107 protein-coding genes, 2 tRNA genes, 3 pseudogenes and 1 riboswitch (2 of these 113 cut by a window edge) are annotated in these 113,329 nt (G+C 72.7%); of the genes and pseudogenes, 46 read left to right on the top strand and 66 right to left on the bottom strand.

Annotation, left to right across the window (positions count from 1 at the left end; genetic code table 11):
- From nadA to CRP39_RS03235, 4 genes are all read right to left on the bottom strand, one after another.
- On the bottom strand, positions 1-572 hold the 5' portion of the coding sequence (gene nadA / locus CRP39_RS03250; protein WP_216359590.1) for a quinolinate synthase NadA. Its footprint begins 460 nt before the window's first position; the window shows 572 of its 1,032 coding nt (coding positions 1-572); it begins with the start codon at positions 570-572; its stop codon lies off the left edge, out of view.
- 135 nt (positions 573-707) lie between these two features.
- A complete protein-coding gene (locus CRP39_RS03245; protein WP_097204312.1) occupies positions 708-1,802 on the bottom strand; it encodes a bifunctional RNase H/acid phosphatase in 1,095 nt (364 codons plus the stop codon).
- 49 nt (positions 1,803-1,851) lie between these two features.
- The gene (locus CRP39_RS03240; protein WP_097204310.1) at positions 1,852-2,592 is read right to left on the bottom strand and encodes a zinc ribbon domain-containing protein; all 741 of its coding nucleotides are present in this window, start codon (positions 2,590-2,592) and stop codon (positions 1,852-1,854) included.
- Positions 2,589-3,434, bottom strand: a complete 846-nt coding sequence (locus CRP39_RS03235) for a Nif3-like dinuclear metal center hexameric protein (protein WP_097205112.1) — start codon at positions 3,432-3,434, stop codon at positions 2,589-2,591. Before CRP39_RS03235 ends, CRP39_RS03240 begins: the two co-directional genes overlap by 4 nt.
- Positions 3,435-3,589: 155 nt before the next feature.
- On the opposite strand from CRP39_RS03235, the gene CRP39_RS03230 reads away from it, so the two are divergent.
- From CRP39_RS03230 to CRP39_RS03220, 3 genes are all read left to right on the top strand, one after another.
- Positions 3,590-5,500: an FUSC family protein gene (locus CRP39_RS03230; RefSeq protein ID WP_245853536.1), complete on the top strand. Its 1,911-nt coding sequence runs from the start codon at positions 3,590-3,592 to the stop codon at positions 5,498-5,500.
- An 84-nt stretch (positions 5,501-5,584) separates the two neighbouring features.
- A complete protein-coding gene (locus tag CRP39_RS03225; RefSeq protein WP_097205110.1) occupies positions 5,585-6,997 on the top strand; it encodes a WS/DGAT/MGAT family O-acyltransferase in 1,413 nt (470 codons plus the stop codon).
- Positions 6,998-7,035: 38 nt separating this feature from the next.
- Positions 7,036-8,034, top strand: a complete 999-nt coding sequence (locus tag CRP39_RS03220; protein ID WP_097204308.1) for an NAD-dependent epimerase/dehydratase family protein — start codon at positions 7,036-7,038, stop codon at positions 8,032-8,034.
- 7 nt (positions 8,035-8,041) lie between these two features.
- On the opposite strand, the gene CRP39_RS03215 is transcribed toward CRP39_RS03220, so the two are convergent.
- Positions 8,042-8,944, bottom strand: coding sequence for an alpha/beta fold hydrolase (locus CRP39_RS03215; RefSeq protein WP_245853535.1), 903 nt, complete (start codon positions 8,942-8,944; stop codon positions 8,042-8,044).
- Positions 8,945-9,119: 175 nt separating this feature from the next.
- On the opposite strand from CRP39_RS03215, the gene CRP39_RS03210 reads away from it, so the two are divergent.
- Positions 9,120-9,923, top strand: coding sequence for an esterase/lipase family protein (locus CRP39_RS03210; protein WP_183358916.1), 804 nt, complete (start codon positions 9,120-9,122; stop codon positions 9,921-9,923).
- Between the two features lie 67 nt (positions 9,924-9,990).
- Here the strand turns inward: CRP39_RS03210 and CRP39_RS03205 are convergent, their stop codons facing one another.
- The 4 genes from CRP39_RS03205 to CRP39_RS03190 form a co-directional block, all read right to left on the bottom strand.
- A complete protein-coding gene (locus CRP39_RS03205; RefSeq protein ID WP_143426554.1) occupies positions 9,991-11,223 on the bottom strand; it encodes a glycoside hydrolase family protein in 1,233 nt (410 codons plus the stop codon).
- Between the two features lie 372 nt (positions 11,224-11,595).
- Positions 11,596-11,667: transfer RNA gene (locus CRP39_RS03200), tRNA-Val, on the bottom strand.
- Between the two features lie 87 nt (positions 11,668-11,754).
- Positions 11,755-12,216 carry a peroxiredoxin gene (locus CRP39_RS03195; protein WP_097204305.1) on the bottom strand — a complete coding sequence of 154 codons (462 nt, stop codon included), beginning with the start codon at positions 12,214-12,216 and terminating at the stop codon, positions 11,755-11,757.
- A gap of 124 nt (positions 12,217-12,340) precedes the next feature.
- Positions 12,341-12,766 carry a DUF3052 domain-containing protein gene (locus CRP39_RS03190; RefSeq protein ID WP_097204297.1) on the bottom strand — a complete coding sequence of 142 codons (426 nt, stop codon included), beginning with the start codon at positions 12,764-12,766 and terminating at the stop codon, positions 12,341-12,343.
- Positions 12,767-13,151: 385 nt separating this feature from the next.
- Here CRP39_RS03190 and aceE point away from each other — a divergent pair, with 385 nt between their 5' ends.
- Positions 13,152-15,953, top strand: coding sequence for a pyruvate dehydrogenase (acetyl-transferring), homodimeric type (aceE, locus tag CRP39_RS03185; RefSeq protein WP_097204295.1), 2,802 nt, complete (start codon positions 13,152-13,154; stop codon positions 15,951-15,953).
- A gap of 107 nt (positions 15,954-16,060) precedes the next feature.
- Here aceE and CRP39_RS03180 read toward each other — a convergent pair whose 3' ends face one another.
- The 3 genes from CRP39_RS03180 to CRP39_RS03170 are packed head-to-tail and all read right to left on the bottom strand — an operon-like array spanning position 16,061 to position 18,611.
- A complete protein-coding gene (locus CRP39_RS03180) occupies positions 16,061-17,311 on the bottom strand; it encodes a M20 metallopeptidase family protein (protein WP_097204294.1) in 1,251 nt (416 codons plus the stop codon).
- A gap of 2 nt (positions 17,312-17,313) precedes the next feature.
- On the bottom strand, positions 17,314-17,862 hold the full coding sequence (locus tag CRP39_RS03175; RefSeq protein ID WP_245853534.1) for a pirin family protein: 549 nt from the start codon (positions 17,860-17,862) through the stop codon (positions 17,314-17,316).
- Positions 17,859-18,611 carry a phosphatase PAP2 family protein gene (locus CRP39_RS03170; RefSeq protein WP_097204292.1) on the bottom strand — a complete coding sequence of 251 codons (753 nt, stop codon included), beginning with the start codon at positions 18,609-18,611 and terminating at the stop codon, positions 17,859-17,861. Before CRP39_RS03170 ends, CRP39_RS03175 begins: the two co-directional genes overlap by 4 nt.
- A gap of 10 nt (positions 18,612-18,621) precedes the next feature.
- Here CRP39_RS03170 and CRP39_RS03165 point away from each other — a divergent pair, with 10 nt between their 5' ends.
- The 6 genes from CRP39_RS03165 (at position 18,622) to CRP39_RS03140 (ending at position 25,270) form a co-directional block, all read left to right on the top strand.
- Positions 18,622-19,800, top strand: coding sequence for a PucR family transcriptional regulator (locus CRP39_RS03165; RefSeq protein WP_245853532.1), 1,179 nt, complete (start codon positions 18,622-18,624; stop codon positions 19,798-19,800).
- 159 nt (positions 19,801-19,959) lie between these two features.
- Positions 19,960-21,162 (top strand): acyltransferase domain-containing protein, encoded by a 1,203-nt coding sequence (locus CRP39_RS03160; protein WP_097204288.1) that lies wholly within the window; start codon positions 19,960-19,962, stop codon positions 21,160-21,162.
- Positions 21,159-22,127, top strand: a complete 969-nt coding sequence (locus tag CRP39_RS03155; RefSeq protein ID WP_097204286.1) for a beta-ketoacyl-ACP synthase III — start codon at positions 21,159-21,161, stop codon at positions 22,125-22,127. The genes CRP39_RS03160 and CRP39_RS03155 overlap by 4 nt, the downstream gene beginning before the upstream one ends.
- 90 nt (positions 22,128-22,217) lie before the next feature.
- Entirely contained in the window at positions 22,218-22,457 is a 240-nt protein-coding gene (locus CRP39_RS03150) for an acyl carrier protein (protein ID WP_097204284.1), read from the top strand.
- Between the two features lie 51 nt (positions 22,458-22,508).
- Entirely contained in the window at positions 22,509-23,750 is a 1,242-nt protein-coding gene (locus CRP39_RS03145) for a beta-ketoacyl-[acyl-carrier-protein] synthase family protein (protein ID WP_097204282.1), read from the top strand.
- Between the two features lie 107 nt (positions 23,751-23,857).
- The gene (locus tag CRP39_RS03140) at positions 23,858-25,270 is read left to right on the top strand and encodes an acyl-CoA carboxylase subunit beta (protein ID WP_097204280.1); all 1,413 of its coding nucleotides are present in this window, start codon (positions 23,858-23,860) and stop codon (positions 25,268-25,270) included.
- A 206-nt stretch (positions 25,271-25,476) separates the two neighbouring features.
- Here the strand turns inward: CRP39_RS03140 and CRP39_RS03135 are convergent, their stop codons facing one another.
- Entirely contained in the window at positions 25,477-25,977 is a 501-nt protein-coding gene (locus tag CRP39_RS03135) for a DUF3145 domain-containing protein (protein WP_097204279.1), read from the bottom strand.
- Positions 25,978-26,351: 374 nt separating this feature from the next.
- Positions 26,352-26,606, bottom strand: coding sequence for a hypothetical protein (locus CRP39_RS03130; RefSeq protein ID WP_097204277.1), 255 nt, complete (start codon positions 26,604-26,606; stop codon positions 26,352-26,354).
- An 81-nt stretch (positions 26,607-26,687) separates the two neighbouring features.
- Here CRP39_RS03130 and CRP39_RS03125 point away from each other — a divergent pair, with 81 nt between their 5' ends.
- A complete protein-coding gene (locus CRP39_RS03125) occupies positions 26,688-27,581 on the top strand; it encodes a maleylpyruvate isomerase family mycothiol-dependent enzyme (protein WP_097204275.1) in 894 nt (297 codons plus the stop codon).
- Between the two features lie 62 nt (positions 27,582-27,643).
- Here the strand turns inward: CRP39_RS03125 and CRP39_RS27955 are convergent, their stop codons facing one another.
- Positions 27,644-28,846, bottom strand: a complete 1,203-nt coding sequence (locus CRP39_RS27955; RefSeq protein ID WP_097204273.1) for a M23 family metallopeptidase — start codon at positions 28,844-28,846, stop codon at positions 27,644-27,646.
- A gap of 11 nt (positions 28,847-28,857) precedes the next feature.
- Positions 28,858-29,007: riboswitch (cyclic di-AMP (ydaO/yuaA leader) on the bottom strand.
- 432 nt (positions 29,008-29,439) lie between these two features.
- Between CRP39_RS27955 and pstS the strand changes: the two genes are divergently transcribed.
- From pstS to CRP39_RS26315, 3 genes are all read left to right on the top strand, one after another.
- A complete protein-coding gene (gene pstS, locus CRP39_RS03115) occupies positions 29,440-30,525 on the top strand; it encodes a phosphate ABC transporter substrate-binding protein PstS (protein ID WP_245853530.1) in 1,086 nt (361 codons plus the stop codon).
- A gap of 46 nt (positions 30,526-30,571) precedes the next feature.
- Positions 30,572-30,648 (top strand) — tRNA-Ile (locus CRP39_RS03110).
- Between the two features lie 114 nt (positions 30,649-30,762).
- The gene (locus CRP39_RS26315) at positions 30,763-31,035 is read left to right on the top strand and encodes a hypothetical protein (protein WP_143426552.1); all 273 of its coding nucleotides are present in this window, start codon (positions 30,763-30,765) and stop codon (positions 31,033-31,035) included.
- Here CRP39_RS26315 and CRP39_RS03105 read toward each other — a convergent pair.
- From CRP39_RS03105 to CRP39_RS27355, 6 genes and pseudogenes are all read right to left on the bottom strand, one after another.
- Positions 30,975-31,939: pseudogene (locus CRP39_RS03105) on the bottom strand (IS481 family transposase). The gene CRP39_RS26315 and the pseudogene CRP39_RS03105 sit on opposite strands and share 61 nt — an antisense overlap.
- Before the next feature lie 167 nt (positions 31,940-32,106).
- A complete protein-coding gene (locus CRP39_RS03100) occupies positions 32,107-33,351 on the bottom strand; it encodes a HEPN/Toprim-associated domain-containing protein (protein WP_097204270.1) in 1,245 nt (414 codons plus the stop codon).
- A gap of 9 nt (positions 33,352-33,360) precedes the next feature.
- A complete protein-coding gene (locus CRP39_RS03095) occupies positions 33,361-34,275 on the bottom strand; it encodes a DUF5655 domain-containing protein (protein ID WP_097204268.1) in 915 nt (304 codons plus the stop codon).
- Positions 34,276-34,342: 67 nt separating this feature from the next.
- On the bottom strand, positions 34,343-34,888 hold the full coding sequence (locus CRP39_RS03090) for a hypothetical protein (protein WP_097204266.1): 546 nt from the start codon (positions 34,886-34,888) through the stop codon (positions 34,343-34,345).
- Positions 34,885-35,589, bottom strand: coding sequence for a PD-(D/E)XK nuclease family protein (locus CRP39_RS03085; RefSeq protein ID WP_097204264.1), 705 nt, complete (start codon positions 35,587-35,589; stop codon positions 34,885-34,887). Before CRP39_RS03085 ends, CRP39_RS03090 begins: the two co-directional genes overlap by 4 nt.
- Positions 35,586-36,080 (bottom strand): type I restriction-modification system subunit M N-terminal domain-containing protein, encoded by a 495-nt coding sequence (locus tag CRP39_RS27355; RefSeq protein ID WP_245853528.1) that lies wholly within the window; start codon positions 36,078-36,080, stop codon positions 35,586-35,588. The genes CRP39_RS03085 and CRP39_RS27355 overlap by 4 nt, the downstream gene beginning before the upstream one ends.
- A gap of 870 nt (positions 36,081-36,950) precedes the next feature.
- On the opposite strand from CRP39_RS27355, the gene CRP39_RS28305 reads away from it, so the two are divergent.
- Positions 36,951-37,529, top strand: a complete 579-nt coding sequence (locus CRP39_RS28305) for a restriction endonuclease (RefSeq protein WP_425432546.1) — start codon at positions 36,951-36,953, stop codon at positions 37,527-37,529.
- A gap of 861 nt (positions 37,530-38,390) precedes the next feature.
- On the opposite strand, the gene CRP39_RS03070 is transcribed toward CRP39_RS28305, so the two are convergent.
- The 3 genes from CRP39_RS03070 to CRP39_RS03060 all read right to left on the bottom strand — a co-directional run bounded on the left by CRP39_RS03070 (position 38,391) and on the right by CRP39_RS03060 (position 41,128).
- The gene (locus CRP39_RS03070; RefSeq protein WP_097204260.1) at positions 38,391-39,254 is read right to left on the bottom strand and encodes an endonuclease domain-containing protein; all 864 of its coding nucleotides are present in this window, start codon (positions 39,252-39,254) and stop codon (positions 38,391-38,393) included.
- Between the two features lie 175 nt (positions 39,255-39,429).
- The gene (locus tag CRP39_RS03065; protein ID WP_097204258.1) at positions 39,430-39,678 is read right to left on the bottom strand and encodes a hypothetical protein; all 249 of its coding nucleotides are present in this window, start codon (positions 39,676-39,678) and stop codon (positions 39,430-39,432) included.
- A 595-nt stretch (positions 39,679-40,273) separates the two neighbouring features.
- Positions 40,274-41,128, bottom strand: coding sequence for a hypothetical protein (locus tag CRP39_RS03060; RefSeq protein WP_097204256.1), 855 nt, complete (start codon positions 41,126-41,128; stop codon positions 40,274-40,276).
- Positions 41,129-41,568: 440 nt separating this feature from the next.
- On the opposite strand from CRP39_RS03060, the gene CRP39_RS03055 reads away from it, so the two are divergent.
- Complete coding sequence (locus tag CRP39_RS03055) at positions 41,569-42,033, top strand: hypothetical protein (protein ID WP_143426548.1); 465 nt, start codon at positions 41,569-41,571, stop codon at positions 42,031-42,033.
- A gap of 144 nt (positions 42,034-42,177) precedes the next feature.
- On the opposite strand, the gene CRP39_RS26635 is transcribed toward CRP39_RS03055, so the two are convergent.
- A complete protein-coding gene (locus CRP39_RS26635) occupies positions 42,178-42,351 on the bottom strand; it encodes a hypothetical protein (RefSeq protein WP_245853526.1) in 174 nt (57 codons plus the stop codon).
- Between the two features lie 585 nt (positions 42,352-42,936).
- Between CRP39_RS26635 and CRP39_RS03045 the strand changes: the two genes are divergently transcribed.
- The 5 genes and pseudogenes from CRP39_RS03045 to CRP39_RS03020 all read left to right on the top strand — a co-directional run bounded on the left by CRP39_RS03045 (position 42,937) and on the right by CRP39_RS03020 (position 47,061).
- The gene (locus tag CRP39_RS03045; protein WP_097204252.1) at positions 42,937-43,182 is read left to right on the top strand and encodes a hypothetical protein; all 246 of its coding nucleotides are present in this window, start codon (positions 42,937-42,939) and stop codon (positions 43,180-43,182) included.
- A gap of 561 nt (positions 43,183-43,743) precedes the next feature.
- Positions 43,744-44,891: pseudogene (locus tag CRP39_RS03035) on the top strand (IS3 family transposase).
- A 173-nt stretch (positions 44,892-45,064) separates the two neighbouring features.
- Entirely contained in the window at positions 45,065-45,430 is a 366-nt protein-coding gene (locus CRP39_RS03030) for a hypothetical protein (RefSeq protein WP_097204248.1), read from the top strand.
- 64 nt (positions 45,431-45,494) lie between these two features.
- Complete coding sequence (locus CRP39_RS03025; protein WP_097204246.1) at positions 45,495-46,007, top strand: hypothetical protein; 513 nt, start codon at positions 45,495-45,497, stop codon at positions 46,005-46,007.
- 454 nt (positions 46,008-46,461) lie between these two features.
- Positions 46,462-47,061 (top strand): 2'-5' RNA ligase family protein, encoded by a 600-nt coding sequence (locus CRP39_RS03020; RefSeq protein ID WP_216359589.1) that lies wholly within the window; start codon positions 46,462-46,464, stop codon positions 47,059-47,061.
- A 379-nt stretch (positions 47,062-47,440) separates the two neighbouring features.
- On the opposite strand, the gene CRP39_RS03010 is transcribed toward CRP39_RS03020, so the two are convergent.
- A complete protein-coding gene (locus CRP39_RS03010; protein ID WP_097204241.1) occupies positions 47,441-47,965 on the bottom strand; it encodes a putative immunity protein in 525 nt (174 codons plus the stop codon).
- A 110-nt stretch (positions 47,966-48,075) separates the two neighbouring features.
- Between CRP39_RS03010 and CRP39_RS03005 the strand changes: the two genes are divergently transcribed.
- The 3 genes from CRP39_RS03005 to CRP39_RS02995 are packed head-to-tail and all read left to right on the top strand — an operon-like array spanning position 48,076 to position 49,461.
- Positions 48,076-48,267: a helix-turn-helix transcriptional regulator gene (locus CRP39_RS03005; protein WP_097204239.1), complete on the top strand. Its 192-nt coding sequence runs from the start codon at positions 48,076-48,078 to the stop codon at positions 48,265-48,267.
- Positions 48,257-48,685 carry a hypothetical protein gene (locus tag CRP39_RS03000; RefSeq protein WP_097204237.1) on the top strand — a complete coding sequence of 143 codons (429 nt, stop codon included), beginning with the start codon at positions 48,257-48,259 and terminating at the stop codon, positions 48,683-48,685. The genes CRP39_RS03005 and CRP39_RS03000 overlap by 11 nt, the downstream gene beginning before the upstream one ends.
- Positions 48,686-48,699: 14 nt before the next feature.
- Positions 48,700-49,461 carry an alpha/beta fold hydrolase gene (locus CRP39_RS02995; RefSeq protein ID WP_097204235.1) on the top strand — a complete coding sequence of 254 codons (762 nt, stop codon included), beginning with the start codon at positions 48,700-48,702 and terminating at the stop codon, positions 49,459-49,461.
- Between the two features lie 4 nt (positions 49,462-49,465).
- On the opposite strand, the gene CRP39_RS02990 is transcribed toward CRP39_RS02995, so the two are convergent.
- Together CRP39_RS02990 and CRP39_RS26630 are read right to left on the bottom strand one after the other, a co-directional pair.
- Positions 49,466-50,551 carry an aminotransferase class V-fold PLP-dependent enzyme gene (locus CRP39_RS02990; RefSeq protein ID WP_172442271.1) on the bottom strand — a complete coding sequence of 362 codons (1,086 nt, stop codon included), beginning with the start codon at positions 50,549-50,551 and terminating at the stop codon, positions 49,466-49,468.
- Positions 50,552-50,571: 20 nt separating this feature from the next.
- Complete coding sequence (locus tag CRP39_RS26630) at positions 50,572-50,964, bottom strand: RidA family protein (RefSeq protein ID WP_172442270.1); 393 nt, start codon at positions 50,962-50,964, stop codon at positions 50,572-50,574.
- Here CRP39_RS26630 and CRP39_RS28300 point away from each other — a divergent pair.
- Together CRP39_RS28300 and CRP39_RS27950 are read left to right on the top strand one after the other, a co-directional pair.
- Positions 50,963-51,523, top strand: a pseudogene (locus CRP39_RS28300) (aminotransferase class V-fold PLP-dependent enzyme); the annotation flags it as partial. The gene CRP39_RS26630 and the pseudogene CRP39_RS28300 sit on opposite strands and share 2 nt — an antisense overlap.
- Positions 51,430-52,251, top strand: a complete 822-nt coding sequence (locus CRP39_RS27950) for an aminotransferase class V-fold PLP-dependent enzyme (protein ID WP_101811045.1) — start codon at positions 51,430-51,432, stop codon at positions 52,249-52,251. The pseudogene CRP39_RS28300 and the gene CRP39_RS27950, both read left to right, overlap by 94 nt.
- Positions 52,252-52,260: 9 nt before the next feature.
- Here CRP39_RS27950 and CRP39_RS02980 read toward each other — a convergent pair whose 3' ends face one another.
- Positions 52,261-53,631, bottom strand: a complete 1,371-nt coding sequence (locus CRP39_RS02980) for a S8 family serine peptidase (RefSeq protein ID WP_143426543.1) — start codon at positions 53,629-53,631, stop codon at positions 52,261-52,263.
- Between the two features lie 189 nt (positions 53,632-53,820).
- Between CRP39_RS02980 and CRP39_RS26625 the strand changes: the two genes are divergently transcribed.
- Entirely contained in the window at positions 53,821-54,321 is a 501-nt protein-coding gene (locus CRP39_RS26625) for a DUF2505 domain-containing protein (RefSeq protein WP_172442268.1), read from the top strand.
- On the opposite strand, the gene CRP39_RS02975 is transcribed toward CRP39_RS26625, so the two are convergent.
- Positions 54,318-54,776: a GNAT family N-acetyltransferase gene (locus tag CRP39_RS02975; protein WP_172442267.1), complete on the bottom strand. Its 459-nt coding sequence runs from the start codon at positions 54,774-54,776 to the stop codon at positions 54,318-54,320. The two genes, CRP39_RS26625 and CRP39_RS02975, sit on opposite strands and share 4 nt — an antisense overlap.
- 11 nt (positions 54,777-54,787) lie before the next feature.
- The gene (locus CRP39_RS02970) at positions 54,788-55,330 is read right to left on the bottom strand and encodes a universal stress protein (RefSeq protein WP_097205104.1); all 543 of its coding nucleotides are present in this window, start codon (positions 55,328-55,330) and stop codon (positions 54,788-54,790) included.
- A 193-nt stretch (positions 55,331-55,523) separates the two neighbouring features.
- Here CRP39_RS02970 and CRP39_RS02965 point away from each other — a divergent pair, with 193 nt between their 5' ends.
- The 4 genes from CRP39_RS02965 (at position 55,524) to CRP39_RS02955 (ending at position 58,788) form a co-directional block, all read left to right on the top strand.
- Positions 55,524-56,783 carry a serine/threonine-protein kinase gene (locus CRP39_RS02965; protein ID WP_097204224.1) on the top strand — a complete coding sequence of 420 codons (1,260 nt, stop codon included), beginning with the start codon at positions 55,524-55,526 and terminating at the stop codon, positions 56,781-56,783.
- A 42-nt stretch (positions 56,784-56,825) separates the two neighbouring features.
- Positions 56,826-56,954 carry a hypothetical protein gene (locus CRP39_RS27945; RefSeq protein ID WP_260179298.1) on the top strand — a complete coding sequence of 43 codons (129 nt, stop codon included), beginning with the start codon at positions 56,826-56,828 and terminating at the stop codon, positions 56,952-56,954.
- A 52-nt stretch (positions 56,955-57,006) separates the two neighbouring features.
- On the top strand, positions 57,007-57,513 hold the full coding sequence (locus CRP39_RS02960) for a mycothiol transferase (RefSeq protein ID WP_097204216.1): 507 nt from the start codon (positions 57,007-57,009) through the stop codon (positions 57,511-57,513).
- A gap of 96 nt (positions 57,514-57,609) precedes the next feature.
- The gene (locus CRP39_RS02955; protein ID WP_097204214.1) at positions 57,610-58,788 is read left to right on the top strand and encodes an acyl-CoA dehydrogenase family protein; all 1,179 of its coding nucleotides are present in this window, start codon (positions 57,610-57,612) and stop codon (positions 58,786-58,788) included.
- Positions 58,789-58,833: 45 nt separating this feature from the next.
- On the opposite strand, the gene CRP39_RS02950 is transcribed toward CRP39_RS02955, so the two are convergent.
- Positions 58,834-59,094 carry a hypothetical protein gene (locus tag CRP39_RS02950; RefSeq protein WP_097204212.1) on the bottom strand — a complete coding sequence of 87 codons (261 nt, stop codon included), beginning with the start codon at positions 59,092-59,094 and terminating at the stop codon, positions 58,834-58,836.
- A 125-nt stretch (positions 59,095-59,219) separates the two neighbouring features.
- On the opposite strand from CRP39_RS02950, the gene CRP39_RS02945 reads away from it, so the two are divergent.
- Entirely contained in the window at positions 59,220-59,804 is a 585-nt protein-coding gene (locus CRP39_RS02945) for a hemerythrin domain-containing protein (RefSeq protein WP_172442266.1), read from the top strand.
- A 62-nt stretch (positions 59,805-59,866) separates the two neighbouring features.
- Positions 59,867-60,175 (top strand): hypothetical protein, encoded by a 309-nt coding sequence (locus tag CRP39_RS02940; protein ID WP_097204209.1) that lies wholly within the window; start codon positions 59,867-59,869, stop codon positions 60,173-60,175.
- 40 nt (positions 60,176-60,215) lie between these two features.
- Here the strand turns inward: CRP39_RS02940 and nhaA are convergent, their stop codons facing one another.
- The 5 genes from nhaA to CRP39_RS02915 form a co-directional block, all read right to left on the bottom strand.
- Positions 60,216-62,888 (bottom strand): Na+/H+ antiporter NhaA, encoded by a 2,673-nt coding sequence (gene nhaA, locus CRP39_RS02935; RefSeq protein ID WP_097204207.1) that lies wholly within the window; start codon positions 62,886-62,888, stop codon positions 60,216-60,218.
- A gap of 126 nt (positions 62,889-63,014) precedes the next feature.
- Positions 63,015-63,743, bottom strand: a complete 729-nt coding sequence (locus CRP39_RS02930; protein ID WP_097204205.1) for a glutamine amidotransferase — start codon at positions 63,741-63,743, stop codon at positions 63,015-63,017.
- Positions 63,744-63,780: 37 nt separating this feature from the next.
- Positions 63,781-64,773, bottom strand: a complete 993-nt coding sequence (locus CRP39_RS02925; RefSeq protein WP_097204203.1) for a substrate-binding domain-containing protein — start codon at positions 64,771-64,773, stop codon at positions 63,781-63,783.
- A 74-nt stretch (positions 64,774-64,847) separates the two neighbouring features.
- Positions 64,848-65,813 (bottom strand): ABC transporter substrate-binding protein, encoded by a 966-nt coding sequence (locus CRP39_RS02920; RefSeq protein ID WP_097204201.1) that lies wholly within the window; start codon positions 65,811-65,813, stop codon positions 64,848-64,850.
- Positions 65,814-65,860: 47 nt separating this feature from the next.
- A complete protein-coding gene (locus tag CRP39_RS02915) occupies positions 65,861-66,595 on the bottom strand; it encodes a class II aldolase/adducin family protein (RefSeq protein ID WP_216359588.1) in 735 nt (244 codons plus the stop codon).
- A gap of 199 nt (positions 66,596-66,794) precedes the next feature.
- Between CRP39_RS02915 and CRP39_RS02910 the strand changes: the two genes are divergently transcribed.
- From CRP39_RS02910 to CRP39_RS02900, 3 genes are all read left to right on the top strand, one after another.
- A complete protein-coding gene (locus CRP39_RS02910) occupies positions 66,795-68,426 on the top strand; it encodes a glycoside hydrolase family 13 protein (protein ID WP_097204197.1) in 1,632 nt (543 codons plus the stop codon).
- A 214-nt stretch (positions 68,427-68,640) separates the two neighbouring features.
- Positions 68,641-69,438, top strand: a complete 798-nt coding sequence (locus tag CRP39_RS02905; RefSeq protein ID WP_097204195.1) for an SDR family NAD(P)-dependent oxidoreductase — start codon at positions 68,641-68,643, stop codon at positions 69,436-69,438.
- Positions 69,439-69,504: 66 nt separating this feature from the next.
- Positions 69,505-70,557, top strand: coding sequence for an NADP-dependent oxidoreductase (locus CRP39_RS02900; RefSeq protein WP_281253753.1), 1,053 nt, complete (start codon positions 69,505-69,507; stop codon positions 70,555-70,557).
- A 53-nt stretch (positions 70,558-70,610) separates the two neighbouring features.
- On the opposite strand, the gene CRP39_RS02895 is transcribed toward CRP39_RS02900, so the two are convergent.
- From CRP39_RS02895 to CRP39_RS02830, 14 genes are all read right to left on the bottom strand, one after another.
- Positions 70,611-73,985 carry a pyruvate carboxylase gene (locus tag CRP39_RS02895; protein ID WP_097205103.1) on the bottom strand — a complete coding sequence of 1,125 codons (3,375 nt, stop codon included), beginning with the start codon at positions 73,983-73,985 and terminating at the stop codon, positions 70,611-70,613.
- A gap of 197 nt (positions 73,986-74,182) precedes the next feature.
- Complete coding sequence (locus CRP39_RS02890; RefSeq protein ID WP_097204193.1) at positions 74,183-74,944, bottom strand: SDR family NAD(P)-dependent oxidoreductase; 762 nt, start codon at positions 74,942-74,944, stop codon at positions 74,183-74,185.
- A gap of 44 nt (positions 74,945-74,988) precedes the next feature.
- Positions 74,989-76,032, bottom strand: coding sequence for a transketolase family protein (locus CRP39_RS02885; RefSeq protein WP_097204191.1), 1,044 nt, complete (start codon positions 76,030-76,032; stop codon positions 74,989-74,991).
- Positions 76,029-76,904, bottom strand: a complete 876-nt coding sequence (locus CRP39_RS02880) for a transketolase (protein ID WP_097204189.1) — start codon at positions 76,902-76,904, stop codon at positions 76,029-76,031. Before CRP39_RS02880 ends, CRP39_RS02885 begins: the two co-directional genes overlap by 4 nt.
- Positions 76,905-76,929: 25 nt before the next feature.
- Positions 76,930-78,360 (bottom strand): MFS transporter, encoded by a 1,431-nt coding sequence (locus tag CRP39_RS02875; RefSeq protein ID WP_097204187.1) that lies wholly within the window; start codon positions 78,358-78,360, stop codon positions 76,930-76,932.
- Between the two features lie 337 nt (positions 78,361-78,697).
- Positions 78,698-79,354: a GntR family transcriptional regulator gene (locus tag CRP39_RS02870; protein ID WP_245853525.1), complete on the bottom strand. Its 657-nt coding sequence runs from the start codon at positions 79,352-79,354 to the stop codon at positions 78,698-78,700.
- Between the two features lie 136 nt (positions 79,355-79,490).
- Positions 79,491-80,516, bottom strand: a complete 1,026-nt coding sequence (gene dmpG / locus CRP39_RS02865) for a 4-hydroxy-2-oxovalerate aldolase (RefSeq protein WP_097204185.1) — start codon at positions 80,514-80,516, stop codon at positions 79,491-79,493.
- Positions 80,513-81,544: an acetaldehyde dehydrogenase (acetylating) gene (locus CRP39_RS02860; RefSeq protein ID WP_097204183.1), complete on the bottom strand. Its 1,032-nt coding sequence runs from the start codon at positions 81,542-81,544 to the stop codon at positions 80,513-80,515. Before CRP39_RS02860 ends, dmpG begins: the two co-directional genes overlap by 4 nt.
- Positions 81,541-82,374, bottom strand: coding sequence for a 2-keto-4-pentenoate hydratase (locus CRP39_RS02855; RefSeq protein ID WP_097204181.1), 834 nt, complete (start codon positions 82,372-82,374; stop codon positions 81,541-81,543). The genes CRP39_RS02860 and CRP39_RS02855 overlap by 4 nt, the downstream gene beginning before the upstream one ends.
- Positions 82,375-83,154: 780 nt before the next feature.
- Entirely contained in the window at positions 83,155-84,273 is a 1,119-nt protein-coding gene (locus CRP39_RS02850) for an NDMA-dependent alcohol dehydrogenase (protein WP_097204180.1), read from the bottom strand.
- A 33-nt stretch (positions 84,274-84,306) separates the two neighbouring features.
- On the bottom strand, positions 84,307-85,764 hold the full coding sequence (locus CRP39_RS02845) for an aldehyde dehydrogenase (RefSeq protein ID WP_097204178.1): 1,458 nt from the start codon (positions 85,762-85,764) through the stop codon (positions 84,307-84,309).
- Positions 85,765-85,797: 33 nt separating this feature from the next.
- Positions 85,798-86,118: a 2Fe-2S iron-sulfur cluster-binding protein gene (locus tag CRP39_RS02840; protein WP_097204176.1), complete on the bottom strand. Its 321-nt coding sequence runs from the start codon at positions 86,116-86,118 to the stop codon at positions 85,798-85,800.
- Positions 86,119-86,186: 68 nt separating this feature from the next.
- The gene (locus CRP39_RS02835) at positions 86,187-87,422 is read right to left on the bottom strand and encodes an NAD(P)/FAD-dependent oxidoreductase (RefSeq protein ID WP_097204174.1); all 1,236 of its coding nucleotides are present in this window, start codon (positions 87,420-87,422) and stop codon (positions 86,187-86,189) included.
- Positions 87,419-88,750 carry a cytochrome P450 gene (locus tag CRP39_RS02830; RefSeq protein WP_097204172.1) on the bottom strand — a complete coding sequence of 444 codons (1,332 nt, stop codon included), beginning with the start codon at positions 88,748-88,750 and terminating at the stop codon, positions 87,419-87,421. Before CRP39_RS02830 ends, CRP39_RS02835 begins: the two co-directional genes overlap by 4 nt.
- Before the next feature lie 538 nt (positions 88,751-89,288).
- Here CRP39_RS02830 and CRP39_RS27940 point away from each other — a divergent pair.
- The 5 genes from CRP39_RS27940 to CRP39_RS02805 all read left to right on the top strand — a co-directional run bounded on the left by CRP39_RS27940 (position 89,289) and on the right by CRP39_RS02805 (position 94,655).
- Entirely contained in the window at positions 89,289-90,278 is a 990-nt protein-coding gene (locus CRP39_RS27940; protein WP_143426541.1) for a LuxR C-terminal-related transcriptional regulator, read from the top strand.
- 578 nt (positions 90,279-90,856) lie between these two features.
- On the top strand, positions 90,857-91,864 hold the full coding sequence (locus CRP39_RS02820) for a DUF7065 domain-containing protein (RefSeq protein ID WP_097205100.1): 1,008 nt from the start codon (positions 90,857-90,859) through the stop codon (positions 91,862-91,864).
- Positions 91,865-92,041: 177 nt separating this feature from the next.
- Positions 92,042-93,052: a phosphotransferase family protein gene (locus CRP39_RS02815; RefSeq protein WP_097204168.1), complete on the top strand. Its 1,011-nt coding sequence runs from the start codon at positions 92,042-92,044 to the stop codon at positions 93,050-93,052.
- 29 nt (positions 93,053-93,081) lie between these two features.
- The gene (locus tag CRP39_RS02810; protein ID WP_216359586.1) at positions 93,082-93,573 is read left to right on the top strand and encodes a hypothetical protein; all 492 of its coding nucleotides are present in this window, start codon (positions 93,082-93,084) and stop codon (positions 93,571-93,573) included.
- Positions 93,570-94,655, top strand: a complete 1,086-nt coding sequence (locus CRP39_RS02805; RefSeq protein WP_097204157.1) for a phosphotransferase — start codon at positions 93,570-93,572, stop codon at positions 94,653-94,655. The genes CRP39_RS02810 and CRP39_RS02805 overlap by 4 nt, the downstream gene beginning before the upstream one ends.
- Positions 94,656-94,750: 95 nt before the next feature.
- Here CRP39_RS02805 and CRP39_RS02800 read toward each other — a convergent pair whose 3' ends face one another.
- The 7 genes from CRP39_RS02800 to CRP39_RS02775 form a co-directional block, all read right to left on the bottom strand.
- Positions 94,751-95,086 (bottom strand): hypothetical protein, encoded by a 336-nt coding sequence (locus CRP39_RS02800; RefSeq protein ID WP_097204155.1) that lies wholly within the window; start codon positions 95,084-95,086, stop codon positions 94,751-94,753.
- Positions 95,086-95,241 (bottom strand): hypothetical protein, encoded by a 156-nt coding sequence (locus tag CRP39_RS26620; RefSeq protein ID WP_172442263.1) that lies wholly within the window; start codon positions 95,239-95,241, stop codon positions 95,086-95,088. Before CRP39_RS26620 ends, CRP39_RS02800 begins: the two co-directional genes overlap by 1 nt.
- A 42-nt stretch (positions 95,242-95,283) precedes the next feature.
- On the bottom strand, positions 95,284-96,540 hold the full coding sequence (locus tag CRP39_RS02795; protein ID WP_216359585.1) for an FAD-dependent oxidoreductase: 1,257 nt from the start codon (positions 96,538-96,540) through the stop codon (positions 95,284-95,286).
- Positions 96,537-98,237, bottom strand: a complete 1,701-nt coding sequence (locus CRP39_RS02790) for an FAD-dependent oxidoreductase (protein WP_097205096.1) — start codon at positions 98,235-98,237, stop codon at positions 96,537-96,539. The genes CRP39_RS02795 and CRP39_RS02790 overlap by 4 nt, the downstream gene beginning before the upstream one ends.
- A 102-nt stretch (positions 98,238-98,339) precedes the next feature.
- Positions 98,340-99,089: an enoyl-CoA hydratase-related protein gene (locus CRP39_RS02785; protein ID WP_097204152.1), complete on the bottom strand. Its 750-nt coding sequence runs from the start codon at positions 99,087-99,089 to the stop codon at positions 98,340-98,342.
- Between the two features lie 9 nt (positions 99,090-99,098).
- Complete coding sequence (locus CRP39_RS02780) at positions 99,099-100,853, bottom strand: AMP-binding protein (RefSeq protein ID WP_097204150.1); 1,755 nt, start codon at positions 100,851-100,853, stop codon at positions 99,099-99,101.
- 95 nt (positions 100,854-100,948) lie between these two features.
- The gene (locus tag CRP39_RS02775) at positions 100,949-102,001 is read right to left on the bottom strand and encodes an amidohydrolase family protein (protein ID WP_216359584.1); all 1,053 of its coding nucleotides are present in this window, start codon (positions 101,999-102,001) and stop codon (positions 100,949-100,951) included.
- A 100-nt stretch (positions 102,002-102,101) separates the two neighbouring features.
- On the opposite strand from CRP39_RS02775, the gene CRP39_RS02770 reads away from it, so the two are divergent.
- Positions 102,102-102,977, top strand: coding sequence for an IclR family transcriptional regulator (locus CRP39_RS02770; protein ID WP_216359583.1), 876 nt, complete (start codon positions 102,102-102,104; stop codon positions 102,975-102,977).
- Here CRP39_RS02770 and CRP39_RS02765 read toward each other — a convergent pair.
- From CRP39_RS02765 to CRP39_RS02745, 5 genes are all read right to left on the bottom strand, one after another.
- Positions 102,970-104,034 carry a DODA-type extradiol aromatic ring-opening family dioxygenase gene (locus tag CRP39_RS02765; protein ID WP_097204148.1) on the bottom strand — a complete coding sequence of 355 codons (1,065 nt, stop codon included), beginning with the start codon at positions 104,032-104,034 and terminating at the stop codon, positions 102,970-102,972. The genes CRP39_RS02770 and CRP39_RS02765 overlap by 8 nt on opposite strands.
- A 53-nt stretch (positions 104,035-104,087) precedes the next feature.
- Positions 104,088-105,413 carry an aromatic ring-hydroxylating oxygenase subunit alpha gene (locus tag CRP39_RS02760; RefSeq protein ID WP_097204146.1) on the bottom strand — a complete coding sequence of 442 codons (1,326 nt, stop codon included), beginning with the start codon at positions 105,411-105,413 and terminating at the stop codon, positions 104,088-104,090.
- Positions 105,414-105,456: 43 nt separating this feature from the next.
- Positions 105,457-106,179, bottom strand: coding sequence for a dienelactone hydrolase family protein (locus tag CRP39_RS02755; protein ID WP_143426539.1), 723 nt, complete (start codon positions 106,177-106,179; stop codon positions 105,457-105,459).
- A 47-nt stretch (positions 106,180-106,226) separates the two neighbouring features.
- Positions 106,227-107,171: an IclR family transcriptional regulator gene (locus CRP39_RS02750; RefSeq protein WP_097204142.1), complete on the bottom strand. Its 945-nt coding sequence runs from the start codon at positions 107,169-107,171 to the stop codon at positions 106,227-106,229.
- 111 nt (positions 107,172-107,282) lie between these two features.
- Positions 107,283-108,317 (bottom strand): zinc-binding dehydrogenase, encoded by a 1,035-nt coding sequence (locus CRP39_RS02745; protein ID WP_143426537.1) that lies wholly within the window; start codon positions 108,315-108,317, stop codon positions 107,283-107,285.
- Positions 108,318-108,590: 273 nt separating this feature from the next.
- On the opposite strand from CRP39_RS02745, the gene CRP39_RS02740 reads away from it, so the two are divergent.
- The 3 genes from CRP39_RS02740 (at position 108,591) to CRP39_RS02730 (ending at position 111,507) form a co-directional block, all read left to right on the top strand.
- Positions 108,591-108,899: a non-heme iron oxygenase ferredoxin subunit gene (locus CRP39_RS02740; protein ID WP_097204138.1), complete on the top strand. Its 309-nt coding sequence runs from the start codon at positions 108,591-108,593 to the stop codon at positions 108,897-108,899.
- A gap of 103 nt (positions 108,900-109,002) precedes the next feature.
- A complete protein-coding gene (locus tag CRP39_RS02735) occupies positions 109,003-110,211 on the top strand; it encodes an NAD(P)/FAD-dependent oxidoreductase (RefSeq protein WP_097204136.1) in 1,209 nt (402 codons plus the stop codon).
- Positions 110,212-110,319: 108 nt separating this feature from the next.
- Positions 110,320-111,507, top strand: a complete 1,188-nt coding sequence (locus CRP39_RS02730; protein WP_097204134.1) for an FAD-dependent oxidoreductase — start codon at positions 110,320-110,322, stop codon at positions 111,505-111,507.
- Positions 111,508-111,549: 42 nt separating this feature from the next.
- On the opposite strand, the gene CRP39_RS02725 is transcribed toward CRP39_RS02730, so the two are convergent.
- From CRP39_RS02725 to CRP39_RS02715, 3 genes are all read right to left on the bottom strand, one after another.
- A complete protein-coding gene (locus tag CRP39_RS02725) occupies positions 111,550-112,353 on the bottom strand; it encodes an SDR family NAD(P)-dependent oxidoreductase (protein ID WP_097204132.1) in 804 nt (267 codons plus the stop codon).
- The gene (locus tag CRP39_RS02720) at positions 112,350-112,862 is read right to left on the bottom strand and encodes an aromatic-ring-hydroxylating dioxygenase subunit beta (RefSeq protein WP_097204130.1); all 513 of its coding nucleotides are present in this window, start codon (positions 112,860-112,862) and stop codon (positions 112,350-112,352) included. The genes CRP39_RS02725 and CRP39_RS02720 overlap by 4 nt, the downstream gene beginning before the upstream one ends.
- A 183-nt stretch (positions 112,863-113,045) precedes the next feature.
- Positions 113,046-113,329: the 3' end of an alpha/beta fold hydrolase gene (locus tag CRP39_RS02715; RefSeq protein ID WP_097204128.1), read on the bottom strand. The gene runs 571 nt beyond the window's last position; only the last 284 of its 855 coding nucleotides appear in the window; the start codon falls outside the window, past its right edge; it ends in the stop codon at positions 113,046-113,048.

The following is a 113,329-nucleotide window of genomic DNA, read 5'->3' as shown; positions in this document are numbered from 1 at the left end:
GCCCAGATGGAGATGTTCTCCCGCCCGGTCACGCGCTTGACGTGCGCGCCGAGGAACTGGTCGGGGCAGAAAAGGATCTCCCGGTCGGCCGGGATCGACCGCACGACGTCGGCGGCGTTGGACGAGGTGCAGCAGATGTCGGTCTCGGCCTTCACCGCCGCGGTGGTGTTCACGTAGCTGACGACGACGGCGCCCGGGTGCTGGGCCTTCCACTCGCGCAGCTGCTCGGCGGTGATCGAGTCGGCCAGCGAGCAGCCGGCGGCGTGGTCGGGCAGCAGCACGGTCTTGTCCGGCGAGAGGATCTTCGCCGTCTCGGCCATGAAGTGGACGCCGCAGAAGACGATCTCCCGGGCATCGGTCTGCGCGGCGACCCGCGAGAGGTACAGCGAGTCGCCCGTGACGTGCGCGACGTCCTGGATCTCGGGCACCTGGTAGTTGTGCGCGAGGATCACCGCGCCGCGCTCCTCCGCGAGCCGGCGCACCTCCGCGGCCCAGCTCTCGTACTCGGCGGGCGACAGCGTGCGCTCGTCACCGACGACGGCGGACGTGGCGGGCGCGATGGTGGCGGTCACGGAACTCCTCGGGTGTGGGCGTACGGCACCATGATCCACCGCGCCGACGACCGACTGTGGTGCGGGGCACTCCCTGCAACGCCGTCCCGCCGCGGGCCCTTCCCCGTCAGCGGCGGACGGCGCGGGGGACGTGGCTCAGCCCAGGTGGCCGGTGTCGTTGACCAGCCGGACGGCGGAGCGGCCGTCGGAGCTCCAGGCGACCGTGCAGAACGACGCGGCCTCGAGGAACACCCGGTGGACGACGTCGTCGGGCACGTCGAGGCCGGCCGCCAGCAGCAGCTTGATCGGCGTCACGTGGCTGACGACGAGCACGGTCTTCCCGGCGTGCTCGCGCAGGATCCGCGCGCGGGCGCGGCCGACCCGGACGCTGACGTCGGCCACGGACTCCCCACCCGGTGCCGCGACGGTGACGTCGGCGGAGAACCGGCGGGTGGCCAGCGGGTGCCTCGCCCGGGCCTCGTCGGCGGTGAGGCCCTCGAGCTGGCCGAAGTCGAGCTCCACCAGGTCCTGGTCCACCTGCACCGGCAGCCCCAGCGCCCCGGCGACGACCTCGGCGGTCTCCCGCGCCCGCCGCAGCGGCGAGGAGACGACGACCTCGATGCCCAGTTCCCCGGCCCGCTTGGCGGCCGCCTCGGCCTCGGCGCGGCCGGTCGCCGACAGCGGCAGGTCGTTACGGCCGCTGTACCGGCGCTCGGGCGTGTGCTCGGTGCGCCCGTGCCGCAGCAGGTGCGTCACGGTGGTGACGACGGGTACGGGCGCGGCGACCGGCTGGACGTCGTCCTCCGTCGTCGTCGGCTCGGCGGCGAGGTCCCGGCGCACGGGGCGGCCGTCCATCGCGCTGTTGGCCAGCGCGTCCGCGGCGCCGTTCTGCGCTCGCGGCACCCACGTGTAGCGGACGCCGCCGAGCTGCCGGGCGATCTGCTGGGCCTGCAGCGCGAGCTTCTGCATGTCGGGGTGCTTGACCTTCCACCGACCCGACATCTGCTCGACGACGAGCTTGGAGTCCATGCGGACCTCGACCTCGGCACTCGGGTCGAGGTCGAGGACCGCCTGCAGCCCGGCGACCAGGCCGCCGTACTCGGCGACGTTGTTGGTGGCCCGCCCGACCGACTCGGCCCGCTCGGCGAGCACCCGCCCGGTCTGCGCGTCGCGGACCAGGGCGCCGTAGCCGGCCGGCCCCGGGTTGCCCCGCGAGCCGCCGTCCGCCTCGACGATGAGCTTCCGGCTCACAGCTCGCCCCCGGTCTCGACGTGCTCCTCGACCGTCGCCCGCGCCCGCGTCACAGGCCGGACTCGGCGGTGCGGACGAGGATCCGGCCGCAGTTGTCGCACCGGACGACCTCGTGCGGGTCGGCGTTGCGGACGGCGGCGAGCTCGCGGCCGAACAGCTCCAGGCGGCAGCCCTGGCACTGGCGGGCCTTGAGCATCGCCGCGCCGGTGCCGCCGGTCTGGGTGCGGATCCGCTCGTAGAGGCTCAGGAGGTCGTCCGGGATGGTGGCGGCGGCGTCCTGGCGGGCCTGCTCGTGGCGCGTGGTGCCGTCGGCGATGTCGGCGAGGGCGTCGTCGCGCAGCTGCTCGGCCCGCGTGCGGTCGGCCTGCGCCTGCGTCTGGCCGTCGGTCGCCTCGGCGAGGGTGGCCTCGGCGGTCTCGAGCTGCTCCATGAGCTCGAGCTCCTGGTCCTCGAGGTCGGACTGCCGGCGGGCCAGCGACTGGAGCTCGTGCTGCAGATCGGTCATCTGCTTGGCGGAGACGCTGCCGGAGTCCAGCAACTTCTGGTCCTTGGCCGCCCGCTGGCGGACGGTGTCGACGTCGCCCTCCAGCCGCTTGACCTCGCGCTGCAGGTCGCGCACCGCGGTCTCGGCGCGCACCACCTGCTCGGCGAACCCGCGCTCCCTCTCGGCCGCGCTCTCGACCGCGGCCAGCTCCGGCAGCGTGCGCTTGCGGTGGGCCAGCTGGGACAGCGCGACGTCCTCGGCGGCCAGGGCCAGCAGCTTCTGCTGGTCGAAGTGGTCGGCCTTCACCCACTCAACCTACCCGCGCCGGCGGCGGCTCCCCCGGCGCTGCACGTCCACGGGTCGGTGCGCCGGTGCGAGACCGCGACCTCCACGCGCCCGCCCAGGTCACGGCGCAGGACGTCGGCGGCCACGGGCAGCCAGGGCCACTCGGACGCGAAGTGGGCGACGTCGCAGACGGCCGGACCGGGCACCTCCTGGGACTCGGAGACGGGGTGGTGCCGGAGGTCGCTGGTCAGCAGGACGTCGGCGCCGGCGGCCGCCGCGGTCGGGAGCAGCGAGCCGCCGCTGCCGCCGCAGACGGCGACGGTCTCGATCCGGCGTCCCGGGTCTCCTGCGGCCCGGACGCCGCCGACCGCGTCGGGCAGCGCGGTGGCGACGAGGTCGGCGAACTGCTGCAGGGTCAGCGCCTCGGGCAGCCGGCCGATGCGGCCCAGTCCGGCGCGCGGGTCGGTGGCGGCCGGCTGGAGCGGCGTGGTGCCGCGGAGGCCGAGGGCGGCGGCCAGGGCGTCGTTGACGCCGGAGTCGGGTGCGCGGTCGGCGTTGGTGTGCGCGACGAACAGCCCGGCACCGGCCCGCACCAGCCGGTGCACGAGGCGCCCCTTCGGGTCCCCGGCCGGCACGCCGTGGACGGGCGTCAGGAACAGCGGGTGGTGGGTGACCAGCAGCTGCGCCCCGGTCCCGACCACCTCGTCGACGACCGCCGAGACCGGGTCGACGGCGAACAGCACCCGCTGCACCGGCTCGTCCGGGTCGCCGCACACGAGGCCGACGGCGTCCCAGTCCTCGGCGAGCACAGGGTCGTAGCGGGCCTCCAGGGCGGCCACGACCTCCCCCAGCGTCACGGTCACGGCCGGACTGTAGGTGAGCAGCGGACGCGGCACGGACGTCGCTCCCGGGCCCGGCCCGCCCGAGTGGCGAGCCCGGCAGGTGACCGACGCGGGTGGAAAGCTCGGCGACCGTGGCGGAGAGGGGGCCCCGGGCGCCGGCGTGGCTCGAGGAGCTGGTGCGGACCAAGCGCCCTCCGGTGCCGTGGCGCGACGTCGTCCGGTTCGCCGTCTCCGTCCCCGCCCCGTTGGCCCTGGCCGTCGTCGTGGGCGGCGGCGTGCAGCCCGGACCCGCGCTGAGCGCCGGCGTCTTCGGCACCATGGGTGCGCTCGTCGCGACCCTCGCGCCCCAGGCGGGGCCGCTGCGGGACCGGCTGCGCCGCATCGTCGCGGCGGTCGGCTTCGCCACCGTGGGCCTGCTGGCCGGCCAGTACGCCACGGGTGGCGGGTGGCAGCCGGTCGTCGTCATCGCCCTGCTGTCGGTCGTGGCGGCGATGGTGAGCGGCATCAACGCGGCACTGTCCCTGGGCGGGCTCCAGCTGCTCGTGTACACCGCGCTCTCCTCCGGCCTGGTCACGGCCCTGTCCACGGCGCAGGAGATCGGCTTCTTCCTCGCCGGGGCCGCCTGGGCGACGCTGACCTCGCTGGTCCAGGCCCGCACCGAGGTGCTCGACCCCGACCGCACCGCCGTCGCTGCCGTCTTCACCCGGATCGGTGAGCTGCTCACGGCCAGCGGCACGGCTCGCTCGGACGACGCCCGGCGCGACCTCACCACGGCTCTGAACGCCGCCTACGACCGGGTGATCCGCAGCCGCGGCCACTCCTCGGGCCGCACCCGCGAGCTCTCCGAGCTGGCCGGGGTGCTCAACGCGGCCGCGCCGCTGGTGGAGGGCGCGGTGGCCGCGGCCCGCGCCGCGGTGCCCGCCGACCCGCAGGACGTCACCGCCGTCCATGCGCTGGCCGCGGCGCTGAACGGCGCCCGGGAGCTGCCGGCCGAGCGCCCACCGGCCCTGGAGGACGGGTTGCCGACCCGCCGCGCGGTGCGGCACGGCGTCCGGCTGGTGTGGAACGTCGTCGGCGACCCCGAGGAGCGGGCCGGCGCCGCCGCCCCGCGCCAGGAGGTCGACCTCCGCACCCGGCTGCGCGAGCTCGTCGACCGCACGCTGGCCAGCCCGGACAGCCGCGACTTCGCCCTGCGCCTGGCGCTGTGCATGACGATCGCCGAGGTCGCCCGCCAGTACCTGCCGATCCAGCGCCCGTACTGGGTGCTGTTGACCGTGGCGATCGTGCTCAAGCCGGACTACGGGTCGGTGTTCGGCCGGGCCGTGCAGCGCGGCGCGGGCACCCTGCTCGGGGTGCTGCTGGGTTCGGCGCTCCTGATCGTCCTGCCCCGCAACGGCTGGGTGCTGGTCGCGATGGCCGCGGCGGCCGCCGTCCTGCCGTGGGCGCGGGCGGCGAACTTCGGCCTGTTCTCGGTCTTCCAGACGCCGGTGATCATCCTGCTGCTCGACCTGGCGCTGCCGAGCGATCCGGGGCTGGTCGGCGCCCGCCTCGTGGACACCCTCATCGGCTGCGCGATCGTGCTCGTCTTCGGCTATCTGCTGTGGCCGCAGACCTGGCGCGCGCCGCTGGACGAGGCGCTGCGCGACGCCGCGCTGGCCCTCGACGCCTTCGTGGACGCGGCGTTCACCGGCGGCCCGGTGGAGCGGCGCCGCGCCCGCCGACGCAACTACCGGGCGCTGACCGAGCTGCAGACCCAGCTGCAGCGGCGGCTGGCCGAGCCCCCGCCGGTGAGCACCCGCGCCGCCGCGTTCTGGCCGGTCATCGTGCAGCTGGAACGGACGTCGGACGCCGTGACCGAGGCGGTCATCGCCACCCGCCAGGGCGAGCCGGCGCCGGACCTCGCGCAGGTCGCCGTGCTCCGCCGTGCCATCCGCGAGCTGGAGGCCGACATCGAGGCCCACCGGCCGCCCGACGACGCCGAGATCCACGCCGAGGGGGTGCTGGCGCCGGTGGCCCGTGAGGTGGACGCCGCCCGCCGGCTGGTCCGCGACGCCGCCCCCGGCCGCCCTCGCCCCGCGGGGGGATGACCTGCGCCGTCCCGGTGGACGCGACCGGCGGCACGTGGTCGGCTTGCAGCCCCAGCGAGGACGACGAGAGGCGGGGTGCTGACCGTGGACCGCTTGAGCCCGACCGATGCCGGCTTCTACTACGCGGAGAGCGAGAACACCCCGCTGCACGTCGGGTCGGTGTCGGTGTTCGAGGGGCCGGTCCCCTCGTACGGCGACGTCGTCCGGCTGCTGCTGGCCAAGCTGCCGCTGGTGCCCCGCTACCGGCAGCGCGTGCGGCAGGTCCCGTTGCAGCTCGGCCGGCCCGTCTGGGTCGACGACCCGCACTTCCAGATCCTGTACCACGTCCGGCACACGGCGGTGCCGAGCCCGGGCGGCGACGAGCAGCTGCGCAACCTCGCCGGCCGCATCCTCGGGCAGCGCCTGGACCTCGCCAAGCCGCTGTGGGAGCTCTACCTGGTCGAGGGGCTGGAGAACGGCCGCTGGGCCCTGATCTCCAAGGTCCACCACTGCATGGTCGACGGCGTCGCCGGCACCGATCTCATGCAGCTGGTCTTCGACCTGACCCCCGACGCCACCCACCCCGAGCCCCAGGACTGGACGCCGCAGCGCACCCCGTCGAGCGTCTCGGTCATCGCCGGCGCCGTGCAGGACGCCGTCACGCACCCGCTGCGCCAGCTCCCCCGGCTGCCCGGCGCCGGCAGCCTGAGGCGGGCGTCCAAGGACGCGGTGCGGACCAGCTGGCAGCTCGCCGCCGGCATCCCCGCGGCCGCCCGGCAGCTCGCCGGCCCCGCCGCCCGGTCGCTCAACGGCCCGATCGGCCCGCACCGGCGCTGGGCGTGGACCGAGGCGCAGCTGGCCGAGCTCAAGGGCGTCCGTGCGGCCCTGGGTGGCACCGTCAACGACGTCGTCCTCGCCGGCATCACCCGCGGCTTCCGCGACCTGCTGGAACGGCGCGGCGACCTGCGGCCGGAACTGGTCGTGCGCTCGATGGTGCCGGTGTCGGTGCGCCAGCCAGGCGAGCGCAACACCCTGGACAACCGGATCTCCGCCGTCTTCGTCGACCTGCCGGTCGGCGAGCCCGACCCGGTGGCGCGGCTGGCCTCGGTGCGCCGGCAGATGGACGACCACAAGCGGACCCTCGCCGCCGTCGACGCCCGCTCGATCATCGCGATGGGCGACTTCGTGGCGCCCACGCTGCTCTCCCTGGGCGTGCGCGCGGCCCTGGCGACCGGTCAGGTGCTCGGCCAGACCGTCACCACCAACGTGCCCGGCCCGCGCGTGCCGCTCTACGTGCTGGGCCGGCGGATGTGCTCGGCGCACGCCTACGTCCCGATCGCCGGCGGCATGCGCGTCGCGATCGGGATCTTCTCGTACCTGCAGACGATGACCTACGGCATCAACGCGGACTTCGACGCCTTCCCCGACGTCGACGTCCTCGCCCGGGGCATCCGCGCCGGGGTCGACGAGCTGGTCGCCGCGGCCCACGACGCGGCCTCCACCTCGGCCGGCGGCTGAACGGTTCACCCCCGCCGGTCCCGGGGTAGCCGACGGCCGTGGCCGATCCCGAGACCGATCTGACCGTCGCCGTCACCGGCCCGACCGGCACCTTCGGGGCGGGGCTGCTGCCCCTGCTGCAGGCCGACGACCGGGTGCGCCGGGTCGTCGGCATCGCCCGGCGGCCGTTCGACCCGGCCGAGTACGGCTGGACGAAGATGGAGTACCGCCGCGCCGACGTCCGGGACCCCGCCGCGATGCGCACGGCCCTGGCCGGGGCCGACGTCGTCGTGCACCTCGCGTTCCTCGTCACCGGCAACGCACCGCGGCACACCGCCCGCGCGATCAACGTCGACGGCACGCTCACCGTCTTCCGGGCCGCGGCCGAGGCCGGTGCCCGCCGGTTCGTCCACGCCTCGTCCGTCGCCGCCTACGGCTGGCACGCGGACAACCCCGAGCGGATCAGCGAGGACTGGCCGGTGCGGCCCGCCGCCCGGCTGTTCTACGCCCGGGAGAAGGCCGAGCTCGAGCACCTGCTGGAGGCCGAGGCGGCCACCGCGCCCGGCCTGGCGCTGTACCTGCTGCGTCCGCCGGTGGTGCTCGGCCCGCACGCCGCCGGCGCGAAGGACCTGCTGCCCGGCCCGCTGGCCCCGCTGGGTCGCCGGCTGTTCGGCCGGCCCCGCCGGTTGCCGCTGCCCCTGCCCGTGCTCGTCCCCGAGCTGCCGCTCCAGTTCGTCCACGAGGAGGACGTGGGCCGCGCGCTGCAGCTGTGCGTCGTCGGGGCCGGCCCGCCCGCCGCCTACAACATCGCCGGCGACGGCGTGCTCACCACCGTCGACGTCGCCCGCGAGCTCGGCGCGCTGCCCGTGCCGTTGCCGGCGGCGCCCGCCCAGCTCGCCGCCCGCGCCGTGTCCCGGCTGCCGTTCCTGCCGCCGGTCGCCGAGTGGGTGGAGGCGGTGAGCCGGCCGGCGATCATGGACACCTCGCGGGCCAAGGAGCTGCTCGGCTGGCGGCCGCGCTGGACCGGGCTGGAGGCCCTGCGGGCGACCCTGCGCTGAACCGGGCTCAGGCGGTGCCGGTAACGGCGGGCAGCCAGTCGAGGAGGTGGCCGGCCAGCCGTTCGGGGCACTGCAGCTGCGGCACGTGGCCGACGTCGGCCAGCTCCACGTACGTCCACTCCGGGTGCCGGCGTGCGGCGTCGCGCGCCGCGGACACCGGCACCAGCCGGTCGCGGTCGCCGTGCACGAGCAGCACGGGGACCGCGATCCCGGCCATCGCCCGGCGCATGAGCCGCGGATCGGCCAGGAGCAGCAGCAGCGACCGGGCCGCCGTCAGGAAGGCGCGGTCCATGCCGGCGACGTCCTGCCGCTCCTCGATGAGGGCCTCGGAGCGGTCGATCAGCCGCGGCGGCACCCGGGCGGGGTCGACACCGCACAGTTGCAGCATGTCGGTGACCGTGCCCCGTGCACCGCGGCGGCGGTGCCGCGCGGCCAGGTGGCGTTCCCCCACCCCCGGCAGGGCGTAGATGGCGAAGTCCCTGGCCACCGCCGCGTCGAGCCGGCTCCGCGGCCCGGGGACGGCGGGGTCGACGAGGACCAGACCGCTCACCCGCGCCGGTGCCCGGTCGGCCTCGAGCACCGAGATCATGCCGCCCATGGAGTTGCCGACCAGCACCACCGGCCCGCCGGTCACGTCGCGGACGAAGCGGTCGAGCACGGCCACGTTGTCGCGCACCCGCGTCGTCCGGCCGCCCGGCTCGCTGCGGCCGAAGCCGGGCAGGTCGAGCGCGTACACCCGCGCGTGCGGCGTGAGCAGCGGTGCGAACAGGTCCCAGTTGAGGTGGGAGCCGCCCAGCCCGTGGACGAGGACGAGGGTCGGCCCGGCGTCGTTGCCGCCGAAGTCGACGTAGTGCACCGGACCGTCCAGGTCCGCGGTCAGGCTGCGCCCCGGGGCGGCCGTGTCGTCCACCCCCGTACCGTTCCACGCCCTCCCGGGACCGGCGCGGCGGGACGCGGCGCGTTGTGTCACACACCACACCGATACTGCCGATGAGTCCCGGTGGGACCATCCGGGTGTCGGAGGCGTCCCCCGGTGGTACCGGCGGAGGGCTGACCGGCACCGGTCGGCCGGCGAGGAGGACGACGTGGCACGACTGTGGGGCGATGGCCCGGCCATCCCGCTGTACCTGACCGAGCCCGGCCGCGCGGCCGCCGACCTCGGGCTCTACCTGGCTGCCCGCCCGGCGCTGGTGCCGCGGCTCCCGCAGGGCGACGGGCACCCGGTGCTGGTGCTCCCCGGCCTGCTGGCCGACGACGCCTCCACCCGGGTGCTGCGCTCGGTGCTGCGCCGGCTGGGCTACCGCGTCCACGGCTGGCGTCTGGGCCGCAACGTCGGCCCGACCGCGCGGTGCGTGCAGGGCATGCGCGACCGCATCGACGACCTCAGCGACCGGTACGGGCGGCCGGTCAGCCTCGTGGGGTGGAGCCTGGGCGGGATCTTCGCCCGCGACCTCGCCCGCCGGACGCCGGACTCGGTGCGCCAGGTGGTCACCCTGGGCAGCCCCTTCCGGCTGACCCGGCACAGCCAGAGCCACGCCTCCCGGGTGTTCGACCGGTACAGCCACCTGCACGTCGAGCACCGCGAGCTGCCGCTGGAGCGCGACCGGGCGCCGCTCCCCGTGCCCGCGACGTCGATCTACTCCCACCTCGACGGGATCGTGCACTGGCGGACCTGCCTGGACACCCCCGGCGAGCGGTGCGAGAACATCGCCGTCCTGGCCAGCCACCTGGGGCTCGGCCACCATCCCGCGGCCCTGTGGGCGGTCGCCGACCGGCTGGCGCAGCCCGAGGGCACGTGGGCGCCGTTCCGGCCGCCGCTGGTGCTCCGCCCGGCGTTCCCCCGGCCCGACGTGCCCGCCACGGCGCCCCGTACGGTCGCCGCGGCCTGAGGTCGAGGGGCGATCACCCCGCCCGCACCGACGGGGCGACGGATCTCGTGGACGTGACGACCGACCGTCAACAGCTCAGCGCGCGGAGGTCACCGTTCGCGTCGAGCTGGACGGGCTCCTGCCGAATGGGGGCATCGGTCTCGTTCGGCTGGTCGTACCAGATGTCGATCCACTCATACGGTTCCCCGTCGATGAAGCTGATCGCCCTCGGCTGTCCCCCGCAGCTCGTGGCGCTGATCTGACCCCTGGCGCCCCAGTTCCCGAGGATGCCGGTGGTGCTCCGCACATAGCTCGTACCCGTACCCGAACAATAACCGCAGTTGGGATCCGAGAAGGTCATGAACAGAACCGACCCTCTCGCCACGATCGCGGGTGACTCGACGGCGGTCAGCCCCGCCATCCTCCGCTGACCCACGTTGATGCCGTTGGTCCACCACTGGTCCAGCTGTTCGATGTTCAGGGTCTGGTCGGCCATCGTGCAGGCGATGTAGGCCGCGCCTGCGAAGTCCACGATCGAGAAGTCACCATTGTCATGACAGATGGAGAGATTCGGCTTGTGGAGGGAGCCGAACTGACCGGCACCCGGACCGCACGGACCGGCAGGACCCGCACACCCCATTGCGTAATACGCATTGGCGCGCGTCCTGTTCCAGTCAGCAGGCGCATTGAACCACAGGATCCAGACCCCGTCCGAACCCCGCTGGACCATTCGGGGGTTGAAACACCCTGCCCCTCCCGAACCACACGTCACCTGCCACGACTCGGCGTCGTACGTGTTCGTCGAACCGGGATCGAACAGCAACCGCTGAAATGTCCAGTCCACCTTGTCCGTCGAACTCCACACACCGAAACCGCAGAAGGGCGTACCGTCGGTGCCCCATTCGAATCCACACTCGTACCGCGTGCCGTACAGGTAGTAGACGCCTCCCACCTGCGTGACCATCCCGTCGTGGGCATCGAGCCCCGAGATGGTGGAGCCGGTTGCGGCAGCAGCTGGGGTGGGTCCTGACAGAGGGAATGACAGGCAGACCACGAGGACGATCAGGATCGTGTGGACGATGGCTGCTCGGCCATCCCGCCGCCGCTTCCCACCCGCACCGACCTCGAGGTGGGATCCGCCGCTCCGTGCGGACCCGTTCCTCGTGTCGCCCGGTTCGGGGAGCGAGACATCCCGAGGACTGGTGAGCGTGAGCCCCTCGAACAGTGCGACGTCGTGGTGGATGTCGGCCGCTCGTACACCGCCGCGGACTGACGACATCCCGGTCGAACTGACGGGCTTCCAGCGGACGAGATCAGCCATCGTCACCGCTCCGTTCGGCTCGGGGAAGTCTGATTGTCCGCTGAGCGACGCGGTGGGATGGTTCTCGGGTCGGGCCATCCGTGTCAATGGGCTCGTGGTCGGCCCTCGACCACCGAGGAGGTCGGCCTGATCGTTGCCTGCCGGTCGCGACGTGAACCGGATTGCGCCTCTTGTCGGCATCCGTGACGTACAGCGGCGTCGCCGACTGCTCGACCACCGGGTCGGGTGGGCAGACCGGCGTCGTGTCACGGGTCCCCGCAGGCTCTGCGGCAGGCCCGTGATGTGGGCCGTGCGTGCATGCTCGGCGGAACGGGCGCTCCTGTGGCGGCAGGCGCGAGGTGCTTCGCAGGGCTTCCGAGGTCGGGGCCTGGGTGGGCGCGGCCGGGATCGAACCGGCGACCGCTCGCTTGTAAGGCGAGAGCTCTTCCGCTGAGCTACGCGCCCCGCGCGCCCAGGGTACGTACCGGGGCGTACGGCCCGCTCCAGGGCGCCCCCGAGCGTGCGAGGGAATGCCCTGGAGCGGGCCCCTTATCAGGCCGCCAGCTTCGCGACCGCGTCCTTCCAGCCGGACTGCTCGCGGGCGTCACCGGGGGCGTTGACCTCGGCGAAGGCGATCGTGCCGTCGGTGGCGACGAGGAAGGTGCCGCGGACGGCCATGCCCGCCTTCTCGTTGAACACCCCGTAGGCCTGGGCCACCTCGCCGTGTGGCCAGAAGTCCGACAGCAGCGGGAAGTCCAGGTTCTCCTGCGCCTTGAACGCCTTGAGGCTGAACACCGGGTCGGTGCTGACGGCGAGGACCCGCACGCCGGCGTCGGTGTAGGTGGCCAGCTCGTCGCGCAGTTGGCACAGCTCGCCGGTGCAGATCCCGGAGAAGGCGAACGGGTAGAAGACCAGCAGGACCGGGGTGCCCCGCAGGTCGCTCAGGGACACGACCTGCTTGTCCTGGTCGGGGAGGCTGAACTCGGGCGCGGTGTCACCGACGGAGAGCGTCATGGACCGATCGTGCCGCACGCGGTGACGGGCTGGAACGGCCCCCTCGCAGGGCCCCGGCGCCGGCCCCGTCCGGAGGCTCACCTCGAGCTCGCGAGGGTGAGAGGGACGAGGTCCTTCGACGTCGTCAGCGCCGGCTGCGCGCGGTCTTCGGGGTGACCAGCCGGATGCCCGACCAGTCCTTGGCCGCGGAGATGCTGCTGGTCTGGGACAGGCCGGCGGTGGGTGCCACCTCGGTGACGTCCCCGGGCTCGACGTGGCCGGGCCGACCCGACTTCGGGACCAGCAGCCACACGACACCGTCGTCGGCCAGGGAGGTGATCGCGTCGGTCAGGGCGTCGAACAGGTCGCCGTCGTCCTCCCGCCACCACAGGACCACGACGTCGGCCACCTCGTCGGTGTCCTCGTCGACCATCTCCCCGCCGGAGACCTCGACGATCGAGTCGCGCAGGTCCTCGTCGGCGTCCTCGTCCCAGCCGAGCTCCTGCACGACCATGCCCGGCTTGATGCCCAGCCGGGCCGCCATGCTGGCGCTGCCCGAGTCGACGCTCATCCCTGCTGTTCCTCCATGGGTTCCGATGCTGCTGACCGGTGGGCACGATCGTGCCCCGTCCGGCGGTGGGCTGCTGGGCGAGGACTCACGGGCGACAGCCGCCCGTGCCGGGCGCGCGGCAGGAGGGGTGGACGCCGCCGGGGCGGGACACGACCAGCGGGAACGCTCCCCGCAGCCTGGTCATGTCACCCCTTCCGTCCGCACCGGTCCCCGCGCCTCGGGTGTCGAGGCCCCGTCCGGCCGGCGGTACCGGTCGGCGTTGGCGGAAGCGTAGGGCATGCCTGGTCACGTGCAAGCGCTCACGGAGCGGCGCCGTGCCACCGCGCCGTCCCGACATGTGAGCTGCCGCGTGACGGCGACCGGGGCCGCGGGGGACGATGGGTGCATGAGCGCACCGCAGCAGTCGGACGGGGACCCCGCCCGCGATGCAGGCAAGACCCGCGCGGTCATCACCGACGGGCTCCCCAGCCAGCTGGTCGACATCGACCCCGAGGAGACACAGGAGTGGCTGGAATCGCTGGACGGCGTCGTCGAGCACGCCGGCCGCGGCCGGGCCCGCTACCTGATGCTCCGCATGCTGGAACGCAGCCGGGAGCAGCAGGTCGGCGTGCCCTCCCTGCGCAGCACCGACTACATCAACACCATCACGCCCGAGCGTGAGCCGTGGTTCCCCGGCGACGAGCACGTCGAGCGGCGGATCCGCGCCTACATCCGGTGGAACGCCGCGATCATGGTCCACCGCGCCCAGCGCCCGGGGATCGCCGTCGGCGGCCACATCTCCTCCTACGCCTCGTCGGCCTCGCTGTACGAGGTCGGGTTCAACCACTTCTTCCGGGGCAAGGACCACCCCGGCGGCGGCGACCAGATCTGGTTCCAGGGGCACGCCTCCCCCGGCATCTACGCCCGCGCCTTCCTCGAGGGCCGGCTGTCCGAGCAGCAGATGGACGGCTTCCGCCAGGAGGTCAGCCACCCCGGTGGCGGGCTGTCGAGCTACCCGCACCCGCGGCTCATGCCGGACTTCTGGGAGTTCCCGTCCGTCTCCATGGGGCTGGGGCCGATGAACGCGATCTACCAGGCGCGGTTCAACCGGTACCTGCACTCCCGCGGCATCAAGGACACCTCCGACCAGCACGTGTGGGCCTTCCTCGGCGACGGCGAGATGGACGAGCCGGAGTCCCTGGGGGTCATCGGCCTGGCCGCGCGCGAGGAGCTGGACAACCTCACCTTCGTCATCAACTGCAACCTGCAGCGGCTCGACGGTCCGGTGCGCGGCAACGGCAAGGTCATCCAGGAGCTGGAGTCGTTCTTCCGCGGCGCCGGCTGGAACGTCGTCAAGGTGATCTGGGGCCGCGAGTGGGACCCGCTGCTGGCCGCCGACCGCGACGGCGCGCTGGTCAACCTGATGAACCAGACGCCCGACGGCGACTACCAGACCTACAAGGCCGAGGACGGCGCCTACGTGCGCGAGCACTTCTTCGGCCGTGACCCGCGCACCCGCAAGCTCGTGGAGAACATGAGCGACAAGGAGGTCTGGGACCTCTCCCGCGGCGGGCACGACTACCGCAAGGTCTACGCGGCGTTCAAGGCCGCGGTGGAGCACAAGGGCCAGCCCACGGTCATCCTCGCCAAGACCATCAAGGGCTGGACGCTGGGCAGCCACTTCGAGGGTCGCAACTCCACCCACCAGATGAAGAAGCTGACCGCCGAGGACCTCGCCGCCTTCCGCGACCGGCTCTACCTGCCCATCCCCGACGAGCAGCTGGACAAGACGCTGCCGCCGTACTACCGGCCCGACCCGGACTCCGACGAGATGCAGTACATGCTCGAGCGGCGCCGCGCGCTCGGCGGAGCGGTACCGCGGCGGCGGTCGGAGTTCAAGACGCTCAAGACGCCCGAGGACAAGGCCTTCGACGTCCTCAGGCGTGGCTCGGGCAAGCAGGAGGTGGCGACGACGATGGCGTTCGTCCGCCTGCTCAAGGAGCTGCTCAAGGACTCCGAGCTCGGCCCGCGCTTCGTCCCGATCATCCCGGACGAGGCCCGCACGTTCGGCCTGGACTCCCTGTTCTCGTCGCACAAGATCTACAACCCGGCGGGGCAGCGCTACACCTCGGTGGACCGCGAGCTGATGCTCGCCTACAAGGAGTCCGAGCAGGGCGTGATCCTGCACGAGGGCATCAACGAGGCCGGCTCCACGGCGTCGTTCACCGCCGTCGGCACCTCGTACGCCACCCACGGCGAGCCGATGATCCCGATCTACATCTTCTACTCGATGTTCGGGTTCCAGCGGACCGGCGACGGGTTCTGGGCGGCCGCCGACCAGCTGACCCGCGGCTTCGTCCTCGGTGCCACCGCGGGCCGGACGACGCTCAACGGCGAGGGCCTGCAGCACGAGGACGGTCACTCCCTGCTGCTCGCGGCGACCAACCCGGCCGTGGTGTCCTACGACCCCGCGTTCTCCTTCGAGGTCGGCCACATCACCAAGGACGCGCTGCAGCGCATGTACGGCGAGGACCCGGGCGCGCCGCTGGGCGGGCACCGGTCCCCCGACGTCATGTACTACCTGACGGTCTACAACGAGCCGTACAAGCAGCCGGCCGAACCGGAGGGCCTCGACGTCCAGGGCGTGCTGGCCGGCATGTACCTGTACGCCCCCGGCGCGGGGGACGGGCCGAAGGCGCAGGTCCTGGCCTCGGGCGTGGCGGTGCCGTGGGCGCTGCGTGCGCAGGAGCTGCTGGCGAACGACTGGGGCGTCTCGGCCGACGTGTGGTCGGTGACCTCCTGGACCGAGTTGCGCCGGCAGGCCGAGACGGCCGAGGAGCACAACCTGCTGCACCCCGAGGAGGACCCGCAGGTCCCCTACGTCACGCAGCGGCTGCAGGACGCGCCCGGGCCGGTCGTGGCGGTGTCGGACTGGATGCGGGCGGTGCCGGACCTGATCGCGCCCTACGTCCCGGGCGGTATGGCCACCCTGGGCACCGACGGGTTCGGCCTGTCCGACACCCGTCCGGCGCTGCGCCGGCACTTCCACGTCGACGCCGAGACGGTCGTCGTCCGCACCCTGGCCTCGCTGGCCCAGCGCGGCGAGGTCGACCGGGACGTCGTCCGGCAGGCCGTGGAGAAGTACCAGGTCCGCGACGTGCAGGCCGCGCCGGCGGAAGAGCGGTCGGACCCCAGCCCGGCCACCTGAGAGCGGCCCCCTCTGCACCCACCACTCGCAGGCTCGCGGCGGGACCCTGCAGAGGGGCCTGACAGAACGGCCCGTCTCCCCTCGCCGGGAGGCGGGCCGTTCCGCGTTCAGGCGAGGGCGCCCAGCGCCATCGCGGCGTGGAGGGCGACGCCGTCGGGCAGCACCGCCTCGTCGAAGACGACGAGGTTGGAGTGGTTGCCGGCGACGGTCGCCGGGTCCGACCCGGGCGGACAGGCACCCAGGAACGCCATGGCGCCGGGCACGTGCTGGAGCACGTAGGCGAAGTCCTCCGCGCCCATGAGCGGTTCGCGCGCGAGGACGCTGCGCTCGGACCCGAGCAGCGCCGCCGCCGTGGCCCGCACCGTCTCGGCCACGCCGGCGTCGTTGACGGTCACCGGGTAGCCCTCGCGGTGCTCGAACTCGACCTGCAGCCCGTGCGCCGCGGCCACGTGGGTGGCCACCCGGCGCACTCCTCCGACCATGTCGGCCCGCCGCTCGGCGGACAGGGTGCGGATCGTGCCCTCCATGAACGCCGAGTCGGGGATGACGTTGTCGGTGGACCCCGCGGTGAGGTGCGCGACGGTGAGGACCGCCGGGTCGAAGACCGGCGCCCGGCGGGTCACCATCGACTGCAGCGCCAGCACGATCTCCGCGGCGACCGGGACGGGGTCGGCCGCCGCATGCGGCATCGAGGCGTGCCCGCCGCGGCCCTGCACGGTCACCATCCAGTGGTCCGCGGCGGCCATCATGGGCCCCGGCCGCACGCTGACCACCCCGCTGGGCTGGGTGGAGAAGACGTGCAGCGCGAACGCGCCGCTGACCGGCGCCTCCGGGACGGCGTCGAGCAGGCCCTCCTCGAGCATGTACCGCGCGCCGTGGAAGCCCTCCTCCCCCGGCTGCAGCATGAGCACGACCTGGCCGGCGAGCGCGTCGCGGCGCTCGGCGAGCAGCCGGGCGGCGCCGAGCAGCATCGCCACGTGCAGGTCGTGCCCGCAGGCGTGCATGGCCCCAGGGACCTCCGAGGCGAACGGCAGCCCGGTGTCCTCGTGCACCGGCAGGGCGTCCATGTCGGCCCGCAGCAGGTAGGTGGGGCCCGGGCGGGCACCGCGCAGGACGCCGACGACCGAGCTGGTCGACGTCCCGACGGTCACCTCGACCGGCAGCGCGGCCAGCTCCTCCAGCACGGTGGCCTGGGTGCGGGGCAGGTGCAGCCCGACCTCGGGGTGGCGGTGCAGCCGGCGGCGCAGGTCCACGGTCCGGTCGGCGTCGGCCCGCGCCGCGGCGAGCAGAGAAAGGACCCCCTCGCCCCCCACCGCTCGCGAGCTCGCGGCGGGCCCCTGCGAGGAGGCCGGTTCCATGCTCATGACTCTGCCCAGGACGGACGGCCGGCGTCCAGCTGCCACACCACGGCGGTCACCGGGCCGGTCACCCGTTCGCCGTCCTGCCGCTCGACGCGGGTGCCGTCAGGGCCGGCCAAAACGAGCAGGCCGGGTGGCACGGTCGTCGAGGTCCCGCCGTCCACCGTCTCGATCCAGAGCCGCGCGTCGGAGCGGCGGAGGTCCACCCAGCCGTCCGCGTTGCGGTGCACCTCGTGGCCCGGATCGGCGTCGGGCCGGGCGCTGCGCAGGTGGGCCTGCAGCACCCGTGCCCCGCCGTCGCCGGCGACCTCGTCGTGCTCGAGGCCGGTGCCGGCCCGCAGGACGGCCACGTCCCCGGCGGCCATGAGCGCGCCGCTCCCCCAGCCGTGACGCAGCGACCCGTCGAGGACGACCGCGACGACGTCGACCGCCCGGTGCGGGTGCCGGCCGTAGCCGCACCCGGGGTCGAGGTGGTCGTCGGCCATCCGCAGCAGCGGGCCGAGCGAGCCGTCGTCCGGCTCCAGCAGGACCTCCGACCGCAATCCGCTCACGGTTCCTCCCGGGGTGGCAGCGCGGCCCGGCCACCGGGCAGCGCGTCGACGAGCAACGCCAGCGCCAGCGTCCACGCCGTCCCCAGCGCCAGGCCGCCGACGACGTCGGACAGGAAGTGCACGCCCAGCCACATCCTGGTCAGGCCGACCAGGACGGCGAGCGCGAGGCCTGCGGCGAGCGCCGGCCGGCGCCACCCCGGCGCCAGGCGCGGCCAGGCCAGGACGAGGGCGATGGTCACCGCCGTCGCGATCCCCGAGGAGTGCCCGCTGGGGAAGCTCAGCCCCTCGTAGCTCGCCCCGCCGTTCTCGAACGCCGGCCGCACCCGGCCGACCAGCTCCTTGAGCCCGACGGTGAGCGGGCTGACGCCGACGTTCGCGATCACCACCCACGCCGCCGTCCACCAGGCCCGGCGCGCGCCCAGCCAGAACAGCACCGGCAGGGACACCAGCACCCGGAACCACACGACACCCGGCGTGGTGAGCACCTCCAACAGCAGGTCGAGAGCGGCCGAGCGGTCGTCCCCGGCGTACAGGGCGTGGCTCACCGCCTCGTCGAGCCGGACCTGCGGTGCGAAGCCCACCAGCACACCGGCGCCCAGCAGCCCGAACACCCCGAGCCCGGCGCCGGCCGCGGCCAGGACGCGCCGGCGCGGCGCCACCGTCCCGTCCCGCCGGAGCCCGTGCACCGCCCCACTCTCCCCGACCTCCGGGCCGAGGACGACGCCGGTCCCGTCACCGGTGCGTGACATGGTGGGGGTCGTGTCCGACAGGGGGAGCTCCCGCCCGCCGTCCGCCGCCACGCTGCGGCGTCTCGAGCGCGCCTCCGGTTCCCTGGCCACCCGCGCGGTCGCCCGCATGGACGACGTCCTGCCCTGGTTCCGCACCATGCCCGCCGACCAGCGCTCCTGGGTGATGCTCGTGGCCCAGGCGGGCATCGCCTCGCTGGTGGAGTGGTGCCGGACGCCGACCCGGCCGCCCCGGCTGACCGGTGAGGTCTTCGGCGCCGCGCCCCGGGAGCTGGCCCGGGTGGTGCCGCTCAAGCACACGGTCGACCTGATCAAGGTGACCGTCGAGGTCATGGACGACTTCGTGGAGTCCGTGGCCGAGCCGGGGGACGCCGACGCGCTGCGGCTGGCCGTCCTGCAGTTCAGCCGCGAGGTCGCCTTCGCCACCGCGCACGTCTACGCCACCTTCGCCGAGAGCCGCGGCGCCTGGGACGCCCGCCTGGAGGCCCTGGTCGTCGACGCCCTGGTCCGCGGCGAGCGGACCGAGGAGCTGTCCGGCCGGGCCTCGGCGCTGGGCTGGGCGGCGATGAGCCCGGTCACGGTGCTCGTGGGGTCGGCCCCGGCGGCGGGTGACGCGCACGGCGCCACCCGCCGCGCGGCCCGGCAGCTGCGCAGCGAGGTGCTCGTCGGGGTGCACGCCGACCAGCTGGTCGTCGTGCTGGGCGGGGCGGACCGACTGGAGGCGGTGGCCGAGCGGGTGAGCGACGAGTTCGGGCCCGGCCCGGTCGTGATGGGCCCGGTCGTCGATTCGCTGAGCCGGGCCGGCGACTCCGCGGCCGCGGCGCTGGCCGGCCTGCGGGCCGCCGCCGCGTGGCCCGGCGCCCCTCGCCCGGTGCCGGCCGACGCGCTGCTGCCCGAGCGCGCCCTGGACGGCGACCCCGTCGCGCGGGCCACCCTCCAGGAGCGGGTCGCGCTGCCGCTGCAGGGGGCCGGCGGCGAGGTGCTGGAGACGGTCCGTGCGGTGCTGGCCAGCGGCGGCAACCTGGAGGCCAGCGCGCGTGCGCTGTTCGTGCACCCCAACACCGTCCGGTACCGCCTCAAGCGGGCGACGGACCTCACCGGGTTGTCCGCGACCGACGCGCGCGGCGGCTGGACGCTGCAGGTCGCCCTCGCCCTGGCCGCCCTCGACGCGGACCGCTCCCTCTGGCACTGACGCCGCACGGGGACACCGGATCAGTGTGGTTCCCACCACCGACACTCGACGAACGCGCCCGGAAACGCGCATCCGTTGTAGGAACCCTCCAAAAAGCACCGGTGTGCTTTCGTGCCGCTCCCCACCACGCGACGCCGCGAACTCTGACACGGTGAGGAGGTGCTGGCCGTCCTCGCCCCCGGACAGGGTGCGCAGAAACCCGGGATGCTGAGCGACTGGCTGGAGCTGCCGGGCGCTGAGTCCTTCTTCCGCTGGGCCGGCGCCATCGCCGGCGCCGACCTCCTCGAGCTGGGCACGACCGGCGACGCCGAGGCGATCAAGGACACCGCGGTGACGCAGCCGCTGGTCGTCGCGATGAGTCTGTTCATCGCCCGTGAGCTCGGCGGCCTGCCGGGCCCCGTGGCGCACACGCCGCAGGCCGGCCGGGACGTCGTCATCACCGGGCACAGCGTCGGTGAGCTGACCGCGGCGGCCCTCGCCGGTGTGCTCAGCGTCGAGGCGGCGATCGCGCTGACCGCCGTCCGCGGGCGGGCCATGGCCGCCGCGTGCGCGCAGACCCCGACCGGGATGTCCGCCGTCCTCGGCGGCGACCCCGACGAGGTCGCCGCGTCGCTCGCCGAGCACGGCCTGGTGGCGGCCAACATGAACGGCGGTGGCCAGGTCGTGGCCGCCGGCCCGCTCGACGGGCTGGCCGCGCTGAAGGCCGCCCCGCCGGCGAAGGCGCGGATCATGCCGCTGTCGGTGGCCGGCGCCTTCCACACCGAGTACATGGCCTCCGCGCGCGCCGAGCTGGGGGGCCTCGTCGGCGGCCTGCGGCCGGCCGACCCGAGCCGGCTGCTGCTGTCCAACGCCGACGGCGCCGCGGTCACCTCCGGCGCCGAGGCGCTCGCCCGGCTGGTCAGCCAGGTCACCAGCCCGGTCCGCTTCGACGCGTGCCTGGCGACCATGCGCGAGCTCGGCGTCACCGCCGCCATCGAGCTGCCACCGGCCGGGGCGCTGGCCGGCCTGGCCAAGCGGCAGTGGAAGGGCGCCGACGTCGAGATCCTCGCCGTCAGCAGCCCGGCCGACCTCGACCGCGCGCGCGAGCTCATCGCCGCCGAACGCAGCCGGGCCGAGGCCGAGCACCTGCCCGACTGGCGGGTCGTCGTCTCCCCGGCGCGCGGCACGGTCAGCCCGGCGGACGTGGCCGAGGGCACGCGCCTGCCGGCCGGCACCCCGCTGGGCTGGATCCGCAGCCGTCGCGACGACGTCAACGTCTCAGCGGGCTACGACGGGGTACTCGCCGAGTGGCTCGTGCAGAACGGCGACATGGTCGACGCAGGGGACCCCATTGCTCGGCTCTACCCGGAGGTGGCGGAATGACCGCGCTGCAGTTGCCCGCGGGCGCGCCCGGCGCGCGCATCCTCGGTCTCGGGAGCTACCGCCCCCGCCGCCGGGTGACCAACGACGAGCTCGCCCAGGTGATGGACACCAACGACGAGTGGATCCAGGCCCGGGTCGGCATCGCCGAGCGGCGGTGGGCGGAGCCGGACGAGACGCTGGCCGAGATGAGCGTGGCCGCCGGCGGCAAGGCCCTCGCGGCCAGCGGCCTGGACGCCGCCGAGGTCGACCTGGTGCTGCTGGCGACCGCCAGCCCGCCGAGCTCCATCCCGGGTCTGGCCCCGCAGATCGCGCACCGGCTGGGGATCCCCCGGCCCGGCGCGTTCGACGTGAACGCCGGGTGCGCCGGGTGGTGCTACGCGTTGAGCGCGGCCGCCGACGCCATCCGCGCCGGGTCGGCCCGCAACGCACTGGTGATCGGCGGCGAGCGGCTGACCGACTACACCGACCTCAGGGACCGGTCGACCGCGGTGATCTTCGCCGACGGAGCCGGGGCGGCCGTACTCTCCCCCTCCGACAGCCCCGGCGTCGGGCCGGTGGTCTGGGGCAGCGACGGCGACCAGTCGACCGCCATCGCCATCCCCGACGGTGAGAAGGTGATGAGCATGGCCGGTCAGGCCGTGTACCGCTGGGCCACCACCCGGCTCACCGAGACCCTCGCCGAGGCGATGCGCCGGGCCGGCGTCGGCCCCGACGACATCGACGTCTTCGCCCCGCACCAGGCCAACCTGCGGATCATCGAGTTGATGGCCAAGCGGCTCCGCCTGCCCGAGCGCACGGTCATCGCCCGGGACGTCGTGCGATCGGGGAACACCTCCTCGGCGTCGGTCCCGCTGGCCCTGTCGGCGCTGCTGGAGAGCGGCGAGGCCAAGAGCGGCGACACCGCGTTGCTGCTCGGGTACGGCGCGGGCCTGACGTTCGCCGGTCAGGTCGTCGTCCTGCCCTGACCGTGCTGCGATGAGCAGGAACCACGAACCCCCGGGACCCCCGGGTACCACGGCGGGTCCCCCCGCCCCATCCGAGAGAGAGGACCCCGCGTGAGCGAGGACATCCAGACCGGTCTGGCCGAGATCCTGGAGGAGGTTGCCGGCGTCGCACCTGCCGACGCCACCCCCGAGAAGTCGTTCACGGAGGACCTCGACGTCGACTCCTTGTCGATGGTCGAGATCGCCACCGCGGTGGAGGACAAGTTCGGCGTCGCCATCCCCGACGACGAGCTCGGCAACATCAAGACCGTCGGCGACGCGATCAGCTTCATCCAGAAGAACCAGGGCTGAGCCACCCGGCTGCCCCGGCCCCCGGCCGCACGCCCCAGGAGGGAACCCGTCATGAGCACGTCAGTCGGCGACGTCGTCGTCACCGGACTCGGTGCCACCACGCCGCTCGGCGGCGACGTCGCCAGCACGTGGGACGCACTGCTGGCCGGGCGGTCGGGGGTCAGCCGGATCACCGACGACTGGATCAAGGAGTTCCCGGCCCAGCTCGTCGCCCGGCTGGTGGCCGACCCGGCCACCGGCCTGGACCGCGTCCGCGCCCGCCGGCTCGACCGCAGCCAGCAGGTGGCCGTGGTGGCCGCCGAGGAGGCGTGGCGCAGCTCCGGTGCCGCGGACGCCGGCGTGGCCCCGGAGCGGGTCGCCGTCGTCTTCGGCACGGGTATCGGCGGGGCGCTGACCCTGCTCGGCCAGGACGACGTGCTGGAGGAGAAGGGCCCCAAGCGGGTCTCCCCCTTCACCATCCCGATGCTCATGCCCAACGGCCCCGCCGCGGCCGTCGGGCTGGCCGTGGGCGCCAAGGGCGGCGTGCACGCGCCGGTGAGCGCCTGCGCTTCCGGAGCCGAGGCGATCCGGTGGGGCCTGGACCTGCTCCGCTTCGACCGCGCCGACGTCGTCCTGGTGGGCGGCGCCGAGGCCTGCGTGCACCCGCTGCCGATGGCCGGGTTCGCCGCCATGCGCGCGATGAGCACCCGCAACGACGAGCCCGAGCGGGCCTCCCGCCCGTTCGACAAGGCCCGCGACGGGTTCGTGCTGGGCGAGGGCGCTGCCGCCCTGGTCCTGGAGCGGGCCGACGCGGCGAGAGCGCGCGGTGCCACGATCCACGCCCGGCTGGCCGGGGCGGGCGGCACCGCCGACGGCTACGACCTGGTCGCCCCGCACCCCGAGGGCGAGGGCGCCGGCCGGGCGATCGCCGCGGCGATCCGCGACGCCGGCCTCACGCCGGCCGACATCGGGCACGTCAACGCGCACGCCACCTCCACGCCGGTCGGTGACACCGCCGAGGCTGCGGCGATCCGCAACACGATCGGCGACCACGTCCTGGTGACGGCCACCAAGAGCCAGACCGGGCACCTGCTCGGCGCCGCCGGCGCCCTGGAGTCGGTCTTCACGATCCTCGCCCTGCGCGAGCAGGTCGTGCCGGCGACGGCCAACCTCGACGACCCGGACGACGACCCCGCCGTCCAAGCCCTCGACATCGTCCGCCGCGAGGCGCGGCGTACCCAGTTCTCCGCCGCGGTCAACGACTCCTTCGGCTTCGGCGGCCACAACATCGCGCTGGTGTTCACGACCGCCTGAGCAGTCCCGCCCACCGCCTGGGCCGGCCCTCCCCCGTGGGCCGGCGCAGCGATGGCGGCTGCCCAGGTCCGGCCGAACCGCCCCGCGCCCGAGGCCCTGGAGGCCCCGTGACCGTCCTGTCCGCCGCTCCCGTCCCCACCGCCCCGGACCCGCGTGACCCGGCCGACCGCCTCCGGCGGTTCTTCGACGCGGACTCCATGTCACTGCTGGTGCCCCCCGACACCTCCGGCGTCCTGGCTGCCCGCGGCACGGTGGCCGGCAGCCCGGCGGTCGCCTACTGCACCGACGCCACGGTCATGGGCGGCGCGATGGGCCTGGACGGCTGCCGGCACATCGTCGACGCGATCGACGCCGCACTGCGCGAGCGGGTGCCCGTCGTGGGCATCTGGCACTCCGGCGGCGCCCGGCTGGCGGAGGGCGTCACCGCGCTGCACGCCGTCGGGGAGGTGTTCGAGGCGATGGTGCGGGCGTCGGGACGGGTGCCGCAGATCTCCGTCGTCCTCGGCCCGGCCGCGGGTGGCGCCGCGTACGGCCCCGCCCTCACCGACCTGGTGGTCATGGGTCCGGCCGGCCGGGTGTTCGTGACCGGTCCCGACGTCGTCCGCTCGGTCACCGGCGAGGACGTCGACATGGAGCGCCTCGGCGGGCCGGACACCCATGGCCGGCGCAGCGGTGTCGTGCACGTGGTCACCGAGACCGAGCAGGCCGCGCTGGACACCGCGCGCGACGCGGTCTCCCTGCTGGCGGCGCAGGGCACGCTCGCCCCCGCCGAGGGCGAGCCCGACGTCGACCTGCGCGCCCTGCTGCCGGAGAAGCCGAACCGGGCCTACGACGTGAAGCCGCTCGTGGCCGCCGTCCTCGACGGGCCGGGCCTGGAGCTGCACCCGCGCTGGGCGCCGAACATCGTCACCACGCTGGGCCGGCTCGCCGGGCGCACGGTGGGCGTGGTGGCCAACAACCCGCTGCGCCTGGGCGGCTGCCTGGACTCCGCGTCGGCCGAGAAGGCGGCCCGGTTCGTCCGCATGTGCGACGCGTTCGGCGTCCCCCTGGTGGTCCTGGTCGACGTCCCCGGTTACCTGCCCGGCGTGGGCCAGGAGTGGGACGGCGTGGTGCGGCGCGGCGCCAAGCTCCTGCACGCCTTCGCCGAGGCGGTCGTGCCGCGGGTGACGCTGGTGACCCGCAAGTCCTACGGCGGCGCCTACATCGCGATGAACGCCCGGTCACTGGGGGCGACGGCGGTCTTCGCCTGGCCGGGCGCGGAGGTCGCGGTCATGGGCGCCAAGGCCGCCGTCGGCATCCTGCACCGGAAGAAGCTGGCGGCCGCCCCGCCCGGTGAGCGGGAGGCGCTGCACGCGCACCTGGCCGCTGAGCACGAGCGGATCGCCGGCGGGGTGAACCGGGCGCTGCAGATCGGCGTCGTGGACGAGGTCGTCGAGCCGTCACGGACGCGACGCCGGCTGATCGCCGCGCTCGCGGCCGCGCGGCCCGGCCGTGGCGCCCACGGCAACATCCCGCTGTAGCCACGCGTCAGGGCCCGGCACCCTCGAGGGTGCCGGGCCCTGACGTGGAGCTCGTGGTCGCCCGGACGCCGCTTCCCCGACGACGTCCGGACGACCGGCCTCAGCCTACGACGGGTACGCGGGGAGCACCGGCCCGTCGTAGTCGGATCGTGATGAAGGAACCCGTCCTCCCCACCCCTCGCACGCTCGGGACAGGGCCGCCACGGTCACACAACCTGGTGCAGCCAGGTGACGGGGCTGCCGTCGCCGGCGTGCCGGTAGACCTCGAGGTCGGCGTCCCAGGCGGCGCCGAGCAGCTCGTCGACCCCGTGCCGGAAGGCCTCGATGGAGGTGGCGCTGGCCGCGAGGTGACGCAGCTGCTGCTCGGTGACGACGAGATCGCCGTTCGCGCTCGTCGGCGCGCGGTACACCCCGTGACCCGGCACGTACGACATGCGCTCGCCGTCGTTGCCGTAGCTGGCTTCCTCGGTCACCTCGAAGCGGAGCATCGGCCACGCGCGCAGCGCAGCGACCAGCTTCGCCCCCGTCCCGGGAGCGCCCGTCCAGGCGACCTCGGCACGGTAAGAACCGTGTGCCGCGGGCTGGTCGGCCCACGACAGGGAGACCGGCGCGCCGACGACGCGTTCGAGCGCCCACTCGACGTGCTGGCAGAGCGCCTTCGGGCACGCGTGCACGAAGACGACACCCTGGGTAGACCGTCGCTGCACGGGGTACCTCCATCGACTCGATCGGTCTCGTCTTCCCCAACGGACGATCGATTCGGTGACAGGCTGTGTTCGGCGGTCGTGGACCAGGGGTCCTGGGAACAGTTTGCACGATGGTCACCCCATCGCGCCAGTGCGGAAGGGGCGGATGAGTCACATGTGACGGATGGTCACGGGAGTGGCCACTACGCGCTGGTCAGCGGCCATACCACGGTGACGGCGCACCCGTCCACCGTGCCCTGGGTCGCCGCTACGCCTCCAGCCCGGCGCTGCGCAAGGCCTGCGTGGCCCGGGTACGGCGTCTGCCACCTGCCCGGGCCGGTCATCACGGACCGTAGTGGTCAACGCCTCGTGGCCGCCGGTACGACACCCGGGAGTCACCCACCCAGGGTCGCCTGCAGGTCCTCCCGCGGGACGACCCTCGTGGCGCGGCAGGCCGCGCCCTCGGCCCCCGGCTCGGTCCAGTCGACGTCCACCACCTGGCCGGCGCGGAGCGTGCCGCCGTGCGGGCCGTGGACGACCGACGCGTCGACCCAGCAGTCGCCGGGCAGGTCGGGGGCCTCGACGAGCCCGCCGTGACGGGCATCGTCCCAGCGGATCACCGTGCCGCGCGTCGTGCCGGTGCGAGTCATGCCCCCAGGCTGCTCGGGAGCGCCTCGCCGGACAAGCGGTCGCAGCGCATCCCGCCGGACCGGCCGGGTACCGGCCGCTCCATGGTGCGCTCCCAGGGGATGGCCGACGCCGGACGCGACGTGGTGGCCGGGCTGGTGCTGCCGGCGTGGGACGCCTTCCTCGACCAGGCCGACGCCGTGGACCTCGGCCGGCCCTCCCGCCTGCCCGGGTGGCGGGTCCAGGAGATCTGCGTCCACCTCGGCTGCTGGGACGACCACACGGCGCTCGCGGACCTCATCGCGTCCGCCCGGGCCGGGGGCGCCGGCACACCGCCGCAGGTCGACGCGACCAACGCGCGCGTCACCGCCGCCCATCGCGACGCGACGCGCGCGGAGGTGCTCGCCGCCCTGCGGCGCAACCGTGACGCCACGGCCCGCTACCTGGTCGACGAGCCGGCCGGCCTCGACACCGCGCCGGCCGTCGCGGTCGTGGGCACGCTGCCACTGCTCAGCGTGGTCCTGGGGCAGGCGTACGAGCTGGCCGTGCACGGCCTCGACCTGACCGACGCCGGGGCCCCGCCGGTGCCACGCCCGGTCCTGCAGGCCGGCCTCGCGGCCCTGGCCGACGTCACCGGCGCGCTGTCCGCCTCCGTCGGCATCACCGGCGGCGCCACCCTGACCACGCCCGAGGGCGGCTGGACGTTCGCCGCCGACCCGGACGGCTGGACCGTGCGACCGGCTCCGCCCGGGGCGCCCGCGGGCACGGCCGTCGAGGCCCCGGCCGACCTGCTGCTGGAGGCGGCCTCGGGGCGGGTCAACCCGGTGGCCGCCCTGGCCCGGCGGCGCCTGAAGGTCCACGAGCTCGGCGGGCTGCTGGCGCTGGCGCCGGTCGTGCAGGTGGCGCCGGGCATCCCAGGTGGGCCGATCCTGCAACTGGCCGCGCAGACCCTCGGCGGGGTGGGCGGACTGCTGGGCCGGCTGCGCGGCCGCCGCTGAACGCGCGACGGCCCGCGGCCGCCCGGGTCGCCCCGGCGGCCGCGGGCCGGACGACGCTCAGCTCAGCAACCGCCACCGAGGCTGATGCCGTGCTGCGCCAGCCACGGCATCGGGTTGACCCGGTTGGCGTAGAGCCCACCCTGGTGCACCTCGAAGTGCAGGTGCGGCCCGGTGGACTGGCCGCGGTTGCCGACCTCGGCGATCTGCTGGCCGGCGGTCACCACCTGGCCGGCGGTCACGAAGAACCGGTTCACGTGGCCGTAGAGCGTGATCTGCCCGTCGCCGTGCTGGACGTACACGGCCTGGCCGAAGCCGCTGGCCGGGCCGGCCTGCAGCACGACGCCGTCCTCAGGCACGGAGATCGGCGTGCCGATCGGGGCGGCGATGTCGATGCCCTGGTGCATCGTGCCCCAGCGCGCCCCGTAGCAGGAGGTGAGCCGGCCGGCGGCCGGCATGCCGGTGGTCCCCTGGGCGCGGGCGTCGAGCCGCGCGGTGAAGGCGGCGGCCGGGTCGGCGGCCCCCTGGGAGGCGAGCAGCCGCTCGCCGGCGGCGCGGTACTGCTCGTCCAGCGCGGCCTTCTCGGCGGCGACGGCGTCGTACTCGGCCTGCGCCGCGACGAGGTGGGCGTTGGCGGCGGCCTCGGCCTCGGCGGCGACGCGAGCGGCCTCGTCGAGACGGGTGACGGCGGCGCGGGCGGCCTGGTCGGCCTCCTGGACCCGCTGCTCGACGGCCAGGAACTCGGTCAGCCGCGCGGCGCGCTGGTCCCCGAGGCGGTCCATGGTCGCGGCTCGCTGCAGGAGCTCGGTGGGGCTCTGCGCGTCGAGGAGGAGCTCGACGTCCCCGTAGCGGTTGTCGGCGCCCATGTAGGCCTCGCGACCGAGCGTGGCCACGTCGTCCTCGGCGGTGGCGACGTCGGCCTGGGCGGTGGCCAGCTCGGCGGCGGTGGCGTCGGCCTCGGCCTGGGCGGTGGCGAGCTCCGCACGGGCGACCAGGGCGGCGTCCGCGGCGGCCTCGGCCTCCACGGTCATCCGCTGGAGCTGCTCCTCGGCGGCGGTCAGCAGCTGCTCGATGCGGGCGACCTCGGCGGCCAGCTGCCCCTGCTCGGAGCTGCCGGCGACGGCGGGTGCGGCGAACGCGGCGGGGGTACCCGCGAGCAGGCCGCCGACCACGGCGGCGACGACGACGGCCCGGCGCGGGACCCCCAGGAACCGGCGGACCGGCCCCACGCGGGCAGGCAGGGTCTTCAGGTGGTGCAGGGTCGCCAAGGCGACTGTTCTCCCATCCTCGCGACCGCCTACCGAGTTAGCTGACGGGTTCGGGCCGGACGGCGCCCTACCCGCCTGCGCCCCCAACGCAGGCAGGACTCACCCCAGTGGAACGGTGGGTCCCCGGTCCGCCTCGTCCCCCGGAGGGGCGTCGGCGGTTCAGCGGGGCCTGACCGGTGCCCTCGTGTGTCGAGGAGCGGAGCCCGGCGAGGCCGACGCGAAAGCTACTACGAGTGCACCCCACCGGTCACGATCGAGTAACACACCCTGCGCGCCTTCTTGCCTGAAGGAGTGACTATCCGCTACGGCGTGTCATCATCTGACCCCGGAGAGGTGATCTTGTCCGGCCATCCGGGCACCGCCGTCCACCGGACCTGACCTGCACGGACGCCGCCCTGCCTCCTCGTTCCCGCGCAACGGGTGCCGCCTGCCCTCCCCCGCGCCCGCGCTCCGGACCCGGGGTGAGACTTCGCCCACTCCTGTCCGCCACGCCGGGGCCGCCACGCCCGGGGCCACCGCCTAGGGTCGGGCCGGACGCCCGGCGGCGAGCGCCGGGCCCGCAGCGGAAGGCGCCCGTGTCTGTCCAGAGGAGGGTGGCGGCCGGGATCGGCGCGGTGGCGGTGGCCGGCGTCGTGGTGTTCGTCGCCACGTACGTGCCGCCCAACGAGCGCGGCGGGGACGGCGCCCCGGGCAGTGACCTGTCCGGCTCCCTGGTGGGAGCGGGCGCCAGCAGCCAGCAGGCGGCGATGCAGGGCTGGACCGCCGGCTACACCGTCGTCCAGCCGGGCGTGACCGTCGACTACGACCCCGTGGGCTCCGGCGGCGGGCGGGAGCAGTTCCTCGCCGGCGGCATCGACTTCGCAGGCTCCGACGCGCCTCTGGACGACGACGAGCTGGCCGAGGCCGCGCGGCGCTGCGGGGAGGCGGGGGTGTTCGAGCTGCCCAACTACATCGCCCCGATCGCCGTCGTCCACAACGTCCCCGGGGTCGACGACCTCGCCCTCTCCCCCGCCACGCTGGCCGCCGTCTTCGCGGGGGCCGTTCCGAGGTGGGACGACCCGGCGATCGCCGCCGACAACCCGGGGGTCGCCCTGCCTCCCACGACCATCACGCCGGTGCACCGCAGCGACGAGTCCGGGACGACGGAGAACTTCACCGAGTACCTGGCCGCGGCCGGCGGCGCGGCCTGGCCGCACGAGCCGGACGGCGAGTGGCCGCTCGAGGGCGGGGAGGCCGCCCAGGGCAACTCCGGCGTCGTGGCGGCGGTGGCCGGCGGCGAGGGCACGATTGGGTACGCCGACCTGTCACAGGCCGGGGACCTGGGCGTCGCGCGGATCGGCGTGGGTGGGGAGTTCGTCGCGCCGACGGCGGAGGCTGCCGCGGCCGTCGTCGAGAACTCGGCGGTCCTGGAGGGCCGCGGCGAGTACGACTTCGCCCTCGAGCTGGCCCGGACGACGAGCGGCAGCGGGCAGTACCCGATCGTGCTGGTCAGCTACCACGTCGGCTGCGTCGAGTACGAGGACGCGGCGACCGCCGAGCTCGTCGCGGACTTCCTCCGCTACGTGGCGAGCGAGGAGGGCCAGGCGGCGGCCGCGGAGGTCGCCGGCTCGGCGCCCGTCTCCGACGCGCTGCGCGAGCAGGCCATGACGGCGATCGACGCGATCCGCGGCGCCTCCTGACGCCGTCGCCGCGCCCCGGCCACCGTCTGGCAGGCTGGAGCCCGTCGGGGCGGTAGCTCAGCCGGTCAGAGCATGGGACTCATAATCCCTGGGTCGTGGGTTCGAGCCCCACCCGCCCCACCACCAGGCAAGACAAAGGGACTGAGTCCCGTACCGAGCTTGTCCAGCAAGGGACTACGCCGAAGGATGGGGACGTTGCACCCCATGTCCGCAGCATCCGACGTCCCAAGGACTGGCATGCCCGCCGCCCACCGCTCCGCCGCCGCGATGGACGATTTGTCCGTCCTGCTGCCCGACTGGTGCACCCACCTGCGCGCCCGGAACGTCGCGCCGTCCACTATCCAGAGCTACCTGACCGTCGGCGAGAACCTGCTGACGTGGCTGCGCGCCCAGGGCATGCCGGCCACCGCCAGCGACCTCGGACGTGACCACCTAGATGTACCCGGCCATCAGGTTGGTGCCAGCCGGCTGATCGGAGGGCGGCCGCCGAGTGCGCTGTGGCGGCGCTGAGTGTTGTAGTGCTCGATCCAGGGGGCAAGGAGCGCGGCGCGTTCGTCGTTGCGGGTGAAGGTCTGGCGGTAGGCCCACTCGGTGGCCAGGGTGCGGTTGAGTCGTTCGACCTTGCCGTTCTGCCAGGGGCAGTGCGGCTTGATGAACTTCTGCCGGGCGCCGAGCGAGGCGCACACGGCCTTGAGGGAGTGCTGATAGGCCCACGCGTTGTCGGTCATCACCCGCTCGATGCGGGGGATGCCGCGTGCGGTGAAGTAGGCCGCGGCGCGGGCGAGGAAGCCGGCGCAGGTGGTGCCCTTCTCGTCGGTGAGGACCTCGGAGTAGGCCAGCCGGAAGTGGTCGTCGACCAGAGAAGGACGTAGTCGTAGCCGACCCTGGTGGCCCGGTCGCGGCTGGTGCTGCCGGCGGCGCGACCGTGCGCGCGCCATCCGCCGCCGTCGGGGATGCGGGCCAGCTTCTTGACGTCCATGTGCACCAGCTCGCCGGGGCGGGCTCGCTCGTAGCGGACCGCGGTCACCTTCGAGGACCGGATCACCTGCCCGGTCATCGGGTCCAGGGCGGCCAGCCGGGGCTGCCCACGGCGAACCAACACCCGGGAGACGGTGCGGGCCGGCACGCCCAGTTCGGCGCCGATCCAGGCCGGTCCCCGGCGTTCCCGGCGACGCAGCTCGATGATGCGGTCCTCCACCTCGGCTGCGGTGCGCCGCGGGCTGGTGCGCGGGCGGCTGGACCGGTCGACCAGGCCGGCGTCGCCCTCGGTGTCGTAGCGGGTGATCCAGGTCCGCACGCACTTGCGGGAGATCCCCATCGCCGCGGCGATGTGCGCCTGACGCCAGCCGGCCCGATGCCGGGCGATGATCAGCTTGCGGCCGTGGATGGTCGTGCGGGCGTTACCGTGAGACACGGGAACCTCCGAGCGGATGTGGGCCTTCGACAAGCCACACCCCACTCGGAGGTTCTCCTTCGTTCAACCCGGACCGCTGTCACCAACGTCCTGGCCAGGTACAACTAGCGCCAAGGCTTGAGAACTTCACGTGTATAAGACGGCCTCCACCATGGCCTCACCGTGGCTTACCCACCTGCTGGTGCATCTTCGGAGAGGGCGAGCCGGAGCGTCTCAATGATGGCGTCTATGCCGGACCAATCCTGGTCCGGCAGTGGGGAGCTGGCGCTCATAGCAAGCTCCACTTTCTGGTGAAAACGCTGCTGCAGTTGCCGCTTGTGCATTAGCTCGCCTTGGTACGCGCCCACCCCTTCTATGTAAGACCGCCATTGAACCGGCGTAAGCTCGCCATCGACACCCGTAAGCACATCTGTGCCGAGGTACATCTCAATGCTTCCCGCCAGTCCATTGACGTCCATTGACGCTGGTCCGGCGGGCCCGAGGGTGGGATAGTGTTCCGCCAAGTTGAGGTGAGGGTAGTGCACTATCTTATAGTGTTTCGGCAGAGTCAACTTGAGCGCACGCCTCGCATCTCTGGCCGCAGAGTCGTTGTCCAGTAGTAGTATGACCCGATTGCTGATGCCGGCGGCAGCAAAGCTCTTGAGCGTGCGGACCCCTGACGAGGCACTGCCCTCTGCGCCGTCGGCGAAGTCAAAAAACCTGATAAACGACTGCAGGTGGGGATAGCGAACGGCTAAGGCCTCGTGGAGGATCCGCGCATCAGTGCTCCCCTCAGTAATGATCACTGCGGGGCTGCCGTTAGCCATCGCGTAACTGAAGTACGCAGTTGCCGCAGCCTGCGGGTTGAAAGCCGCATCAATATGGTTCCCCTCACGCATTGGGGAGACGTCGAGACGTACGTCGTCCGCGGGGTCGAGCGCCATGACTAACGCTCGCAGCAGGAGGCGCGGATCGTCATCTTGCCAAATACGCAGGAGGGAATCGAGTGATACAGGACTTCCGCGCCGTCGAGCAGTTCCCAACTTGGGGGCTGGAAGCGCCTCCGCCACCAGGTCAACCCAGCCGGACAGTTCCAACCCTTCAAGGGCGTCGATCTCAGGCTGAAGAAGCTCCTCGCCAATCTCTGGAAGGAGTGCCTTCTGCCACTCTAACCATTGATCGAGATTGCACCCGAAAACCCTCTCGCTGGCTTTCTTGCCTAAGCCAAGGAAGTCGAGGCGATCTGCCAGTATTCCGGCCGTAGCGACGAGGACGGTTGCATAGGCGTCGGGGTAGTCGTCAAGCTCTTCTGGATCTCGCGGCTCCCGGACGACATCCGAACTCGTGAACAAGAAAAGGAAGGTCGGCTCGACGTCATCGTACCAACTGAACGCCTCTAAATCGCGAATGCGCAACCTTGCGATCCACCCCATCACAAATCCTTAGCTCGCCGCGTAGCTCAGGTCCAGGAGTGGCTGGGCCCGCGTCACGTCCGCGGTGTTGGTAAGGCTCAGTTCGAGGTCCCCGGTGCCGAAGTGTCCGATGGAGCGGACGTCACGGAAGAACTTTTCTTCCAGCGTAACCTCGTCGGGGTTGACCTTGACGTAGACGAGCAGCTTCCCGGATTGCGGGTGTACCTCGACACAGGCGAAGTTCTTTAGGCGACGGAAGGCGTAGTAATTCTTATTCACGATCTTGGTGACGTCGTCGCCGAGGTTGAGGAGGTACTGCTCCAGGGCGTCGTAGGCGTCCTTCAGTTTCGGCGAGGCGGCCGCGTGCAACTGGCTGACCGTCTTCGGCATGCTGCTCGTCGTCGAGGTCGGCATGATGGTCGGTTCGCCGGCCGCGGTGGCCTTGGCGGTGGTGGAGGCGACAAGTTCAAGAGCTAGCAGCTGGTCGTCGTAGCTGCGGTACCGGACCAGCTCGGTGCTGCGGTTCATCTGCCCGATGGCGTGCTCGTCGTAGCGAGTGAAGTCGCCCGCGACGCAGACCAGCCGCGGGTTAGACCAGTCGACCGTAACCGTGGGGCCAAGCTGCTTGAGGACCAGCAGCTCGAAGTCGCCGCGGTGGTCCATGAGCCAGTCCAGGTAGAACAAGCCCTGGGTGATGACGTTCTCGTTCACCGCGCGCTTGTACTCGAAGATCACCGGGTTGCCGTTCTCGTCGATGCCGAGCGAGTCCATCCGGCCGCCGTGCTTCTTGCCGGTGGAGTACTCGCTGGCCAGGCACCGAACGCCGAACAGCGTCTCCATGTTGTGCTCGATCAGCGTCTGCAGCGACTTCTCGAGTGTCATGGCGGTGCCACTCAGCTCGACCGCCTTGCCCTGGCCGAGCTGGAACAGCTTCGGATCCCCCATGGACAGCCTCCGTAGCGTCGAGATCGTGGAGCTGGACGTCGGATGAGAGCGATGAGGCGATCCTTGACTAGTTGTCCACGACCTCGTCGAGCACCCCGTGCAGGGCAGACCAGCCGGCCTGGAAGATCATCAGGCAGTGGTCCACCCACGGCTCGAGCGTCGTCGAGTCCGCAGGCTGATCGACCCAGCACCAGTGGGGGAAGGCCTCCTCCCAGGGCTCCTTCCAACCGAGGGCGCCCGCCGCCGATGCGCACTCTTCCCGGAGAAGCTGCGACCGGGCGCGACGACCGATGCACCCGGATGCGAGGTGGATGCCGACGTAAGGGCGTTCGATTCTGGCCGGGGTGAGCAGTTGACCCTTGCTCCACGCGAGGACCAGGGACAGCCGCCAGCCAGCCTCGTTCCAGGCCGGCTTGGTCAGCCCCACCTTGGACCATGCGCCGTCCTCCTCGACGAAAACGGCTTCCGGGGAATCAGCCCAGGAGATCATCTGGTCGCCGAGTCCCCGCAACTGTGTGATGAATAAGGAACGGGCGACATCGCGCAGGGTCGCCCACTCCTCGATCAGGGCCCGGTGGCGAAGGTAGAAGGCCGTCTTTTCATCGGTGCTCACGCGAGCTTCTCCCCGTGGTGATGGTGCAGGGTGGTCAGGTAGTCGTGAACCCCGGGCGCGGGATCACGCCCGGGGGGCAGGGCACTGATGGCCAACTCGACGTCGGCGGCGATGTCGGCCCAGCGCAGGCACCACCAGTCCGACACGCCCTCCCCGGCCGTTGTCGGCGGACGTCCGTCGCGGGTTAGGAAGACTAGGACGGGGTGCTCATCGGCCCACTCGGCGGCCAGCCGGATGCATTGGTCATGCTGCTCCCCGGCCCCCACCTTCGACTCGACGAGGATCGTGACGCCGGGAACCCGTACTAGAAGGTCCGCTCGGGTGTCGTTGCGCTGCTCCTCCCGGACGATTCGCACAGGCTGCGTGCTGGTGCTCTCCACGCCGAGCCGATCGAGGAAGCCAACGAGCAATCGGTCGCCCAGCCGATGAAACCCTTCCGGATCAAGGAGCCAAGCCAGGCCGGCGGTCAAGACCAGCTCGTTGCGCTCCAGGCCCGCGGCCTCCAGGAGCGTGCGGGGCCCACCGAGCCAGTCGCCATGCTCGCGAAGCCAGGCCATCTCTCCGGCCATGGAGTCGAGCCGCGTGGTCCAGTTGGCGACCATGGCGCGGTCGGCCTGGGCGCGCCGGTCATCCAGCGTGGCCCAGTCGGCCCGAAGGGTGGCCAGGCGGTGTTCCCACGCGGCGATGGTGGGTGCGCTCATGCGGCGTTCTGGGCGTGCTTGCGGCGGGCGGCCCGGTACGTCTCGCGGGTGATGACCTGCAGGGCGGCGTCGGCGAAGGCCTGGTCCTCCAGCATGGCCTTGAGCAGCCGCTGCGAGCCTTCCTGTCGGGCGAACAGGGCCCCGACGATGTCGTCGGGCTTGATCGTCAGGGCGAACTGTTCCTCGGTGTTGTCCGCGGCGCGCTGCTGCACGTCCTCGTTCTCGGAGAGCAGGCTGGGCAGGCCGACGTAGATCTCCAGACCGTCGGGTTCGGACAGGTCGTAGCCAAAGGTGGCATTGAACGACTTGATCAGCTTCAGTTGCTCCGCGCGGGCCAGCACCTGCGGCTTGGTGTCCTCCAGGACGGCGTCCAGCCGGCGCAGCACGAGCAGCGGCAGGATCACGCCGCGGTACTCGGCCGGCTTGTAGTCACCTCGCAGGAGGTCGGCGACCTGCCAGACGAACTGGACCTTGCCCTCGAAGCCATGCACGCGCGTGATCTCCCGGTCGGCTGTTGCTCGTCGACAGTTTCGGATCGAGGCCGTCCGGAGGGTTCATACCTGATGAGGCCACCCGCCGTCATTAACACCTTACAGTCCGTGACACATGGGACTCTTGAGCCTTGTGGGGCCTGGCTGCGCACCTCGCCCGTTCAGGTGAACTTCGGAACGGCCGGCAGCGGATCGATCGACGCTGATGCTGCCGAGTATCAGTACGACGAGGTCACGGAACTCGCGCCGTCTGGGTGCGCGGACCCGCCAGGCTGATCGTCGTCCGCCGGAGGTGGCCCGGGACGCGAGAGCGCCGGCGCTGGCTTTCGGTCAAGGCCGCCGTGCCATGGCCGAGCAGGACGGCGGAGCAACCTAGGACTCTCGGTGATGCGCGGGCGACGGCGGCCTACCATGTAGCCCGCCATCCCCAACTCGGCGAGCCGCAGCCATGCATCACGCTGCTCGCAATCGACAGTAGGCCATGACTGAAGAGACATGTGATAGCGACAGGATCAATGAAGATCTCGATTTGTGGCTCCGAGAGATTTGGAAGCCGCCCGCGAAGCGGAGCGACAGGCACATCGAGTACTGCTTTCCTAGCGACAGATTAAGTGAAGAGTACTTGGCTTCGGTGGCCATGCGGCCTGAGCCGGAGATCTTTCGACTGATACGAAGCTTTTTGGTTCCTCAGGGTTCTTTGGGGCACAATCGCCATCTTGTGCCCAGATTGGCCATTTATCCCAAGCGGCGAGGCTACTCACTGAGTTTGAGCTTCGCCTGTATAGGCGAGTTCGGGGCGACCAGTCGGCCACACCATGGGAGGGCCTCACATGGGTGCTGGACCTCGTCCGCTTCTGGCCTCTTGACGCTATGCGAGTCATCAACGCCTACGTGCTTGCGCATGCTCAGCAGCTTCCAGACGGCAGGCTCAGTGGCCTCCAGGACGCCATCGCCCTGATCCGTTCGTACTTCCTAGGACTGCCATCCTCGTTGGAGGAGACCCTGCAACTTCTCAATCAATTGGACAGCCGAAGCTTCGAACATTTGGTTGATGAGCTCTACAGGTCAATGAGATACGAGACTCGCTTAACTCCCGTCAGAAAGGATGGCGGTCGAGATATCGACGCAACCCGCGAGGACAGGGGGCACCGAACCTCCCTCCGGATTGAGTGCAAGAACTGGTCGAGGCCAGTGGGTGTCGAAGAAGTGAGGGCGTTGTATGGCGTCATTGAAGACGAGAAGATTGAGAAGGGCCTGATCGTGGGTACAAGGGGTTTTACTAGCAGGGGACCCACGACAGCCGCCGCCTTCGCCGCACGAAATTCCCGCCTGGAATTAGTCCCAGGCGAACGCCTCGTTAGGATGTTGAGTGAGCTGTTTGGGCGAGGATGGCCCAGTAGAGTAGATCAACTGATTGATCAAAGTAAGGTCCGCCAGGCGACCCATTAGGACTGGCGTGCTTCGCGTGTATCCGCACGAGGAAGCAACCATACGTACCGGGCTCACTCTCGGAGCCAGCACGCATGTCTCTGACCCCAGGTCTGTTCAGTTGTTGGGGCACAGTGAGCTGTCGTACTCGTCGAGGTCGCGGTAGGCCGATAGTGGGAATGTCGAGAGCCGTCACGTGACGCCTGTGAGGGGAACCAGTGAGCGATGCCGCCGCGTGGGTTGGCTCTATAGCAACCTCTTTGACCCTCGTTGTTCTGGTGACACAATTGATCGCGGATCAACGGCGACGAGCTGCTGCAAGCCTTCGGGCACAAGCCGAGCGGGTTTCGGCCTGGGCTGTGGCGGCCAACATGGGTGATGGCCGCGACGCTGTCCAGTTGCTCAATAACTCGGACGAACCCGTATACAACGCGGTCGTCTCTCCGGTCCACGTGCAGGGGGCTGGCTGGAGGGCCGGCGAAGAAATACCGACTGGCCTGCAACACTATCGGAGCGTGTTGAGCGTGCTACCTCCAGGGACTTGGGAGACCAGTGTGGACGGCGGTGGAGGTGGCATGAATTTGCACTTAGGGATTGAACTTGCCTTCACCGACAGGGCAGGAGAGCATTGGCTTCGCAGGGCGACTGGGAAGTTGGAACACCTGAAGCAGAGCGCCCCTGGATATTACGACTTGGATCTCCCATTGGGTCTAAGTCTCCCCAGGCGCTTCAATACCGAGTAGGCCAGATCCAGGGTAAAGGGGCCATCTTGTAGTGAGGGATGACGGCTTTAGGCTCATTGCCAAGCAGGGCATCAGGCGGTGCGGCTCAGTGGCGTGGCCTGCGGCGACTTGGGCCAGCACGACGGCGGGTTGAAGCGGGTCAGGCCGCGCTCTTCAGGTATGCACTGGCCTTCAACAGGACGGCGGGGTCGTCGTCCAACAGTCCGATGGTCTTGTTGCATCGGTGGCACAGCAGCCCGCGGACACGGCCGGTGGTGTGGCAGTGGTCGACGGCGCACGCACCGCTCTGGGACGACTCCATGGCCCGGTAGTCCGCTAGAGTAATGCCGTATTTCCTCTGCAGCCTCTCGTCCCTCGTCTTGTCCGTCCTGGTTGAGGCCGCATTGTCCTTGGCCTTACAGGAACGCCCGCAGTAGATAGTCCCCGACCGCTTGGCCGGCGGGATCGGCTCGTTGCAGTAGCGGCATCGTCGGTTCAGCAGCTTGAGGGGCTGCTTGATCCCGCCGCGACGGCATCGCTGGTACTCGGCGGCACACTTGGGGCACCAACTCGGCACGACGTACTGCCCGGTCCCGTATCGCCCGCCGATCCGCCAGTAGGCGATGGCCACGGACGGGTAGCCGCACCAGGCGCAGTCCCGCCGAATCTCCTTGAATCGGATTCCGGCGGCCGACAACCGTTCCTGCGGCGTCGCCCAGCGCAGGTTGTCCAAGTGGTTGTTCGTCCGGTCCCCGTCTCCGTGGAGGGCCTCGTGGGACGACGAGGGGCACGGGCTGCCGAACACCTCCAGCACCAGGCGGCACGGCCAGGTGGGGTGCCGCTGACCATCTCGGGTCAGCAGCACGGGGAGGTGCGAACCGCGGTATTGCGGCGTGGGACGCATGACGCGCCCCGTCCGCCACTTCCGCAAGCGCCCGTAGTCGCTCACCTCGTAGGCGGGGAACTCGGGCACCCCGCGCCACTCCTCGATCAGTTCCCAGTCGAGACCTTCACACCCGGCCACGGCAGGCGACCGAAGCGGCGTCCGCCGACACTACGACCTGATGTCTAGACCAGCGCCGCTCACGACATGGATGGGCTTGCCGCCGTGCTGGCCCGGCGGAACCCGAACGGCCCCTCGGGGCGGGGAGCCTGGCGGACGCGCGGGCTGCCCTCGGTGTCGACGACCAAGTCGCAGGCTAGGAATCCGCCCCGTCGACAATCTCCTGCTCGACACGACCCTCTTCGAGGAATTGCTTGAGATGCGGCACGCAGGTCGGGTGCCCGCTGCAGCGATCCATGTGTCCATCGATCGGGCAGTCCGCGGCCAGGACGACGGAGCTCACGGACATCGGCTGGCAGCCACCCTCGGGATCGGCGTATTCGGGGTGGATGGGCTCGACGTCTGTGAAGGCACACGTCGTCGTGTTGGGGGCGCTAGCCGTCATCCAACGACGGTATCGACGCCCGAAGGGCGATCTTGCAGGGGAGCTGGCCCAAAGGAAGACCGGTTTCCCGCCTTCAAGGCGGGGGGAGCGCCACCTCCACAGTGAGGACTCAGCCGGGCTGGTTGCGTCCTGGCCGCTGGGGTGGCCGGGACCCGGTTCCTTAGCGTCCCCGACCATGGCCTGGCTGAAGCCGATCACGTCGTTCGAGGGAGTCGGTGCGCTGCTCGACAAACTGGCCGGATGCCATGGGAGTTGTGATTGCCGGCTGAAGGCCGCCGCAGGGCGGACAGTGCTCCGGTTCTGGCCAAGCAGTCCTTCGACGAGAGCATGGACGGCACTCCGCTGCAGGACGGGGTGCTGTGGTCGGTGTGCACCTGGGCCAGGCGAAGGATCACCTCCTGGCAGCGGCGGTCGCGACGCAGGTTTCGCCACGCATATCGGGGACCGCTTTCGGTCACGGTGGTCGCCCTGGCGGTGGACGACTACGGCCCGGCGGGAAAGTGTGGGTCCACGCCCCTCAGGCCGGGCTTCCACGGCGCATAGACGGCGAAATGCGGGCCGTACCGAGGAGTTGTGCGTCAGCCCCCGAACAAGGTCAGGACGGGTTAACGTGTGGTGAGGCGCAGCGCTGTTGGAACATGTCCATCCCAGCCTTGGTGAGCTTGTAGGCAGACCCCGCGACCATGCCCACCATCTCGATGTTCGAGCCGTCCTGAAGAAGGGTGACTCCCGGCTCAGTTGCGCTGGGGGTCCGAGTCGCGCGGTGCAGCATTGGCCACAGCTTCCCGTGCGCGTCGCCACTTGCGATGCGCCAGCTGCTCCGGATGGCCTGGTAAGACCACGGATCGTCGGCGGCGACGTGAGCCGCTGCCTCCTTGATAACGTCAGTCATGTTGACCTTCGAGATCTTGTGGCCTCGGCGTTGAAGCTCGGCGGCCGTCTTGCTCTGTCGCTCCGTGGCCCGCGCGAGCTGGCCCTCGGCGGCTTCGACAGCTTTCGGCGGCAGCTTTTCGCGAAGCGGCGGCTCCAGAGCTTCCCGGGCGAGGTGCCGCGACTCCTGGAACTCCTCGTGGGCGACGATTAGCTGCCGCCGGACCCGCTCCGCCCGCACGGGGGGTAGAAGGACCCAGAGCGTCTGTGCCCCGCCCATCAGCGCAGGGCGGATGAGGGACATGTACGGCGACGGCATCATGGTCCGCGTCTCCTGCATGAGCCGCCTACACGCCGCCAGGTGTTCAATCGCCGAAACCAAGCCGAGCCACGCCAGGGTGCTCGTGGGCAGCAGGGACCAAGCGCGGTCGTCACCCGCCAGTGGACTGCCCGGGGCGGGTATGGGCGGATCGCCGACCAACGGCTCCCACTGAACCGTGATGGTGAACAGGCCTGTCAGCCGTCGCTCCCAGGCCTCCCACTCCGGGGTCCGGAAGGAGTTCCTCCGCCTGCTGGCCACCGCGCGAGGCTACGGGCCTGGGGAGCCACCGTCCGCACGACACCGCGACTGCTGGCGCTCACCGCCGCCCACTGGCAGGACCGCGACCGGCCAGCCCGTCGATCACTGATCACGATTTCGGTACATATGGCGTACTGGCGGAATCCGGTTTGGTCTGGTGACCCGCTGACGAAGCACGCGATGGTGCGGGACTCATGTCGCCTCGCTCAGATGTCGAGCGTGGCCAAACCACTGGGCCGTGGACGAGGAAGGGGACACCCTGCTGGCGGTGCGCGAGGAGCTGCCCGACGCCGGCCGTTAGCGTATGGCCGCGGCCTACGACGGCAGCGATGCTCGAGCGGGCTGACTGGCCCACACGCGCGCCACCGATCGGCAGAGGGCAATCAGGATCTGACGCAAGAAGTCTGCGAGGACCGTGCACTCGGACAGAATGGATGGTCATGAATGATGGCGAAGAGGCCGACGTACTCAAGGCCGTCGCTGAGATTCGACGACGCTCGCTAGAAGCTGAGCGCGCGGCACTCGAGAGCATAGAAAGGCGCTCCAGTACCGTAGTCACCACGACGGGCGGCTTGGTTACCGTTCTGGGCGTAGTCACTGCCTTCGTTCCGGAGGATCGAAGATCGACAAGCCTGTCGAACGTATCGCTGACCTTGATCCTCTTGGCGCTGGCCTTCTTCTTCGCGGCCGTCGTTCTGGCGCAAGCTTCAAACCTGATGCCCCAGACCACAGGGAAATCAGAATTAGAGAGGATGCTCGCGCGACAGGCGGAAGAGCTGACTCTCGGCCTATGGGCCGTGAATCACGAGATCCCTGCGGGAGAGGCACTGAGGCTACAAATAGAGAACGACAGTAAGCTTTTGCTTTCGTACAAGTTTCTGACCCAGCCCGAGCAAGACTTCTGAGGTGGGCGACCGTCAGTCAAATGGCCGCTGTCGCCGCCTTGACGATTGCGGTTGCTACAACTCTTGTTGCCTGAGCACATCGCCAGCGCCGGCTGCCGGGGGGCGTCGGTGGCCTGACCTCGGGGCGAGCACATGTCTCATGGCCTAGATGAGGAACGTCGTCTTCCCCACCTGGGTGCTACCGGCGACCAGCACGTTTAGGCCAGAGACCACCGCGGCCTCGAGGCAGCGCGCCGCCTGCGCGGCCAGCGTGCCCAGCGCGACCGACTCGTCGAGGGGGCGGGTCTGCAGCACGCATTTGCGGATGTTGACCGTCATGTGGCCGAGGGCAAGCCCCGAGCTGCGACCAGCACCGCTGCCGACCTCCCCTGAAGGTCGCCTTGGGACGGTGGAATTGCCTGCCGAGCGGGTAGTCGCCGCCGCTCGGCGCGACGCCGAGGTCAGACCGACCGGGCGGTGATCTTCACCAGCGACCGGGGTTGCTGTCCACACGAGCAAGAGCCGCCATGTCGGTTCACTCCGGCCGTCCCTGCAGTCGCTTCTCGTAGGACTCCAGGGGCCGGCCGCGACGTCCTCGACGACCCATGGGGCGACGCCGCGCCATCCGATCCAAGATGCGGTTCGTCCGCTGACACGGAGGCAAGGTCTGGCACCGCCGCCGCCGCGATTGCGGCCAAGGTGGTGGCACCGCGTGGCGGTGCTGACCATCACGGCGGCCCGCGGGGCCTTCCAGCGGCCGTCAGACAGCAGGGGATTCGACCTCCTACGCTGCTCGGCGAGCTGCGCTCTCGCAGGTCGGCACAGGGCTTAGCCCGCAAGTGCTCATAATCCCTGGGTCGTGGGTTCGAGCCCCACCCGCCCCACCGCGAATCACCAAGCCAGCGGCTCGTCGGCTCGGGTTGCATGGACGAGAAACCGCAGATCCAGGTGCTGGAGCGGACCGCCCCAACCCTGCCGGTGCGGTCCGGGCATGTGGAGGCGGCCAGCTCCGACTACGTCCGGCCCGGCACCACCACGCTGTTCGCCGCGTTGGAGGTGGCCACCGGCAAGGTGACCGAGGCGTGCACCGAGAGCCACCGGCACCAGGAGTTCCGCGCGTTCCTCAAGCAGGTCGCCGCCGCCCATCCCCGCCGCCGGCTGCACGCCTGATCGGCCGCCTGGTCACCCACACTCATCCGGCGGTTCACGCCTGGCTCGAGCGCCATCCCCGGGTGCAGCTGCCCTCACGCCGACCTCGGGCTCGTGGCGGAACCTGGTCGAGGCGTTCCTCTCGATCATCACCCGCCAGGCGGTGCGCCGCGGCAACTTTCCCACCGTCGCCGACCTCATCGCCGCCACCATCGAGTGCTTCAACACCGCCTGGAACGGCCGCTGCCGGCCGTTCACCTGGACCAAGGACTCGGACACCGTCATCGCCAGGGCCACCGACCCGCGGTGCCGCATGACACAAACGACGTCAGTTGCGGAGCACCAGGGCCGGATCGCAGTCCGAAACGAGGTATCAGGACGAATCCGGTCGCCTCTTCATGGTGACCGGACACGTCTACGGCAACCGAAGGAGCCGCAGCCGACGTCCGTCGGTGAAGGCGGCGTCGGAAGCGGTGGCGCCCGGTCGGGTCAAGGCAGGCCCCGGCGAGAGAACTGGTCTGCCCCGTCCTTCGTGGAGTCGCGCTGCTGGAATCCTGACCGCGCAACCCTGGAGGAGGGTTCGTGGGCAGGCGTGGTTATCCGCCGGAGTTCCGGCGCAAGGTGCTCGATCTGGTCGCGGCCGGCAGGCCGATCGTCGACGTGGCCCGCGATCTGGGGATCAGCGCCCAGTCGATCTACAGCTGGCGCCGGCAGGACCGCATCGACCAGGGCCTCGAGCCGGGGCTGACCAGTGCGGAGAAGTCGGAGCTGACCGCGGCCAAGCGGCGGATCGCCGAGTTGGAGGCCGAACTGGCTGTTCATCGTCGGGCCAGCGAGCTGCTGGGGAAGGTGGTGCCCCCAAAAGGCGGTTCGAGGCCATCGCGGTGATGGCCGGCGAGGGGTTACCCGTCCAGCTCGCCACCCGCGTGCTCGACGTGACCGACTCGGGCTACTACGCCTGACGGAGCCGAGCGCCGTCGGCCCGGGCGATCCGTCACGTCTGGCTGACCGACCAGATCCTGGCGGTGCACGCCGCTTCCAAGGGCACCTACGGCGCCCGGCGGGTGCACGCCGAGCTCACCCTGGGCCGTGGCCTGGTCCTCGGTCACGGCACGGTCGAGCTGCTCATGGCCCGTGCCGGCATCCGCGGCGTCACCGGGCGACCGCGCTGGCGACGCCCGACGCCGGATCTGCTCTCCGCCGATCTGGTCGAGCGGAACTTCACCCGGTCCGCGCCGAACCAGCTGTGGGTCACCGACATCACCGAGCACCCCACCCGGGAGGGCAAGGTCTACTGCGCGGTGGTGCTGGACACCTACTCCCGGCGGGTGGTCGGGTGGTCGATCGACGCCTCACCGACCGCCGCGCTGGTCACCAGCGCTCTCGGCATGGCGATCGACACCCGCACTCCACCGTCAGGAGCGGTGATCCACTCCGACCGCGGCGTGCAGTTCGGCTCCTGGGCGTTTACCGACCGGGCGAAAGCCTCCGGCCTGCTGCCCTCGATGGGCAGCATCGCCGACTGCTTCGACAACGCCATGATCGAGTCGTTCTGGTCGCGCATGCAGGTCGAACTGCTCAACCGCCAGCGCTGGAACACCCGCATCGAGCTGGCCAACGCCATGTTCGAGTACCTCGAGATCTGGCACAACCGACACCGCCGGCACAGCGCCCTGGGCTGGCTGTCACCCGTAGAGTTCGAAACCCAGAACAAGATCGTCGCGGTCTAAGGATTCCAAGAACCCGACTCAACCGAACCGGGGGCACCCCAATCCGCCGAAGGTGCTCTCCGAAGCGGCCAGGACCCCATGGCCGGACCCGGATTTCTTGCCGTCGGCTGTATCTCCCGGGGCCGAGGCGCGCTCTGTCTCAGTACAGGACACATCCTGGGAGGTGTTCACCGATGGACCTCCTCCTCTACGCCGTCCTCACGTTCGCGCCCGCAGGATCCTTCATCGCCTTCGCCAAGGCGCTCGAGTGGTGGACTCGAGAACATGGTGCTACCCGATCAGGCGCCGGGTCTCGGGGCTCGGAGATCAAACGGCTCGCAGGCGATTTGCGCCGGCTCGAGTGCGACTACTGCCGGATCGAGCGCTCTGATCTGCCGCGCCGCTCAGCGCGACTGCAGAGCGTGAGCCTCGCCTACGACGACACCCTGTGGGCGTGCTGTGAGGCGCTCGACATCCCGTGGCCGGGGCGCCCCCCGTTCGACGGGGTTCACCGCCTGGAGATGGAGGCGTCCCTGGCGCAACGTGGCGTCATCTGGTGATCGTCACGCTGCCGGGGCTCAAGGAAGACCGCCCGAGGCTGCTCGTGAACAACAGGAGGAACTCATGGCCACGGTCCTCATACAGTCCGATGACGGCGAACTCCCATCGGCATCGGCCGTGCTGCAGGTGAGAGCGACGAACGCGGAGTACAACCAACCGGCGCTGCGGATCGATCAAGCGAGCGATTCCGGCGGCGCTGCTTCCATAAAGATCTTCGATCCGAACCCCGACATCGAGTTCGTCGAGTCAGGCGCAGCGGATGCCGCTCACCCAGCGAGGGGGAAGTACGAAATCGCAGTGCAGTCGGACGAGTTGCAGATCAACGGTCGCAGGGAAGACAACTCCAGTTTTGATCCCATCATGGTGTTCCAGAGGCTGGGAGCAGGCGGAGCCGGCGGGAACGTCGGCTTCCGGACGGGGGACCAGTTCGGCGGCGGCCAGGGCGTCATCGCGATCGCGAATGCCATCGCCGCCCCATCGGTCAATCCTGGTGGCGGCGGCGTCCTCTATGTGGAGGGTGGGGCGCTCAAGTATCGCGGCTCCAAGGGAACGGTGACGACAATCGCGCCAGCCTGACCCCGGATCCTCGTGACGACGGCGGCGAGTCGAGGACGGGCTGACCGAGGGTGATCAGATGCAGCGGGTCCAACTCCTGGTACAGCCTGCGCCAGGTCTGCCCAGTGCTGTGCTCGATGACGCGGATCAGCAGCGCAGCCAGCACCGCTGGGCGTGGCCCGCGGATGTGGGGTGACGTCCCCGCTGGTGGTGTAAGTCCAGGCCACCGCTCGCGTGGAGGCCCACGCGAAGGGGCCATCGTGTGATGGTCAGCGAGACCACGCCAATGGTTCTCGCGGAAGGACACAGCACACGGTGGCCCTGGACCAGCCCTGCTCGGTGTCCGCGGAGATGACGACCCGGCGCAGTGGGTTCGTCGGCATCGACGACCGGGCGGGTCCGGATGCCGACCAGGTGTGCCCCTTGTTCCGGAGCCGTCGGCCCTGGCGCTTGCCGCCCCTCGATCGCAGCATGGGTGGCAGCCGAGGAGACGCCATGCGCGGAGGTCCGACTGGTGCATCAGAGCAGAGATCCGACCGAGACCGCCGTCATCGTTCCCATCGGCGCTGCTGAGGACGTCGTCGCAGACCATCGGCGCGCTCTGGACGCAGCCGCGACTTGGGGAGTCCCAGCCCACGTCACCGTGATGTACCCGTTCGTGCACCCCACAGCGGTCGATGCTGCAGTCCTCGGTCGGCTGGGTGCCGCGCTGAGCTCCGTCCCGGCGTTCGAGTGCTCGTTCGCTCGGTGCCAGTGGTTCGGCGAGGCCGTGCTCTGGCTGGCCCCCGACCCGGAGCAGCCGTTCCGAGACCTCACCGCAGCCGTGTGGCAGGCCTTTCCCGAGTACGCGCCGTACGGCGGCGCCTTCGACGGCGTGGTGCCACATCTCACCGTGGGCGAGGTGGGCGAACGACGACGCGGCTCCGTCCAGCAGCTTCGAACAGCTGAGGCCGAGGTCAGTGTTCAGCTACCGATCCGGGCGGGCGTGGACCATGCCCTGCTCATCGCCGGGACGCACGCGGCCGACTCTTGGTACACCATCCGAGAGTTCCCCCTCCGGCCGGTCGTCGACTAGCCGACTCTGCGCATCCAGAGGCGTGGTCCCTGGAGACCCCCACCGAACCGGCAGCCAAGAGCACTTACACAAACCACCAGCACGACGCAGTGCTGCGCGCCATGGCCGAGTACAACCCGACGCCGTGGTCGTGCTGGACGTCGACTTCGGGCACACGGATCCGCGACTGGTACTGCCGCACGGTGGGGAGATCACTGTTGATGCCGTGGCTCGCCGCATCGCGGTCAGCTACTGAATGTCGAGCGACCTGCCTGCCCACTGGGCTCACCACCTGGACCGGTTGGGCGACCGCCAGCACGTCCGAGGATTGCGCGAGCACCGGCCGTCGTTCCGCCGAGGCGAGTCCCGGCTCGTGAAGTGACCAGGAAGCGCCCCCGCCTCAGCGGCGGAGGGCGGTATCCAGCTCGCGGAGCAGCTCGGCGACGCGACCACCGCCCCTCGGCGCCTCCGGGTAGCGCTTCAGCACGTCGACGACGGTCGGGGTCGCCCACCGCCGCGCCCGCTCGAGGTCCTCGGCACCCACAGTGCGGTCGTCGCCGGCCGCGAGCTCGGCGGCCCGCGCCGCGTGCGCCGCCGCTCCGAGGACGTGCTTCACCTGCGTCGCCCGCGCCAAGGGGTGCAGGTACGCCGCGGCGGCCGCGTGGCCCGCCGCCCGCGCCGCGTCCCGCGCGGCCGGGGTGACCGCCTCGCGGGCCGCCGCGTGCGCCGCCAGCGCCGTGACCCGCAGCGCCTTCGTGCGCTCGCCCCCGCCGGCGAACGCACGTGCCGCGTCGACGGCCAGGCGGGGTCGCGGATCGGCCGGGTGGTCTCGCTCGAACAGCGCCAGCACCTGCTGAGCGCACTCGGCGGCGAACCCCGCGACCGCGCGGAGGTCGTCCGTGCTCAGTGCGATCTCGTCCCTCACGACACCCGTCTCCTCCACCCGACCCGCCGGCGGGACAAGCACCCTTGACACCGCCCGTATGTGTCAAGCACGCTTGTCGTGACAAGCGAGCTTGACCACCTGGGGAGTCCGTGCAGAACGACGTCCGTGAGCTGCGACTGGCCGCCGGGCTCTCCCAGCGCGAACTGGCCGAGGCGTTGGAGGTGTCGCGGCAGACGGTCAACTCGATCGAGACCGGCCGCTACGACCCCTCCCTCCCGCTGGCCATCGCCATCGCCCGCCACTTCCACCGCACCGTCGAGGAGATCTTCCATGTCGACTGACCGACGCCCCCGCACGCAGACGGCGCTCGCCCTCGGCATCGTCCTGGCGATCATCGCGCTGCTGGTCGCCACGGGGCTGCTGCTGCGCGAGCACGCGCCGGGGAACATGGGCCTGGGCTTCCTCCAGGGCGCAGCGGTGGCCATGGTCGCCGGCGGGGTAGTGGCGTGGCGGGTGGGCCGGCGCCCGGAGCGCGCGACGACCTTCGAGCGGGCCTGGAGCCAGACCGGGGACGAGCGGGACGACGCCGTGCTCACCCGGTCCCTCGCCGTGCTGGGTCTGCTCGCGCTGCCGCTCACCGGGGTCGCGGGCATCGCGATCGGGCTCGGCGCCGCGGTGCAGATGGTGGTCGCGCTGCTGCTGTTCACCCAGGTCGCGGTGCTGGCGGTCGCCTTCGCCGTCGTCAACCGGCGGAGTTGACGGGAGGCCCCGTCGTGTCGCTCGGTGTCGAGGCGACCGGCTCGCCGGGCGCGCCGGCCATCGTGTTCCTCCACGGTGTCGCCGCGAGCAGCTGGATGTGGTGGCGGCAGGTGCCGGCGTTCGCCGACCACCTCTGCCTGGCCGTGGACCTGCCCGGGCACGGTCGCAGCCGCGACGTCCCGTGGGTCTCGCTGGCCGACGCCGCCGGGCAGGTGGCCGCGCTCGTCCGGGCGCGGACGGCGACGGGCCGCGCCCACGTCGTCGGGCTCTCCCTCGGCGGGCACGTCGCCCTGACGCTGCTGGAACACCACCCCGACGTCGTGGACCGGGCGGTCGTCAGCGGGGTGACCGCCGAGCCGTGGCCGCACCGCTGGCTGCTCGGGCCGCAGGTGTGGCTGACCACCCGGCAGCTGCGCAACCGGCGCCTGGTCGAGGCGCAGGCACGCTCCCTCGGTCTCCCCCCGGAGGTGCAGGGGGCGTTCACCGACACCGTGCTGGCCATGGACCCGCGGACGTACCGCCGGATCACCACCGAGGTGGCCGGCTACGGCCTCCCCCGATCGCTCCGCACGGTCCGGACGCCGACGCTGGTGCTCGCGGGCGGCCGGGAGTCGGCCGCCATCAGGCGGGCGGTGCAACTGATCCCCGCGGTCGTCCCCGGCGCCACGGGCCGGGTGGTCCCCGGCGTCGGCCACGGCTGGAACGTCGAGGCGCCCGAGCTGTTCACCGCGACCGTGCGCGCCTGGATCGAGGGCTTCCCTCCGGCACCGGGCTGAGCACCTACCGTGCGGCCGGCGTCGCGCGCAGGACCTCGGCGAAGCGGTCGACGTCCTCGTCGGAGTTGTAGAAGTGCGGCGAGACGCGCACCTGACCCAGCTTCTCCACGACGTGCACGCCCCGGCGGCGCAGCTCCCCGACCACCGCCGCGGGGTCGTCGGTGCGGAAGCTGACGATCCCGGCCCGCGCGCCGAGCGGCGTCGTCAGGGGGAGCTCCAGGCCGCGCACCGCGTCGACGACCCGCTGCGCGAGGACGTCCACCCGATGGTGGATCCGCGCCCAGCCGACGTCCTCGAGGTACGCCAGCGTCGCGTCCAGCACGTAGAGGCCCGGGTAGTTCGGGTCGGCGTACTCGAACGCCGTGCTCGGCGGCGGGTTCCGGTAGCCCCGGTAGGCGGGGGTGAGCAGCTCCCGGGCCCGGTCGCGGAACACGCCGATCCCGGTCCCGAAGCCCGACAGCAGCCACTTGAACACCGCGGACGCGTACACGTCGACGTGCGAGAGGTCGACCGGGCAGGCACCGAGCGCCTGGATGCCGTCGACGACGAGCAGGGCGCCGACCTCGCGGCAGGCCCGGCCCAACCGGGTCAGGTCGAGCCGGGTCCCCGTCACGGTGTGCACGTGGGAGACGGCCAGCACCCGGCTGCGTGGGGTGAGCGCGGCCAGGAGCCGGTCCTCCCGCTCCGCCTCGGTGCCCGGGTCGACCCGCACCACCCGACCGCCCGCCGCCTCCGCCCGCACCCACGGCCACACGACCGACGGGAAGTCGTCGGCCGCCACGACCGCCTCGTCCCCCGGCCGCCAGTCCACGCTGTTGGCGACGAGGTTGAGAACCTCGCTGGTGTTGCGGAAGAAGCCCACGTCGCCGGCGGGCACGTCCAGCAGGCGCGCCACCCGTTCGCGGGTGCGCGTCCCCTGGCGCATCCAGGTCTGCTGGCCGTCCGCGCCGGTGCTGGCGACGTCGTCGTAGTAGGTCGCGGCAGCCGCCGCCTGACCACGCCAGGCCAGCCCGGCTCCGCCGGAGTTCAGATAGGCCCGACCCTGCAGGTACGGGAAGTCGGCCCGGACGCGCGCCAGCCAGTCCTCCACCGCTGCGGCCCCGGTGGCGCTCAGCGGCCGGACGGGACGCCGGCGACGGCCTGGACCTCCACCCGCGCCCCGGGCACCACCAGCTCCGCGGCCACGACCGTCGCGCTGGCCGTGCGGATCTCCCCGAAGAACTCGCGCTTGGCCGCGTCGACCGCGGCCGCGTCCGCGACGTCGGTGAGGTAGGTGGTCACCGAGAGGACGTCCTGCGGACCCGCCCCCGCGGCCTCCAGCACCGTGGCCACGTTGGCGTACACCTGCCGGGCCTGGGCCCCGGCGTCGTCGCCACCGACGACCTCCAGCTGCTCGTTCGTGGGTCCGCACCCGGACAGGAACAGCAGGTCGCCGAAGCGGACCGCGTCGGTGTAGTGGCCGATCGGCGGGTGCAACCGCTCCGCCCGGATCTCCTGTCGCATGCCTGCCTCCTGGGGTAGTCCGCTCCGCCGCGCCGATGCGCACCGGACGGGTCCGCCCAGGCTGGGCGAGGCGGCCGCCGGGGCGACACCTGCCTTCCGCGGGGTGGGAGCGCGGCTCCCCGCCACGCGCCGTACCGGCAGCGTGGGCGGGGAACACCGGCCGAGCGGACGAGGAGTGGTCGTGGACGAGGAGCTGGCCCGGATCCGGGCGGACTTCCCCTACGCCGACGGGCGGGTGCACCTGCAGTCCGCCGGCGTCGGGCTGCCGGTGCCGGGCGCGGCGGCGGCCGCGGGCCGGTACTACGTCGACGTCGCCGGCCTCGGCGTCGACGCCCAGGCGCTGTGGCACCGACCGGCGGCACGGGCCAAGGAACGCATCGCGCGACTGCTCGGCGTCCCGCTGGAGGACGTCGGGTTCTTCCGCAACACCAGCGAGGTCCTCAACCTGGCCGCCAACAGCGTCGAGTGGCGGCCCGGGGACGAGGTCGTCGTCGCGGCCGACGACTACCCCGGCGTCGTGCTGGCCTGGACGCGGGCGGAGACGGCCGGCGCGACCGTCGTCCGGGTGGACCCGGGCGAGCCGGCGCAGCCGAGCAACGGCTGCTCGACGCGCTCACCCCACGGACCCGCGTGCTGGCCGTCTCGCACGTGCATCCCTGGACCGGGACCCGGCTGGACCTCACCCGGCTGGGCCGGGCCTGCCGCGAGGTCGGCGCGCTGCTCGTCGTCGACGGCATCCAGGCGCTCGGCGCCTGCCCGGTCGACCTCGCGCACGTCGACGTGTACGGCGCCGGCGTCTTCAAGTGGCTGCTGTCGGGCTTCGGGACCGGGATCGGCGTGTTCCGCGACCGGGCCCGCGAGGCGCTGACCCCCGCCCACCGCAGCTACGGCAACCCGCCGCCGAGCCGGTCGTTCGAGTACTCGGCGCCGAACCTGCCCGGGCTCTACGTCCTGGACGCGACCACCGAGTACCTGGAGGAGCTCGGCTGGGCCCGGGTCTTCGAGCGGGTCGACCTGCTCGCCGGGCAGGTCGCCGCAGTCCTGGACGGGCTCGGTGTCGCGCCGCTCACGCCGCGGGACGCCCGGGCGGGCATCGTCACCGTCGACGTCGCCGACTCCGCGGCCGTCGTCGCGGGGTTGAAGGAGCGGGGTGTCGACGTCTCGGACAAGGTCGGGCGGGTCATCGTCTCGCCGCACTTCTACAACACGAGCGGCGACGTCGACCGCTTCGCCGAGGCCATGGGAGAGGTGCTCTCGAACAGCCCGTCGGCGGTGTGGGGCCGCTGACCCGCCCGGTCAGTACGCCGCGGCGCGGACCAGGTAGCCGTAGTACCGGTCGGCCACCATCCGCAGCGGGTCCCCCTCGAAGCCGTAGGCCTGGTCGGCCGTGTTGGCGGCGGAGGCGTCGGCCTGGATCCGGGCGCCGGTGGTCCGCGGGTCGCCCTGGGGGCACAGGCCGGTGTCGATGCAGAGCGCCGCCGCCCCCGAGACCAGCGGGGCGCTGAAGCTCGTGCCCGAGGCCGCGGCGTAGACGTTGCCCGGCAGCGTGCCGGTCGCGCACGTGCCGGGCGCGGCGACGGTGTGCAACCGGTCCCGCTCGGTGGTGGCGAAGTTGCTGTAGGACGCCGCGGCGTCGTCCCGCTCCCCCGCCGAGCCCAGGTCGGTGCCGTAGCAGAGCGGGCCCGCCAGCGCGCCGGGGCGACCGTCGTAGTCGCTCATCGCCGTGACCGTGAGGACCTCGTCGTAGGTGGCGGGCGCGACACCGCCCAGGTCGGCGGCGGAGTTGCCGGCGGCCGCGACGTACAACGTCCCGGCCAGGACCGACCGGCAGATCGCGGTGTGCATGACGTCCTGGTTGGCCTGACCGCACTGCTGGTCGTCCGCCCCGGGCCCGCCGATGCTCATGTTGGCCACCGCGATGTCGTTGGCGGGGTCGTCGTCGAGGCGGGTCTGCGTCACCCAGTCCGCCGCGCAGACGATCGCGGCGTTGCTGGCCGACCCCGTGGCGTCGTCGAACACCTTGACGCTGTAGACCGGCGCGCCCGGCGCCACACCGACCACCCCGAGGCCGTCGTCCCGGGCCGCCGCGACACCGGCCACGAAGGTGCCGTGCCCGATGACGTCGGAGAACGCCGACGGGGAGTCCACCGGCGTCCCGGTCGAGCAGTCGACGCCGCCCACGACGTTGAGGTCGGGGTGGCTGCGGTCCACGCCGGTGTCGATGACGGCGATGTTCGTGCCGACCGCTCCGGTGCCGTCCCCGGAGGCGGTGCTGCTGAGCTCGCCGTCGATGCGGTCGAGGTCCTCGGGCACGCACTGCGCCTCGACGGGGTTCAGCGCCTGCTGGCAGGACACCGGCAGGGGCTCGCTGTTCAGGCGGGCGAACTCGCCGTCGGTGACGACGTAGGCCACCGCGGGGTCGGCCGCCAGCGCCTCCGCCTCGGCCTGGGTCATCGCCGCGGAGTAGCCGTTGACCGCGCCGTACACCGACTCCGTCTCGCCGCCGTACTGCCGGTCGAGGTCGGTCGCGGCGCCGGCCGGGTCGGCCACGCCGTCCTGCAGCACCACCAGGTAACGCGCCTCGTCCGGCGCTGCCACCGCGACGCTCGGGACGGCGAGCGCGAGCGCCACCGCTCCGATGACTGCCCCTACGGCGGACCCACGCATCCGGCACTCCCCCGGCTGGTGCCGGCCCTGCACCGGCGAGCGACACGACCGTACGGTTCCGTAACCCCACGGTGGGAAGCGGTGGCGGACACGCGCACGACCCCCGCCGCGTCGGCACGCTCCGTGCACTCGTGCCCGACTCTGCGTCATCCGGCGCGCGGGAAGCGCCCCGACGGCGGAGGATGCGGCGTGCCCATCGACCACATCGCCACGTTCCCCGCGGGCCCCGACGACGTCCTCGCCGTCCTCACCGACGAGGCCTTCCTCCGCGACTACGCCGAGGCCCTGGGCGCCCGGTTGCAGGGCGTGGAGACCGCGGAGGACGAGGGCGGCCTGTGCACGACGGTGCGGCTGCTGGCTCCGACCGTGGGCATCCCGGCGGTGTTCACCCGGTTCGTCGGGCGGGAGGTCGCCGTCGTCGACCGCCGCACGTGGGACGCCGACGGCGACGCCGGGTACCACGGCGCCGTCCACGTTCGCGCCGAGGTGTTCGGGCGGTCGGCGGTGATCCGGGGCGAGCGGCGGCTCGCCCCGGTCGACGGCGGGACCCGGTCGACGGTCACCGGGGAGGCGGAGGTGGACGCACCGATCGTCGGCCGGCAGGTCGAGGCCGCCGTCCGCGAGCTGGCCCTGGTGGTGCTCCGCCGGGAGGACGAGGTGCTGCGGCGCTGGCTGGGCGAGCCGGCCTAGTCGAGGTCGAGCTCGTACCAGAGCTCGCGCAGCCGCCGCCCGCGCCACTCCCGCTCCAGCACCTCACCGGTGAGGCGCCACCCGGCGGAGGCGTAGAACCGGCGGGGCCCGGCGTTGCGCTCCTCGGTCCGCAGCCGCGCCCGGCGGTGCCCTGCCGTCCGGAGCCGATCCAGGACGGCCGCGAGCAGCTGCCGCCCGGTGCCCCGCCCCTGCTCGTCAGGATCGACGTAGAGGTACGCCACCTCACCGGTGCGCTCGTCGGCCCGGGCGAAGCCGACGACGCGGCCGGTCCGCTCGGCGACGAGGAACGCGGGCTCCGCGAGGCGCTCCCGCCAGGTGTCGACCTCCGGCTCGGCGAGGACGTCCCCGAGGAAGGCCGACCACGCGGCGCGACCGGCCCGCGCGTGCACGGCGGCGACCGCCCCGGCGTCCTCGGCGACGGCCGGGCGCAGCACGGCCCCGCCGGTCAGTCGGCGGCCGCCGGCGCGGTGCGCGCGGCGTGCTCCCGGCGCAGGCGCAACCGGTGCCGGGAGGCCTCCGGCGAGTGGACGACGGTCACCGGGCACGTCGCGTGTAGGGCACACTGCATGCTCACCGAGCCCAGCAGCATGCTGGAGAAGCCGCCGTGCCCGCGGCTGCCGACCACCAGCAGGTCCGCCCCCGCCGACTCCCTGATCAGCGTCTCGGCCGCCGCACCCATCACGGCCCGCACGCGGGACTCCGGCGCCGGGCCGGGCAGCTCCCGGCGTACGTCGGCGACGAACGCCTCCGCCTTCTCGACGGCAGCCGCGCGCTGGCGGTCCACCTCGAGGTCGTCCACCGCGTAGAAGTCCATCCACACGTCCGGCGGCCGGTAGGCGGCGACCGCGTCGACGGGCACCCCGCGGCGGGCGGCGTCCTCCAGCGCGAAGCGCAGTGCCGCCCGCGCCCCCGACGACCCGTCCACGCCGACGACGACGCGTGGCCCCCGGTCACGCTCCTCGGTCGCCTTCTCGGTGAACTCGGTCATGACGTCCTCCCCCGGCCTCCGTTCCGCCGGGTCCGGCGCCCGGCGGCCGGCCGGCACCTCGAGGATCTCCCACCCCCGGCGCCCCGGACAGAGCCCTTCGTCGCCGCGGGGACTCGCATCCGGGTGCGCTCCCGGCCGCTCACCGGCGCGCTCCCGGACCGCGGAGGCCCACCCGCCGGCGTACCGTCCGCCCATGGCCGCGGAGCCCGATGCTGGACACCGCCTCGTCGGGGGCCGGTACGCCCTGCGCCAGGTGCTCGGCCGGGGCGGCATGGGCGTCGTCTGGCTGGCCACCGACGAGAAGCTGCAGCGGCCGGTCGCGGTCAAGGAGGTCACCTTCGGGGTGCACCTGTCCGACCACGAGCGCCGGGTGCTGCGGGAACGCACGCTCCGGGAGGCCCGCACCGCCGCGCGGCTCGACCACCCGTGCGTCACCGCGGTCTACGACGTGGTGGAGGAGGACGGCCGACCCTGGCTGGTCATGGAGCACGTCGAGTCGTGCAGCCTGCAGCAGGTCGTCGACGCACAGGGTCCGCTGCCCTGGACCGCAGTCGCCCGGATCGGGCTGGACGTGCTCGCCGGCCTGGGCGCCGCCCACGACGCCGGGATCGTGCACCGTGACGTGAAGCCGGCCAACGTCCTCGTCGCGCCCGACGGCCGGGCCTGCCTCACCGACTTCGGCATCGCCACCGCCACCGGCGACCCGACGATCACGACCACCGGCGCCATCATCGGCTCGCCGTCCTACATGGCCCCCGAGCGTGCCAACGGTGGGCGGCCCGGGCCTGCGGCGGACCTGTGGTCGCTCGGCGCGACCCTGTTCACCGCAGTCGAGGGCCGGCTCGCGTTCTCCCGCAGCGAGCCCGTGGCGACCCTCCTGGCGGTGGTGACGGAGTTCCCCGCCCCCATGGAACGCGCCGGCCCGCTCGAGCCGGTCCTGCGCGGGCTCCTGACCAAGGACCCCGCCGCGCGCATCACGGCCGAGGGCGCCCGGCACCTGCTGGAGCAGGCACTGGCCGGCGCCGGTGTCACACCGTCCTGGTCGCCGCCCGCGCGGGGGACGGGGACCTCCCCGGCCGGGTCGGCTGGGCCGGCTGCTGACGGCGGCCGGGTGGAGCGGTTCGACGCCGCGGATCTCAAGGCACTGGCCGCCGCTTCGGCGACGGCGCTCGGCGCCGTGGCGCGGGACGCTCGTGACCAGGCCCGCCATCTCGTCGACCGGCGCCGGGAGCGGCGCGCCTCCGTGCCGACGTCCGACCGGTCGGACCGGGCCGCCGTGGCGTCCGGTGCGCCACGCGAGAGCGCCCCCGAGCCACCGGCCCCGGGAAGACAGCCGCGCCGTCGGTTCAAGCGCCGGTGGGTCGTCGTCCCCGTGGTGCTCGTGGTGCTGCTCGTGGTGGCCGTCCTCGGCGGTCTCGCCGCGCTGGTCGCGTTCGCCGCCGGCTGGTTGTGACGACGGGCGGCGGCCCGCCCGGGTCTGCGGCAGGGTGGGCTCATGACGACGCCGCAGCCCGAGCAGCCCCAGCCCCGCGACATCGCGCTGGAGCTGGAGACCCCGGAGCAGGCCGCGGACCTGGAGGCGCAGAGCGAGCCGGACGGCGACCGGCCGGCGTCGCCGTCCTGACCTCCGCCACGGCGGGGTGGTGAACCGGAGCCGTCGCGGGTAGCGGGCGACGATGCAGAGCCGCGACCTCCTCCTCTACGCCTACGGGCAGATCGCCGAGACCTTCCACAGCACCGTCGAGGGACTCAGCGCCGACGAGCTCGCCTCCCGGGTCGGCTCCGACGCCAACCCGATCGGCTGGCTGGCCTGGCACCTGCTCCGCGTCCAGGACGACCACGTCGCCGACGTCGCCGGCACCGAGCAGGTCTGGACGTCGGACGGCTGGGTCGACCGCTTCGGCCTCTCCCTCGACGACTCGGCCACCGGCTACGGGATGAGCCGCGAGGAGGTGGCCGCCGTGCGCGTGCCGTCGGCGGAGCTGCTGCTCGGCTACTGCGATGCCGTGCACCAGCAGACGACACAGTTCCTCCAGGGGCTGTCCGACCAGGACCTCGACCGGGTGGTCGACGACCGCTGGGACCCGCCGGTCACCCTGGGGGTCCGGCTGGTCAGCGTGCTGTCCGACGACCTGCAGCACCTCGGGCAGGCGGCCTACGTCCGCGGGCTGCTGCGGGCCTGAGTCGGGACCCGCACGTGCGGGTCCCGCGGCCGGTCCCCCTGATGCGCCGGCCGGACGACGGGCGGCGCGGTGAGCAGGGCCCTAACGTCGGCGACCGTGACGAGTCCGGACTTCTACGCCCTGGAGGAGCTCCTCGCCCCCGAGGAGATCGAGCTGCGGGATCGGGTGCGTGCCTTCTGCGAGCGGGAGGTCACCCCTCGCATCAACAACTACTGGGAGCGAGCGGAGTTCCCGTTCGAGCTCGTCCCGAAGATCGCCGAGCTGGGCATCGCCGGGGGCACCGTCCAGGGTCACGGCTCCCCCGGCATGAGCGCCGTCGCCGCGGGGCTGGTGGCTGCGGAGTGGGCCCGGGCCGACGGCAGCATCGGCACCTTCTACGGGGTGCACAGCTTCCTGGCCATGCAGTCCATCGCCCTGCTCGGCTCGGAGGAGCAGCGGGAGCGGTGGCTGCCGGCCATGGCCCGGATGGAACGGATCGGCGCCTTCGCGCTCACCGAACCCCGGCACGGCTCCGACGCCGTCGCCCTCGAGACCTCCGCCCGCCGCGACGGCGACTCCTACGTGCTCGACGGGCAGAAGAAGTGGATCGGCAACGGGACGATCGCCGACCACGTGCTCGTGTGGGCCCGCGGCGAGGACGGCGCCGTCGGCGGCTACGTCGTCGACAAGGGGACGCCCGGCTACGAGGCCACCGTCATGACCGGCAAGACGGCCCTACGAGCGGTGTGGCAGGCCGAGATCACCCTGAACGGCGTCCGGGTGCCCGCGGAGAACAAGCTCGAGAACTGCTCCTCGTTCCGGGACGTCTCCACGGTCCTCGACCGCACCCGGTACACCGTGGCCTGGCGCGCCCTGGGCCTGGCGACCGCCGCCTACGAGCTGGCGCTCGCGCACGCCCTGCAGCGGGAGCAGTTCGGGCAGTCGATCGCCGGCTACCAGCTCGTGCAGGACAAGCTCGCCCGGATGCTCGCCGAGATCACCGCCATGCAGCTCATGTGCTGGCGGCTGTCCACGCTCGCCGACGCCGGTCGGATGACCGCGGCCATGGCGTCACTGGCCAAGATGAACCACGCCGCCAAGGCCCGCGCGATCGTCGCCGACGCCCGCGACATCCTCGGCGGCGACGGCATCCTGATCGAGCACCACGTCGCGCGCCACCACGCCGACATGGAGGCCGTCTTCACCTTCGAGGGCACGGACTCGGTGCAGTCGCTCATCGTCGGCCGGGAGATCACCGGCCTCTCGGCCATCACCGGACGCCGCCCGGCCCGCTGACCGGGCGCGGCCCCGGTCAGCGCGTCCCCGCGCCGACGGATCGGGTCAGCTGACGGCGCTGAGCGCCGTACCCACCGAGGTCAGCTCCTGGCACTCCGGGCAGGCGGTGCGGCCGACGCCGACGCGCTGCCACTGCTGCGACCCCCAGACCTGCACGATCGCACCGCACACGGCGAGCTCGACCTCGCCGTCCAGCTCGGCCGGCGGCCGGTGCGCCTCCACGGCGTGCCAGGGGTGACTCTGTCGGGTCGGTCGCCCGGGCGACCAGCGATCGGGGCGGGCGAACCCCACGGCATAGGACTCCACGCATCCCCTGTGCCCGACGTCACAAGATCGAAACCATCAGGGCGGGTGAATCGGAGGAGGTCGGACCGGTGTGTCGCACCGATCCCGGGGCACTCAGGGAGCTCCCCCTACCGAAGGAGCCTGCCGTGACCGAGACGGACAGCCAGCGGGACGTCGTCGACCTGCTGAGCGCCGACCACCGGGACTTCGACCGCGTGTTCACCCAGCTCGAGGGCCTGGTCGGGCAGAGCGGGCCCGACGCCCTGCGGCGCAAGCGGGAGCTGGTCGACGAGGTCACCATCGGCCTCGTGAAGCACTCGGTGGCCGAGGAGACCCGCGTCTACCCGAAGGTGCTCGAGCGAGTCGACCGCGAGGAGGCCGAGCACTCCAAGCACGAGCACGCCGAGGCCGAGGAGACCATGAAGCGGCTCGAGCGGATGGACCCCGACGACCCGCGGTTCGACGGCGAGGTGCAGACCCTCATCCGGGAGATCCGGCACCACGTCGAGCACGAGGAGAGCCGGATGTTCACCGAGCTCCGGGCCACCTTCGACCGCGACGAACTGGTGCGGATGGCCGAGGAGGTGGAGCGGGTCAAGGCGCTCGCGCCCACCCGCGCGCACCCGATGACCCCGAACGAGGGCGCGGTGCGCACGGTGCTCGGCCCGGTCGCCAGCCTGCTGGACCACCTGCGCGACGCCGTCAGCGGCCGGGGGAAGAAGACCGACTGACGGCACCGCCGACGCCTCTCCCGCGTTACCGTCGAGGAGCACGACGCGGGAGGAGCGCAGCGGTGGAACCAGTCAGCCTGATCGTCGGCGCGGCCCTGCTCGTGGTCGGCTTCCTCAGCGGTCGGCTGAGCAGGCGCAAGCCCGCGGCGCCCCCGGCCCTCCCCGCACCCCTCTGCGGCTGCGGGCACACCCTGAGCCAGCACGACACCGAGACCAACACCTGCTACGCGGAGCTGCGCCGCGACACCCACGACAAGCGCGGCCGCTTCTCCGGGTACAAGTGGGTGGCATGCACCTGCCGGCAGTACGTCGGGCCGCGGCCGATCGACGAGGTCTTCATGCCCCGGCTGCTGCCGCCCACCACCGACTGACAGCGAGGACGTCTGCGGCCCAGGCCCGCCGCTGACCGGCTCAGCCGTCGACGCCGGCGGCCGCCGCCACCTCGGCGTCGCTCGGGTTGCGCAGCACCTCGCCCCGCCGCCACACCACGACCGGCAGGTCGGCCTCGGAGACGCCCAGCTCGCCCAGCATCTCGGCGCCGTCGGCGTTGCTGTCGAGGTCGACGAAGACGGCCGACAGCCGGTGGGCCCGGGCGAACTCCCGCAGCCGGTGGCTGTCCGGGGAGCCCGCCCGGCCGACGATGCGCAGGTCCGCGGCGAGCTCGAGCAGCATCGACCGGCGCAGCAGGAACGACCGCAGCACCATCTCCTTGAGCGCGTGGTCCGCGGTGAACACCTCCCGCATCCGCTGGTCGGGCACGCACAGCACCTCCGCCGGCCGCAGGACCAGGGCCGTGAGCGACACCGGGTGGTCGCTGAAGAGGTCCAGCTCGCCGAGGAACCGCCGCGCGCCGTGGACGGCCAGCACCCGCTGCCCCGGGCGGCTCAGGTCCTCCACCATGGCCACCGCGCCGGAGAGCACGACGGCGAAGTCGTAGCCCCGGTCGCCCTCCCGGAAGACGGCGTCCCCGGGGGCGTACCGGCGGCGCTCGCCGAACCGCTCGAGGACGGCGAGGTGCTCGTCGGCCAGCCGCGGGTCCGCGCCGTCCCGGTCGGGGGTCTCCGGCAGGTCGGCCGGCAGCGGCGCCGGGTCGGCGTCGGCGGGCGGCCGGACCTCCGCCCGGCGGGGCCCCAGCGCGGGCAGCACCAGCCCGCCGTGGCCGCCGTCCGCACCGGAGGGCGAGTCGTCCGCACCGGACGGCGGGTCCCCGGCGTCGGCCCCCGCCTCCGCCGTCGCGAGCAGCTCGGCGGCGAGGGTGTCGGCGTCGTAGGGGCCGGCGTGGCGGCGTCCGTTGACGAAGAAGGTGGGCGTGCCCTCGACGCCGCTGACCTCCGCCGACTCGACGTCCTCCTCCACCCGCCGGGCGTGGCGAGCGGCGCCGAGATCACGGGCGAAGCGCTGCACGTCCAGGCCGATCGCCGCGGCGTGGTCGAGCAGGTCGACCGGGGTCAGTCGGTCCTGTGCGCCGAACATCTCGTCGTGCATCTCCCAGAACCGGCCCTGGTCAGCGGCGGCCTCCGCCGCCTCGGCCGCCAGCCGGGCGTGCGGGTGGACGTCGACCAACGGGACGTGCCGGAACACGTAGCGCAACCGCTCCCCGAACCGCTCCCGCAGCTCCTCCACCACCCCGGTGGCCCGGCCGCAGAAGGGGCACTCGAAGTCCCCGTACTCGACCAGGGTGAGGGGCGCGTCGACCCGGCCCCGGACGTGGTCGCGCCCGGCGTCGACCGGCGGGTCCAGCAGCACCGGCCGCCCCGCGGTGCCCGCCGGGCGGCGGCGGTCGGCGAGCCGGAACAGCCCCCAGCCCAGCAGCGCGGCCAGCAGCGAGGCGGCCAGGACGCCCACGCGGGCCTCGTCGGCGAGCAGCTCGTCGTCCAGCGCGAGGTCGACGATGAACAGCGAGATGGTGAAGCCGATGCCCGACAACGCGGCGCCACCGGCCAGCTGCCAGCCGGTGAGCCCGGGCGCCAGCTCGCCCAGCCCGCCGCGCACCGCGAGCAGCGTGCCGAGCAGGATGCCGAGGAGCTTGCCGAGGACGAGCCCGCCGATGACGCCGAGGGTCACCGGTGAGGTCAGCGCCGCCCGCAACGTCTCCCCGGTGAGCGCGACGCCGGCGTTGGCGAGGGCGAACACCGGGACGATGACGAAGCTCGTCCACGGCTGCCACAGCTGCTGCAGCCGCTCGCTGGCCGACACCGAGCGGTCGATGCTGAGCCGGGCGGCGCGGGCGAACTCGGGGTTGGGTGACTGCCGGTAGGCCCGCGTCAGCCGGGCGGCGTCCTCCACCTCCGCGACCCGCGCCGGGTAGGCGGGCGTGAACAGCGCGATGACCACACCGGCGAGCGTGGGGTGCACGCCCGAGGCGTACATCGCGATCCACACCGCGATGCCGAGCACCATGTACGCCGGGCCGCGCCAGACGTTGAGGTAGCGCAGGCCCGCCATCAGCGCCAGCCCCGACACGGCCAGCGCCAGCGGACCCAGCGCCAGGTCGTCGGTGTAGAAGAGCGCGATGACGCTGAGCGCCCCGACGTCGTCGGCGATGGCGAGCGTCAGCAGGAACAGCCGCAACTGCGCGGGGCAGGCGGGGCCGACCAGCGCGAGCACGCCCAGCAGGAACGCGGTGTCGGTGGAGATGACCACGCCCCACGCCGACACCGCCGGCCCGCCCAGGTTGAACAGCACGTAGACCAGCGCCGGCACGGCGAGCCCGGTGACGGCGGCCAGCGCCGGCACCGCCGCCCGCCGCCGGTCGGTGAGCTCGCCCATGACCAGCTCGCGCTTGATCTCCAGCCCGACGACGAAGAAGAAGAACACCATCAGGCCGTCGTTGACCCAGTGCTGCAGGTCCAGGACGAGCTCCGCACCGCCCACCCGGACGGCGAACTCCGTGTGCCAGAACGCGTCGTAGCTGTCGCCCACCGGGGAGTTGGCCCACAGCAGCGCCACCACGGTCGCCAGCAGCAGCAGGCCGGCGCTGCCGGCCTCGGTGCGCAGCCGCCGTCGCAGGGGCGCCACCCGGGCGAGCAGCCCGGAGCCGCCGCCCGAGGAGGACTGCGCGCCGGTCACCACGCCGGCACTCACCGGGCAACCGTCCCTGGGGTCATCGGGCCTCCGCGGGTCCTCCTGGCCCGGGCCGGCGACCCGACCGGGCGTGCGCTGGCAGTCTGCCCCGCCGCGGGCTCCCGGCAGAAGCCGCCCCGGGGGAACTCAGGCGTAGCGGGCCACGAAGTTCGCGAGCATGCGGCCGGGATCGGACACCACGGCGGTGCGCAGCCGGGCGATGAGCTCCTCCAGCTCGGCGGGCGGGAAGTAGCCGGCGTGCTGGTAGACCCGCGCCCGCGTCACGACCCCCGGGACGTCCAGCTCGGGGTGGAACTGGGTGGCGTACACGTTGCGTCCGACGCGGAACATCTGCACCGGGCACGCGGCGGAGGTGGCGAGCAGGACCGCCGACGGCGGCAGCACGCGGCAGGCCTCCTTGTGGCCGACCAGCGCGTCGAACACCTCCGGCAGGCCGGCGAGCACCGGGTCCTCCCGGCCCGCGGGAGTGAGCTCGATCGGCACGCACGACACCGGCTCGCCGTAGGTGCGGTCGACCACCCCGCCCTGGTGCACCCCCAGCGTGCCGATGCCGTAGCAGGCGCCGAAGAAGGGCAGGTCGCGGGGGACGACCTGGTCCAGCAGCACCCGCAGCTCGGCCTCCACCCGGTGCTGGGTCGGCGACTTCTGCTCGAGCGGATCACTGGAGTTGAACGGCCCGCCACCGAGGAGGACACCCGCGTAGTCGTCGAGGTCCAGCGGCGGGAGCGGCCCGGCCTCCATCCGGATCCGCCGCAGCTGCCCCTCCTCGAGGCCCGTCAGCCGGAGGAACGCCGCGTACTCGTCGTCCGCGGCCTCGTCCTCGGCCCGCGAGGCGAGCAGCAGGAACGGGCGCACGAGCGCCGATGCTATGCCGCGGCCGAGCCGGCCAGCCTCAGACGACCACCTCGGCCAGCGACTCCGGGGCGAACAGCTCCTCCGGCTCGTAGCGGCGGGCCGCCAGCCCCTGCTCGTGGGAGTACCGCAGGAAGGTGGCCAGCGTCGTCCGGTTCGCCTCCAGGCCGTAGGGCCACCAGTCGTCACCGAGGGCCGACCGGGTGCGCTCGACCTCCGACCACAGCCACGGCAGGGCGTAGCGCAGCGCCGCGGTCTCGCCGATGCCGGCCAGGCCGACCTGCTTGGCGGCGGTGCACGCCTTGACCAGCTCGCGCGCCAGCCACCGGTGCCGCTCGTAGACGTCTCGCCGGATCACCAGCGTGTGCATGATCGGGAAGATGCCGGTCCGGGCGTGGTACTCCCGCTCGACGGCCGCCGGGTCGGCCAGCAGCCGGCGCACGCCGCCGCCCCCCGGGGTGTTGAACGGCCCCGGGTTGCGGGCGGTGTAGACCGCGTCCAGCTCCCCGTCGAGGAGCAGCTGCGACAGCGTGTCGGCCGGGCCGATGGGGGCGACGTCGACGTCCGGGGGCAGGTCCAGCCGGACCTTCTCCACCCGTCCGGGCTGGTCCAGCCCGCCGGTCCGGTACCGGACCGACGAGACCGGGACACCGTGGTGCTCGGCGAGGATCCCGCGGATCCACACGGAGGCGGTGATCTGGTACTCGGGGACTCCGACGGTCTTCCCGGCCAGGTCGGCCGGGTCGGTCAGCGGGGAATCCGCCCGCACGTAGATGCCGCTGTGCCGGAAGGCACGTGACGGGAACACCGGGACGGCGACGAACGGGGCGTCCCGGTCGAGGGTGAGCACGTAGCTCGACAGCGACAGCTCGGCGATGTCGAACTCGGCGAACCCGAGCATGCGGAAGAAGGTCTCCTCGACGGGGAGGTCGAGGAAGTTCAGGTCGGCGCCGGCGACCCGGACGGTGCCGTCGCGCAGCGGCTGCATCCGGTCGTAGGCCTGGCAGGCCATCGTGAGGACGGGCGCGGCCATGGGACGGGACTCCTCCGGGTGGTCGGACGCCGGCCCGGGGCGGCGGTCGCCGTCCCGGGCCGAGCGGTGTCAGGTCAGGGCAGCAGCTGGTCGAGGTCGGGCTCCTCGGGCAGGCTGCCGTACTCGGCCGCCTTCGCCCCGAGCAGCTCCATGGCCTCGCGGTTGAAGTCGGGCCGGAAGGTCGGGATCACGATGCGCTCGAGCACTGCCGGGTCGATCTCGGTGTAGGTGCCGGTGATCCGCCGGACCTCGTCGGGGTTGGCCTGCGAGAACTCCAGCGACCGGTTCATGGCCCGCTGGAAGGCCTCGACGACCTCCGGCTGCTCCTGGATCAGCTGCTCGGAGGTGAAGACGCAGGAGATGTCCAGCTGGGGGTGGAAGTCGGAGAAGTTGTAGGACAGCACCCGCCCCCCGGCGTCGACGGCCTCGGTGAGGAAGGGGTCGAGGATCCACGCGGCGTCGACCTGGCCGGACTGCAGCGCGGCCGGGGCGTCCGGGAACGGGATCTCGACGAACTGCACCGCCTGCGGGTCCCCGCCGGCCTCCTCGACGACCGACCGGATGGTCGTGTCCCCGATGTTGTTCAGCGTGTTGACCGACACGGTCCGGCCGCTCAGGTCGGCCATGGACTGGAGCGGCGAGTCGCCGAGCACGACCACGGCCCCGAAGTCGGGGTTCCCGGCGGTGGAGTTGGCGTTGGTGATGCACCGCAGGGGCAGGCCCTGCGACACGGCGATCATCGTGGAGAGGACGTTGCCGCGGCCGAACTCGAAGTCACCGGAGACCACGCTGGGGACGACGGCCGCGCCACCGACCGCGGTCTCGATGGTGAGGTCGAGCCTCTCTTCCTCGAAGAACCCCTGGTCGACGCCCAGGTACAGCGGGGCGGAGTCGACGATCGGCTGGGTGCCGATGGTGACGGCGGTCAGGCCCCCCTCACCGGTCTCGCCGCCGGCGTCGTCGGATCCCCCGCACGCGGTCAGCGCCAGCAGGGTGGCGGCGCCGGCGGCAGCGGCGCGCGTCCAGGGTCGGGTCGACATGGCACTCCTCGGTACGGGGACGGAACGGGCGGAACGGGATGCAGTGGTCACGCCGGCCGGTGGGCCCGGTCGCGCCAGAATCCCCAGGCCCGGGGCAGCTGCTTGGTGTTCGTGGCCACGGTGGCGGCGGCCTCCTCGTCGGTGAGGTAGACGCAGCCGCCGAGGCGCAGGGCCTCGGCCTGGGCGTGCGCGTTCACCTCGGTGTAGACGGCCCGGTACACCGCCTCCTCCAGCGACCGCCCGACGGCCGTGGAGCCGTGGCCGCGCATCAGGACGACGGAGGCCGGACCCAGGGCCGCGGCCAGTGCGGCGCCGGACTCGGCCGACCGGATCAGCAGGTCCGACGCCGGGCCGAGGGTGTCCCGGGTGTCGAAGACCGGGACACGCGGCGCCAGGAACCCGGCCATGTGCAGGACCGGCCGCAGCGGCGTCGCGGTGACGCCGAACGGGATCACCGCCGGCGAGTGGCTGTGCACCACGGCCTGCACGTCGGGGCGGGCCCGGTAGACCTCGGCGTGGATGTACAGCTCGAGGTAGCTGGGCCGGGGGTCGTCGGTCCGCCCGTCGAGGGTGAACCGCTGGACGTCGTCCTCCTGGACCAGGCCCGGCGCGAGGTTCCGCGACAGGAGGAAGGCGCCCGGGTCCTCGGCGGACCGGACGCTCACGTGGCCGAAGGCGTCCAGGATGCCCTGGTCGACGAGGATGTGGTTGGCCTCGGCCAGTGCACGGCGCTGGTCGCCCGGCGCCGGCGTCCCGCCCGGCTCGGGTGCGTCCTCCGGCACGTGCGACCTCCTCAGGTGGTGGTGTGCTGAGGGTGGATCGTGTCCCACGCCATAGAAATCCCCGGACGGTTTTCTGTCTTGCGGAACCGTGTCGTCGCCCGCCGGGCGGGCGCGCACTGGCGATGTCTGCCAACGCGGGCGAGGGCAATCGTGACCCACGACACACCTGCCGGGCCGGCGGGCTGCCGATAACGCCCACATGGCACGTCGACTCTCCCTCGCGGGGCTCTCGACCGACCCCCGGGTCGCCCCAGCGCCCGCTCCGTTCCCCTGGTGGCGCAGCGCCGTGGTCTACCAGGTCTACCTGCGCTCGTTCGCCGACAGCAACGGCGACGGCATCGGCGACCTGGCCGGCCTGCGCGCCCGCCTGCCCTACCTGGCCTGGCTCGGCGTGGACGCGCTCTGGATCAACCCGCACTACCCCTCGGGCGGTGCCGACGGCGGGTACGACGTCGTGGACTACCGCGCCGTCGACCCCGACTACGGCGACGTCGCCGACCTCGAGGCGCTGGTGGACGACGCCCGCCGGGTGGGCCTGCGGGTCGTCCTCGACGTCGTCCCGAACCACACCTCCGACCAGCACCGGTGGTTCCAGGCGGCGCTCGCCGACCCGGACTGCCCGGAGGCCGGCCGCTACCACTTCGCGCCGCCGTCGGAGGAGCCGCCGAACAACTGGCAGTCCCTCTTCGGCGGGCCGGCCTGGTCGCGCACGCCGGACGGCCGCTGGTACCTGCACCTGTTCGCGCCCGAGCAGCCCGACCTGAACTGGCGCGACCCGGAGGTCGCCGCCGACTTCGAGCAGACGCTGCGGTTCTGGCTCGACCGCGGGGTCAGCGGTTTCCGCGTGGACGTCGCCTACGGCCTCTACAAGGACGCCGCGCTGCGCGACAACCCCGGCTTCTACGCGCCGACCCTGTTCGGGCACGGGCCGGAGCAGGCGATGACGTGGAACCAGCCCGAGGTGCACGACGTCTGGCGTCGCTGGCGGTCGATCTGCGACGAGTACCCCGACACCATGCTGGTCGGCGAGGTCTGCCTGGCCGACCTCGACCAGGTGGCGCTCTACTCCCGGCCCGACGAGATGCACCAGGCGCTGTCGTTCCGGCTGCTCAAGTCGGCGTGGGACCCGGCGTCCTTCGCCGCGGCGATCAGCAGCGCGCTGGACGCGTTCGGCACCGTCGGCGCCCCGGTGTCGTGGGTGCTGGGCAACCACGACAAGGAGCGCCAGGTCACCCGCTTCGGCGGCGGCGCGCTGGGCCGGGCCCGGGCCCGGGCCGCCGCGCTGCTCATGCTGGCGCTGCCCGGCTCGGCCTACCTCTACGCCGGCGAGGAGCTGGGCCTGCCGCAGGCCGCCGTGGCCGACGAGGCCAAGCGGGACCCGATCTTCCTGCGCAGCGGCGGGGCCCGCGCCGGCCGCGACGGCTGCCGCATCCCGATGCCGTGGAACGCCACCGACGGGGTGGGTTTCTCCCCCGACGGGGCCGCGGAGCCGTGGCTGCCGATCCCCGCCGACTGGGGCCGGTACGCGGTGTCCCGGCAGGCCGGGCGCAACGGTTCCACGCTGCAGCTGTACCGGCGGGCGCTGGCGCTGCGGAAGGCGCACCCCGCGTTCGCCACCGGTACGGCGACGGTCACCACGAACGGCGACGTGCTGACCGTGCGGTGCGCGGGCGAGGAGGAGACCGTCCGCTGCGTGGTGAACATGGGCGCCGAGACCGCACTGGTCAGCTGCTCCGGCACGGTGCTGCTCAGCTCCAGCAGGCGGGTGCACTCCGCGGGCGGGACGGTCGCGCTCCCGCCGAACAGCGCCGTCTGGCTGGTCGAGGACTGACCAGCGGTCGCGGGCCCGGCGCTCAGCCGGACCCGCGACCGCCGTCGCGCCCGTCGGGCAGCAGGCTGGCGCTGCGGCCGAGCACCACGGTGAGGACGAGCGCGACCCCGCCGCGACCGGCGGCTCCGCCCGAGCGGGGCCGGGGTGGTCCCGCCCGGGGGCGTCCGCGAGGCTGCTGACGACGGGCCGACGGCCGGCCCGGTGGAGGAACGACATGGACCTGCAGCTCACCGGCAAGCGCGCGATCGTCACCGGCGCCAGCCGCGGCATCGGCCTGGCGGTCGCGGACGGCCTCGCGGCCGAGGGGGCGCACGTGGCCCTGGTCGCCCGGGACGCCGAGGCCCTGGACCGGGCGGCCGAGCGGGTCCGGCGGCACGGCACCACCGCCCTCCCCTGCCCCGCCGACACCCGGGACGACGCCGCGGTGCGGGCGGTGGTGGCGCGCGTGGTGGCCGAGCTCGGCGGGGTCGACGTCCTCGTCAACGCCGCCGCCCGGCCGGCCTCCTCGGGGCCGGTGCCGCCGCTGGCCGAGCTGACCGACGACGCGCTGCGCGAGGAGGTGGAGACGAAGGTGCTCGGCTACCTGCGGTGCGCACGGGCCGTGGCCCCGCACATGGCCGCCGCCGGCTGGGGCCGGATCGTCAACATCAGCGGCCTCAACGCCCGCCGCACCGGCTCGCTGGTCGGTTCGGTCCGCAACGTCGCCGTCGCCGCGATGACGGCCAACCTCGCCGACGAGCTAGGCCCGGCCGGGATCACGGTCACCGTCGTCCACCCCGGCACGACCGTCACCGAGCGGACCGAGAAGCTGCTCGCCGACCGCGCGGCCGAGCAGGGCGGCACCCCGGAGGAGGCGGCCCGGGCGATGGCCGCCGGCACGAGCATCGGCCGGCTGGTCACCGCCCGGGAGGTCGCCGACGTCGTCACCTTCCTCGCCTCACCGCGCAGCGCGGCGATCAGCGGGGACGCCGTCGCCGTCGGCGGCGGGAGCCGGGGCGTCATCCACTACTGACCGGCGGCCCCGCAGACCTCGATGGTGTCCCGCCCCTGACCCGATTCCTGTCTGCCCGACGCAACGGTGGACGGGGGGAGCTGCCGTGCCCGGTCACCCGTCGACCCCTCCCTCCCCGGCGACCGCCCGCCGCGTGGTCCTCCACTCGCGCCCGCACGGCATCCCCAGGCCGAGCACTTCGCGGTGGTCGAGGCGCCGGTGCGCCCCCCGGAGGCCGGCGAGCTGCTCGTCCGCGCCGAGTTCCTCTCCGTCGACCCGGCCATGCGCGGCTGGGTGAGCGACGTGGCCAACTACAGCGAGCCGGTCCCCGTGGGCGACGTCATGCGCTCGTTCGCCGTCGGCACGGTGGTCGCCAGCGCCGCGCCGGCGTACCGGCCGGGCGACCGCGTGACCGGCCTGTTCGGGTGGCAGGAGTACGCCACGGTCGACGCCGGTGCGGTGCTGCGCCGGGTGGACGAGGACGACCTGTCACCGTCGCTGTCGCTCGGCGTGCTCGGGCTGACCGGGGCCACGGCCTGGTTCGGGCTGTCCGAGATCGCCCGTCCGGCGGCCGGGGAGACCGTCGTCGTCTCCACCGCCGCGGGCGCCGTCGGGTCGGTGGTCGGCCAGCTCGCCGCCCAGGCCGGGTGCCGCACGGTCGGCATCGCCGGTGGGCCGGAGAAGGTCCGGCTCTGCCTCGAGGAGTTCGGCTACGACGCCGCAGTCGACCACCGCTCCCCCCCCCTCGCCGCGGACCTCGCCGCCGCCGTCCCCGACGGGGTGGACGTCTACTTCGACAACACGGCCGGGCCGATCAGCGACACCGTCCTGCCTCGCATCAACCGGCGGGCACGGATCGTCGTCTGCGGAACGGCCGCGATCTCCAGCTGGGACCCGTGGCCGACCGGCCCCCGGGTCGAACGGCACCTGCTCACCAAGGCCGCGCGGATGGAGGGGCTGCTGTTCTTCGACCACCAGCACCGGCTGCCGGAGGCGGTCGCCGCCCTGGCCGAGCTGGTGCGCGGCGGCCGGCTCCGGTACCGCGAGGACGTACTCGACGGGCTCGAGGCGGCGCCCGATGCCATCGCGGGCCTCTACCGCGGGGAGAACCTCGGCAAGCGCGTCATCCGGCTGGCCTGAGGCCCGGGGGCCGCGCCCCCCGGGCACATCCGCGATGTGCCCGGGGCCAGGCCTCAGCCGACGACGACGAGCAGATCGCCGCCCTCGACCTGCTGGACGGCCCCGATGGCCAGCCGCTGCACCGTGCCGGCCTGCGGCGCTGTGATGGCGGCCTCCATCTTCATCGCCTCGATGGTGGCCACCGGCTGGCCGGCCTCGACCGGGTCGCCCTCCTTGACCTGCAGGGTGACCACGCCGGCGAACGGGGCGGCCACCTGCCCGGGGTCGCTGCGGTCGGCCTTCTCGGCGGCCTTGACGGCGGCCTCGACGTTGCGGTCGCGGATCGACACCGGGCGCAACTGGCCGTTGAGCGTGGCCATGACGGTGCGCATGCCGCGCTCGTCGGCGTCCGAGACGGCCTCGATGCCGATCAGCAGGGTGACGCCGGGCTCGAGGTCGACGGCGTGCTCGTCGCCGGGGCGCAGGCCGTACAGGAACTCCTTGGTGGGGAGCACCGACACGTCGCCGTAGGAGTCGACGTGCGCCTCGTACTCCCGGGTCGGCCCGGGGAACAGCAGCCGGTTCAGCGTGGCGCGGGGCTGCTCGGCCAGCCCGCGGACGTCCTCGGGGCTGAGCTCGGCGGGCGGCTCGGCCTCCCGGCGGCCCTCCAGCGCCCGGGTGCGGAACGGCTCGGGCCAGCCGCCGGGCGGGTCGCCCAGCTCGCCGCGGAGGAAGCCGATGACCGAGTCCGGCAGGTCGTACCTGCCGGGCTCGGCGGCGAACTCCTCCACCGCGACCCCGGACCCGACCAGCTGCAGCGCCAGGTCGCCGACCACCTTCGAGCTCGGGGTGACCTTGACCAGCCGGCCCAGCAGCCGGTCGGCGGCGGCGTAGGCGTCCTCGACCTCCTCGAACCGCTGCCCCAGACCCAGCGCGATGGCCTGCTGGCGCAGGTTGGACAGCTGCCCGCCGGGGATCTCGTGGGTGTAGACCCGCCCGGTCGGCGCCGGCAGCCCCGACTCGAACGGCGCGTAGACCCGGCGCACCGCCTCCCAGTACGGCTCCAGGTCGTTGACCGCGGCCAGGTCCAGGCCGGTGGCCCGCTCGGTGGCGTCGGTGCCGGCCACGATCGCCGACAGCGGCGGCTGGCTGGTGGTGCCGGCCATCGACGCGACCGCCCCGTCGACGGCGTCCACCCCGGCGGACCACGCGGCCATCAGCGTGGCGAGCTGGCCGCCGGCGGTGTCGTGGGTGTGCAGGTGCACCGGCAGGTCGAACCGCTCCCGCAGCGCGCTCACCAGGGTGGCGGCGGCGGGCGGGCGGAGCAGGCCGGCCATGTCCTTGATCGCCAGCACGTGCGCGCCGGCGTCGACGATCTGCTCGGCCAGCCGCAGGTAGTAGTCCAGCGTGTAGAGCCGCTCGGCGGGGTGCGACAGGTCGCCGGTGTAGCACAGCGCCACCTCAGCCACCGCCGTCCCGGTCTCCCGCACCGCGTCGATCGCCGGGCGCATCTGGGCGACGTCGTTGAGCGCGTCGAAGACGCGGAACACGTCGATGCCGGTGCGCGCCGCCTCGGCGACGAACGCCTGCGTCACCTGCTCCGGGTAGGGCGTGTAGCCCACGGTGTTGCGGCCGCGCAGCAGCATCTGCAGGCACACGTTCGGGACGGCCTCGCGCAGCGCGGCCAGCCGGTCCCAGGGGTCCTCGTGCAGGAACCGCAGCGCCACGTCGTAGGTCGCCCCACCCCAGGCCTCCAGGCTGAACAGCTGCGGGGTGGTGCGGGCGACGTGCCCGGCCACGGCCAGCAGGTCCTTGGTGCGCACGCGGGTGGCCAGCAGCGACTGGTGCGCGTCGCGGAAGGTGGTGTCGGTGACCGCCAGCGCGGTTTGCTCCCGCAGCTGCCGGGCGAACCCCTCGGGCCCGGCGGCGAGCAGCCGCTGCCGGGAACCGTCCGGCGGCGCGGCGCGCAGGTCCGCCCGGGGCAGCTTCTGCACCGGGTCGACCAGGTGCGGGCGCGCCCCGTGCGGCTTGTTCACCGTCACGTCGGCCAGGAAGGTCAGCAGCCGGGTGCCGCGGTCCGCGGACGAGCGGGCGGTGAGCAGCTCCGGCCGCTGCTCGATGAACGACGTCGTCACCCGCCCGGCGCGGAAGTCCGGGTCGGTGAGCACCGCCTGCAGGAACGGGATGTTGGTGGCCACGCCGCGGATGCGGAACTCGTCGACCGCGCGCCGGGCCCGGGCCACCGCGATGGCGAAGTCCCGGCCGCGGCAGGTCAGCTTCACCAGCAGCGAGTCGAAGTGCGCCTCCACCTCCGCGCCGAGTGACGCCCCGCCGTCCAGCCGGATGCCCGCACCCCCGGGCGAGCGGTAGGCGGTGATCCGGCCGGTGTCCGGGCGGAACCCGTTGGCGGGGTCCTCGGTGGTGATCCGGCACTGCAGCGCCGCCCCGCGCAGCACGATCGTCTCCTGCGCCAACCCGAGATCCGCGAGGGTCTCCCCCGAGGCGATCCGCAGCTGCGCCTGCACCAGGTCGACGTCGGTGACCTCCTCGGTGACCGTGTGCTCCACCTGGATCCGCGGGTTCATCTCGATGAACACGTGCCGGCCGTGCGCGTCCAGCAGGAACTCCACCGTGCCGGCGTTGACGTAGCCGATGGCCCGGGCGAACGCGACCGCGTCGGCGCAGATCCGCTCCCGCAGCGCCGGGTCCAGGTTCGGCGCCGGCGCCAGCTCCACCACCTTCTGGTGCCGGCGCTGCACCGAGCAGTCCCGCTCGAACAGGTGCACCACGTTGCCCGCGGCGTCGGCCAGCACCTGCACCTCGATGTGCCGCGGGTCGACGACCGCCTGCTCCACGAAGACCGTCGCGTCACCGAACGCCGCCTCCGCCTCCCGCATCGCCGCGGACACCGCCCCGGCCAGCTCGCCCGGGTCCTCCACCCGGCGCATGCCGCGCCCGCCGCCGCCGGCGACGGCCTTGACGAACACCGGGAACGGCATCTCCCGGGCGGCGGCCACGACCGTGTCGACGTCGTCGCTGGGCTCGGTGCTCGCCAGCACCGGCAGCCCGGCCTCCCGCGCCGCGGCGATCGCCCGCGCCTTGTTGCCGGTCAGCTCCAGCACCTCCGCCGACGGGCCGACGAAGGTGATCCCCGCCGCCGCGCACGCCGCCGACAGCTCCGGGTTCTCCGACAGGAACCCGTACCCGGGGTAGACGGCGTCGGCGCCGGCCCGCCTCGCGGCGCCGACGATCTCCTCCACCGACAGATAGGCCCGGACCGGATGGCCCTCCTCGCCGATCTGGTAACTCTCGTCGGCCTTCAGTCGGTGCACGGAGTTGCGGTCCTCCCATGGGAACACCGCCACCGTGCCGGCACCCAGCTCGTAGGCGGCGCGGAACGCCCGGACGGCGATCTCCCCGCGGTTGGCGACCAGGACCTTCGTGAACACGTCGTCCCTCACAGGATGTCGTCGGGTTGGGTTCGGCGCGGCGGTCCGGCGACCGCGTGGACGCCGGGCTACTGGACCACGACCGGCCGACGGTGTCACCCGTGCCCTTCCTGAGGATGGAACGCGGGGACCCGCCGGCCGGGCCCCTGCAGGGTCCCGCTGCGAGCCTGCGAGCAGTGGGGGGCAGGGGGTGTTCTTCAGTGGATGTGCGCGCCGCCGTTCACGTCGTAGGTCGCCCCCGTGACGTACCCGGTCTCCTCGCGGCACAGGAACGTGATGAGGTCGGCGACGTCGGCGACCCGGCCGTTGCGTCCCACCGGGATGCCGGCGATCAGCTGCTCCTTGCGCTCGCCCTCCAGCGCTCCCCCGGTGATGTCGGTGTCGATGAGCCCAGGGGCCACCGCGTTGACCGTCACGCCGCGGGCACCCAGCTCGCGGGCCAGCGCGCGGGTGAAGCCCAGCTCCGCCGCCTTCGCCGCGGAGTACGCGACACCGCCGAAGACGCCCCCGCCGCGCTCGGCCGAGACCGACGACAGGAACACGATGCGGCCGAAGCCGCGCTCGGCCATCCCGGGCGCCAGCCGCCGGGTGACGTTGAAGGCGCCGCGCACGTTGACGGCGAAGACGCGGTCCCACTCCTCGCCGGTGACCTCGAGGAACGGGACCGGCGAGGTGATCCCGGCGTTGTTCACCAGGGCGCCGACCGGCGGCAGCGCGCCGTCGAGCACGGTCAGCGCGTTCTCGACCGAGGCCTCGTCGGTGATGTCGCAGCCGATCCCGACGGCCTGCACGCCGTTGCGGTCGGCGACCTCGTGGGCGGCGTCCTTGGCGCTGGCCTCGTCGAGGTCGAGGACGGCGACGTTCCAGCCGGCGGCGGCGAGGGTGTGGGCGGTGGCGCGGCCGATGCCGCGCCTGGAGCCGGCGCCGGTGACGACGGCGGTCTTGTCGGTGACGGTCATGGGGTCCTCCAGGGGTCGTCGGGTGGTTCGGGGTGGGCTGGGGTTCAGGCGGTGGCCGGGGCGGGGTCGGCGGCCCACGGGGCATGCGTGCCGCCGCCGAGCTCGGCCTTGACCCGGGCGACGACGGCGTCGGTGGACAGGCCGTAGCGGTCGTGCAGGGTGGGCAGGGCGCCGGCGGCGAGGAACTCGTCGGGCAGCGCGATCGGCACCACGCGGGTGCCGGCCCCGGCGAAGGCCAGCGTCGAGGCCACCGACTCGGCCAGCCCGCCGACGACGGTGTGGTTCTCCAGGGTCACCACGAGCCGGTCGGTGCGGGCCGCCCGCAGGACCGCCTCGGTGTCGAGCGGCTTGATGGTCGGGACGTGCAGCACGGCGACGTCGACGTGGTCGGCCTCGAGCCGGGCCGCCGCCTGCAGCGCCCGCATGGTCATCAGGCCGGTCGAGATGAGGACGACGTCCCGACCGGTGCGCAGCTCGGCGGCCTTGCCCAGCTCGAAGCGGTAGTCGTACTCGTCGAGCACGGTGGGCACCGCGCCCCGCAGCAGCCGCAGGTAGGTGGGACCCGGTGCGGCCGCCAGCGCCGGAACGGCCTGCTCGATGTCGACGGAGTCGCACGGGTCGACGATGGTCAGGTTCGGGCAGCCGCGGAGGATCGCGAGGTCCTCGGTGGCCTGGTGGCTGGGCCCGTACCCGGTGGTGAGCCCCGGCAGGGCTCCGACGACGTTGACGTTGAGGTTCGGCTCGGCGATGTCGAGGCAGAGGAAGTCGTAGGCCCGCCGGGTGGCGAACACCGAGTAGGTGGAGGCGAAGGGCACCAGGCCCACCTCCGCCATCCCCGCCGCCGTCCCGAGCAACGACTGCTCGGCCATGCCCATCTGGAAGAAGCGATCCGGGTGGGCGTCGCGGAACACGTGCATGTCGGTGTACTTGGCCAGGTCGGCCGACAGCCCGACGACCTCGGGCCGCTCCTGGGCCAGCCGGTCGAGCGCGTGCCCGAACGGGGCGCTGGTCGTGCGCTGACCGGGGTCGGCGAACGACGCGATCATCGCCGACGTCGTGAGCCTCTTCCTGGGCGTGGTGCTGGTCATCGGTTCAGTCCTTCCTGCAGCTGGTCCCGGGCGATCTGCCACTCGTGCTCCTCGACCCGCATGAAGTGCGCCTTCTCCCGGCTCTCCAGCAGGGGCACCCCGCTGCCGATGCGGGTGTCGCAGATCAGCACCGAGGGCGAGCCGCGGTGCGCGCGCAGTTCGTCGAGGGCGTCGACGAGCGCGGCGACGTCGTTGCCGTCGACCCGCAGGGCGTGCCAGCCGAAGGCGCGCCACTTGTCGGTGACCGGCTCGGTGCGCAGCACGCCGACCGTGGGGCCGTCGGCCTGGAGCGCGTTGACGTCGACGATCGCGGTGACGTTGTCCAGGCCGTGGTGGGCACAGGCCAGCGCCGCCTCCCAGGTCGAGCCCTCGTCCAGCTCGCCGTCGGAGAGGAGGTTGAACACCCGCGCCCCGTTGCCGAGGTGCCGCAGGCCCAGCGCCATCCCGGTGGCCACGGGCAGCCCGTGGCCGAGCGACCCGCCGGAGATCTCCACGCCCGGGGTGTAGGAGGCCATCGCGGACATCGGCAGCCGGGAGTCGTCGGAGCCGTAGGTCTCCAGCTCCTCCAGCGGGATGGTCCCGGCCTCGGCCAACGCCGCGTACAGCGCGATGGCGTAGTGGCCGATCGAGAGCAGGAAGCGGTCCCGGTCGGGCCAGTGCGGGTCCTCGGGTCGGTACCGGAGCTGGTCGGTGTAGACGGCGGCGAGGACGTCGGCGACGCCGAGCGCCTGCCCGATGTAGCCCTGCCCCTGCACCTCCCCCATGTCGAGGGCGTTGCGGCGGATCCGGTGGGCGGCCTGGCGGATGCGCTCGATGCGCTCGGCCCGGTCGGCCGTGGTCGCGGGCGGTCGGGTCGATGTCAGTGCGGTCATGACGCGTTCCTCCTCGGTGGTCGGTTCAGTCGGTGGTGGAGTCGGCCGTCCGCCGGCGGGCGTCCGCCCCGCTGCGGGGGACGGGCACGTCGCCCGGCGGCTGCGCACGGACCGAGCGCTCCAGGGCGGCCACCTCGGCGCGCTCCGCCGGACCCCAGGTCTCGCGGGTCAGCAGGGCGGCGACCAGACCGAGCAGCCCGTAGCCGCTGAACAGCAGCGCCGGGCCGATCCAGCCGTAGCCGGCGTAGAGCGCGGTGGTGATGAGCGGGGTGAACCCGGAGACGACGGCCGACATCTGGTAGGCCAGCGACGCCCCCGTCGTGCGGGTCTTGGCCGCGAACAGCTCCGAGAACCAGGCACCCTGCACCCCGGCCAGCGAGTTCTGCAGGACCGCGTAGCTGATGACGAACGCGATCACGACTGCCACCGCGACGCCGGTGTTGACCAGAAGGAACAGCGGGATGCCCCACAGCAGGTGCAGCGCGGTGCCCACGAGGTACACCGGGCGCCGCCCGACGCGGTCGGTGAGCGCGCCCCAGTAGGTGGTGGCGAAGATGCCGATCGCGGCGGCGATCATCGTCGCGGTGAGGGTGACCGACCGGTCGGCCAGTTCCTCGGCGGCGACGTACGACAGCATGAACGTCACCGACACCGCGTAGCCGGCGGTCTCGGTGATCCGCAGGCAGAAGGCGCGCAGGATGTTGCGCCAGTCGTCGCGGAGCACCTCGAGGAGCGGGTTCTTCGAGAGCTCGCCCTCCTCCTTGAGCTCCTCGAACTCCGGGGACTCCTCGACCTTGAGGCGGATCACGATGCCCACGACGATCAGCACCGCCGACAGCAGGAACGGCACCCGCCATGCCCACGAACCGCCCAGCGGGACGCTCACCAGGAAGGCGAGGTTGGCCAGCAACAGCCCGACCGGGAAGCCGGCCTGCGTGATCCCGGTGTAGAGGCCCTTCTTGCGCCAGGGCGCGTGTTCGAAGCACATCAGGATCGCGCCGCCCCACTCCGCGCCGAACGCGAGGCCCTGCACGACGCGCACGACCACCAGCAGGACCCCGGCCCAGGCGCCGACCTGCTGGTAGGTGGGCAGGCAGCCGATGAGGACCGTCGCGATCCCCATGAGCAGCAGCGAGCCGACGAGGACCGGCTTGCGGCCGATCCGGTCGCCGAGGTAGCCGCCGATGATCCCGCCGAGCGGGCGCACCGCGAAGCCGATGCCCAGCGTGGCGAAGGACAGCAGCGTGCCCGACAGCGGGTCGTCCGCGGGGAAGAAGGCGGTGTTGAAGTACAGCGCCGCCGCGATCCCGAAGCCGATGAAGTCGTAGGTCTCGATCGTCGCACCGACGGAGCAGCCGATCGCGACCTTCTTCTTGGTCGGCGTGCCCTCGATCGGGTGCCACTGGGCGACCTCCTCGAGATGGGGGTCACGGACGGGGGGTTGCCGATCGGTCATGGTGACCTCCGGGAGGCGGTGGACGGGATCAAGTGGCCGCTGGTCGTTGACTGTTAACAGTCAACTGACAACTAGAGTGAATGGCCCGCGTCACAGTGTCAAGGGTCGCCCCGGACGGATTGCGCCCCGCACGCGCACCAGGGCGTGACGAGTCCGCGTCGGCGTCGCCCCCGCCGGCCGGCGGGTCAGGCCGGGTGGGAGCCGGCCGCCGCACCGAGGCGGCAGGAACGGTTCGGCGGCCCCGCCGCCGCGCCGAGGGTGGAGGGACGATGCGGCGGCCCCGCCGCCGCGCCGAGGGTGGAGGGACGATGCGGCGGCCCCGCCGCCGCGCCGAGGATCAGGGCTGCTCGGCCGACTCCGCGAAGTGCTCGGCAGCGGCGGTCATGTGCTCCTCGAGGACACGCTGGGCCCCGGCCACGTTCCCCCGCTCGATCGCGTCGACGATCGGGGCGTGCCGGTCGCGCGCCGTCATGGGCGCCTGCCACGCCGCGGCGTTGAGGATGGCCACCCGCATGCGGCCCTCCAGCCGCTGCCACGCCTCGACGAGCATCGAGTTGCCCGACAGCCGGCACAGCAGGAGGTGGAAGGCCAGGTCGGCCTGGATCCGCGCCGGCGAGTCCTCGTCCTCGGCGGCGATCCGCTCGAGCGCCTCGCGCAGCGCCGTCGTGGCGGCCTCTCGCCGCGGGGAGCCGATGACCTCCCGGACCGCCAGCCCCTCGAGGGCCGCACGGACCTGGAACAGCTCGCGGACCTCGGCGGGGGTCAGGCTGTTGACGCGGAGCATGCCCCGGGCGCCGGGACTGACCAGCCCCTCCTGCTGGAGGTGCCGCAACGCCTCGCGCACCGTGCCCCGGCTGACGCCGAGAGACGTCGACAGTTCGACCTCACCGAGGTGGTCCCCCGGGCGGTACTGCCCGGAGAGGATCGCCCCGCGGAGCGCGTCCAGGGCGCGTTCCCGCAGCGTGCTGCGGTCCAGGCTGGCCAGTGGCTCCACGGTCGTCCCCTCTCCCCGAGAGAGGCCCATCGTAGTCGTCGGGAGTCGACATCCACCTGAAGACTGTCGACACAACTGGGTGATCCGCCCGCCCGCACCCCGTGCGGCCGGGGGCGGGCGGGCGGGAACCGAGGGGTCAGGCGACCTCGGCGGCGCGGCCGGCGAGCACGTCGAGGGCGATGTCGACGATCATGTCCTCCTGGCCGCCGACCAGCCGGCGGCGGCCCACCTCCAGCAGGATGGTGCGGACGTCGATGCCGTAGGTCTTCGAGGCCGCCTCCGCGTGCCGGAGGAAGCTGGAGTAGACGCCGGCGTAGCCCAGGGTGAGCGTCTCGCGGTCGACCTGCACGGGGCGGTCCTGCAGCGGCCGGACGAGGTCGTCGGCGGCGTCCTGCAGGGCGAACAGGTCGCAGCCGTGCTGCCACTCCTGCAGGTTTGCCACGGCGATGAACGGCTCGATGGGGCAGTTGCCGGCCCCGGCGCCGTGCCCGGCCAGCGACGCGTCCACGCGGGTGACGCCCTCCTCGACGGCGACGACGGAGTTCGCCACGGCCAGGGAGAGGTTCTGGTGGGCGTGGATGCCCAGCTGGGTGCCGGGGTCGAGCAGGTCCCGGTAGGCGCGGACCCGCTCGCGGACGCCGTCCATCGTCAGCCGGCCGCCGGAGTCGGTGACGTAGACGCAGTGCGCGCCGTACGACTCCATGAGCTTCGCCTGCTTGGCCAGCTCCGCGGGCTCGGCCATGTGGCTGAGCATGAGGAAGCCCGACACGTCCATGCCCAGCTCGCGCGCGGTGGCGATGTGCTGTGCGGCGACGTCGGCCTCGGTGCAGTGGGTGGCGACCCGGATCGACCGCACCCCGAGGGAGTAGGCGTGCTTGAGCTCGGCGATGGTGCCGATGCCCGGCAGCAGCAGGGTGGTCAGCACCGCGCGGCTGCAGTTCTCCGCGGCGGCCTCGATCCACTCCCAGTCGGTGTTCGACCCGGGGCCGTAGTTGAGACTGCCGCCGGCCAGCCCGTCGCCGTGGGCCACCTCGATGGCGTCGACGCCGGCGGCGTCGAGCGCGGCGACGATCCGGCCGACGTCGTCGGGTGAGATGCGGTGCCGGACGGCGTGCATTCCGTCCCGCAGCGTGACGTCCTGGACGTAGAGCTCCGTGGTCATGCGGTCACCTCTGCGGGGGTGCGCTGTCCACGAGCCTGACTCCGCGCCCCGGTCCGCTCCTCGCTCGTTCCTCGCTGCGATGCTCCCGGGGCTGTCGTCAGGCGTTGCGCGAGACGCTCGCCGACCCGCAGGGCCGCCGAGGTCATGATGTCGAGGTTGCCGGCGTAGGCCGGCAGGTAGTGCGCGGCACCCTCGACCTCAAGGAACACCGTCACCTTCGTGGTCACCGGGGGCGCGCCGTCGGGCAGCAGGGTGTGCACCGGCTCACCGGCCGGGATCGGGGTGAACTGCACCTCCTGCTTGAGCCGGTAGCCGGGCACGTACTCGGCGACGGTCTTGGCCATCTCCGCAACCGAGGCGCGGATGGCGTCGTGGTCGGCGTCGCCGATGAGGCAGAGCACGGTGTCGCGCATGATCAGCGGCGGATCGGCCGGGTTGAGGACGATCACCGCCTTGCCCCGCCCGGCGCCGCCCACGGCCTCGATGGCGTGCGCGGTGGTCTCGGTGAACTCGTCGATGTTGGCCCGCGTGCCCGGGCCGGCCGACTTCGACGCGATCGAGGCGACGATCTCGGCGTAGGGCACCGGGGTGACCCGGGCGACCGCGGCCACCATGGGGATCGTGGCCTGCCCGCCGCAGGTCACCATGTTGACGTTCGTGGCGTCCGCGGCCAGGTGCTGCTCGAGGTTCACCGGCGGCACCACATAAGGGCCGATCGCCGCCGGGGTCAGGTCGACCAGCCTCTTGCCGTGCGGCGCCAGCTTGGCCGCGTTGGCGACGTGCGCCTTGGCCGAGGTGGCGTCGAAGACGATCCCGATCTCGTCGAAGCCGTCCATCGCGATCAGCCCGTCGACGCCCTCGGACGTCGTCGGCACCTTCATCCGCCGGGCGCGCGCCAGGCCGTCGGAGTCCGGGTCGATGCCGACCATCGCGCCCATCTCCAGCACGTCGGAGTGCCGGATCACCTTGATCATCAGGTCGGTGCCGATGTTGCCCGACCCGATGATCGCCACCTTGGTCCTGCTCACTGGTCCCCCTCGCGCGAGAACGTCGCCGTCACGGTGCCGAGCGTGCTGATCTCGGCGGTCACCACCGACCCGGGCGGGGTGGCCGCCATCGGGCCGAGCGCCCCGGAGAGCACCACCTGGCCCGTACGCAGCGGATCGCCGACCTCCACCGCGGTGCGCGCCAGCCAGGCCAGCGCGTTGAGCGGGTCCCCCAGGCAGGCGGCGCCGGTGCCCTCGGAGACGACCGCGCCGTCCAGCGTCATCCGCATGGTGACCGCGGCCGGCTCGAACTCCGCCAGGGTCAGCCGCCGCTCCCCCAGCACGAACAGCCCGCTGGAGGCGTTGTCGGCGACGGTGTCCCCGAAGGTGATGTCCCAGCCGGCGATCCGGCTGTCCACGATCTCCAGCGCCGCGACCGCGTAGGCCACCGCGCCGCGCACCCGCGCGGCGTCCAGCGGGCCCTCGGCCAGGTCCTCCCCCAGAACGAACGCGATCTCCGCCTCGGACTTGGCCTGCAGCAGTCGCGCCGACGGCACCTCGGCCAGGCCGCTGACGTCCATGTCGTCGAAGAGAACGCCGAAGTCGGGGCGGTCGACGCCCAGCTGGGCCTGCACCGCGGGTGAGGTGAGGCCGATCTTCCGCCCGACGACGCGGGCGCCGTCGGCCAGCCGGCGCCGGGTGAGCCGCTGCTGCACCGCGTAGGCCTGCTCGACGTCGTCGGTACCGATCAGGTCGCGGACCGGACGGCACGGGACGCCGCTGCGCGCCGCGACCTCCAGCCGCTCGGCGGCCTCGGCGACGGCCGCACGCCGGGTGCGGTCCACGTCCGGTGGGGTGGTTGCCTGTGTCATCACTGTCCTCGGGGAGCCGGTGGGACCCCGACCATGCGCGCTGGGGGGCGGCAGCGCCTACCACCTCGTTCCGGTCAACGGAACCTGCACCGGACGCCGCAGCGACCCGCCACGCCCGGTCCGACATCGACGGCCCCAGGCCGCTCACCGACGCGGGACCGCTCCGACCCGGCGTCCGGAGTCCGATCGCGGTCATCGACCGGCGGCACGCCCAGCCGCCCGCGGACGACGTGAGCGCCCGCCCACGACCAACAGCGCTGGGGCGCGTCCGACCCGGGCGCCGAGCAACGCCGCGGCGGCCGTACTGGCGGATCGAGGAGCCCGCGCGTCGACCATCGCATGGCCATCCGCCTCCGGCGCGAGTGCCCACAGCTCGGTACGGCGGCGTGCGCCGGCGGCGCGACAGCTCCCCGGACGGGAGTGCCTCCGGTCCGGGCCGGACGGCGGCATCCACGCGCCCCTTGGAGGCTCCGTGCGGTTCGACCGTCCACCCGGTCGCCTGGGCGAGTTCGTCGGGCGTGAGGGGTCGGGCCGCTGAAGCCCGTGCGGACTGGCCGTGTTCTGATCGGGCACTCATCTGCGTCGGCACGCGGAACGCAGCGATGTGCTGGTGTCGGTTCGGCGTCCTCGTCCGGGGTCACTCGGCAGGCGTGAGGACGTGGTCGACTCCCCGCCTGAGTCAGTGTCTGCTGGGCACTCGTCCCCCGGCTCGGGCGGACGTCGGTGCCGGCGGTGGTGAGTGGGTGCACCGGAGACGGCACGGTGCAACCACTCACCGGGTCAGAATCGGATCACGCCTCGGATGTTCGTGCCCGCGTGCATGTCCTCGTAGCCCTTGGTGATCTCGTCGAGGCTGTACTCGGTGGTGATCAGCTCGTCGAGCTCGAGGTGGCCGGCCCGGTACAGGTCCAGGAGCTTCGGGATGTCCGCCCGGGGGCTCGAGGAGCCGAACAGCGATCCCTTGATCTTCTTCTCGAACAGGATCAGCTCGAGGATCGAGACGGGGATACCGACCTCCGTGACGTCTCCCAGCGCGGTGACCACCACCGTGCCCTGCTTGCGGATCGCTCGGAACGCCTCGGCGATGTGCTCCCCGGTGATCACGCCGACGGTCACGATCGCGACGTCGGCACCTTGTCCGTTCGTGGAGGTCTGCGCCAGCTCGGTCGCCTCCTCCGCGGTCGCGACGACGTGCGTGGCGCCCAACGACTCAGCGTGCTCGCGCTTGAACGCGACCGGGTCGACGGCGATGACCCGCGCCGCGCCGGCATGCCGGGCACCCTGCACCGCCATGGCCCCGACGCCGCCGACGCCGAGGACCACGACGGTGTCGCCCGGCCGGACACCCCCCGTGTTGACCGCCGAGCCCCAGCCGGTACCCGCAGCGCATCCCAGCAGGCAGGCCTTCTCCAGCGGCGTGTCGGCAGGCACCTTGATCACGGAGTCGACCGAGACGGTCGTGTACTCGGCGAAGGTGGAGATGCCGAGCGCCTGCGCGACCGGCGTGCCGTCCGGGAGCTGGAGCCGGAAGCTCGTCGGGTCCTCCCAGCGTGACCCGACCATCACGTTCGCACCCAGGTCGCACAGGTTCTGGTGTCCGGTGGAGCACCAGCGGCACTTCTCGCACGCCGGCAGGAACGAGAAGACCACCTTGTCGCCGGGCTCGAACCCCTGGGTGTTCGGGCCGACCGACTCGATGATCCCCGCACCCTCGTGCCCGCCGCAGACCGGGTAGACAGCGACGGGGAGGTCACCTGTCGCCATGTGGTCGTCGGAGTGACACAGACCCGACGCGACCATCTTGACCCGGACCTCGTCCTGGCGCGGGTCGTCGACCTCGAGGTCGACGATCTCGAACTTCCCGGGCGCTTCCCGGAGAACGGCTCCGCGACTCCTCATGGGACCTCCTGGTTGTTGTTCGGGCTGCTCGCGTCAGGCCGTTGCGGGCTGGGCGAGGTAGACGGTCTTCACCTGCTGGTAGCCGGCGAGGCCCTCGGGCCCCATCTTCCGGCCCATACCGCTGGCCTTCACGCCGCCGAAGGGAGCGTTCGGCTGGTTGACGTAGGCGTTGATCCCGACCGTGCCGGTGCGGACCCTGCGGGCGACCCGCTCCCCCCGCTCTGGATCCGTGGTCCACACACTGCCGGCCAGGCCGTAGTCGCTGGCGTTGGCGATGCGGACCGCCTCGTCTTCGTCCGAGTAGGGGATCACCGACAACACCGGTCCGAAGACCTCCTCTCGGGCGATGGTGTGGTCGTTGTCCACATCGGCGAAGACCGTCGGCTGGACGTACCAGCCGCGGTCGAGGCCCGGCGGCCGGCGTCCACCGACGGTCAGCCGGGCCCCCTCGGCCGAGCCCTTCGCGATGTAGGACTCCACCCGGTCGCGCTGGCACGCCGAGACGAGCGGACCGACCTGGGTGCTCGCCTCCAGCGGGTCGCCGATGGTCAGCGACCCGGCGAGGCCGCTGACGACGTCGACGACCTCGGCATAGCGGCCGCGTGGCGCGAGGACCCGGGTGCTCAGCCAGCAGATCTGTCCGTTGTTCAGCAGCGTGGTGGCGAAGAAGCTCTCGATCGTGGAGGACAGGTCGGCATCGTCGAGGACGATCGCGGCGGACTTGCCGCCCAACTCCAACGTGACCGGGCGGAGCAGTCGCCCGCAGGTCTCGGCGATCGTCCGCCCCGCGGACGTCGACCCGGTGAAGGAGACCTTGTCGACGTCCCGGTGCGCCACCAGGTGGCCGCCGACCTCGCGGCCTGCAGGGAGCACGTTGAGCACACCCGGCGGGAGCTCCGCCTCGATGGCTGCCTCGGCCATCAACTGAGCGTCGAGCACCGTCTCCGGCGCGGGTTTGAGCACCACCGTGTTGCCGGCGGCGAGCGCTGGGGCGAGCTTGAGGAACGTGATGCCCTGCGGCACGTTCCACGGCACTATCGCCGCCACGACGCCGATCGGCTCGCGGATGACTCGGGAACCCGCCGGGCCCAGGACCCCAGGACGGGTCTCCTCCTGCGGGGTGTCCGCCACCATGCCGCCGTAGAAGCGCAGGAGGAGGGCCGGGAAGCCACCTTCGAAGTGCTGTGCCAGCCAGATCGGCATGCCGTTCTGCAGGCTGACGCGGCGGGCGGTCTCCTCGGCACGTTTCTCGAGCGCGGCCGCGAATCGCTCGAGGGCTTCCCGGCGCTGCGCCGGCTCCCATGTGGGCCAACCGTCCGGTGCGTCGAAGGCGCGGCGGGCGGCGGCCACGGCGTCGTCGACATCGTGCTCGGTGGCCCGGGGCACGCTCCCGATCAGTTCCTCGGTGGCGGCGGCGTGCACCGGGATGGTCGCGGAGGAGGGGTCGGTCCATCCCCCGTCGATGTAGAGCTGGGTGTAGTCCATCGTCATCGTCGGCCCGTTCCTCTCCATGCGGGGGATCGGTCAGCCGTTGGAGTCCGGCACGGTCACCCGTGCGCCGTCGCAGCCGGCGGTGACGACCAGCTGGCAGGACAGCCGTGAGCGGTCGCAGACGTCCTCGGCGTACTCGAGCAGGTCCCGCTCCTCGTCGGTGATCTCGCCGAACGACGCGGCGAACTGCTCGTCGACGTGCACGTGGCACGTCGCGCAGGAGCAACTCCCGCCACACTCGGCCACGATCCCGGGCAGGTTGTTGCGAACCGACCCGTCCATGACGCTCTGGCCGACGGGGACGTCGACGACGTGGCTGGTCCCGTCGGGCACGACGTAGGTGATCTCGGGCATCTGACGCTCCAGGTGTGGGACGACGGTGTCGTCGTCGAGGTGCGGCGGGAGGAGGGAGAAACGGCGGCTCAGGAGACGACGGCGTCTCGGGGCGAACGGTTCGGGTCCGCCAGCCGCGTCGGATCGACTCGGACGCAGGCACCGATCCACTTCTTCCCGGCCATGAACTCCGGCGACGCGTTGGCCGACTCGACCGCGACCGGTACACCGTCGGCCAGGTGGAACAGCGCGAACTTCCCGGTCACCGGGTCGCCGCGGAGCACGACATCATGGTCTGGACGGACGATCCCGGCGATCTTCAGCTTGAGATCGAACTGATCGGACCAGAACCAGGGCACCTCCGGCGTGGGGTCCTCGGCGCCGTGGATCGTGGCCACGGCCTGCCGCGCCTGCTCCGTCGCGCTGGGGATGCTCTCCAACCTGCGGCGTCCGTCGAGACCGGGGACGGGCCGGACCGTGACGTCGCCGATGGCGAGGACGCCGTCGACGCTGGTGCGCGCGCCCTCGTCGACGAGCACGCCACCGTCGCAGTCGACTCCTGCCTCCGCCGCGAGGCCGTCGTTCGGGATCGCGCCGACCCCCACGAGCACCGCGTCGCAGTCCAAGGCCGAGCCGTCGGCCAGGGTCACCTGCCGGACGCGACCCGAGCTGCCCTCGAGCCCCACGACCTGGGCGCCGGTGCGGATGGTGGTCCCCGCGGCGGCGTGCCGCTCCGCCATGATCGCGGAGAGCTCCCGACTGGCGACCCGGGCGAGCAGCCGCTCCTCCCGCTCCAGCACGGTGGCTCCGACCCCACGTGACCGGGCCACGGCCGCGACCTCGAGTCCGATGTAGCCACCGCCCACGATGACCAACCGTCGCCCCTCGTCCAGCCACGTGCGCAGCTCGCGGGCATCGCCGAGGGTGCGCAGGGCGCCCACTCCGTCGAGATCGGCGCCGGGAACCGGCAGGGGCCGCGGCCGGGCGCCGGTCGCGAGGACCAGTGCGTCATAGGCCATCTCCTCGCCGGAGTCGACCCGTACCCGGCGGGCGATCGGATCGACTGACGTCGCCCGCTCGCCGAGCCGCATCGTGACGTCCTGCTCGCGGTAGAAGTCGGCGGGGCGGATCCACTGCTCGAGGTCACCGTCGGCGAACTTCTTCGACAGCGGTGGGCGGTGGTACGGATGGTCGCGTTCGTCGCCGATCACGACGATCTCGCCGCGGTGACCCGCCTGCCTCAGCAGGCCCGCGAGGGTGGCGGACGCGTGCCCGGCGCCGATCACCACCACCCGGGCGTCCGCGTTCGCCGGAGCGGTGCTCATGTCAGGTCCAACCGCACCGGCAGGTTCTTCAGACCGCCGACGAAGTTGGTCTGCACGACCCTCCGGTCGCCGGCGACCTCGATCGAGCGGATGCGCGGCAGCAGCTCCTCGAACATGATCCGCAGCTCCTGCTTGGCCAGGTGCTGGCCCAGACACATGTGCGGCCCGTAGCCGAAGGAGATCTGCCTGTTGGGCTTGCGGGTGCTGTCGAATGCGTCCGGGGCGTCGAAGACGTCGGCGTCCCTGTTGCCCGACTGGTAGAGCAACATGAAGCGGTCGCCCTTGCGGATCTGGCGCCCCCCGAGCTCGTGGTCCGCCGTCGCCTGGCGCATGAAGTGCTTGACCGGTGACGCCCAGCGCAGGCCCTCGTTCACCAGGTCCGGGATGCGCGAGGGGTCCTGCCGGATCGCCGCCAGCTGGTCGGGGTGCTGGGCCAGTGCCTCCAGCGTGCCGGCCAGCGTCGACGCGGTGGTGTCGTGGCCGGCGGTGGCGATGGTGATGAACCAGCCGTAGGCCGTCGCCTTCTCGAAGTACTCGCCGTCGGGGCGGCGAGCCGTCGCGATGAGCGTCGCCAGGTCGTCGCGCGGCTGGGTGCGGCGGGCCTCCACCAGCGCGTCGAAGTAGGCGTTGAAGTCGGCGATCGCCGCGGCCCACTGCTGGGCGGCCGCCTCCGGGGACAGCGCCGCCACGTCGGCGCGGGCCGTGTCCGGGTCGGCAGTGCCGAAGAACTCCTGGGTCAGCGCCATCATCCGCGGCTCGTCCTGCTCGGGAACACCGAACAGGCTCATGATCACGTGCAGGGGGAAGTGGGTGGCGAAGTCCTTGACCAGGTCGATCTCGTTCACCCCGGGCTCGAGGTGCTTGTCGATGGCCTCACGTGCGAGCGTGCGGATCGCACCGTCCCACTTCTTCAGGTTCGCCGGCCGGAACCAGTCGCTGGCCACGTCCTTGATGACGGTGTGCTCGGGCGGGTCGATGTAGGGCAGCGCCTCCAGGACCCGGAGGCTCCCGCCGGTGAGGGACTTGGTGAAGGCGTCGCCGGCCTGGTTCGTCAGGATCGGGTTGTGACTTCCCGGCTGGTCGCCGCCACCGTTGGAGAACAGGGCGGGCTGGCGTTCGATCTCCATGATGTGCGCGTGCTTGGACACGAGCCAGAGCGGGTCGTAGCCCTCGACCTCGACCTTCGCCAGCGGGTTGTGCTCGCGGAGCCACGCGTACGCCTCGAACAACGCGACCTCGTCGCGATGCCCCTCGGGCAGGACGATCTGCCGCGCGATGTCGTCGGGCACGGTCTCGGAGGGGAGGGCGGACGCCTCGATGGTGGTCACGAGTTCCTCCGTGGAGGTCGGGGCCGCCGGAGCGGGCCGTGAGCGTCTTCGCTGATCGACCGCAAGCCTCTGGGACCGTCCGGGGGGACCACATCGTTCGCTGGGAGGAGTTCCGTCCCTCACTCGACTACCCCCGTGCGGCAGGCAGTGCCCGCGGTCGGTGCTCAGACCGCTCACCCCGAGGCGCCCTCACCACGGTGTTCCATCACTTGAAACGGGGCGGCGGGGGCGAGGGGATGCGGCCGTAGAGTCGGTCCACCAGCGCCGAGCAGCGGAAGCGAGGCCGGACTGTTCGCCCCGCGAGCACCGCGCGGCCAGGATGCACCGTGCTCGACGAGGAGACACGATGAAGGCGAACGCTTCCCCGGATTCGGAGACCCGCCGTGCCACGTCCGTCTTCCGGCAGGTCGGTGGCTCGGACGACGAGGTCCGTCGGGCTCGTGACGTTCTGGAGCTGGCAGAGGTCTTGACGGGCACGTGCTCCGCGCCCGGGCCGTCGACGACGGTGACGCCGAGGGCCATGGAAGCGGCGCTCGACGTGGCACAGAGCAGCGTGGTCGATGCCCTCTCGAACCCCTCGCTCACCCAGGCGGAGCGCGGATACCTGTCCGCCGTTCTCGTCCAGCTCGGCCAGAGCCGGACGGCTCTGCGCGAGGCAGACACGGCCCGCCGGATGACGGCTCTTCCCTCGGTCCGGGCCGCGATGGACCGCCTCCGCTCGGCGACCAGCATCGCAGCCCTGCTCGAACGGGCCCCGGGCGAGGTCGCCAAGGTCGGGTACGACCGGTGCCTGGTGTCCCGGGTCCACGACGGACGTTGGGTGGCGGAGTCCGCGTTCGTCAAGGACGACGCCGAGTTCGCCGAGGCGATCACTGCCGCGGGACGGCAGTCGCCGCGGCGGATCGACCAGACGCTGCTCGAGTCGGAACTGGTCAGGCGGCGCAAACCGCTCCTGGTGACGGACCCGCAGCGGAATCCGCGCGTCCACCGGGAGCTCATCACGGTCACCGGCACCCAGGCCTACGTGGCGGCGCCCGTCGTCGTCGGCCGGACCGTCCTCGCCTTCGTCCACGCCGACGAGAGCCGGTACAGCGGCCTGGCCGACGAGTTCGACCGCGAGGTCATCGGGATGCTGACCGAGTGCCTCGGTCTCGCCGCCGAGCGAGCGGCGTACCACGAGCGCCTACAGCTGATCCGACGCACGATGGCCGACTCCGCTGCGCTGGTCGTCGACTTCGTCGACGAGATGGTGGAGACGTCTCTCGAAGCGGCTCCGACACCCCTCGGGCGCGTCGAGGACGACTGCACCGCGCCGGCTGCGTTCCGCGCCCGGTCCTCCCCGCCGTCGTGTCTGACGATCCGGGAGCGCGAGGTGCTCGAGTTGATGGCTGCTGGTGACACCAACGTCCGGATCGCATCGAGCCTCTTCATCACCGAGGCGACGGTGAAGGCGCACGTCAAGCACATCTTCCGCAAGCTCGGCGTGGCCAACCGGGCGGAGGCGGTCAGTCGCTATCTCCGTTCCTGAGCACCCGACCCGCTGAGGGACGTCCGGCGCCCCCATCGGCCGAGGAGTTGCTCCCCGGGGGAGCTCCGCGGAGCAGGTCAGGACGGCAGCCAGGGCGACGAGGGCGCAGCACGCCCGGGCGGAGCGCCAGTAGCGGCCGATGGTGGCCCGCCGGCCGGGCGGATGAGCGCTCCACGACCGAACCGGCACCGTCGCCGGCGCGGAGGCGAGCGACGCCGACCCCCCGCGTGGTCGAGCCCAGCGGGACGCCCCCTCTGACTGCCCCCGGCGTTCCTCCTCGCAGCGACGGAGCAACGGTCTCCGTCCGCGACGGCTCACTGCGGAGGACCACCTGGGGAGGAAGGAAGGTACTCCCCACGAAGGATGTGAGACGTCCGCCACATCGGTGATGCTGTTCCCGTCCCGGCCTCGACCGACTCGACCAGGAGAGATCGCGCACACGAGCCCAGGGACGTCGGCGCTGCGGTCCCGCACCAGCGTGTGTGCCGCGATCGCCGAGCACCGGACCCGCCACCAGCCGGCCGGAGCACCGCCGCGGGCCGCGGCGGCTCCGGTCATCGCGCACGAGGGAGATGCTGATGATCGCCGCAGAAGACGTGCAGTTCCACACACCCCCTGAGCCGCCGTACGACTGGGCGGAGACCCGCTTCTTCTCGGTCTTCCTGCCGGAGGCCAACGTCACGGCGTGGGCGTACATGATCGCGCGGCCCGGAGTGGGCGCCATCGCGTGTGACGTCGAGGCCATCGACCATGTCGGGACCAGCCCCCTGGAGGCCGTCTACATCGACTTCCAGCAGCACCTCCCCCTGCCCGACAAGTGGCAGAGCTTCACGCTGCCCAACGGACTCTCGCTGGAGACCTCGGGAGAACCACGCGACTACCGCCTCCACTACATCGGCAATGACGACACCGAGTTCTCCTGGGACGTCGAGGGCCTGATGGAGCCGTACGACATCTCTGATCCCCGGATGGACCCGCTGGCCACCGGCGACCCCGAGGACAGCGGCTTCGGTCAGGCGTATGCGAACCACTTCGACATGGCCGCGCGGATCACCGGCACGACCAGGATCCGGGGCCGGTCGTTCGACACGGACTGCGTGACCGTCATGGACCACAGCTGGGGCCCTCGCAACGAGCGGCTCATGCGGCCGATGGGCTGGATCAACGCCTCCTTCGGCGACGACTACGTCGTGCACACCATCTGGGCACGTGACACCGCCGAGTCGGGTTGGGGCGGGTTCACCTTCGCCCACGGCTTCGCCCTGGTGGACGGCGAGGTCCGCGGTCTCAAGTCCGGCCGTCTGCGTGCGACCCGGGCGCGCAACCAGATGCCGGTCCAGTACGAGATGAGTGTGGTCGACGTGGACGACCGCGAGCACGTGCTGGTCGGGAGCCCGCTCGCGCAGCACCACTGGGCGTGCTACAGCAACAGCTACGTGCCGTTCAGCTCCGTCCGTTGGCAGACGTTCGACGGCAGGCGTGTGCGGACCGGTCAGGGCGTGGCCCAGGAGAACTGTCCCCTCGATCGCCTGACCGGCTGGTCTGCGGCCGCGAGTGTCCCCGTCTCCCCCCTGGCCGGCTCGTGACCGCGCCCGCGATCTCCGAACGGCCGCTCGCCACCCCTGCTGAGCTGGACACCGCCGATCTCGAACCGCGTGTCGCTGCCCTGCTCGACGCGAAGCGGGGCCGGCTGGCCCAGGACCGGTACGACGCGAAATCCGCCGCGGAGGTCGCCGGCCTGCTCGACGGGCTGCTGCGTGCGAATGGAGTGTGCGACTTCACGCTCCACGACGTACGCCGGATGTCGGGCGGAGCGTCGAAGGAACAGTTCTCCTTCCAGACGCGGGGACGAGCTCGAGCGCCTGGTGCTGCGCCTCGACCCTCCAGAGGGCATCGTCGAGACCTGCCGACACCGGGAGGCCGAGGTGTTCGGCGCCATGGCGGGGCGGGTGCCGACCCCTGCCGTCCGCTTCCTCGACGGCGACGGCTCCCACCTCGGCGCGCCCGGGATCGTCACCTCGTTCATCCCCGGGGTGACCACACCGCCAGTCGACGCCACCCTCGTCAGCGGCGTCGGGACCACCTTCACCCAGGAGTGGCGGCAGCGCCTCGTCCCCCAGTTCCTGGAGTTCCTCACCAGGATCCACGGCACTGACTGGCGCAGCTCCGATCTCCCGCACTTCACGGCTCCGACGGCCCACCCTCGGCAGGCGGCGCTCTGGCAGGTCAACTGGTGGTCGCGGGTCTGGCGCGACGACCAGGTCGATCCGTATCCGCTCATCACGCTGGCCGAGCGGTGGATGCGCGAGCGACTGCCGGCGATCCACGCCGAGTCCGACGACCTCGTCCTCCTGCACGGCGACTACCGCACCGGGAACTTCATGTTCGACCCGGACTCGGGCCGGTTCACCGCGGTCCTCGACTGGGAGCTCGCCCACATCGGCGACTTCCACGAGGACCTCGGATGGATCCTCCAACGCCTGTTCGCCGGCCCCGCTGAGGACGGGGAGGTCCTCGCCTGCAATCTCATGACGCGGGATGAGCTCCTCGACCGGTACCAGGCCGCGACCGGACGGACCGTCAACCCGCGGACCCTGGCCTTCTACGAGGTCCTCGCCGCCTACAAGTGCGCTGTGATGAACCTCGGAACGGGGTACTCCGCGGCGATCCGCGGTCACAACCACCAAGACGTGCTGCTCTCGTTCCTGGCCCCGGTCGGCCACGTGTTCCTCGGCGAGATCGCCTCCATCATCGAACGGGAGGGTGAGCTGTGACCCCCGACGTCGACGTCCGGCTCGGCACGGTGGTCACCGCGCTGCGTCAGGTGGTCCTACCGGCACTGCCCAAGGACGAGCCGCTCGCGCGTGAGCAGGCGAGCCTGTGCATCGGCCAACTGGTCCTGCTGGCCGAGCAGGTCCGGTACACCACCGAGTACGAGCTCCTGTGCCTCGCGGAGATGAGGCACCTGGGATCGCTCCTCGCCGACGCCGCTGACGGAGGCCCGGCGATCTGTCGAGCCGCGGCGAGCGTGCGTGCAGCCATCACGGCTGCCGACGATCCTGTCAGGACACCGCGGGAACGTCGAAACGCGGTGGCACGTGAGATCGACGCGCTGCTGCACACGGGCACCGAGGACGGCACCGCCGAGTTCCGGCACCGCTCCCACGCCCTCGTCCTGGCGCACGGCGTCCGGCAGTCGACCCGTGACCGAGGCTGGTTCCGTGCCTGCGGCTGGGATCCCGACGCAGATTCTCTCCCCTCCGTTCCCGAGATGATCGCCGAGGCCACCTCATGACCACCATCGAATCCGTCCTGGGCCCAGCGACGATCGACAGCGCCTGGATGACCCAGGTGCTGACGCAGGCCGATCTGCTCCGATGCGGTGAGGTCGCCGCCGTGCACCGCGAAGCCTGCGGCACGGGGCAGCTCGGTGACTCCTACCGCTTCACCCTCGAGTACGACGTGCCGGGCGCCGGGCCGGCAACCGTCGTCGGGAAATTCGCCTCGGAGGACCCGGCGAGCCGGGAGTTCGGGCGGCGTTCGGGTTACTACCGCTCGGAGATCAACTTCTACAACGAGATCGCCCCCGGGTCGTCGATGTCGCTACCCCACCCGATCCACGCCCGACTCGCGGAGAACGAGACCGACTTCATCCTGCTCATGGAGGACCTCTCCCCCGCGCGAACGGTCGACCAGCTCGTCGGCTGTACAGCCGACGACATGGCCTTGGTCATGGAGCAGACAGCGATTCTCCATGCGGAGTCCTGGCACGACGCCGAGCTCGCCCGGCGCCCCTGGCTCGGGGGACCCGTGGCGATCTTCAACGAGGTGACCGATGCATATGCGGACGTGCTCCGGGGGTTCCCGGAGCTGTGCGGTGACCTCGTGCCGGAGGCCGATCTCGCCGAGGCTGCGGGGCTCATCCCGCACACGGCAGCCTGGAAGCGGGTGCTCAACGACCCGCAGTGCCTCTGGCACAGCGACATCCGGGCCGACAACGTGCTCTTCGACGCCCGAGGCGGGGAGCGCCCCGTCGTTCTGCTCGACTGGCAGGGCCTGGGCTTCGGCCGCGGGACGATCGACGTCGCACTGTGTCTGGGCACCAGCATGGCAGTCGAGGAGCGCCGGCGTCACGAGCGTGACCTCGTCGGTGTCTACCACCGGGCGCTCTGTGCGCACGGAGTGACGGGCTACGACGCCCGCACGGCCTGGGACGACTACCGGATGCACGCGGCGCACGGGCTCCAGGTCGGCGTCTTCGGGCTCGGAGCCGTCAAGCGGACTCCGCGCGGCGACCAGATGTGGAAGAACTGGATCGAGCGCACCGCCGCGCAGGTGCGCGACCTGGACTCGTACCGGGTGCTCGCGGATCGGTGAGGCGGACTCGCCGCGGCCCCACCCGGCCGTACTGACCCGGCGATCACCAGCAGCGCGCCCGCCGGGGCGCCGGCCGCCCCGGCGGGCGCGCTGCATCACCCGAGGACCAGACCCGCCACCCCGACCAGCACGAGCAGCGCACCCACGCAGGCCGACACCCCGAGCCCCTCGGTGCGACGGAGGAACAGCACGCTGCCCGGCAGGACCACGATGGGGAGTGCGGCCGTGACCATCACGGCGACCGCGATGGGGATGAAGAGACTCGCCGCGATCAGACAGGTCTGCGCGGAGATGGTGAGCACCCCGGAGGCCAGCCACAGCCTCCGGCCCACCGGGTCGGCGCCGCGCACCGCGGCACCGATCGTGCGGAGGTCGGTGGTCACGACCGCGTAGACCAGGAGCGCGGCCGCAGCGCCCAGCAGGCCACCCATCACCGGAACGGGCCAGTCTCGGACCCCCGCGCCCCGGGCGACGTTGCCCAGCCCGTAGGCCGCCGCACCCGGCGCGTCGCTGCTCCGACGAGCACGACGTCGGCGCTGAACAGCAGCAGCGCCGCGACCGCCAGCAGCTCACCCACCACGGCCACGGGTCCTCGACGACGGGAGCCCGCCGCGGGACCCGCGACCGGTCAGCGGCGGGTGGCCGGCACGAGGCCCTCGGCGAGCGCCGCGGCGTCGTGCGGGGCGGCTCCGCAGGTCTCCCAGACGTCCCGGTGCCCGAGCAGCGACGGGGTGGCGAGGGCGACGCCGCTGAGGAAGTACCGGCGCTGCGCCTCCGGGTCGGCGGCGATCTGCCGCAGCCGGTCCAGCCGCTCCTCGGTCGGCTCGAAGACCAACCGCTTGCTCTCGCTGGAGACCGGCGTGGTGTGCTCCCAGAAGACGCGCCGGCGGTGCTCGGCGTAGCCGTCGAGCAGCTCGTCGCCGGCGCCGTCCTGGACGATGGCGCCGAGCGCCTCGGTGAGCGCGTAGGAGTCGAAGAGGCCACCGACGAGCCCGAAGCCCCGGGTCGGGTTGGTGACGTGGGCCGCGTCCCCGGCGAGGAGGACCCGCCCGACGCGGTAGCGCTCGGCGGAGCGCTGGTGCATCCGGTAGGCCCGCCAGAGCTCGATCTCGTGCCCGAAGTCGCCCTCCGGCAGGACCGCGTCGAAGTAGGCCGCCATGCGGTCCGCGACGCCGTCCTCCGGGAGGTCGAGGGACTCGGCGTAGGTGTGCCGCCAGAGACCGGTCGTGTCGATCTGGTGGACGACCGCACCCAGGTCGGCGTCGATCAGGTACCCGGAGACGAAGTGGTCCGCGTAGGCGCCCCAGCAGTTGGTCGCCACGAAGCGCTCGCCCCAGGTCATCCCCTCGAAGCCGAGGCCGAGGGTCCGGCGGACGACGCTGCGGGCACCGTCGGCGCCGACCACCCAACCGGCCCGGAACTCCCGGGGCGCGCCGCCGGCCTCCGCGTGGACGACCACGCCGGCCGCGTCCTGGTCGAGGCCGGTGACCGTGGTGTCCCAGTGGACGGTGACGGAGGCGAACCGCTCCAGGTGGCGGAGCACCACGGCGGCCAGGGCGTCCTGGCCCAGGACGAGCGTGTACGGGTGGCGGACGTCGTCGGTCAGCACCTTGAGGTCCATGACCATCCGCTCACCGGTCCGCAACACCTGGGAGCTCCAGTCCTGCTTGAGGAAGCCGGCCGCGACGGCGTCGTCGAGCACGCCGAGACGCTCCAGCCCCGCCAGGGACGCCCAGTGGTAGGCCATTCCCCGGGGCTCCTCGATGACCCCCGGCATCGCGTCGAGGACGGTCACCGAGACCCCGGCCTGCGCCAGCCCCAGGGCGGTGACCAGGCCCACGGGTCCGGCTCCCACGATGAGCACGTCGCTGTCTGATCCGGTCACGTCCCGGTCCTCTCCACACGGTCGATCGATCGGTCTGACGGGTCGCACGGCGGGACCGGCTCAGGGCCGTGGCCGGTGACGAGGTCCGCGAGCTCGGCGGCCTCGGCCGGCGCGGCGTCCCCGCGCCAGGCGATGTGCAGATCCGGGCGCAGCAGGAACAGGTCGGCGCCGTAGAGGGCACGCAGGTGCGGATCGTCGAGGTGGTGCACCGTGATCGGTGCACCGGTCTCGCGGACCGCCTGTTCGAGCTTCGCGGTGTCGGCGTCCCCGCCCAGGCGGAGGAGGCTGTAGCCGGGCCCGAGGCGGTCGTGCAGCGCGGTCCCGTCGGCGCACCACGCGTGGGGCAGCCGGAAGCCGGGCTCGGATCGTGGGCGGTAGGTGTAGGCGTACCCGTCGTCCGCCGGGCCGGCCGGGTCGTAGCTGATCAGCGGCGAGTCGACGTACCGGTAGCCCAGCTCTATGCCGGTCATCTCGTGCCCCTTGCGCTGGTGCACGTCCGCCAGCTCGGCCACCTCGGCCCGGATGCGGGCCCCCTGCGGCGTGTCGTCGCCGACCTCGGCGGTCGAGGCCCCGCGCCACTCCGCGGTGCCCCGGGCCGCGTACTCCGAGGCCCGGACGTTGCGCAGCGCGACCTGACGGCGGTCGATCCCGTAGGAGTCCAGCAGTCCGGGGCCACCCCAGCCGTGCAGCACTCCGGCCAGCTTCCACGCGAGATCGGTGGCATCGCCGATGCCCGTGTTCATCCCCAGGCCGCCCTGGGGGATGACCAGGTGCGCCGCGTCCCCGGCCAGGAGCACGCGGCCCTCCCGGTAGAGGCCGGCGACCAGCAGGTGCAGCGCCCAGGAGTTGACGGCCAGGACCTCCACCTCGACCGGCCTGCCGACCTTCTCCAGGATCACCGGCACGAAGTCGGTGTCCTCGGGGAGTGCGGTGTGGAAGGTGAAGTGCCGCTGGTCGCTCTGCACCACCATCGCCGTCCCGATGATCCGGGCGTCGTCATCGGCAAAGTAGAAGTGCCGTGCGCGTCCGGCGACCGGCACCTTCTCGACCAGGTCCCGGGACCGGAAGAAGACCTGGCGCAGCGAAGCGATGTTGCCCTCCCCCGACAGCTTGATGCCCAGAGCCCTGCGCACGGTGCTGGTGCCACCGTCGCAACCGATCAGGTACTGCGCGCGCGTCGTCTCGCTGGTGCCGTCGCTGCCGGCGAGCCGGGCGACGACGCCGTGCTCGTCCTGCTCGAAGGACTCCAGCCCGCAGCCGTAGCGGAGGTCCACGGTCGGCTGTTCCGCAGCCACTTCCCGGAGGAGGGGCTCGAGCGCGTACTGCGACACGAGCTGCTGGGACTCCAGCGGCAACGTCCCGTCGTTCGTCGTGCGACCGAGTTCGGCCGCCTCGACGGGCGAGGGGTACGGCAGGCGGAGGATCGGCTCGTCCACCAGCCGGGTCGTGACGTGGACGTCCATCGGCACGTCGGCGGGTAGACCGACCGCACGCACCCGCTCGGCGATCCCCAGCCGACGGAACACCTCCATCGTCCGTGCGTTGCTCCGCTCCATCTTCGGTAGGTGCGCCGGGGCCTCCTTGCGCTCGACGACGAGCACTCGGATGCCACGCCGCCCGAGGTCGATCGCGAGAGTCAGCCCGACCGGGCCGGCACCGACGACGATCACCTGTGGACCTGGGGTTGGACGGCTCATGTGGTCACCCTCACGCATCGGCCGGGGTGTCCGGGCCCTCCTGTTCCACGCCTCGGAACTGCGGTGCGGCCGTCGGGCGAGCACCCGGGAGGACGGGAATGGTCAGCGCCCCTGCCACCGGGGCGGGCGGCGTTCGAGGAAGGCGGCGATGCCCTCCACCCGGTCCTCGGAGGCGAGGATCGTCTCCTGCGCGGCCGCGGTGGCCGACCACCCGAGGTCGTCGTCGGCCTCCTGCTGGGCGGCGATCGCCCGGAGGGTCTCCCGCACGCTGACCGGGGACGACGCGCAGATCTCGCCGGCCATCGCGATCGCCGCTTCCACCGCACCACCCGGCGACGTCAGGCGGTTGACCAGGCCGAGCTCGTGGGCCCGCCGGACGTCGAGCTCGCGCCCGGTGAGCAGGAGCTCCCGTGCGACGTTGACCGGCAGCGAGCGCAGCGCACGGAAGAGCCCCCCGGAACTGGCGACCAGGCCCCGGCGGCTCTCCGGCAGTGCGAACCGTGCGGTGGTGGAGGCGACGACGAGGTCGCTGGCCAGCACGATCTCGAAACCACCACCAAACGCCGGTCCCTCCACGGCGGCGATCAGCGGCTTGACCCGACGCCGGCGGATGACGCCGTACTCGCCGCCGCGCTCCGTGGCCGGGCTGACCGGCTCGTTGAGGTCGGTCCCCGCGGAGAACACGGTCGCCGTGCCCGTGATCACCCCGACCAGGAACCCCGGGTCGTCGTCCAGGCGGTCGAGCGCGGCCTCGATGCCGTCGGTCGTCTCCCGGTCGATGGCGTTGCGCTTCTCCTCGCGTTCGATCCGGACGACGAGGACCCGGTCGCGCTCCTCCTGCACCACTGCCATGAGGCGTTCCTACCGGCCGGCGTGCGGCTCGTGGGGCCCGGCGGCCGTCCCGGCGCCGTCCTCGTCCCCGGCGCGGAGCCGGTCGTCCCGGTACTCGCCGGCGGCCGGCTGCCCGGCGTCGGCGAGTTGCGCCTCCCGGTTGCGCAGCTCGACGCGGCGGATCTTGCCGGAGATCGTCTTCGGCAGGTCGGCGAACTCGAGCCGGCGAACCCGCTGGTAGGGGGCGAGGCGGGTGCGGGCGTACCGCAGGATGTCCAGGGCGGTCTCCTCGGTGGGCTCGTACCCGGTCACCAGCCCGACGTAGGCCTTCGGCACGGCCAGCCGCACCTCGTCGGGTGCCGGCACGACCGCCGCCTCGGCCACGGCCGGGTGCTCGACGAGCACAGACTCGAGCTCGAACGGGCTGATCTTGTAGTCCGACGCCTTGAAGACGTCGTCGGTCCGGCCGATGTAGGTCAGGTAGCCGTCCTCGTCACGGGAGGCGACGTCCCCCGTGTGGTAGTACCCGCCGGCCATCGCCTCGGCGTTGCGCGCGGGGTCGTCCTGGTAGCCGGTCATCAGCGAGAGCGGGCGCGCCGCGAGGTCCAGGCAGAGCTCGCCCTCGCCCACCCCCTCGACCACCTCTCCGGTCACCGGGTCCACCAGCACCACCGGGACGCCGGGCAACGGGCGGCCCATGGAGCCGGGCTTCACCACCTCGTCCGGCGCGTTGCCGACCTGCGCGCTGCTCTCGGTCTGGCCGAAGCCGTCCCGGACGGTGAGCCCCCAGTGGCGACGGACCTGCGCGATCACCTCGGGGTTCAGCGGCTCCCCCGCGGCCACGACCTCCCGCAGCGCCCCCGGCCCGGCCGACAGGTCCGCGTTGATCATCATCCGCCACACCGTGGGTGGTGCGCAGAACGTCGTCACCTGCCAGGTGCGCAACTGCGCGAGCAGCGCGGCCGCGTCGAAGCGCGCGTAGTCGTAGACCACGATCGTCGCCTCGGCGATCCACGGCGCGAAGAAGCACGACCAGGCGTGCTTGGCCCAGCCGGGCGAGGAGATGTTGAGGTGCACGTCGCCCGGACGCACCCCGAGCCAGTACATCGTGGAGAGGTGCCCGACCGGGTAGGACACCTGCGTGTGCTCGACCAGCTTCGGCCGCGACGTCGTCCCGGAGGTGAAGTAGAGCAGCAACGGATCGGACGGGGCCGTCCCCGGGTGCGGGACGACCGGGTCGACGAGGTCGAACGCCCCGCGCAGGTCGAGCCAGCCCTCGGCGGGCCCGACGCCGATGCGGGTGTACTCGCCCGGCACGTCGTCGAAGCGGCCGACGTCGGAGGCGTTGCAGACGACGTGGCGGGCCTTCCCGCGGGCGATGCGATCGCGGAGGTCGGCCGGTCCGAGGGCGGTGGTCGTCGGCATGATCACCGCCCCGACCTTCATGACCGCGAGCATGGTCTCCCACAGCTCGACCTGGTTGCCGAGCATCACGATCACCGGGTCGCCCCGGCGGACCCCCTGCTGCGCCAGCCATGCGGCGAGCTGGTCGGAGCGATGCGCCATCTCGTCGAAGGTGCGGGTCAGGGAGCCGCCGTCCTCCTGGACGACGACCAGCGCCGGCCGGTCGTTGCCGCGCGCGATGGCGTCGAACCAGTCGACCGCCCAGTTGAATACCTCCCCCGTCTCCGGCCAGGAGAAGGCGCCGCAGGCGTCGGCCTGGCGCCCGCGGAGGGCCAGGAGCTGGTCGCGGGCGGCGCGGTAGTCGTCGGTTCCCTGGGACATGCCACCTCCACCCGCCGTGGGGGCGGGCGTGCTCGGCGTCCCGCGGTGCGGGACGTGCGGATGGTCGGGCGGGACGGGCGGGGTCGAGGGGTCGGTCACCGTCGCCGCGCCACGAAGGCGCGGCCGTTGGCGGACAGGATGGCGGCCCGGTCCGCGTCGCTGAGCGCACCGCCCGCTGCGGCCACCAGGTCGCGGACGCCCTCCAGCTGTCCGGGGATGAAGGGGGCGTCGGTCCCGACCATCACGTGTCCGGCACCGAACCGGTGGACCAGCAGGGGGAGGTGGGCGGGGTCGAAGACGAGGGTGTCCACCCAGAGGCGGCCGACGAGCTCGTCGAAGGCCGCGTGCAGCTCCGGGTCCCCCCAGATGCGGGCCGCCAGCTTAAGCCTGGGTGCGGCCCACGTCATGGTCCCGCACCCGTGCGCCAGCCCGATCCGCAGCTCGGGGTGGCGCGCGACGACGCCGCCGGCCACCAGGGCCGTCGCGGCCATGGCCGTGTCGGTGAGCATGCCGAGGCCGAAGTCGTACGGCTGCCCGGTCCGCCGGATCGCGTCGGCACCGCCGTCGAGCGGGTGGACGAAGACCGCGGCATCGAGGTCCGCCGCCGCCTCGAAGAACGGGGCGAGGACGGGGTCGTCCAGCTCCCGGCCGGCCACCTGCGTGCCGATCTGCACCCCGGCGAGTCCCAGCTCGGTCACCGCGCGGTCGAGCTCGCGCACGGCCAGGTCCACGTCCTGCAGGGGGACGGTGCCGAGTCCGTCCAGCCGGCCGGCCGACGCGGCGACCGCGGCGGCGATCCCGTCGTTGACGGCGGCGGCGAAGTCCAGCGCCGGGCCGCCCTCGGCCCAGTACGTGAGCATGACCGGCACCGGTGAGACCAGCTGCAGGGACACCCCGTTCGCGTCGAGCGAGGCCAGCCGCGTCTCGACGTCCCACAGGGTGCGGGTCACCTCGCGGAAGACGGCCGACCCCTGCTGGATCCGCCCGGTCACCGCCGGGGCCCCGTCCGTGGGGGCGTCGACATGCAGCGAGGGCCACCGGTCGTCGCCCGTCCGATCGGCCCAGTCCCCCAGCCCGGGCGGGAAGAAGTGGGCGTGGGTGTCCACGACCGTGTCCTCGGGGGTGTCGCGGACGTGGGTGCTGGACACGTGGTCTCCTCCTGGCGGGGAACGGGGGTGGTGCGCGCGGACGGTGATCGGTATCTCTTCGGGAGACCCGCCGATGGGTAGGCTCGGGACGCTCCGTGCCGTGCGACGAGGGAGGACCGCCGCCATCTCCAGCTCACGGCCGGGAGGGCCGGCACACGAGTCGCCTTCCATCCTCTCGAAGGCGTTCGAGGTCCTGCGCGCGTTCAACTCGGCCGAGCGGGTCATGACGCTGAGCGAGCTGGCGCGCGCGGCCGACCTGCCGAAGTCGACCGTGCACCGCCTGCTGGCGCGGCTGGTCGAGCTCGACGCCGTGGAGCACCACGGGGACGGGTACAAGATCAGCCTGGGCATGGCGCAGCTGGGGGCGGTCACGCCGGCGAGCATCATGCGGGACCTCGCCCTGCCGCACCTGGCCCGGCTGCACCACTGGACGGGCGCCAGCGTGAGCCTCGGCGTCCTCCGCCGGTTCGACGTCGTGCTCCTGGAGCAGGTCGCCCGTCCCGAGTGGCACCACCGCCTGACCCGCGTGGGCGCGCGGCTGCCCGCGAACTGCACCGCCCTGGGCAAGGCGCTGCTCGCCTGGGAGGACCTCGACGACCTGGCCGACTTCCTGCCGCGGCCGATGCCCGTGCTCACCCCCTCGTCGATCCGCGACGTCGACCGGCTCGTGGAACAGCTGCGGGGGGTGCGCGAGCAGAACCTGGCCCGCGAGCGCAACGAGACGCTGCAGGGGGTCGCCGGCGTCGCGACGTCGATCGTCATCAACGGGGTCGCCGTGGGGGCGCTCGCCGTGCTCCACCCCGTCTCCACTCCCCTGCCGCCGCAGGCGGACACCGCCCTGCGGGACACCGCCGGACGGCTGGGCCGGGAGATCCAGGCGACGCTCCGGGAGGAGGGCCGCGCGCGGTGGTTCCCCGGGACGGACAGGCGACCGTCCGACGGTTCCCCCGCGCGCGGTCCCTCGGCCCTCACCTGAACAGGGCGAACGCCTTGTTCGAGTTGAAGATCTCCGTCTCCACGAAGTCGCTCCACTCCAGCTGCAGCCCGAGCTCGCTGACGGCACCCAGCAGGCAGAACCAGTTCAGCATCTCGTGCTGTCCCGAGCGGACGATCTCTCGGCTGGTCACCTTCGTCCACGCGTCGTAGTTGCCGGCGACCATCTCCCGGTAGAGAGCGCGGTCGGCCTCGGTGTCGGGACGGATGTGCCAGGACTCGTCGTACAGGAAGGCGTGCGACCAGCTCGACGAGGCGACGAGCGCGACCCGCAGGTCGCTCTTGCGGGCGAAGCGGCCGACCGCCCTGCCGAGCTCGAAGCACCGCTGCGGGGTGGGCCCGGGCGGGTCGAGGTCCTCGCCGGCCTGGATCTCCGCGAAGCGGGCGATGCCGCCCCGGCGGGCGATCACGTGCTCGCCGTAGCAGTTCACCGCGATCGGCACGATCGGGTACGGCAGCTCGCGGCCCACGTTGTCGTAGTCGAGGAACACCTGCGTGTTGGCGAAGGCGTGCGGGAAGTTGATCCCCGGCCTCGGCTCGTAGGAGTAGGCCACGTCGATGCCCGCGTTGAGGACGTCGGTCGCCATCTGCTTGGCGAAGTCCGGCGCCCCCCGCATCGTGAACGACTGCGGTTCGGGCAGGCCCCACGCGTTCGGCAGTCCCAGTTTCGTGATGACGCCGAACGGGTCGACCTCGGTGTCGTCGTAGGCGAGCACGCAGAAGCTGGGGATGACCTCCTCGCGGAAGTTCTCGTACTGGTCGTCCCCCCAGACGACGAGGACGTCGGGACGGAACTCGTCCAGCGCGGCGCGGCACCGGTCGAGGTCCGCGCGCAGCACCGCACGGTGCTCCGCCGCCGCGGCGGTGCCCTGGTCGTCGGACCACTCCCGCTGCGCGAGGGGCGACCAGTTGGCCGGGTCCTTCGCCTCCGCCGGGATGTCCGGGTCCTTCAGCGTGGTGCGCAGCAGCGCCGACATGGTCTCGTCGGGGCCGAGCAGCAGCGGGTAGTGGGTGAGTCCGACACCGATGGTCTCTGCCATGGCACTCCTCCTGGTACGGGGTCTGAGCGGGATGGGGCGGTGCGCGGGCCGGCTCAGCCCGCCGCGACCGACTCCTCGGTGGCCAGCTCCAGCCGCGGCGCCCGCCAGAACTCGGGCAGCGGCTCGTGCTCCTCGGGCGGCAGCTCCTCACCGGTGATCAGCTGGTTCCACCGCCGCCAGAACGTGCGCATCTGGAACTCGTCGGACGTCGCGACGGTGGGCTTGTGCATGCCGCGGGAGATGTCGGACCACTCCAGCTCCCCGGCGCTGGCGTAGGCCCGCTGGCAGGTCTCCAGCGCCTCGACGTCGTCCGGCGACGCCAGGCCACCGGGGCCCCAGAAGGTCAGGAAGTTGTCCAGGCGCTGCCGCTTGAGCTCCTCGCCCTCGTCCGGCGGGGCCAGCTCCCAGGCGGTGACCTCCATGTAGTCCGGGCTGATCGGGTCGATCTTGCGGATCACCACGCCCATGACCAGGTCGATGATCACGAGGTTGGGGAAGATGACCATGTTGCGGGAGCCGTTGAGGCGGTCCACCCATGCGTTGCCGTGCTTGGCCCGCAGCCGCTCGAACCGCGCCTCGCGCTCGGCCTCGGCCTCCGGCGACAGCGCGCGACCGAAGATGCTCCCGCTGCCGGCGCTGCCGGCGGCGACGGCGTGCCCGTTGCCCAGGTCGATGGCGCGCGAGTCGGCGAGGACCGCCCCGGCGTCGAGGCTGCCACGCGCGGCCACCACCATCTCGAAGTAGCGCTGGTGGGTCGACATCGCGTGGTAGCCGTCGTAGCTGTTCTCCACGAGCAGCTTCCAGTTGGCCCGGCAGGAGTACTCGTGCGTCCCCTCGAGCACCTCCATGCCCACCTCCGACATGTCGGAGACCAGGTCGATGTACTCCTTGGCGCCGGCCAGGTAGGTCGGCAGGTCGACGATGTCGTGGTCGAAGGAGACGAAGACGAAGCCGCGGTAGGAGTCGACCTTGGCCGGCCCGGCCAGGCCGGGGCGCTCGAAGTCGGGGCCGTACGAGGCGTCACCGGGCATCGAGACCATGTCGCCGGCCGTGCTGAAGCTCCACCCGTGGTAGAAGCACGTCATGAACCGGGCGTTGCCGGAGGGCTGCCGGCAGAGCATGGCGCCGCGGTGCGGGCAGGAGTTGATCCAGACGCGGATCTGACCCTTGGCGTCGCGGGCGAAGATCAGCGGCCGCCCGGCCACGTTCCGGGTCCGGAAGTCGTTGGGCTTCTTCAGCTCCGTCTCGTGACCGATGTAGAGCCAGGAGCGGTTGAAGATCAGCTCCTTCTCCTTCTCGAACACCTCGGGGTCGGTCATCGCCCGCCGGTTGACCCGGAAGCGCGGCATCGTGCGGTCGTCGTCGACGTACTGGGACATGGGAGTACCTCGGTCTCTCGGTTCCGGCAGGGCTGAGGGGATGTCAGGCGGACAGTCGTTCGCGGTGGGCCAGCCGTTCGTGCCACGCCCGGGCCAGGGGGGTCGGCCGCGGGACGACGCGGGCGTTGAGCCACTCGACGGTGCGCTGCCAGCTGTCGTAGGCGGCGGCGTGGGTCAGCGGGTGGAGGCCGTCGTGGACGAACTCCCCGGTCACCCCGGGGTAGCTCACGACCTGGGTGAACACCGGCGAGCTCGCGGCCAGGGCCGCGCCGAACGCCGCCAGCGACCCCGGCGGCGTCCGCTCGTCCAGGGCTCCGAACAGTCCGAGCCACGCGGTGCGCACGGGGTCCACCGGTCGCGCGTCCAGGCCGGCCGGCAGGACCGGCCGCACGCTCACGGCCGCGCCCAGCTCCATCGCGGCCGCCGCGAGCAGGGCGACGCGCCCACCGGAGCCGTAGCCGACGACCCCGATCTGGTCCAGGTCCCACCCGCGTGCTGCGAGCCGGTCGAGCAGCGTGCGCAGGTGCTCGAGCGCGGCGTCGTCGTCCTCGGCCGGTCCCAGGTCCGCGGCCACGGACTCGTACCCGTGCTCCGCGAGCTCGTTCATGGCGTCGACGACCTCGACGTGGCGCAGCCCGCCGGCACCGGAGAGCAGCACGACCGCTCCCCGGGGGACTCCGCCGAGGGCGACCGTGGCCACCTCCAGGCTGCGCCCCCCGGAGGGCACCTCGGTCACGTCCGGTTCGATGCGCACTGCAGTGGCCACTGCGGACTGCTCCCGTTCGTCGGTTCCGTGGACTGGCTCGGCGGCAGTCAAGCCCGGGCCGCCGAACGGGAGAAGGGCGTTGTCCCAGCCCCTGGAACCCGGGGGCTCCCCTCGTCCGACGGGAGCAGGCCGGTCACGATCGCGGCGGTCTCCACGGCGAGCTGGCCCAGGACCGCCAGGCGCCGCTCGCGGCCCCGCGCGAGGACGGCGCTGGAGACGCAGACCGACAGCGCCGCGACCGCCCGCCCCTCGAGGAGGATCGGCGCCGCCACGCAGACGGTGCCCTGACAGGCCTCCTCGCGCTCCACGGCGTAGCCGGTGGCGCGGGTCTGCTCGAGTTGGTCGACGAAGCGCCGCCGGGCCGCCACGGAGTAGGGCGTGGGCCGGGCCAGGGGCTGGGCCAGCACGGCGTCCACCACGGCGGCGTCACTGTGGGCCAGCATCGCCTTGCCCAGCCCGGTGCACGTGGCCGGGAACCGGCCGCCGACCCGGGTGGGTAGCCGGGTCCCCTGCGGGCCCATGACCTTGTCGACGTAGAAGACCGAACGGCCGCGCAGGACGCCCAGGTGGACGGCGATCGGGTCGGTGCGCTCGAACAGCCGTGCCAGCGGGCGGTACGCGGCGTCGCGCAGCTCGCCGTGCTCCGACCAGCCGGCCACCTCGCTGAGCTCGAAGAACCGGCCGCCGACCCGGTACCGCACACCGGCGCGGGACACGAAGCCGTGGTCCTCGAGCACCTTCAGCAGCCGGTGGGTGGTGCTCTTGGGCATCCCCAGTTCCTGCGCCACCTCGGTGACGCCCACCGTGGGGGTCCCGGCCTTCAGCATCGCGGTGAGCAGGCCCAGCGTCTTGGCCGCCGAGGAGGACACGCCCTCCTGCGCACCGGCGACGCGGTCGATCGGCGTGGCCGGCGCCGGGCGGGTCGGCCGGGGAGCCCCCGTGGGTCCGGCGGGTTCCTCGAGGTGGGCCAGCGACAGTGCTGAGACGGTCATCGAACCTCCTAGTCCGCCGGGAGTGTCGTGAGTCACTCCGCACGGCGGCAGAGGCCGTTCCAGCCGCTGGAATGGGCGGCCGCTCCCCGCAGGACTGCTGCGGCCCCGCGGTCAGCCGGTCCCGGGGAGCGCCGGAGCCGCTCCGGGCCGCAGGACCACGCGGACCGTCCGGCCGTCGTCCGCCACGAGGCGCTCCAGGGCGGCGGGTGCCTCCTCGAGGGGCAGGACGTCGGTGACCGACGAGGAGAGGTCCAGGCGCCGGTGGGTGATGAGGCGCAGGAGGAGCGGGACGTCCTCGGGGAGCGGCCCGGCGTGCCCGAGCAGGCACTTCCCGTCCGCCCAGGGGTCGACCACGTCGCCGAGGGCCCCCGCCGCGCTGCCGCCGAGGAGGACCGCCCGCCCGTCGGTGGCCAGCGAGGCGAGCACCTGCGGCGCGCCCGATCCGGCCGCGTGCAGCGCCACGTCGAGCAGCCGCCCGCCGTTGACCCCGCGGAGGTCCGCGTCGAAGGACGCGTCCTCCGGGTCGAGCGCGGCGTCGGCACCGAGGCCGAGCGCCCGCTGCCGCGCCTCCGGCCGGGGGTCGATCGCGACGATCGGAGCCGCGCCCAGCAGGCGGGCCACCTGGACCGCGTGCGTCCCCAGCCCGCCGACGCCCCAGATCCCGACCGCCTCACCCGGGCGGAGACCGCCGGTCCGGGCGAGTGCGCTCCAGGCCGTCGCGACGACGTCGAGGACGGCGGCCTGTTCGAACGGGACGACGTCGGGGAGCAGGACGAGCGACTCGACGGGCGCGACGACGTAGTCGGCCCAGCCACCCTCCTGGTCGACACCGAGGGCGAACCGGCCCCGCGGCATCCGCACCGACGAGCGGAGCGCGACCCGCCGGCCCAGCGGCCAGCCGTCGACCCCCGCCCCCGGCGCGGCCACGACCCCGGCGACCTCCCGCCCGAGGGTGCGCCACCCCGAGGCGTCGGGACGGAGCCCACCGCGTCCCGCCACCAGCTCGACGTCCGGGCGGCCGAGCCCGGCGGCGGCGACGCGCACGAGGACCTGCCCCGCGGCCGGCCGCGGTCGCCGGACGCTCTGGACGACGACGTGGCCGGTGGCCGCTTCGACGCGGACCGCCCGCATGGTCGGCGGCGTCACCACCGCCCCTCCTCCGCACGCCGCTCGCGGCCGGGTGCTGCGCGGAGCCGTCGCACCAGCAGGGACATGGCGCGACACCGTAGCCGCGGCACACCGGACACCCGCGGCCGTGGTTCTGCCTCGTGGAACCACGGCGCGGATCAGAGCCCGGGGGTGTTCCGGGCAGTGAGACACCGCGTAGGGACGCCGGGAGACCCACCACACACTCGTGCCGGTCCGGCTCTCACGGCCGGCGCACCCGGACACTCCCGCTCCCGAGAGAGGCAGCACACCATGGATCGACTCTTCGCATGCCGGGTGGAGGACCTGGAGCCCGGCAGCTCGACGACGGTCAAGGGCGAGGTGACCATCGCCGTCTACCGCACCGAGTCCGACCGCTGGTTCGCCAGCGACGACTCGTGCACGCACGAGCAGTGGTCCCTGGGGTCAGACAGCGACCTGGAGGGTGGCGAGGTGGTCTGCCCGCTGCACATGGCCCGCTTCGACCTCGAGACCGGCAAGCCGCTCTGCTTCCCCGCCACCGTCGCGCTGCGCATGTACGACGTGGTCATCGAGGACGGCGACGTCTACGTCGCGCTCTGACCGCGACCGGGCCGGTCGCCGGGACGCCCGTCCCGTGCCCGCCCGGTTCCACCCACCGGTACGACGGCCTCGACCGGCCCTGACAGATTCGGAGACTGACCCAGTGACCGTGTTGGTGGTGGGCGCATCGGTGGCGGGGATCCGCACGGTGCAGGCCCTGCGACAGGTGGGTTTCAGCGGCGGCATCACGATGGTCGGCGAGGAGCTGCACCACCCGTACGACAAGCCCCCGCTGTCCAAGGAGCTGCTGGCCGCGGGTGCCCCCGAGGCGCTCGTGCCCCTGCTGACCGTGGAGGAGCTCGCCGCCCTCGACGTCGACCTGCACCTCGGCGTCCGGGCGACGCGCCTGGACCCGGCCGCGCGGATCGTGGAGACCGCAGACGGGCAGCGGCTGCCCTACACCACCCTGGTCATCGCCACCGGGGTGCAGCCGCGGACGCTGCCCGGCGCCGACAGCGTCCCCGGCGTGCACACCATCCGCACCGCGGACGACGTGCTGGCCCTCCGCCGGCAGCTGGCCACCCGGCCCACGGTCGTCGTCGTGGGTGCCGGGTTCATCGGGGCGGAGTTCGCCTCCGCCGCTCGCGCCCACGGGTGCCCGGTCACCGTCGTCGAGGCGCAGGACGTGCCGATGGCGCACATCCTCGGTCCGCGCGTCGGCGGGCTGCTCGCCGAGCTGCACCAGGAACACGGCGTCCGTGTGGTCACCGGCGCGCGCTTCGACCACTTCGAGCAGGGGCCGGACGGCGCCGTGCGCGGGGTCGCCCTGGCCGACGGGCGGGTGGAGCCGGCCGACCTGGTCGTCGTGGGGATCGGGGCCCGGCCGGCGACCGACTGGCTGGCCGGCTCCGGGCTGCCGATCGACGACGGCGTCGAGTGCGACGAGCACCTCGGGGTCGTCGGTCACCCCGGCGTCTACGCCGCGGGCGACGTCGCCCGGTGGCCGCATGCCCTCTACGGCTCACCGCTGCGCATCGAGCACTGGACCAACGCCAACGAGCACGGGGCGCTCGTGGCCGCCAGCATCACGGGCACCCCGCCGCCCCGCCCGCAGGTGCCCTACGTCTGGTCCGACCAGTACGGGCACCGCATCCAGATCGTGGGCCGGCCGTCGGACGGCGTGCTCGCGCACTGCTCCGGCGGCGCCTCGGACAAGCTGGTCGCCGTCTACACCGGGGACGACGGATCGGTGGTCGGCGCCGTCGTCGTCGACGATCCGCGGGCGCTCATGAAGCTGCGGCGGGCCGTCGCCGCCCGCACCCCGCTGGCCGACCTGGACCTCGTCCCGTCCGGCGCCCTGACCGGCAGCTGACCCGGCGCGGGCGGCGGGAGCCGCCCGCGCCGCCTCGGGGAGGGAGGTCGCCACGTCCGGACCGTACGATCCGAGCTGACCAGGCCGGGACACGGAACGGGTGAGCTGATGGTCGCGGACAGCGTCCTCGTGGTCGGCGGCGGCATCGTCGGGCTGGCGACGGCCCTCGGCCTCGCCCGTCGCGGCCGGCCGGTCACGGTGGTCGAGCGCGCGCCCGGGCCCGACACCACCTCGCACGACCACGGCTACAACTGGCCCGTCCTCCCCGGCCTGGCCGGCCTCGGCGTGCTCGACGACGCCGTCTCGGCCGGCACGGTCGTCACCGAGTGGCGCTGCACGGTCCTCGCCACCGGGGAACGCATCCGCTTCGACTACGGCGTGCTGGCCGACGTCGTGCCGCACGCCTTCTGCCTCAACCTCCCCCACGACCGCATGGCGCGGCTGCTGGTGGACCGGCTGGAACGGCACTCGGGGGCGGAGGTGCTGTGGGGCACGGAGGTGACCGGGCTCGAGCAGGACGGGGCCGGCGTGACCGTGTCGGTCCGCGGCCCGGACGGCGACGCCCCGCTCCGGGCCGCCTGGGTGGTCGGGGCCGACGGGGCACGCAGTGTGGTGCGCCGGGGCCTCGGGCTGGGTCTGGCCGGCACGACGTGGGCCGAGCGGCTCGTCGCCGCCGACGTCCGGCTGGACCTCGCCGCCCTCGGGCACACCCCGCGGCACTACGTGCTCGACCAGGACGGAGGCGCGATCACCTCCCTGTTCGACGCCCCGGACGGGTGGCGCGTCGTCATGGCGGAGAACCGGGGGCTCCCCGTCGAGGGCGCGCAGGAACGGCTGGTCGCGGGGCTGACGCGGGTCCTGCCCGACGCCGGTCCGCTCCCCGTCGGTCCGGTGGGCGGTTCGCGCATCCACGAGCGGGCCGTCGAGCGCATGCGGGCCGGACGGGTGCTGCTGGCCGGCGACGCCGCGCACCTGACCAACCCGACGGCCGGGCTCGGGATGACCGCCGGGCTGCTCGACGCCTTCTCCCTGGCGGAGGCGTTGTCGGAGGTCGCGGAGGGCGGGCGCAGCGACGACGCCCTCGACGACTACTCCGGCACGCGACTGCACGCCTTCTGGGACGACGTCGTCCCACCGTCGTCGGAGGCCAAGTCGCTGGTCTTCCCGTCGACCGTCGAGGGCGCCCGCCTCGACGCCGCACTCGGGGTGCTGCGCGAGGCGAGCGCCGACCCGCTGGTGCAGCGGGAGTTCCTGCTCCGCCTGGGCGGGGCCCCGGCCTCCCCCGTGTCCGCCTGACCTCCCCCGAGCCGGTCGGACGCCGCAGTCCGGGCGCCGGGCTCAGGAGGCGTGCGGCGCCCAGGGCCAGTACTTGGCGGTGGCCCCGCCGTCGACGGTGATGTTGCTGCCCGTGATCATCGCGGCGTCGTCGGAGGCCAGGAACACCACGGTGCCCACGTAGTCGGTCGGCGTCGGCAGGCGGCGCATCGGGAACTGCCCGGTGAAGTCCATGGGGAACCGGCCCGGCAGCCGGCCGAGCCGGCCGACCTCGGCCACGAGCTCCGGGTCCTCCGGCTGGGTCGCCGTCGGGGTGAAGCCGTTGACCCGGATCCCGTGCTCGGCCAGTTCCATGGCCGCGGAGCGGGTGAAGTTGATCAGCCCGCTCTTGGCGGTCGAGTACCCGATGTTCCCGGGCTGCCCCTGCCAGGCCGCCGTCGACAGCACGTTGATGACGCTGCCGCCGGAGCCGGCTGCGATCATCCGCTCGGCGACGGCGCGGGTGACGAGGAAGGCGCCGGTCAGGATCACGTCGACCTGGCGCCGGTACTGCTCGAGCGGCATGTCGAGCAGGCCCTTCTGGTTGAACAGCACCGCGTTGTTCACCAGCACGTCGACCCGGCCCCACCGGCGCTCGGCCTCGTCGACCACCTCGGTCGCGTGCGCCGGGTCGGTGACGTCGCCGACGACGGCGACGGCCTCCCCACCGGCGTCGGTGATGCGCCGGGCGCAGTCCTCCGCCACCTCCCGGGAGATGTCCGTGCAGACCACCCGGGCGCCCTCGGCCGCCAGTCCGCGCGCCAGCACACCACCGATGTTGGGGCTCGCGCCGGTGACGACGGCGACCTTGCCCGCGAGCCTGGTCACAGGATGATGCTGACCTTCCCGTGCGGGCGCAGGGCGTCGAGGTCCAGCACCGCCTTGCGGGTCAGGAAGGTGAAGCCGGTCCCCTCCGCGCGCTCGAGCACGTGGGCGTACCGGCCGACGTAGGTGTCCATGACGGCGTTGCGCACGCGGAAGACGGCGAAGTTGGCGCTGACCTCGATGCGGCCGTCCTCCCGCGCGGAGGCCCGGGTGTTGGTGACCAGGCGGCGGGTGCGGGAGTGCGGGTACTCGGCGTGCGCGGCGCGGGTGAGCAGCGAGTTGACCCGCTGCTCGAGGAGGAAGCGGTCGTCCTGGATCAGGAAGAGGTCGCGCAGCGGGTCGCCGTCGGGCTTGTCGGTGGCCGGGACCAGGTAGCGCCCCTCCGGCGCGAACAGGGCCAGCCACTCGTGCAGCCGCCACTGGTCGAGGAGGTCGGCCTCGTCGTAGAGGAACTCCTCCACCTCGGTCACCAGCGCGCGGTCGCGCGCCGGTCGCGTCAGGGTCTCGGTCATGTCGTGGACCTCCAGGTGAGTCTCGCGTGGGCCTCGGTACCGGACGCTCCCGCGTCCAGCCGTCCTGCTGCCAGCGGCCGTTCCGGGGCCCGGAACCGGCCTGTGTCGGGTGGCTCCGCCGGCCGGGCACGGCCGCCCGCCGGGGAGCGGCGCCGCCCGGGACGCTGCCGGGCGGCGCATGCGTCAGTGGTTCTGGATGAAGTCGCGCACCACCCGGTTGAACTCCGCGGCGTGCTCGATCTGGGCCCAGTGCCCGCACTGGTTGAGCAGCAGCAGCCGCGAGTCCGGGATGGCGCTGACCAGCCGCAGGCTGTGCTCGTAGTTGACCACCCGGTCGTCACGACCGTGGATGGCCAGCGTCGGGGCCGTGATCTCCGGCAGCCGGAGCCCGTAGGTGAAGTACTCGCGGCTGAGCGGGTTGCCGCCCTCGGCGTTGTTCCAGCTGTCCAGGTGCTCGGGGTGCGCGA

Source organism: Geodermatophilus sabuli (assembly GCF_900215145.1).
In the GTDB taxonomy this organism is placed as follows: Bacteria; Actinomycetota; Actinomycetes; order Mycobacteriales; family Geodermatophilaceae; genus Geodermatophilus; species Geodermatophilus sabuli.
This window is presented reverse-complemented; position numbering and strand designations above follow the sequence as displayed.

Bases quoted from the DNA above. Each gene is read 5' to 3' on its own strand.
- CRP39_RS03000 (WP_097204237.1), top strand. From the start codon at position 48,257: ATGTCGACTGACCGACGCCCCCGCACGCAGACGGCGCTCGCCCTCGGC.
- CRP39_RS28305 (WP_425432546.1), top strand. From the start codon at position 36,951: ATGCGAGTCATCAACGCCTACGTGCTTGCGCATGCTCAGCAGCTTCCA.
- CRP39_RS02845 (WP_097204178.1), bottom strand. From the start codon at position 85,764: ATGACGATGGACTACACCCAGCTCTACATCGACGGGGGATGGACCGAC.
- aceE (WP_097204295.1), top strand. From the start codon at position 13,152: ATGAGCGCACCGCAGCAGTCGGACGGGGACCCCGCCCGCGATGCAGGC.
- CRP39_RS03155 (WP_097204286.1), top strand. From the start codon at position 21,159: ATGACCGCGCTGCAGTTGCCCGCGGGCGCGCCCGGCGCGCGCATCCTC.
- CRP39_RS02835 (WP_097204174.1), bottom strand. From the start codon at position 87,422: ATGAGCACCGCTCCGGCGAACGCGGACGCCCGGGTGGTGGTGATCGGC.
- CRP39_RS02980 (WP_143426543.1), bottom strand. From the start codon at position 53,631: ATGCGTGGGTCCGCCGTAGGGGCAGTCATCGGAGCGGTGGCGCTCGCG.
- CRP39_RS02720 (WP_097204130.1), bottom strand. From the start codon at position 112,862: ATGACCGAGACCCTGACGCGACCGGCGCGCGACCGCGCGCTGGTGACC.
- CRP39_RS02880 (WP_097204189.1), bottom strand. From the start codon at position 76,904: ATGACCGCACTGACATCGACCCGACCGCCCGCGACCACGGCCGACCGG.
- CRP39_RS03180 (WP_097204294.1), bottom strand. From the start codon at position 17,311: ATGGAACCGGCCTCCTCGCAGGGGCCCGCCGCGAGCTCGCGAGCGGTG.
- CRP39_RS03145 (WP_097204282.1), top strand. From the start codon at position 22,509: ATGAGCACGTCAGTCGGCGACGTCGTCGTCACCGGACTCGGTGCCACC.
- CRP39_RS02785 (WP_097204152.1), bottom strand. From the start codon at position 99,089: ATGGCAGTGGTGCAGGAGGAGCGCGACCGGGTCCTCGTCGTCCGGATC.
- CRP39_RS02905 (WP_097204195.1), top strand. From the start codon at position 68,641: ATGGACCTGCAGCTCACCGGCAAGCGCGCGATCGTCACCGGCGCCAGC.
- CRP39_RS02780 (WP_097204150.1), bottom strand. From the start codon at position 100,853: ATGTCCCAGGGAACCGACGACTACCGCGCCGCCCGCGACCAGCTCCTG.
- CRP39_RS02800 (WP_097204155.1), bottom strand. From the start codon at position 95,086: ATGGGTGGCCTGCTGGGCGCTGCGGCCGCGCTCCTGGTCTACGCGGTC.
- CRP39_RS02730 (WP_097204134.1), top strand. From the start codon at position 110,320: ATGGTCGCGGACAGCGTCCTCGTGGTCGGCGGCGGCATCGTCGGGCTG.
- CRP39_RS02805 (WP_097204157.1), top strand. From the start codon at position 93,570: ATGACCACCATCGAATCCGTCCTGGGCCCAGCGACGATCGACAGCGCC.
- CRP39_RS02765 (WP_097204148.1), bottom strand. From the start codon at position 104,034: ATGGCAGAGACCATCGGTGTCGGACTCACCCACTACCCGCTGCTGCTC.
- CRP39_RS02970 (WP_097205104.1), bottom strand. From the start codon at position 55,330: ATGACCGAGTTCACCGAGAAGGCGACCGAGGAGCGTGACCGGGGGCCA.
- CRP39_RS02925 (WP_097204203.1), bottom strand. From the start codon at position 64,773: ATGGCCGCGCCCGTCCTCACGATGGCCTGCCAGGCCTACGACCGGATG.
- CRP39_RS02910 (WP_097204197.1), top strand. From the start codon at position 66,795: ATGGCACGTCGACTCTCCCTCGCGGGGCTCTCGACCGACCCCCGGGTC.
- CRP39_RS03195 (WP_097204305.1), bottom strand. From the start codon at position 12,216: ATGACGCTCTCCGTCGGTGACACCGCGCCCGAGTTCAGCCTCCCCGAC.
- CRP39_RS02890 (WP_097204193.1), bottom strand. From the start codon at position 74,944: ATGACCGTCACCGACAAGACCGCCGTCGTCACCGGCGCCGGCTCCAGG.
- CRP39_RS03130 (WP_097204277.1), bottom strand. From the start codon at position 26,606: ATGACTCGCACCGGCACGACGCGCGGCACGGTGATCCGCTGGGACGAT.
- CRP39_RS02815 (WP_097204168.1), top strand. From the start codon at position 92,042: ATGGAGTGTGCGACTTCACGCTCCACGACGTACGCCGGATGTCGGGCG.
- CRP39_RS03085 (WP_097204264.1), bottom strand. From the start codon at position 35,589: ATGAGCGCACCCACCATCGCCGCGTGGGAACACCGCCTGGCCACCCTT.
- CRP39_RS03025 (WP_097204246.1), top strand. From the start codon at position 45,495: ATGGCCACGGTCCTCATACAGTCCGATGACGGCGAACTCCCATCGGCA.
- CRP39_RS03030 (WP_097204248.1), top strand. From the start codon at position 45,065: ATGGACCTCCTCCTCTACGCCGTCCTCACGTTCGCGCCCGCAGGATCC.
- CRP39_RS02960 (WP_097204216.1), top strand. From the start codon at position 57,007: ATGCAGAGCCGCGACCTCCTCCTCTACGCCTACGGGCAGATCGCCGAG.
- CRP39_RS03095 (WP_097204268.1), bottom strand. From the start codon at position 34,275: ATGGGGGATCCGAAGCTGTTCCAGCTCGGCCAGGGCAAGGCGGTCGAG.
- CRP39_RS02760 (WP_097204146.1), bottom strand. From the start codon at position 105,413: ATGTCCCAGTACGTCGACGACGACCGCACGATGCCGCGCTTCCGGGTC.
- CRP39_RS03055 (WP_143426548.1), top strand. From the start codon at position 41,569: ATGAATGATGGCGAAGAGGCCGACGTACTCAAGGCCGTCGCTGAGATT.
- CRP39_RS03125 (WP_097204275.1), top strand. From the start codon at position 26,688: ATGGTGCGCTCCCAGGGGATGGCCGACGCCGGACGCGACGTGGTGGCC.
- CRP39_RS02840 (WP_097204176.1), bottom strand. From the start codon at position 86,118: ATGCCCGAGATCACCTACGTCGTGCCCGACGGGACCAGCCACGTCGTC.
- CRP39_RS03065 (WP_097204258.1), bottom strand. From the start codon at position 39,678: ATGACGGCTAGCGCCCCCAACACGACGACGTGTGCCTTCACAGACGTC.
- CRP39_RS02740 (WP_097204138.1), top strand. From the start codon at position 108,591: ATGGATCGACTCTTCGCATGCCGGGTGGAGGACCTGGAGCCCGGCAGC.
- CRP39_RS03205 (WP_143426554.1), bottom strand. From the start codon at position 11,223: ATGGCTGATCTCGTCCGCTGGAAGCCCGTCAGTTCGACCGGGATGTCG.
- CRP39_RS02920 (WP_097204201.1), bottom strand. From the start codon at position 65,813: ATGTCGACCCGACCCTGGACGCGCGCCGCTGCCGCCGGCGCCGCCACC.
- CRP39_RS03100 (WP_097204270.1), bottom strand. From the start codon at position 33,351: ATGGGGTGGATCGCAAGGTTGCGCATTCGCGATTTAGAGGCGTTCAGT.
- CRP39_RS02750 (WP_097204142.1), bottom strand. From the start codon at position 107,171: ATGACCGTCTCAGCACTGTCGCTGGCCCACCTCGAGGAACCCGCCGGA.
- CRP39_RS26635 (WP_245853526.1), bottom strand. From the start codon at position 42,351: ATGACGGTCAACATCCGCAAATGCGTGCTGCAGACCCGCCCCCTCGAC.
- CRP39_RS03170 (WP_097204292.1), bottom strand. From the start codon at position 18,611: ATGTCACGCACCGGTGACGGGACCGGCGTCGTCCTCGGCCCGGAGGTC.
- CRP39_RS26630 (WP_172442270.1), bottom strand. From the start codon at position 50,964: ATGCGACAGGAGATCCGGGCGGAGCGGTTGCACCCGCCGATCGGCCAC.
- CRP39_RS03045 (WP_097204252.1), top strand. From the start codon at position 42,937: ATGGACGAGAAACCGCAGATCCAGGTGCTGGAGCGGACCGCCCCAACC.
- CRP39_RS03190 (WP_097204297.1), bottom strand. From the start codon at position 12,766: ATGAGCGTCGACTCGGGCAGCGCCAGCATGGCGGCCCGGCTGGGCATC.
- CRP39_RS02875 (WP_097204187.1), bottom strand. From the start codon at position 78,360: ATGACCGATCGGCAACCCCCCGTCCGTGACCCCCATCTCGAGGAGGTC.
- dmpG (WP_097204185.1), bottom strand. From the start codon at position 80,516: ATGACCACGGAGCTCTACGTCCAGGACGTCACGCTGCGGGACGGAATG.
- CRP39_RS02885 (WP_097204191.1), bottom strand. From the start codon at position 76,032: ATGACCAGCACCACGCCCAGGAAGAGGCTCACGACGTCGGCGATGATC.
- CRP39_RS02790 (WP_097205096.1), bottom strand. From the start codon at position 98,237: ATGAGCCGTCCAACCCCAGGTCCACAGGTGATCGTCGTCGGTGCCGGC.
- CRP39_RS02965 (WP_097204224.1), top strand. From the start codon at position 55,524: ATGGCCGCGGAGCCCGATGCTGGACACCGCCTCGTCGGGGGCCGGTAC.
- CRP39_RS02820 (WP_097205100.1), top strand. From the start codon at position 90,857: ATGATCGCCGCAGAAGACGTGCAGTTCCACACACCCCCTGAGCCGCCG.
- CRP39_RS02850 (WP_097204180.1), bottom strand. From the start codon at position 84,273: ATGAGGAGTCGCGGAGCCGTTCTCCGGGAAGCGCCCGGGAAGTTCGAG.
- CRP39_RS27945 (WP_260179298.1), top strand. From the start codon at position 56,826: ATGACGACGCCGCAGCCCGAGCAGCCCCAGCCCCGCGACATCGCGCTG.
- CRP39_RS02855 (WP_097204181.1), bottom strand. From the start codon at position 82,374: ATGACACAGGCAACCACCCCACCGGACGTGGACCGCACCCGGCGTGCG.
- CRP39_RS26315 (WP_143426552.1), top strand. From the start codon at position 30,763: ATGCCCGCCGCCCACCGCTCCGCCGCCGCGATGGACGATTTGTCCGTC.